Here is a 111546-nt window from a genome sequence, read left to right as displayed (position 1 = left end):
AGTGCAGGCGCTCAAGGTCCTTGCGCACCCCGGCGATGGACTGGTCGAAGGCCGCGCGTTCATCCGCGTCCAGTTCCAGCTCGATTACCCGTTCCATGCCGCCCTGGCCAAGGATGCAGGGCACGCCCATGGCCACATCGCGTTCCCCGTACTCACCCTCCAGCAGGGCCACGGTCGGCAGCACGCGCCGGCGATCCACGGCGATCGCCTCGACCATCTCGGCGATGGCCGCTGCGGGCGCGCCATAGGCGCTGGAGGTCTGTTTCAGGGCAAGGATCTCGGCACCCCCGTGGCGGGTACGCTCGACGATGTTGTCGAGCGTCGCCTGGTCCATGAAGTGGTGCAGCGGCACGCCGTTGACACTGGAATAGCGCAACAGCGGCACCATCGCATCGCCATGACCACCCAGGACCAGGGCCTGGATGTCGTGGGTGGACAGCCCCGTCTCCAGGGCGATGAAGGCCTCCATGCGCGAGGTATCCAGCACCCCGGCCTGCCCGAAGATCCGGTCGCGACTCCAGCCGGTCTTCTGCCAGGCGCGGTAGGTCAGCACGTCCACCGGGTTGGACACGACCAGGATGCGGCTCTGCGGCGCATGGACGAGGATGTCCTGCAGGATCTGGTCGAGGATCTCGACGTTCTTGTCCAGGACATCGGAGCGCGACATGCCCGGCTTGCGCGGCAGCCCGGCCGTGACGATCACCAGTTCCGCGCCAGCGATCACCGAGGGTTCGTGACTACCGACCAGGCGCGTATCGAAGCGCAGCAGGGGCGCGGTCTCCTGGATGTCCAGCGCCGCACCGGCCGCCGCACCCTCGCGCACGTCCAGCAACGCGATCTCGCGGGCGACATCGCGCCGAGCCAGGAACTGGGCGGTGGATTCGCCGACGCGTCCGGCTCCGATAATGGCGATTTTCTGCATGCTTCCCTCGTATGACGGAGGTGGAGTTTGGAGAAGCGCTGATCAATCAGCGTCTCCTTAGCGGCGGGCAACCCCGCTGTCGCGCGCGGCCTGTGCGACCGCCTGCGGCACAGTATCGATCAGGCGCGGATCGAACGGGGTCGGCAGAATGTAGTGTGGACCAAACTCGAGCGCCTCCAGGCCATAGGCGTCCAGCACGGCCTGCGGGATCGGCTCGCGAGCCAGTTCGGCCAGCGCATGCACGGCCGCGACCAGCATCTCGTCATTGATCCGGCGCGCGCGCACATCCAGCGCACCGCGGAAGATGAACGGGAAGCCCAGCACGTTGTTGACCTGGTTGGGGTAGTCCGAACGGCCTGTCGCCATGATCAGGTCGTCGCGCGTCTCGAGCGCCAGTTCCGGCCGGATCTCCGGATCCGGGTTGGACAGCGCGAAGATCACCGGCTTTGGTGCCATGGACTTCAGCATCTCGGGCGTCAGCAGATCGGGGCCCGACAGCCCGATGAAGACATCCGCCCCCTCGCAGGCGTCCTCCAGCGTGCGCGCCTCGGTATCGACCGCGAAGATCTGCTTGTACTCGTTCAGGTCGTTGCGCTGGCTGTGGATCACGCCCTTGCGGTCCACCATGAACAGGTTCTTCTTGCTCGCCCCCAGGCGCAGCAGCAGTTGCATGGAGGCGATGCCGGCCGCGCCGGCGCCAACGCAGACGATCTTCGCGTCACTGAGCTTCTTGCCCTGGATCTCCAGGGCATTGACCAGACCGGCCGCGGTGATGACCGCCGTGCCATGCTGGTCATCGTGGAAGACGGGGATATCCAGACGCTCGGACAGGCGGCGCTCGATCTCGAAGCAGTGCGGCGCGGCGATGTCCTCGAGGTTGATCCCGCCGAAGCCGCCGGCAATGCGGGCCACGGTGTTGATGAAGTCCTCCGGCTGCGGCGCATCCACCTCGATGTCGTAGACGTCGATGTTGGCGAAGGCCTTGAACAGGACGCCCTTGCCCTCCATCACCGGCTTGGCTGCCAGCGCACCGACATTGCCCAGTCCCAGCACGGCCGTGCCATCGGTGATCACCGCGACCAGGTTGCCCTTGCCGGTATAGCGGTAGGCCAGCTCCGGATCGGAGGCAATCGCGCGCACCGGCGCGGCCACGCCCGGCGAATACGCCAGGGAGAGATCATCCTGGGTCGCCGTGGGCTTGGTGATGTGGATGGCCAGTTTCCCGGCCGGCTGCTGTTCGTGGTAATCCAGCGCGCGCTGGGTGAAATCGTTGGACATGGCGTTGCGGGGCCTTTCAAGCAGTGGCTGTCAGAGTGCAGCGGGGTTCCGGGGGCGGTCCGGCCCCGCGACCGGTCAGTTGACCGGGTGGGTCGGCACCGAGGAGCGCCGGGCCTGTTCGTACAGCGGCCGGAACTCGTCGGCCATGCGGGTCAGGTCGCGCTGGCGCGACTCGGGCGCCGGGTGCGTGCTCAGGAACACCGGATGACTTCCGTTGGCCTGTTCCGCCATCTTGCGCCACAGGCTCGCGGCCGCATCCGGATCATAACCGGCCCGCGCGGCCAGTTCGATCCCAATGCGGTCGGCCTCCGCCTCCATCCGGCGGCTGTGCGGCAGCTGCACCGCGAGCGCGGCCCCCAGGGCGGCGCCGGTCAGTGCGACGGGCGAGCGGTCGCCGGTCATCGCATAGCCCGCTACCGCGAGATTGCTGGCCAGGGCCACCGACATCTTCTCGGCCGTGTGCGCGGACAGCGCATGGGCGATCTCGTGGCCGATGATCTGCGCCAGCTCGTCGTCGGTCAGTTCCAGTTGCTCGATGATGCCGGAGTAGATCGCCATCTTGCCACCGGCCATGGCGAAGGCGTTGACCGTGTCCGGTGCCTCGATCACGCGAATCTCCCAATCCCAGTCGGCGGTCTCGGGGCGATACTTGACCGCCTGTGCCACCACGCGCTCGGTAATCTGCTGTACGCGCGCGGTCATCTGGGGGTCGGCGTCCACCCGCCCCTCCTCGCGCGCCGGAGCGAGCATCTCCACATAGGCCGTGCGCGAGGCATCGATTGCCTGATTCTCGGAAACGAGCATCAGCTGCGAGCGCCCGGTGACCGGGTTGGTAGTACAGCCCGGCAGCGCAACGGCCAGGCCCGCGCCGATCAGCAGCGTCAGGGTCAGGGCCAGCGCCGCCCAGCGACGGGGAAACAGGCGGGACAGGGCGTTCATGGATCAAGCACCTCGAGATCAAAGGGGTGGCGGATACGCATCCGCCCTCGCTCCCTCCAAGGATACACCGCGCCGCGCGCAACAACGGTGTTACCCAGCAGTGAGCGCGGTTCCAGATCCTCGAAAAAATCGCGGTCATCCCCGGAGATCAGCAGGTCCAGCGGGCCGTCCAGTACGAGCACCCAGTGCGGGTCGCGCACCCGCACGTCGATTACCTCGCCCTGGACCCGCAGCCGCCCCTGCGAGCGCTCGCGCGGCGGCTCCAGCCAGCCGACCGGGAAGGCCTCGAGCCGCTCCAGCCAGAGCCCTCGTGACGCTTCCCGTGCCACGGTCTCGGCCCCGTAGTAACACTCATCCAGGGGCCCCGGTTCCGGGCCGGGGCGCGGCATCGCCAGGCCATCACCAATCAGACTGGCCGCCAGCAGCGGCCCATCGTCGATCCAGGCATGCATGCGCAGGCGGCCATAGGCGTCGCGGGCCGGACGTCCCGGCAACAGCACCAGGCGCTGATCGACGCCGCGCAGGCGTTCCTCCAGGGACTCGCGCAAGTCCAGCCCGAAGCCCACTGGCAGCAGCTGTGGCGCGACCGATGGAAGTGGGGCCGCCGGTGCCAGACCCAGCAGACGGATGTGCCGCCCGTCTTCCAGGTCCAGGGCATCCGGCGTCCAGACACGCTCGACCGTCACGCGCTGCAGATCACGCGGATCGTGGTCCTCCAGCGCGCACTGCGCCGCGGCCACCGGGGCGATCAGCCACGCCGACAGCGCGACCAAACCAACGAGGGCGCCCCACGGGACGCCCTCGTTGAGTGGCACGAGCATCCGCTGGACGCCCCGCCAGAAACCGCCTCGCGCCATCGGGCGCGAACGCACTTTAGAATGCGAAGCGGCGGTTGAACTTGTCGACCTGACCGGCGGTGTCAACGATCTTCTGCTTGCCGGTGTAGAACGGATGGCACTGCGAGCACACGTCCAAATGCATCTCGTCCTTCGAGAGAGTGGAGCGGGTCTCGAACTGCGCGCCGCAGCTGCAGATGACCTTGACGTTGTGGTAGTTCGGATGAATGTCGGCTTTCATGGTCGGCTCACGCGTGTTCTGGCGAAAAGTGCGATAGCATAGCCGCCTTTCCGGGGCTGTTGCAAGGTCCTTCGTGAAGGCCGGGAGGCGGGCCCTGTGTATGCAAGCCCCTGAAGATAGAGCCCCTTCGAGGCATTTGGGGCGGCCTGTGGATAACCTTGTGGACGAATTGTCCGCGACTGCCGCACCCGGGACCAAGTGGCGCAGCGCCACCCACCCCCGACCGACAACCCGGCCGCGCAACCCGTTAAATCAAAAGGACAATCCGGGAGAACACCGGCTGACGCACCAGGAACCGGGCGCGCCCGGAACAGCTCCCAGAAGGCGATAACTTACTGTGAATAAAAGCAACACCCCGTCTCTCGACAACGCGCAGCGCGTGGGCTTTGTCAGCCTCGGCTGCCCGAAGGCACTGGTCGACTCCGAACAGATCCTGACGCGCCTGCGTGCCGAAGGCTACGAGATCGCCGCGGACTACGACGGCGCGGACCTGGTGGTCGTCAATACCTGCGGCTTTATCGACGATGCGGTGGCCGAATCCCTGGACGCGATCGGCGAGGCCATGGATGCCAATGGCCGGGTGATCGTCACGGGCTGTCTGGGCAAGGATGCCGAGCGCATTCACGAGACCCACCCGGGCGTGCTCGCGGTCACCGGCCCGCATGCCTACGAGGAAGTGGTGGGCGTGGTGCACGAACACCTGCCGCCGCCGGCGACCCCGTTCGAGTCGCTGGTGCCGCCGCAAGGGATCCGCCTGACCCCGCGCCACTATGCCTACCTGAAGATCTCCGAGGGCTGCAACCACCGCTGCAGCTTCTGCATCATCCCCAGCCTGCGCGGCGACCTGGTCAGCCGCCCGATCGGCGAGGTGCTGGCCGAGGCGGAGCGCCTGGCCGCGGCCGGCGTGCGCGAGATCCTGGTGATCTCGCAGGACACCTCGGCCTATGGCGTGGACGTGAAGTACCGCACCGGCTTCCATGGCGGGCGCCCGATCCGTTCCGACATCGCCCACCTGGCCGAGGCACTGGGCCAGCTCGGCATCTGGGTGCGTCTGCACTATGTCTACCCCTACCCGCACGTGGATCGGCTGATCCCGCTGATGGGCTCGGGCGAGGACGGTGGGATCCTGCCGTATCTGGACATGCCGCTGCAGCACGGCCACCCCCGGGTACTCAAGGCGATGCGCCGCCCGGCCGCCGCCGAGCGCGTACTGGAACGCATCGCGAGCTGGCGCGAGCAGGTCCCCGACCTGACCCTGCGCTCGACCTTTATCGTGGGCTTTCCGGGCGAAACCGAGGCCGAGTTCGAGACCCTGCTGGAGTTCCTGCACGAGGCGCAGCTGGACCGCGTCGGGGCCTTTGCCTACTCGCCCGTGGAGGGCGCGGCAGCCAATGACCTGCCGGACCCGGTGCCGGAGGCCGTGCGCGAGGAGCGACTGGCGCGCTTCATGGACGTGCAGGCCCGGATCAGCGCCGAGCGGTTGCGCCGCCGGATCGGCAGCCAGCCGGTAGTGCTGGTCGACGAGGTGCACACGGACGGGACCGTGATTGCCCGCTCTGCCGCGGAGGCCCCGGAGATCGACGGCGTGATCCGCGTGGCCGGGGTCGACCCGGAATCGGTGGATGCCGGGGACTTCATCGAGGTCGCGATCACCAACACCGACGAGCACGACCTGATCGCCGAACTGCCAGACGACTGACCACAAGCCGACCGAACGGAAGCACTGATGAGCGACGCCCTGCTGGAAAGCCACATCCCCGATCTCGAACTGGTCCATCGCGGCAAGGTGCGCGACCTGTACGCGGTCGACGCCGACCACTTGCTGATGGTCACCACCGACCGCCTGTCGGCCTTTGACGTGATCCTGCCCACCCCGATCCCGGGCAAGGGGCGGATGCTGACCGCAATTACCGAGTTCTGGATGCACAAGGTCGAACGCGAGCTGGGCATCCCCAACCAGCTGACCGACATCGCGCTGGAACAGGTGGTCCCCGACCCGGCGATCCGGGCGCCACTGGAGGGCCGCAGTCTGGTGATTCGCCGGCTCGAGGCGCTGCCGGTGGAGGCCGTGGTGCGCGGCTACCTGATCGGGTCCGGCTGGAAAGACTACCAGGCCAGCGGCGCGGTCTGCGGCATCCCGCTGCCGGCCGGCCTGGAACTGGCCTCGAAGCTGCCGGAGGCCATCTTCACCCCCAGCACCAAGGCAGCGGTCGGTGATCACGACGCGAACATCGACTTCGCCACCGTAGTGGACACGATCGGCGAGGAACGGGCGCAACAGGTGCGCAAGGCCGCACTGGCAATCTACGCGATGGCGCGCGACTACGCGGCCGAGCGCGGGATCATCATCGCCGATACCAAATTCGAGTTCGGGGTGGACGCGAACGGGACCCTGCACCTGATCGACGAGGTCCTCACGCCGGACTCCTCGCGCTTCTGGCCGGCGGACCAGTATGCGCCAGGCCGGAGCCCCGAGTCCTTCGACAAACAGTACGTGCGCGACTATCTCGAGACCCTGGACTGGGACAAGACCGCTCCCGGACCCGAGCTGCCGCCCGAGGTCGCGGAGCAAACGGCTGCGCGCTACCGCGAGGCCCTGGAACGCCTGACCCGCGACGCATGATCGAAGTGCCGCCACAGGGCTTGTTCGTCACGGGCAGCGACACAGGCGTCGGCAAGACCTTCGTTGGCTGCGCCCTGCTGGCAGCGTGGCGCGCCGAGGGCCTGGCCCCGCAGCCACGCAAGCCGGTGGAATCTGGCTGCCCCGAGCGCGACGGCACGCTGTTCCCCGAGGATGGCGCTGCCCTGACCGCGGCGGCCGGCCTTCCCGCAACGGCCGTGGCGCAGGTGACGCCGTGGCGGTTTCCCGATGCGCTGGCACCCGATCAGGCCGCTGCGCGCCAGGGTGTGCAGCTGACGGTCGCGGAACTGGTTCAGGCCTGCGAGGTGCCGGGTGGTGGCCCCCGACTGGTGGAGGGTGCGGGCGGGTTCTATTCGCCGCTGTGCGGCGATGGCCTGAACGCCGACCTGGCGCAGACCCTGGGCCTCCCGGTCCTGCTGGTCGCCGAGGACCGGCTAGGGGTGTTGAACACCTGCCTGCTGACGCTGGAGGCCCTGGAACGTCGTGGCCTGCAACTGGCCGGGATCGTGCTCAACCGTCGCCACGCCGATACCGATCCCCTGCTGGACAATGCCGGGGCGCTGGCCCGGTACACGGCCGCACCCATCCTGTCGCTGCCGGAGGGGATAGCCCCGGAGGAGGCGACTCAGAAGCTCTCCACCTGGAAGTCGTCCTGGCGGATGCCGCCTTCGCCCGGGGTGACCTCGTCCAGGGTTTGATCCGGGCGCATGTCGCCGCTCCCGGTCGTCGGCTCGGCGGCCTCTTCGGGCTGGCGGAAGGAGGCCAGCAGGTCGCGCAGCTCGCGCGTCCCGGCGTGATCCACGCGTCGGCTCTCGATGATGTGCACCGGTCGCTGCGCCTCGCCGTAGTACGCCTCGTTGAAGTCGTCACGCACGGTCAGGCGCGAGCCGGACAGGCTCATCCCCAGATAGGCCCCACGCGAGCGGGAATAGGTCAGGAAGTCAGCCGTCGGGGTGGAGCCACGCCCGGCCCCGACCGGACCGGCGGCAACGGAGGCATCGGCGCCGAGACGGATCGCCGAACCGAACATCGAGTCCACCGCATCCTGGGTGCGCGCGACCATCACCACCTCGGCGGCATCACCCCCGAACTGCATACCAAAACTGATCGACCCGGCCGAATAGAAGGCAACCGGCGAGTAGTCGCCCTTGTCCTCGTCCCAGGCGAGGAACACACCCATGCCCCCGGAGCCCCCGATCAGGAACGCGCCGCGTCCAATACGCGGGAAGATGACGACACCTCGGGCGGTGCGCAGATCTTCCTGGAGGTGTTCGTATTCGGGGTGCGTGGCCATACGCTCCAGCGTGACCTTCGCCCGGTCGACAATGTCCTGCGGGTCAACCTCGCGGCTGAACGGGTTGGCGTGGGCAGTGGCGGACAGCGCAGCCACCACCAGCGCGGTCAGGCAAAGATGGATCAGTCGCTGCATTGGGTAAACGCTCCGGATTGCTCGGAATTGGCGACATGATCGCATAAAAAAAGGGGGCCGAAGCCCCCTTTTCCGTGCTGCGATCCGCAGATCAGTTAACCTTGGGATCCAGCTCGCCAGACAGGTAACGCTTGACCATGTCGTCCAGGGAGATCGGCTTGATCTTGGACGCCATGCCGGCGCAACCGAAGGCCTCGTAACGGGCCTGGCAGATGTCCTTCATGGCCGCGGTGGAGGCCTTCAGGAATTTGCGCGGGTCGAATTCCTTCGGGTTCTCGGCCAGGAACTTGCGCACCGCACCGGTGGAGGCCATGCGCAGGTCGGTGTCGATGTTGACCTTGCGCACGCCGTGCTTGATGCCTTCCTGGATCTCTTCAACCGGCACGCCATAGGTCTCGCCCATGTCGCCACCGTACTTGTTGATGATTTCCAGCCACTCCTGCGGAACGGAGGAGGAGCCGTGCATGACCAGATGGGTATCCGGGATGCGGTTGTGGATCTCCTTGATGCGCTGGATGGCCAGGATGTCACCGGTCGGCGGACGGGTAAACTTGTAGGCGCCGTGAGAGGTACCAATGGCGATCGCCAGGGCGTCGCACTTGGTGTTCTTCACGAAGTCGGCAGCCTCGTCCGGGTCGGTCAGCAGCTGGTCGTGGGACAGCTTGCCTTCGGCACCGGAGCCGTCTTCCTCGCCGGCCATGCCGGTTTCCAGGGAACCCAGGCAGCCCAGCTCGCCTTCCACGGACACACCACAGGCGTGGGCGATCTCGGAGACCTTGGCGGTCACGTCACGGTTGTAGTCGTAGCTGGCCGGGGTCTTCATGTCGGGCATCAAGGAGCCGTCCATCATCACCGAGCTGAAGCCGGACTGGATGGAGCGCAGGCAGACCGCCGGCTCGGAGCCGTGGTCCTGGTGCAGCACGACCGGGATGTCCGGATACTGCTCGATGGCGGCAATGATGTTGTGACGCAGGAAGGGCTCGCCGGCGTACTTGCGGGCACCGGCGGAGGCCTGAATGATCACCGGGGAGTCGACCGCGGCGGCCGCTTCCATGATCGAGTGGACCTGTTCCATGTTGTTGGCGTTGTACGCCGGCATGCCATAGCCGTGCTCGGCGGCATGGTCCAGCAGTTGACGAAGGGAGATCAGTGCCATGGGTTCCTCCTTAACGGGATCGGACTGACGTAGTAAAAACTCTTGGGTCTTCCAGGGGGCCGCGTCGGCTCACAACTCGTCGCCAACGCGCACGATCTTCATGGCATTGGTACCGCCATGTTCGCCCTGCAAATCACCCTTGGTAATGATAACCAGCCCGCCATCCTGCACGACGCCCTCGGCCCGGAGCAAGTTGACCGCCTCACGGTTCAGGCTCTCGTGGCTTTCGGGGATCGGCTCCAGGATCCGGGGGTATACCCCGCGATAGAGCGTCATACGGCGGCTGGTGGACTCGTGCTGGGTGAGCGCGTAGATCGGAATACCGGAGCTGATACGCGACATCCACAGGGCCGTGGAACCGGATTCGGTCAGTGCGGCAATGGCCGCCACGTCCAGGTGGTTCGCCGTGTACATCGTGGCCATCGCGATGGCCTCGTCGACGCGGCCAAAGGTCGAATCCATGCGGTGGTCCGACTGGCGCGCGGCGCGTTGGCGCTCGGCGGCCTCGCAGATCCGGTCCATGCTCTCGACCACGCGCGCCGGATAGCGCCCCGTCGCGGTCTCGCCGGAGAGCATCACGGCGTCCGTGCCGTCGAGCACCGCGTTGGCCACATCGAAGACCTCGGCACGCGTCGGGATCGGGTTCTGGATCATGGTCTCCATCATCTGAGTCGCCGTGATGACCAGACGATTGAGCGTACGCGCCCGCGAGATCAGGGTCTTCTGCACGCCGGGGAGCTCGGCGTCACCAATCTCCACGCCGAGGTCCCCGCGCGCGATCATGATCACCTCGGAGGCCGCGATGATCTCGTCGATCACCTCCAGGGCCTCGGAGCGCTCGATCTTCGCGCAGATCCCGGCCTCCCAGCCGGCGTCATTCAACAGGCTGCGCGCCAGGTGCAAGTCCTGCGCGGAACGCGGGAAGGAGACGGCCAGGTAGTCCACCTGAAGCTCGGCCGCCAGACGGATATCCTCGCGGTCCTTTTCGGTGATCGCGGGGGCGGACAAGCCACCGCCCTGGCGGTTGATGCCCTTGTTGTTGGACAACTCGCCCCCGACCACGACGGTCGTCTCGATGCGCGCCCCGTTGACGGCGGTCACCTTGAGCACGATACGCCCGTCATCCAGCAACAGGATGTCGTCGGGGCGCACGTCCTGCGGCAGTTCCTTGTAGGTCAGCCCGACCTGGGTCCCATCCCCGGCGTCGCGATCCAGGTCCCCGTCCAGCGCGAAGGACGCGCCTTCCTGGAGTTGGACCCGACCTTCGCGAAAGCGGTCGATGCGGATCTTGGGGCCCTGCAGATCGCCAAGGACGCCGACGCAGCGACCCGCGCGATCCGCCGCGGCGCGCAGGCGGGCGAGCCGGGTACGATGGTCATCCGGGTCGCCATGCGAGAAGTTCAATCGAACGACATCCACGCCGGCCAGGATGATGGCCTCCATGGCCTCGTCGGTATCCGTGGCCGGCCCGAGGGTGGCCACGATCTTGGTACGTCTCATCCGCGTCGTTCTCCGTCAGCGGAGAGCGCGCCGGGCATCAGCCGCGGGCGCGCTCTTCCAGGATGGCGACGGCCGGCAGGGTCTTGCCTTCGAGAAACTCGAGGAAGGCGCCACCACCGGTGGAGATGTAGCTGATGCGATCGGCCAGGTTGTACTTGTCGATCGCGGCCAGGGTGTCGCCCCCGCCGGCGATGGAGAACGCATTGCTCTCGGCGATGGCCTCGCCCAGGGCCTTGGTACCGGCGGCGAACTGGTCGAACTCGAACACGCCGACCGGGCCATTCCAGACGATGGTGCCAGCGTTGCGCAGGGCCTCGGCGTAGGTCGCCGCGGTATCGGGGCCGACGTCGAAGATCATGTCGTCATCGGCTACGGCATCGACAGACTTGGTCTCGGCCGGGGTGGACTCAGAGAATTCCTTGCCCACGGTCACGTCGGTCGGCACCGGGATCTCGCCGCCCTTGGCGCGAGCCGCCTCCATCAGGCGCTTGGACTCATCGACCAGATCGGCCTCGTACAACGACTTGCCGACACCGTGGCCCTGGGCCGCGATGAAGGTATTGGCGATGCCGCCACCGACGATCAGCTGATCCACCACGCTGGACAGCGATTCCAGCACGGTGAGCTTGGTCGAGACCTTGGAGCCGCCCACGATGGCCACCAGCGGGCGCTTCGGGGTCTCGAGGGCCTTGCCCAGGGCCTCGAGTTCCTTGGCCAGCAGCGGACCGGCGCAGGCCTGCGGGGCAAACTTCGCCACACCATGGGTCGAGGCCTGGGCGCGGTGAGCGGTACCAAAGGCATCCATCACGAACACGTCGCACAGGGCCGCGTACTTTTTGGCGAGCGCCTCGTCGTCTTTCTTCTCGCCCGCATTGAAGCGGACGTTTTCGAGCAGGATGACCTCACCCGGCTGGGCGTCCACACCGTCGAGGTAATCCCGCACCAAGCGCACTTCGCGGCCCAGCAGACCGGCCATGTGCTCGGCGACCGGGGCCAGGGAATCCTCCTCGGAGAACTCGCCCTCGGTCGGGCGGCCCAGGTGCGACATCAGCATCACCGCGGCGCCGGCGTCCAGCGCCTTCTGCACGGTCTCCAGGCTCGCACGGATACGCGCGTCGGAGGTGACCTTGCCGCCTTTCACCGGCACGTTCAGGTCCTGGCGCACCAGCACGCGGCGGCCATTCAGGTCGAGATCGGTCATCTTGATGACAGACATGGGAGTACCTCTCGGAAATACGTTGAACAGATAAAGGCTTCGGGCCAGCCCCGTTCGGGACTCGCCCCAGGCCTCTGGATCCCGGCCAACCCGGGACAAGGAAAACGGCCGGGCCCGCGAGGACCCGGCCGTCAGGCCTTACTTGGCGACGTGCTCCACCATGCGCAGCATGTTGCAGGTGTAGCCGTACTCGTTGTCGTACCAGGCGACGACCTTCACGAAGGTCGGGTCCAGCTGGATGCCGGCGCCGGCGTCAAACACGGACGGGGCGGTGTAGCCACGGAAGTCCGTGGAGACCACCAGCTCGTCGGTGTAACCCAGCACGCCCTTCAGCTCGCCCTCAGAGGCCTTCTTCATGGCCGCGCAGACGTCGTCGTACTTGGCGTCGCCGTTCAGTTCCACGGTCAGGTCGACTACGGAGACGTCGGAGGTCGGCACACGGAAGGCCATACCGGTCAGCTTGCCGTTCAGTTCCGGCAGCACCTTGCCCACGGCCTTGGCCGCACCGGTGGACGACGGGATGATGTTCTCCAGGATGCCGCGGCCGCCGCGCCAGTCCTTCATGGACGGGCCGTCAACGGTCTTCTGGGTCGCGGTGGCGGCGTGCACGGTGGTCATCAGGCCACGCTTGATGCCCCAGGTGTCATTCAGCACCTTGGCCACCGGAGCCAGGGCGTTGGTGGTGCAGGAGGCGGCGGAGACCATGTTCTGGCCCGCGTAGTCACCGTGGTTAACGCCATAGACGAACATCGGGGTGTCGTCCTTGGACGGCGCGGACATCACGACCTTCTTGGCGCCGGCGTCCAGGTGCTTCTGGGCGGTCTCGGCGGTCAGGAACAGGCCGGTGGACTCGATCACGATGTCGGCGTTGATGTCGCCCCACTTCAGCGCGGACGGGTCCTTCTCGGCGGTCAGGCGGATGCGGTTGCCGTTCACCACCAGGTGGTCGCCGTCGACGCTGATGTCGCCTTCGAAGCGGCCGTGCACGGAGTCGTAGCGCAGCATGTAGGCCAGGTACTCCGGATCCAGCAGGTCGTTGATACCGACCACCTGGAGGTTCGGGAAGTCCTTGGCGATGGCGCGGAAGGCCATGCGGCCGATACGACCGAAGCCGTTAATACCAACCTTGATCGACATAGGATGTCTCCTCTCTTTCTTGCTTATGCGAAATCGATGCGGACGTAAGCTTAGCCGTTCAGCACGTCACGGGCGATCTGGGCGACGTTCTCCGGCTTGAAGCCAAAGTAGTCGAACAGGGCGCCACCCGGGGCCGACTCGCCGAAGCGATCCATGCCGAACACGGCGCCGTCCAGTCCGGTGAACTTGTACCAGCCCGCGGTGGCGCCGGCCTCGACGGCCACGCGCTTGCGCACAGCGGCCGGCAGAACGGCCTCGCGGTAGGCGGGGTCCTGCTGCTCGAACAGTTCGACGCAGGGCATGGAGACGACGCGTGCCTTCTTGCCCTCGCCGGCGAGCTCCTCGGCCGCCTTCACTGCCAGCTCGACCTCGGAGCCGGTCGCGATGAAGATCAGGTCCGGGGTGCCGTCGCAGTCTTTCAGCACATAGCCGCCTCGGGCGATATTGGCGAGCTGCTCGCCATCACGCTCCATGTGCGGCAGGCCCTGACGCGACAGGATGAACGCGGACGGGCCATCGGTGCGTTCGATGCCGGCCTTCCAGGCGACGGCGGTCTCGACCGCGTCGCAGGGGCGCCAGACGTTCAGGTTGGGGATCAGGCGCAGGCTCGGGGTCTGCTCGATCGGCTGGTGGGTCGGGCCGTCTTCGCCCAGACCGATAGAGTCATGGGTCAGGACATACATCACGCGCTGCTTCATCAGCGCGGACATGCGGATACCGTTACGGGCATAGTCGGAGAAGATCAGGAAGGTACCGCCGTACGGGATAAAGCCGCCGTGCAGGGCGATGCCGTTCATGATCGTGGCCATGCCGAACTCGCGCACGCCGTAGTAGACGTAGTTGCCCGCGGCATCGTCCTTGCTGACGCCCTTGGAGCCGGAATACATGGTCAGGTTGGAGCCGGCCAGGTCGGCGGAGCCGCCCAGCAGCTCCGGGACGGCCGGGGCCATGCCGGCGATCGCGTTCTGCGAGGCCTTGCGCGAGGCGACCTTCTCGGCCTTCTCGACAGTTTCCTTGATGTAGGCGTTGGCCTTTTCGCTCCAGTCGGACGGCAGGTCACCGGCCATACGGCGTTCGAACTCGGCGGCCAGTTCCGGATGCGCCTGCTTGTACGCGGCAAAGCGCTCCTTCCACTCGGCCTCGGCCTTGGCACCCTTGTCCTTCGCGCTCCAGCCTTCGTAGATGTCGTTCGGGATCTCGAACGGGGCGTGGTTCCAGCCCAGTTCCTTGCGGGTCAGCGCGATTTCGTCGTCACCCAGGGCGGCGCCGTGGCACTCTTCCTTGCCGGACTTGTTCGGCGAACCAAAGCCGATCACGGTGCGGCAGCAGATCAGGCTCGGTTTGCCGGTTTCCTTGCGCGCCTCTTCGATCGCGGCCTTGACCGCATCGGCGTCGTGACCATCGACGCCACGCACGACGTGCCAGCCATAGGCCTCGAAGCGGCCCGGGGTGTCGTCGGTGAACCAGCCTTCCACTTCGCCGTCGATGGAGATGCCGTTGTCATCCCAGAAGGCGACCAGCTTGCCCAGGCCCAGGGTGCCAGCCAGCGCGCAGGTCTCGTGGGAGATCCCTTCCATCATGCAGCCGTCGCCGAGGAAGGCGTAGGTGTTGTGGTCGACGATGTCGTGCCCGGGCTGGTTGAAGTGCGCAGCCATCATCTTCTCGGCCAGCGCCATGCCCACCGCGTTGGAGATCCCCTGGCCCAGCGGACCGGTGGTGGTCTCCACACCCGCGGTGTAGCCGTACTCCGGGTGGCCCGGGGTCTTGGAGTGCAGCTGACGGAACTGCTTGAGCTCGTCCATCGGCAGGTCGTAGCCGGTCAGGTGCAGCAGCGAGTAGACCAGCATGGAGCCGTGGCCGTTGGACATCACGAAGCGGTCGCGGTCGGGCCAGTGCGGGTTGCCCGGGTTGTGCTGCATGTAGTCGTTCCACAGCACTTCGGCGATGTCCGCCATCCCCATCGGCGCGCCCGGGTGGCCGGAATTGGCCTTCTGGACGGCATCCATCGACAGGGCGCGAATGGCATTGGCAAGCTCTCTACGGGTCGGCATGCTGAACTCCTGCTCTTTCGAAATAGTGTTTGGGTTCGGCTGGCGGCGATCAGCGGCGCGGGGCACCAGCGGCGGCCAGACCCGGACAGGTCGACCGATCGAGGGCACACAGATCCTGCCGGCGCTCAAAGACACGGAATGGCCCGAGCAGCCCCAGCAAAGGCGATGCATTTTGGCCACTTTCCGCGATCGGGGCAAGTCGGCGCCAGGGCGCACCAGAACGCGGTCTCAACGGGATTCGTGCGGCCCGGGGCCCCACAAACACCGGGAGGGGGGCTTAGAAAATCTCGTCGAGTTGCGTTACAGTACTGGTCGTTTTGCGCAAAACTAAATCGAAACGACCCACAAAGGAACGCCTAATGTCCAACGATTACATCTTCACCTCGGAATCGGTTTCCGCGGGCCATCCCGACAAGATGGCCGACCTGGTCTCCGACACCATCGTCGACGCCATCATCGAACAGGATCCGCATGCGCGTATCGCCTGCGAGACCGCCACCAAGACCGGCATGGTCATGCTGCTGGGCGAGATCACCACCGGCGCGCAGATCGATTACGAACGCCTGGTGCGCGAGACCGTCTGCGAGATCGGCTACAACGATTCCGACGTCGGCTTCGACGGCAAGACCTGCGCCGTGCTGAACGTGCTGGGTGAACAGTCCCAGGACATCGCCATGGGCGTGGACCGCGACGTCTCCGACCGCGCCACCCAGGGTGCCGGTGACCAGGGCCTGATGTTCGGCTACGCCGCGCGCGAAACCGATACGCTGATGCCCGCCCCGATCTTCTACGCCCACAAGATGGTGCGTATCCAGTCCGAACTGATGAAGAGCGGCAAGCTGCCGTGGCTGCGCCCGGACGCCAAGTCCCAGGTCTCGCTGCGCTACGAAGACGGCAAGCCGGCCGGCCTGGACGCGGTGGTCCTGTCCACCCAGCACAGCCCGGACATCTCGCAGAAGGATCTGCAGGAAGCGATCTACGAAGAGATCTTCAAGAAGGTGCTGCCGAACGAATGGCTGAGCCAGGTCTCCGACGACAAGATCCACATCAACCCGACCGGCAAGTTCGAGATCGGGGGCCCGGTGGGTGACGCCGGTCTGACCGGCCGCAAGATCATTGTTGACACCTACGGCGGCATGGCCCGTCACGGTGGTGGCGCGTTCTCCGGCAAGGACCCGTCCAAGGTGGACCGTTCCGCTGCCTACGCCGGCCGCTACGTGGCCAAGAACATCGTCGCCGCCGGCCTGGCCGACAAGTGCGAGATCCAGGTCTCCTACGCCATCGGCGTGGCCGAGCCGACCTCGATCACCGTCGACACCTTCGGCACCGGCAAGGTCGACGATCGCAAGATCGAAGGCTTCGTGCGCGAAGTGTTTGATCTGCGCCCATGGGGCCTGATCCAGATGATGGATCTGCTGCGCCCGATCTACAAGGCGACCGCCGCCTATGGTCACTTCGGCCGCGAAGACGTCGACCTCCCCTGGGAGCGTACCGACAAGGCCGAGGAACTTAAGAAGATGGCGGGCCTCTAAAAGCACCCGACATTTTGTAAGCGAAATACCCATCCGGCTGAGGAGCGCTGCAGCGGTTTAACCGTCAGGCTCAGCCGGATGCCCCCCCTGAAACGTGAACACGGCGCTCATCCAGATAACCGGAGAAGTTGATCCATGAATGCTGTGATGAACGACAAGAAAACCACCGATTACGTCGTCAAGGACATCAACCTTGCCGAGTTCGGCCGCAAGGAAATTGCGATCGCCGAGACCGAAATGCCCGGTCTGATCCAGACCCGCGAAGAATTCGCGGCCTCCAAGCCGCTGAAGGGCGCCAAGATTGCAGGCTCCCTGCACATGACGATCCAGACCGCGGTTCTGATCCAGACCCTGGAAGCCCTGGGTGCGGACGTACGCTGGGCCTCCTGCAACATCTACTCCACCCAGGACCACGCCGCGGCCGCGATCGCCGACAACGGCACCCCGGTCTTCGCCGTGAAGGGCGAGACCCTGGAAGAGTACTGGGACTACTGCCACCGCATCTTCGAATTCGACGGCGGCGCCAACATGATCCTGGACGACGGCGGTGACGCCACGCTGCTCCTGCACATCGGCGCCAAGGCCGAGAAGGACCAGTCCGTCATCTCCAACCCGGAGAACGAAGAAGAAGTCGCCCTGTTTGCCTCGATCAAGGATCGCCTGGCCAAGCAGCCGACCTGGTACTCCGAGCAGCTCGCCAAGATCAAGGGCGTGACCGAAGAGACCACCACCGGTGTCCATCGCCTGTACCAGATGGCGAAGGACGGCGAGCTGGCCTTCCCTGCGATCAACGTCAACGACTCGGTCACCAAGTCCAAGTTCGACAACCTGTACGGCTGCCGCGAGTCCACCGTGGACTCCATCAAGCGCGCCACCGACGTGATGATCGCGGGCAAGATCGCCGTGGTCTGTGGCTACGGTGACGTCGGCAAGGGTGCGGCTCAGTCGCTGGCCGGCCTGGGTGCCACCGTGTGGGTCACCGAGATCGACCCGATCTGCGCCCTGCAGGCCGCCATGGAAGGTTTCCGCGTGGTCACGATGGAAGACGCGGCCGACAAGGCCGAGATCTTCGTTACCGCCACCGGTAACAAGGACGTGATCACCGAAGATCACATGACCCGCATGAAGAACCAGGCCATCGTCTGCAACATCGGCCACTTCGACTCCGAGATCGCCGTGGCCGCGATGCGCAAGTACGAGTGGGAGAACATCAAGCCGCAGGTTGACCACATCATCCTGCCGAACGGCAACCGGATCATCATGCTGGCCGAAGGCCGTCTGGTGAACCTGGGCTGCGGCACCGGTCATCCGAGCTTCGTGATGTCCAACTCCTTCACCAACCAGACCCTGGCCCAGATCGAGCTGTGGACGAAGGGTGACCAGTACGACAAGAACGTCTTCGTGCTGCCGAAGCACCTGGACGAGAAGGTCGCACAGCTGCACCTGTTCAAGCTGGGCGCCAACCTGACCCGTCTTACCGACGATCAGGCGGCGTACCTGGGTATGTCGGTGGATGGCCCGTTCAAGCCGGAACACTACCGCTACTGATCGGCCAGCCTCACATTTCAATTCGTTGCTAATGTGAACGCCGAGGCGGGCCGCATGTTCGTGCGGTCCGCCTTCTTTTTGTCTGGAGGACAAACATGTCTACCCAAAAACGCGTCTTCAGCGTTGAGTTTTTCCCGCCCAAGGACGAGGCCGGGGCCGAACGACTGGCCAAGGCCCGCAAGCGCCTGGGCGCACTGAATCCCGAGTTCTATTCCGTCACCTTCGGCGCCGGCGGCTCGACCCGCGACCGCACCCTGGAGACGGTCCGGGACATCATCGACAACGACGGCATCCCGGCCGCCCCTCACGTCTCCTGCATCTCCTCGACCAAGGGCGAGCTGCACGAGCTGCTGTCGACCTACCGCGACATCGGCGTTAACCGCATTGTCGCACTGCGCGGCGACCTGCCGTCCGGCACCAAGAACTCCGGCGGCGACTTCCGCTATGCCTCCGAGCTCGTCGAGTTCGTGCGCGCCGAGTTCGGCGACCAGTTCAAGATCGAGGTCGCGGCCTATCCGGAGTTCCATCCTCAGGCCCCGAACGCCGAGAAAGACCTGGAGAATTTCAAGACCAAGGTCGACGCCGGCGCGGACGCCGCGATCACCCAGTATTTCTACAACGTGGACGCCTACGAGGCCTTCATGGAACGGGTGGAGAAGATGGGCATCACCATCCCGATCATTGTCGGGATCATGCCGATCACCAACTACACCCAGATCGTGCGCTTCTCCGAGATGTGCGGCGCCGAGATCCCCCGTTACATCCGCAAGCGGATGGAGGCCTACGGTGACGACAAGGAGTCGATCCGCAAGTTTGGCATCGAGGTCGCCACGCGCCTGACCGACGACGTCCTCGAAAAGGGCGCCCCGGGGATCCACTTCTACTCCATGAACCAGGCCGGTCCGACCGAGACCATCTGGAAGAACCTGGACCTGGACAACCGTCGGTAACACCCGATGCGCTGCCCCCGGCTGCTGATCAACGACACGGATCTGGCCGCGGGGCAGTCTATTCCCGCGTCGCAGGACCGGCTGCACTACGCCACCAATGTCCTGCGTCTCAAGAACCATGCTGCCTGCCGGGTGTTCGACGGTCAGGGCAACGAATTCCACGCCCGTCTGGATATCACCGGACGGCGCACCGGCACCTTCCACCTGGGCGAGCGCGCCGCCGCCGCCACCACACCCGCACGCCCCATTGAGCTGCTCCAGGGCATTGCCCGGGGAGACCACATGGATCTGGCGGTCCAGAAGGCGGTGGAGCTGGGTGTCAGCATAATCCGGCCCGTGCTCTGCGAACGCAGCCGTTCGGCCGCAGCCCATCGGGGACTGGACAAGCGCCATGCCCACTGGGCCGGGATCATCCAGGCCGCCGCCGAACAATGCGGCCGTAACGAGCTACCGCTTCTGGCACCACCAGCCACACTGGACGACACGCTGGGCGCCAGCTCACCCGGCCTCGACCTGGTCGCGGACGAACAGGGCCCACCCCTGTCCGGGGCACTCGACGCGTTCGGGAAGGGGGGCACGTCCGGACGGGTACGGATACTGATCGGACCCGAGGGGGGGCTAACTGACGAGGAACGCCTCCAGACGCGCAAGGCGGGGTTTCAATCCGTCTCGATGGGCCCCCGCACCCTGCGCACGGAGACGGCCGCGATCAGCCTTTTGACCCTGGTGCAATGGAAGCTCGGGGATCTCGACGGTGGGGCGGCCCTCACCTGACGTTCGAGGCCGTCGGCCTATGCCGTTTCCGGCTGCGAGAGCTCGAGCAAGCGATCCTCGATCGCATCAAGTCGCAGCAGGTGACTGGTCACTCCCGACGCCTTTACCCGCCACGCCCACGGAGAGGCATCCGCCTCATCGACGGCATAGATGTTTTGCGGCGTGATGCGCACCGGATGTGGCGTGCCGCGCACCTCCAGCGCATAAAACGGCAGCCGCTCCGGCTGGGTAATGGCCTGCATGACCAGCAGACGGGTGAACCGACGCTGCGCATCCTCGGTTGGGTGTTCGGGATACAACAGTCGGTGAACATTGACCACGGGCACCTGGACGTCCTGCCAGATCAGCGTGGGCTCCAGCCAGGGGATGTCCGCGTGCTCGTGATCAGTCTGCACGGCACCTGCCCGGGTGGTGACCTCGAGAAAGGCACTACGCGGCAACAGGATGGACCCGGTGTCCAGCTGCACAATCACCGACTCGACCGACGGCGCGCGGGTCTCTTCACTCATGCGACGACCTCCTCAAGATGACGCCGGATTTCGTCCAGCAGGTCATTCTCCAGGTACGGCTTGCCCAGATAGCCATTGACGCCCAGCCGCGAGGCCCGCTCGCGATGCTTCGTGCCACTGCGCGATGTGATCATGATAATCGGCACCTGGCTCAGCTCCGGATGGTCGCGGACATGGGCGGCGAACTCGAAGCCGTCCATACGCGGCATCTCCACATCCAGCAGGATCAGCTGCGGTCGCCGCTCCTCCAGCATCGTCACGGCATCGAGACCGTCGCGGGCCGTGACCACATCGTACCCATGGCGGGCGAGCAGACGCGCGGTGACCTTGCGGATGGTGATCGAGTCATCCACGACCATGACGCGTGGGGCGCCGGCAATCTCCGCCGGCATACCCGTGTCGACGGTGCCCGCCGTAGCCGCCGCGAAACGCACCAGCATGCTCAAGTCGAGGATCAGCATGACCGAGCCATCGCCCTGCAGGGTGGCACCAGCGACCCCCGGGATGCGGCTCAGGACCGGGCCTACCGATTTCACGACCACTTCCTGGCTTCCCAGCAACCCGTCGATCCGCAGCGCCACGCGCTGATCGTCAGCGCGCACCAGCAACAGCGGGAACGCGTGGTCCGGCAGGTGGCTGGCGCTGGCCTGCGTCTCGATCCCCATCAGGTCACCCAGGGCCCGCACGGCATAGTCCTGACCCGCGTAAGGATAGCTCACATGCCCGTCGCCGCTGGCCACGACCTCGTCCGCATGCGCCCGCACGACGCCCTCCACGGACGCCATGGGCACGGCGAAGGTCTCCTCGCCCACCTGAACCAGCAATGCCTGCGAGATCGCCAGCGTAAACGGCAACCGCATGGTAAAGCGCGAGCCTCGTCCGGGCGTGGATTCGATCTCCAGCGTGCCGCCCAGCTGCTTGACGTCGCTGTTCACCACGTCCAGCCCCACCCCGCGACCGGCCACCTGCGACACCTCCGCGGCGGTGGAGAACCCGGACTGCAGGATCAATTGCAGGGCCTGGGCATCGGTAATCTCGGCATCGGAGGCCAGCAGCCCGCGCTCCACGGCTCGCGTGCGGATGGCATGGGCATCAATCCCGGCGCCATCGTCCGTCACTTGCAGGCGGATCTCGCTGCCTGACTGTTCGAGCGACACCCCGATCTGGCCCGTTTCCGACTTGCCGGCCGCGCGCCGCGCGTCGCTGTCCTCGATCCCGTGCGCAATCGCATTGCGCAGCAGGTGCTCAAGCGGGGCGACCAGCCGTTCCAGCAATGCGCGGTCGAGCTCGGCCCCCTGCCCGGAAAACTCCACACGGACCGACTTGCCCATGTCGTCGCCGGCCTGGCGTACCACGCGCCGCAGGCGCGGGGCCATACGTGCGAACCGCACCATGCGCTGGCGCATCAGCTGGTCCTGGAGATCGGTCCCCACGCGACGCTGCTGCAGCAGGATGCCGCCGGCATTCTGTAGCTCGTCACCCACGTCCTGCTTCAGGGCCTCAAGGTCACTGACACTCTCGGCCAGCGCACGCGAGAGCTGCTGGATCCCGGAATAGCGGTCCATCTCCAGCGGATCGAAATCCACCGCCTCGTCACCGCTCTCCTTCTCGACCCGGAACAGAATCTGCGCCTCGGTCTCGATCTCGAGCTTGCGCAGCTGCTCGCGCAAGCGAGCGATCGTCCGCTCCAGTTCATCGACCTGACCTTCGACGCGACCCACGGTTTGCTCGAAGCGACGATGAAAGGTCGCAAGCTCGCCGGCATGATTGACCAGCGCATCCAGCACCTCGGCATCCATGCGCACCTGGTCCTGGATACGGCGCGCCTCCATCGGCACGGGGTGCGCGACCGTCTCCGACTCGTCGTCGTCCGCCAGGAGGGCCGCGGGTTCGATCTCCTCGGCCTCACTGCGGGCGGCCGGCTGGCTCTCGAACTCTTCGCCGCCACCGGATGCCCACTCGCGCAACGCCGGCAGGGTCTCGCTGGCCTCTTCGTTCGTCTGCCAGCTACCGACCCCGCGCTCGACCAGGTGCTGGACATCGGTCAATGCGCGCTCGACCAGCCGGAAGAATCCTTCTCGGGGCTCCAGTCCGGTCTCGGTCTCCACGCCCAAGGCACTTTCCAGGGCATGGGCAATCGCCCCTACCACCTCGAAACCAGCCATCCGGGCACTGCCCTTCAGCGTATGCACCTCGCGCTGGAAGGCATTCTGATCCGGCCCCGGACGGCCGCCGGCCTCGCGCCACGATGCCAGGGCCGCGAACGCGGCCTCCAGGATATCGCGGGCCTCTTCGATGAATACCTCGGCGAACTCCGGATCGATCTCTTCCTCCGGCTCCACCTCCAGCCCGGCATCCGGCTCGCCCGCCAGCCCGGCGTCGTCGGGCTCGGCGCCCACCGCTTCGGCCTCCGCTGGCTCGGGCGTCAAAGGCGTCGCGGACTCGACATCCGGTTGCGGTGGCTCGAGCGCCGATCCGAGCCCATCCGACTGTGGCGGCTCGGAGACCTGCTCGGCGGCATCCTCGTCGGCAGCACGCAGCAACTGCTCGGCGGTCGCATGGTCGAGGAGCTCGTAGACCTCGGGCGACCACTCGGGTGGGGCCTCCGTCTTGACCGGGTCAGGGTGCTCGTCGGCCACTGCATCTGCCACGTAGCGCTCGAGTTCGGCGAGCAGAGTCTGAGCTCGCGCCGCCAGCGGCCACTCCATCTCGCGATGGATGCGCACGATGCGCTCGAACGGCCCGCAAACGGCGTAGATGCCGCGGATATCGGCCGTTCGGGCACTACCGTTCAGGGTGTGCAGTGCACGTTCGAGCTCGTGATTCGGCACCCTGTCGGGCCGGTTCCCGGACGCGTCGATCCATTCGCGAAGGGTAGCCAGATGGGTACAGGCCTCGGCCGAGAACACCTGCCAGAGTTGCGGGTCAGTACCTGCGTCCTCGGGCAACTCGAGCGTTTCGTCGTTCGTTTCCAGCGCGGGCTCCACGGGGACACCCGACTCGAGCTCGGCCTCGGGCCCGTCCAGCGACACCCCCAGCTCCTGTGAATCCAGGTCGAGCGGCTCCGCCGACTCCAGTTCTTCTTCCGGGGCCTCCAGAATGGGGGCCGCCGGCCATTCGGGCTCGGCCCCGCCTGCGGCAGGCTCGAGGGCATCCATACTGCGCGCGAGCTCGGCAAAATCGTCCTCGGCACCGGCCGGCACCTCGGCGGCTTCTTCCGCCGGCTCCATCTCGCCGGACAGCAGTGCCTGCAGACGCAAGGCGATATCCAGCACCGGGGTGTCCGGGCCGGCATCATCCCGGACTTCTGCTACCAGGCCCGGCAGGACTGCAATCGCATCCTCAAGTGCCTGGATGGTCGCGAAGTCCGCCTCTTGGCCGCCTTCCAGCAGGCGATTCAGGAATGACTCCACAACCCAGGCGAATTCGCCCAGACGCAAGGCCCCCGCCAGGCGGCCGGAACCCTTGAGCGTATGGAAGGAACGACGGATCACCGTCAGGGCATCCATGTCGGAGGGCGCGGCCTGCCAGCGCGGGAACTGCTCGCCGAGGCTTTCGATCTCCTCGTCGGCTTCCTCGAGGAAGATATCGAGAATCTCGGGATCGATATCCGGCCCCCGGACCTGCGAGGACAACACAGACTCGTCGTAATGCAGATGTTCTGCACTCGAGACTTGCACCGGGGCCGGATTGGTTTCGGATACTGTCTCCTGCTCCGGGATATTCTCCTTGGCCTCACCAAACACGGCCAGCGGCTCTTCCTGTCCCGCGACCTCTTCAACGTCGTCACCCGGCGAGGCCCCTTCCCCGCTCGCACCCACGGACACATCGGTCAGTGAAACGGGGCGTTCGGCCCCATCGCCACCGGAGATGGCACCCAGACGCTGCAGTGCGGCCACGCCCCGCTCGTGGACACTATCCAGTTCGCGCCAGGGCTGCCCGGAGGACTCCAGCGCCAGCTCGATCGAGCTCAACACCTCCGCCAGCGCCCCGACCTCGTCCTCGCCCAGGTCCTGTGCCGCCAGCCCGGCGTCAGCGCGGGCCTCCAGGTAGCGGATCAACGGCTGCAACAGGGCCTGCAGGGCCTCGAAACCACCGATCGACATCGCACCGTCGACCCGCTCCAGCGCACCGCGGGCCTCGCGCAACCCGTTATCCGCGCCTTCCCCGGAGAGGTACCCAAGCAAGGTATCGCGCACACGCCGCACGTCCACCAGGGCCTCCTGGTAGACCGCCGCGGCCAGATGGCGATCGAAGTCGGCACGCGGGCCGCTGGCCGCGCGCCGACGCAGGCCCGATTCGAGCAGCGACTCCAGCGCCAGGAGATGCTCGGCCAACTCCATGTCGACCTGTTCATCGGAGTGCCCGGCCCGCTCCGGCGTCAGGGTCTCTGTCAGGGCATCGGTGTGGCGCTGCCCCGCCTCCAGGCCGAGCAGGCTCAGGGTCGAGCCGATACGCTCGACCTGTTCGCTCAGACTGGCCAGCTCCTCGTGGCCGCGCTGTTCCGAGCGCATCAGCACATCCAGGCGCTCTCGCACCTCGGCCAGGTCATCTTCCAGGGCGGCGCGCAGATTCTGATAAACCGCCTGGCCGACCCCTCCGCCGTCGTCGCCTTGCAGCGCGTGCAGACCGAACACCTCGCGCACCGCGCGCGCCTGCTCGCCATCGGAGCTTGACCCCGCAATGTGGAACAGCAAGGTCTTGATCAGGTCATCCGGAATGGCGTGATCGGGCTCCGAGCCATCGTCGTGCGACTCGCAGTGCTCGCTGAGGATGCCAAGGTAGCGCCCGAGCTCGCGGTCCACGCGCCCGATCAGGCGGCGAATGTCGGTACCGGCCTCGAGGCCCTCGTCGGCGAGCGACTCCAGGATGCCACCGGTAATCCAGAACAGGCGCCGGAGATCCCCGGGCGGGACCATTTCCTCGATCTGCTGTGCAACGGGCTTCAGGCGGCGGGCCGCCGCGGTCACATCACCGCGGACCAGCTCGAGAAGCTCGCGCTGAAACCCCCGACGAGCCTCCTGCAGGCGCCGTGCGCGCTCCTGAGGCTGCGGCGCCTCGCCACCGGCCCCAACGCGACCGTCGTCCACCGCCTGCAGATCCGGCATCAGGGCCGCGACGTCCATCAGCAAGGTGGCGCCCCGCGCTGCCCGCAGCTCGTTGAGCAGCGGGACCAGGATCATCGGCGAAGGCAGTTCCGAGTCGCCCTCCTGCTCAAGGTAGTCGGGCAACTGCAGCGCGGCACGCAAGAGCGCCTCGGTTGCCTCCGGGCTGGGCGGCTCGGCTCCCTGCTGCAGATCCATCACCTGCAACATCTCGTCGCAGATCAGGACCACGCTCTCGACCTGCACCATGGTCAGGGTGCCGCGAATCTGCTCCAGTCCCGCGCGGGCCTCCTCCAGACACTCGCCACAGGCGGGGTCCTCAGCATAACGACGCAGGGCGTCCTGGAGCTCGACAAAGAGCTTGTCGAGTTCGTCGCGGACCCAATTCAGTGCGCTGGGTGCCATATCTGCGGCCCGGCGTCAGGCGCGCTGCTCGTTCGGGACGGTTTCCTCGGACGACGCATCGGGCTCGGCGGCAGCCTCGCCAGGCTCGGGTAGCGTCGGGTCGGGGAGCTTGAAGTCCGACACCGAGGACTGGAGCTGCGCGGACAGTTGCGCCAGGTCGCCGATGGCGGCCGCGGTGGACTGGGTGCCCTGGGTGGTCTCCGAGGTGATCTCGCGGATCTGGCCCATGATCGAGGTCACGTTGCGCGCCATCTCGGACTGCTGGCGCGCCGAGTTCGCGATACCGTCGATCAGGTCCGCCAGATCGGCAGAGACCTGCTCGATCTCGGCCAGCGCCTCGCCCGCTGCCTGGGCCATCTCGGCCCCGGACACCACGTTGGCGGTACTTTGTTCCATCGACGAGACCGCCTCGCTGGTATCCGCCTGGATCGCTTTGACCAGACCCTCGACCTGACGGGTCGCCCCGGAGGAGCGTTCCGCGAGGCGCTGGACCTCGTCCGCCACGACCGCGAACCCGCGACCCGCCTCGCCTGCGGCGGATGCCTGGATCGCCGCGTTCAACGCAAGCACGTTGGTCTGTTCAGCGATGTCATTGATCAGCCCGATGATGTCGCCGATCTCCTGCGAGGATTCGCCCAGGCGCTTGATCCGTTTCGCGGTCTCCTGGATCTGCTCGCGGATAGTGTCCATCCCCTCGATCGAGCGGCGCACCGTGGCCGCCCCCTTGGACGCGATTTCCACGGAGTTTCGTGCCACCTGGGCCGACTGCCCGGCATCCTGCGCGACTTTGTCGACCGAATGGCTCACCTCGTCGATCGCGTCGTTCGCCTGCTGGATCTCGCGGGCCTGTTCCTCGGACTTCTCGGCCAGCCCGAGCACCTGCGAGCGGGTAGCGGCCGAGGATTCGCTGATATCCGCCGCCACCGTGTTGATGGTCGCGACCAGCGTTCGCAGGTTCTCGATCGCGTAGTTCATCGAGTCCGCGATCGCGCCAGTGAAGTCCTCGGTCACGGTCGCGTTGACGGTGAGATCCCCGTCGGCGAGGTTCATCATCTCGTCGAGCAGGCGCAGGATCGCCTGCTGGTTACGTTCATTCTGCGCCTCGGTCTCGGCCAGTTCGCGCTTGGTGTCGCGATAGAGGAACAGGCCCATCGCGATCAGCAGCAACAGCGCCAGGCCACCCAGGGCGAAGCCGACCAGGGCGATCACACCCGCCTGTTCGGCCTCCCGGTTCAGGGCGACTTCCAGGCCACCGGTCACGTCCAGCATTGCCCCCGAGCGGGCCTCGACGGCCGAGGCCGCAGCGTTGATCTCGAAAATCTGCGACGAGGTATCCAGCACCCCTTCGACCGCCTCGCTGAAGGCGATGAACAGGGTCGCGATCTCCTGCAGAGTGCGTTGGGTCTCGGCATCGTTAACACGCTCGATGCCCAAGGGCTCGAAGCCCTCGATCAGGCCGTCGAGCACACGCCCGTACAGCGTGGCATCACGCTCGAAGCGCTCGATCGCGGTGGCCGCGGCCGCACCACCCTGCAACACCTGGTTGAGGTTGTTGGCGATACGCTGAATCAGCATCGTCTGGCGCGAGGCCACATAGATCTGCTCCGGCGATTCCCCAATCTGGACCATACGCCGCACGACGTCATCGGACAGGCGTGCCAACTCCGGCGAGAAGGCCTCCACCGCCTCGGAGAATTCCGTCACCTGCTCGATATCATCCGAGCCCACGATGACGGTGGTGACGTCGTCGCGATAAAGCGACCACTCGCGATTGACGGCCGCGAGCTCACTGGAGACCGCCTCCGGCAGCGGCAGCAGGCCGTCGCCACCATCGCGCAGGCGCTCGAGCTGGTCGTCGAAGCGATTACGCAACTCCGTGATATCGGTAATCGCCTGTTCGGAGCCCCCGGCCGCTTCCAGGGTACCCGTCGCCAATCGCTGCGAAAGCAGCTGCATCTCGCTGGCCAGGGCAACACGGTCGCGATACTGACTTTGCTCGAATTCGTGGTAGGTAAAGGCCACGCCCGTCGCGATCAGGGCCAGCACCAGCAGCCCCCCGAGGACGATATTGCGCAAGCGTCGACTCGATCCCATACGTCAAACCCCCTGTTGCAGCCCGTCGGCTCCGCTTATACAGCTGCCGCGGTCTGTTCGGTATTCGATGCCCCAGCCAGCTCCATGCCGGCAAAGCGATTGGTGTCATTCAAAAGCAGATCCAGATCCAGCACCGGGTGCAGTCGGTGCCCGAGATCGAATCCGCCGGTAATAAAGGGGCGCACGCCATCAGGCACCGACACCTCCAGTCGCCGTTGCGAAGGAATGCAGCGACGCATGCCCTCGACCTGGCTCACCAGCAACCCGGCCATCCCGTGCCCCTGAGGGGCCACCACCACACGCTGCCCGCTCGCGTCGTGCGGCAGCGGGGTGTCCAGCAGCAGCTTGCCCATATCGAAAACCGGCAGGACCAGCCCGCGCAGATTCCCCACACCCAGCACGGCCGGATCCGCCAGCGGCACGCGCGTCAGCGACAGCGGATCGGCCACCTCGGCGATCGAGTCCATGTCGACCAGAAAACGGAAATCGGCGACACGGAGCAACACCCCGCGCCAGCCCGTGCCGATATCCCGTCGCAGTTCACGGTTCACGCGACGCCCTTCGCGATCAAGACTCGCGAGCAGGGCGTAGGGCGTGGACCTCTCGACCTTCATGCGTTGAGGTACTTCCCGATGGTCTGCAGCAGCTCCTTCTCCGCCACCGGCTTGGTGATGTAGTCCCGGGCCCCCTGGCGCATGGCCCAGACCCGGTCCGTGGCCTGGTCCTTGGTGGACACCACGACCACGGGCACATGCGAGGTCTCGTCGGATTTCGACAAGTCGCGGGTGGCCTGGAAGCCATTGAGCCCCGGCATCACCACATCCATCAGCACCAGATCCGGGACCTGTGCTTTGGCCGCGGCCACGCCCTCCTCGCCGCTTTCAGCCGTGGTCACGGCATGGCCATGCTTTTCCAGCATGGTGCGCAGGACATGGATCTCGGTCGGGGAGTCATCAACGATCAGGATGCGGGCCATGGGTCGTTCCTTGTCGGCATCTTGTGGTGCGGCGGGTTTCAGCTTCCTGCCGGGCGAGTGTACTGGCGCATCGCACCCAGGAGGTCATCCCGGGTGAACGGCTTGGTCAGGTAATCCTCGGAGCCAACCACGCGGCCCTTGGCCTTGTCGAACACGCTGTCCTTGCTCGACAGCATGATGATCGGCGTAGCCCGGAACCGTTTGTTGTTCTTGATCAGGGCACAGGTCTGGTAGCCATCCAGACGCGGCATCATGACATCGATGAAAATGATATCCGGGTTGGAGTTGGCCACCTTGGACAGGGCCTCGAAGCCATCCACGGCCGTAATCACGTCCGCACCGTGCTTCTGCAGCAAGGATTCGGCGGTGCGCCGAATGGTCTTGCTGTCATCAATCACCATGACTTTCAGCCCCTGAAACTCGGCAGCCGATTCCGCTTCTGCCAGTGCGTTCGCCACCCTGCTCCCCCTGAAGGCTCTCTGCGCCCCCGAATCTATCGGAAGCTCGAGTCCGTGACAAACAGCACCCAATGATATTGCCTGCCCCCGCGAGCAGCGCAAGGAGTGCGAGCGAGCGCACACAGTTGCCCTGCCTCGACGGAGATCCATGAGGGCCGCGATGACATGGCATACTCGGGCCACACTTCGACACCGCGGAACCGCTCGTGGCGCATGACATCGCTGTCCTGATGGACCCAATCACCAGCATCAAGCCCTGGAAGGACACCACCTTCGCCATGCTGCTCGCCGCCCAGGCACGCGGGCACCGCCTGCACTACCTGGAACCCGGCGACCTGTGGATCGAAGAGGGGCGCGCGCAGGTCCGCAGCCGCCCGGTGGCAGTGCGCGACCACCGCGAGGACTACTACACCCTGGGGCCCGAGCAAGAAGGCGACGCCAGCCGCTTCGATCTCCTGCTGATGCGCAAGGACCCGCCGTTCGACCTCGAGTACATCTACGCCACCTACGCCCTGGACCTGGCCGAGCGGGACGGCGTGCGCGTGGTCAACCGACCCGGGGCCCTGCGCGACGTGAACGAGAAGGCCTTCGCCACGCATTTCGTCGACTGCGGGCCACCGACCCTGATCACCCGCGACCGCGCGCGCATCCGCGCCTTCCTCGAGCACCACGGCGACATCGTCGTCAAGCCGCTGGACGGCATGGGCGGGGCCTCGGTGTTCCGCATCCGCGAGGGCGACCCCAACCTCTCGGTCATCCTCGAGACCATGACCGAATTCGACCGGCGCACCATCGTCGCCCAGCGCTTCCTGCCGGAATACACCGCCGGCGACAAGCGCATCATCCTGATCGGGGGTGAACCCTACGATCATGCACTGGCACGGATCCCGGCCGAGGGCGAGACCCGGGCCAATCTGGCCGCCGGCGGGCGTGGCGAGGCCGTTCCCCTGACCGATCGCGACCGCTGGATCTGCGCGCAGATCGCCCCCGAGCTCAAGCGCCGAGGCCTGGACTTCGTCGGCATCGACGTGATCGGCGACTACCTGACCGAGATCAACGTCACCAGCCCCACCGGCGTGCGTGAGCTCGATGCCGCCCGCGGCGACGATCTCGCCGGCCAGTTCATCGACTACCTGACCCACCCCTGACCCCGCGAGGTGATGCCCATGCCGATCCCGTTTCCGCGCACCCGCCAGGCCTTCCTTGGACCGATCCTGCTCGCCGCGCTGGCGCTGGCCGGCTGCGACCGCGACACACCGGACACCGAGACCCTGAATTTCTTCGCCTTCGGCACGATCGTGGATGTCACGCTCTACCCCGCCGGGGCCTACGACCTCGAGGCGCTGGAATCCGAGTTGCAGGCCGAACTGGAGATCCTGCACACCTCCTGGCATGCCTGGGAGCCGGGATCGCTCGGACGTACCAATGAACTGCTGGCGCTTCGGGCCGAGTTCAGCGCCCCGCCCTCTGTCCTGCCACTGATCGAACGTGGCAAGGAAATGGAAGAGCTGAGCGACGGCCTGTTCAACCCGGCGCTGGGCAAGCTGATCGCCGCCTGGGGCTTTCATCAGGACGAGCCCGGGGGCCCGCCACCGGACGACGACACCCTGGAGGCGCTGCTAGAGGATCCGCCCAGCATGCGCGACGTCGAACGCAACGGGGTACGTCTGCGCGGCCAGCACGCGGACCTGCAACTGGACTTCGGGGGGCTCGCCAAGGGTCTCGCCGTCGAACGCATGCTCGACCTGTTGCAGGGCCAGGGCGTGGAGGCCGCGATCTTCAACGCCGGTGGCGATTTAATGACCCTCGGACGGCCTGCCGACCGACCCTGGCGCGTGGCGATCCGGCATCCCCAGGGTGGCATTCTCGGGAGCATCGAGCTTGATGCAGGCGAGGCGCTGTTCAGCTCCGGCGACTACGAGCGCGGCTACGAATGGGAAGGCGAACACATCCACCATGTGATCGACCCGCGCAGCGGGCGCCCCAGCGAAGGCATCCACGGCGCTACCGTGCTGCACAGCGACCCCGCCCTGGCCGACGCCGCCGCGACCACGCTGATGATTGCCGGCCCCGAGGAATGGCCGCGCTACGCCCGCAAGATGGGTATCGAGGCCGCCCTGGTGGTACTCGATGACCGCATCGAGGCGACCCCGGCGATGGCCGAACGCGTGCGCCTGGAAGAAGGCCAGCCCTCGCTCGAGGAGCGCCAACTGCCGTGACGTTTTCTGGCCTGCGCTGGGGTGACGGGGTGATCGCCACCCTGGCCAGTGGCGTTGTGGTCGCGGCCTTTGCCCTCGCCTACCTGCCGGATAGCGAGGCCTCCATGCTGGTCATCACCCAGACCGGCGAGCCGCCGCGGCAGGAACCCCTGGACCGCACCCGCGAGATCGAGATTCAGGGCCCAGCCGGCATCACCCGCGTGCAGATCGAGCCGGGCAGGGCCCGCTGCGCCGACTCCCCCGGTACACGCAATATCTGCGAGAACAGCGGCTGGCTGCAGCGACACGGCGAGATCGCGGTCAGCCTGCCCAACCGGCTGACCCTGCAGGTGCAGGGCCGCGGCCCCGGCTACGACAGCCTTCATTACTGAGCCCGGCGTGACCGCCTCCACCCCCGACACGCTGACCCAGCGCGACCGTGCGATCGCCGCGCTGGCCGCCATCGCTATTGGCGTCCAGATTCTGGAGGCGGCGATCCCGAGCCCGGTTCCGGGCATCAAGCCGGGGCTCGCGAACATCGTGACCCTGATCGCCCTGCTGACCCTCGGCTGGCGCGCGGCGGTGGCGGTGACCCTGATCCGGGTCGTTGGCGCCGCCCTGCTACTCGGCACGCTGATGAGCCCCACCTTCTGGCTGTCGCTGGCCGGGGCCCTGGCCGCCCTGGCCGCGCTCGGCCTGCTGCGCCCACTGGCACCTCGGCATATCGGCGCGCTGGGCCTCGCCATCGCCGCGGCGATGGCGCACATCACCGGCCAGTTCCTGCTGGCCTGGGGCGTGATCATCCCCCACCCGAACCTGCCACTGGTGCTACCCCCACTATTGCTGGCCGCTCTGATTACCGGCAGCGTGACCGGTATACTGGCAGCACACGTGCTCGCAGACCCCCGGATCCAGCGCCATGTCCGTCTCGCACGGCACCCTTGAACCCGAATCTCCGCAGCGTCGCGGCCAACTGGGCCCGATGCTGTTTCTGGCCGTGGTCGCGCATGCCCTGATCATCCTCGGCATCGGCTTCGCCGTGGACCCACTGGACACGCCTTCCCGCGAGCCCCTGGACGTGACCTGGGTGACCGACCCGGACGCGCAGGCGCCAGAGCCGGAAGAGGTCGAACGCATCGCCACCGAAGACCAGGCCGCCAGCGGCGAAGGCGAGGAAGTGCAGGAGGCGTTATCCCCGGAGGCCGAGACCGAGGGTGTCGGCGAACCGGAACCCGAGGGCGTCGAAGCCCCGCTGCCAGACCCGGGGCCACTGGTGATGGAGCCCGCCCAGCCAGAACCGGAGCCCGAACCCGAGGCCGTGGAGGCCGAGACGGACGAAGCGGAACCGACTGCCCCCGAGGTCGCCGAACCGGACCCGATCGAATCGCCCGAGGCGGAGGAACGCCCATCGGCCGCCGCGCTGATGAACCGGGGCCTGGACACCGCGCGCGCGGCCCCGGCCGAGGAGCGCCGCGAATTCTCCACCCGCGCCACCCGCACCCGCTACCTCGACAGCCTTGCTGCACGCAGCGCGCCGGAGGCCGCCTATCTGCAGTCCTGGATCAACAAGGTCGAGCGCGTCGGCAACCTGAACTACCCCGACGAGGCCCGCCGCCGGGGCCTGTCCGGCACGCTGGTACTGTCGGTCCGCCTGAACCCGGATGGCGAGCTGATGAACATCGAGATCGCCCGCAGCTCCGGCGAACCGGTGCTCGACCAGGCCGCGATGCGCATCGTGGAGCTGGCCGCGCCCTATGCCCCGTTTACCGAACAGATGCGCGAGGAATACGACGAACTCGTGATCACCCGGACCTGGGCCTTCCGCCGCGACCAGATGGAGCAGATTCGCTAGCAAGACACGAGGAACATCCGGGCTCGAGTTCCTTGCGGCATCACGGAGCAGCGTCGATACTGAACACATGACGCAAGCCCCTTCCAGCTCGAGCGCGGCCAGCCTGCGCGATCACTTCCTGATCGCGATGCCGAGCCTGAACGATGGCTACTTCAGCCATGCGGTCACCTATATCTGCGATCACGACGCCGAAGGGGCCCTGGGGCTGGTAATCAACCAGCCCACCGAGCTTTCGCTACGCGACCTGCTACAACACGTCGATCTCGAGCCTCGCGACGAGCTGCCGGAGATCCCGGTCTACCGGGGCGGCCCGGTCCAGCCCGAGCACGGCTTCGTGCTGCACACTGGAAAGCCCGAGTGGCGGGGCAGCCAGCCCATCACCGACTCCATCGTGCTGACCACCTCGCGCGACATCCTGGAGGCTATCAACGAGGGCCGCGGCCCGAGCCGCGTCCTCATTGCCCTGGGACACGCCGGCTGGGGACCGGGGCAGCTCGAGAGCGAACTGGCCGAAAACGCCTGGCTAACCACCCGCGCCGATGCCGACATCCTGTTCGACCACCCCAGCGCCGAGCGCTGGGCCGCGGCGGCCAAGCTGATCGGCATCGACGTCAACCTGATCAGTTCCGCGCCCGGCCACGCCTGAGGCGGGCCCGGCAACGTCATGGGGCTTCTGGCCTTCGACTACGGCCGCCGGCGGATCGGGATCGCGGTGGGCGAGGAACTGACCGGCGCCGCGCGCGGACTGCGCACGCTCAACACCGATTCACCGGAAGTCTGGTCCGTGATCGACACTCTGGTGAGCGAGTGGGCACCCGAGGGCTTTGTCGTCGGCTGGCCCACCCAGGCGGACGGGAAGCCCACGCCGCTGGCGAAACGCATCCGCGCGTTCGGGGCCGCCCTCGAAGCGCGCTACGGGCAACCGGTATACTGGTACGACGAGCATCTGACATCGCACCTGGCCCGCGAGCGCAGCGGGCGGGGACGCCACGACCCGGGGCTGGACGCCCACGCTGCCGCGGTCATCCTCGAAGGCTGGTTTCAGGAGAACGCATGAAGACGCCGGACGTCCCAACCCTGCTCGACAGCATGGCCGAGAAGGCACGCCAGTATCTGGACAAGCGCGGGATCGACAACCCGATGGTGGTCGGTATCCACTCCGGCGGTGTCTGGATCGCGGAGCACCTGCGCGAACGCCTCGGGGTGGAAAGGCCACTGGGCAAGCTGGATATCAGCTTCTACCGCGACGACTTCTCCCGCATCGGCATGCATCCGCAGGTCCGCCCGTCCGAGCTGCCGGAGGACCTGGACGGCGTGCATGTCCTGCTGGTGGATGACGTGCTCTACACCGGGCGCACGATCCGCGCCGCCCTGAACGAGCTGTTCGACTACGGGCGCCCCGCCTCGGTCACGCTCGCCGTGCTGGTCGAGCGCGACGGGCGCGAGCTGCCGATCGCCGCCGCGATCGTCGGGGAACACATGGAACTCGGCACCCGGGAGCAGATCAAGCTGCGCGGCCCCGAACCCCTGCGCCTGGAGCGCGTCACCCTGGAGACCGATGGGGACGCCGACGCATGAGCGATACCGTGGTTACCCCGGTCCTGGCCGGGGCTGCCCGCCTGCCGGAGCCGGGCCCGTTGCCCAATCGCCTGCAGCTGACCGATGACGGCCAGCTGCGCCACCTGCTGACCATCGAGGGCCTCAACCGCGATCTCCTGAACGAGATCCTGGATACCGCCGAGTCGTTCGCGAACATGAACGAGAAGGCGGTCAAAAAGGTCCCACTGCTGCGCGGCAAGACCATCGTCAATCTGTTCTTCGAGGCCAGCACCCGTACCCGCACCACCTTCGAACTGGCCGCCAAGCGCCTGTCCGCGGACGTGCTCAACATCAACATCAGCACCTCCTCGGCGGTCAAGGGCGAGAGCCTGCTGGATACTCTGCGCAACCTCGAGGCGATGAACGTGGACATGTTCGTGGTACGCCACGAAGAGAGCGGGACCGCGCATTTCATCGCCCGCCATGTCGCCCCCGGCATCAGCGTGCTCAATGCCGGCGACGGCCGCCACGCGCACCCCACCCAGGCCCTGCTGGACATGTTCACCATCCGCCGGCACAAGGGCGACTTCACCAAGCTGAAGGTCGCGATCGTCGGCGACATCCTGCACTCGCGCGTGGCGCGCTCGCAGATCCACGCGCTCAACATCCTGCAGACCGGCGAAGTGCGCGTGGTCGCGCCCTGTTCGCTGCTGCCGGCGGATGTCGACCAACTCGGCGTGCACGTCTACAACAACCTCGACGCGGGACTGAAGGACGTCGACGTGATCATCATGCTGCGCCTGCAGCGCGAGCGCATGGAGCACGCCCACCTGCCCTCCGAGCATGAGTACTACCAGTTGTTCGGACTGACCTCGCGCCGCCTGCAGCTGGCGCACCCCACCTGCCTGGTGATGCACCCGGGCCCGGCCAACCGCGGGGTGGAGATCGAGTCCGCGGTGGCGGACGGGCCGCACTCGGTGATCCTGCAGCAGGTGACCTACGGCATCTCGGTCCGCCAGGCCGTGATGTCCATGGTGATGGGGGCGCATCAGTCATGAGTGTGCTGATCGAGAACGTACGAATCATCGACCCGGCGGACGACTACGACGAGGTCGGGGCGCTCTGCGTGCAGGGCGCCGAGATCCTTGCGCGAGGCCAGATACCGGACGGCTTCGAGCCGCGCCGGCGCATTGATGGCAGCGGGCTGTGGCTGTTCCCCGGCCTGATCGACCTTTCCGCGCGCATGCGCGAGCCCGGCGAGGAGCACAAGGCCACCATCGCCAGCGAGACGCTGGCCGCCGCGCGCGGGGGCATCACCAGCGCCGTGATTCCCCCGGATACCGATCCGCCCATCGACTCCCCGGCCGAAATCGAGCTGATTGCGCGCCGCGCCCGGCAGGCCTGCGGCGTGCGGGTCTACACCCTGGGCGCCCTGACACAACGCCTGGAGGGGCAGCAGCTGGCCGAGATGGCGGCGCTGCAGCAGGCGGGGGCCCGCGGTGTGAGCAACGCCCACAAGCCGCTGGCCAGCCTGCTGGTGCTGCGCCGAGCCCTGGAATATGCGACCACCTTCGGCCTGACCATCGTGCTGCCCGCCCAGGACCTGTCGCTGACCGGCTCGGGCTGCATGCACGAAGGCGCGGTCTCCACGCGCCTGGGCCTGTCGGGCATCCCCGAGGCAGCCGAGACCGCCGCGCTGGGCGCCATCCTGGCCCTGGTCGAACAGACCGGGGCGCGCGTACACGTCGCAAGGCTGTCGACGCGCCGCGGGGCCGAGATGATCGCCAAGGCGCGCGCCGAAGGCCTGCCGATCACCGCCGACGTCGCCGCCCACCAGCTATTTCTGACCGAAGTCGACGTGGCCGAATACGACCCGAACGGCCATGTCATCCCGCCGCTGCGGGCCCAACGCGACCGTGACGGTCTGCGAGCAGCCGTCGCGCGCGGCGATATCAGCGCCATTTGCTCGGACCACCAGCCGCACGAGGCGGACGCCAAGCTCGGCCCGTTCGCCGGTACCGAGCCGGGCATCTCGGCCCTGGAGACTTTGCTGCCTCTGACCCTGCGCCTGGTCGAGGATGGCCTTCTCAGCCTGGGCGAAGCACTGGCGCGCGTGACGTCCGGGCCCGCGGAAATTCTTGGTTTCGAACAGGGCCGGCTGGGCGCCGGCGCGCGCGCCGATTTCGTTTTGTATGACCCCACCGCGCTTCAGGAGGTCCGACAGCAGGACTGGCTGAGCGCCGGGCGCAATTCGCCGTTTTTCGGCTGGACCTTCTCCGGCCAGGTTCGCGAGACCTGGGTAGCGGGCCGTCCGGCCTGGACCCAGCCCACTGAGGACAACGCATGACCCCCACCGGCGCCGAACGCCCCCACCGCGGCACGATCTTTCAGGAGACCGCTCGCATCCTCGATCACCAGGATGCCGGGGCCGGTCAGTGGATCCTGCGCGTCCAGGCACCGGAATGCGCGCAGCGCGCCGCGCCCGGGCAGTTCGCCCACATCCAGTGTTCGCCGAACCTGCCGATGCGGCGCCCCCTGTCGATCCAGCGGGTCGACCGCGAGGCCGGGTGGGTCGAGTTCCTCTACAAGGTCGTGGGCGACGGCACGCAGGCACTGTCGCAGCAGCCGGTGGGCGATTCCCTGAGCGTACTGGGGCCGATCGGGGTCCCGTTCCGGCTGAACCCGGATCGTCCGCTGCGGCTGCTGCTCGGGGGTGGCGTCGGGATCCCGCCGATGATCTTTCTGGCCGATCACCTGCGCCGACAGGGCGAGGCGGGCCAGACCCGCGCGATCCTCGGCTCCGAGGTGCCGTTCCCGTTTCGGGCCAAGCCCTCGGAAATCCTCTGGCCAGGGCTGCCGGACGGGGCGATCGCGACCCTGCCGCTGCTGGAGGACTGGGGCGTGGCCTGCCGCCTGACCTCGAAGGCAGGCATCCCCGGTGCCCATGACGGCTTCGTGACCGATCTCGCCCGCGCCTGGCTCAAGACGCTCTCGCCTGTGGAACGTGATCAGGTCGAGCTCTATGCCTGCGGCCCGCACCCGATGCTCGAGGCCTGCGCGGAACTGGCGGCGGAGTTCGGCCTGCCCTGTCAGGTCTCGCTGGAGGAATTCATGGCCTGTGCAGTGGGTGGCTGCGCGGGCTGCACGGTACCGGTGCGCACCCCCGACGGCGTGGCGATGAAGCGTGTCTGCGTGGATGGGCCGGTGTTTGCGGCCGCCGATGTGTTCCCGGAGCCTGCGCGGGCCTGAGGGACAGGACGCACGGAGGGGTTCTTGGTAAGCGCCGGACACTGGGGAGCGCCCCTCCGAGATCCACATTGAGGAGCCGAGGGTGATGCGGTTCGCTTCGCTCAGCGCATCCTACCGGTCGGGGAGTTGAAGGTCTTCCTCGGCCTCGTCGGCCGCGGAGACGCCGCCGCCGAAGTTGAGGCGCCATTCGAGGTCGGCACGCGAGTCTGCCTTGTTCAGGGCCTCGTCCAGCATCACTCGGCCACCCTTGAACAGCTTGACGATGGCCTGATCGAAGGTCTGCATGCCCACCGAGCTGCCCTTGGCCATAATCTCCTTGATCTCGCTGATCTTCTCGTCGCGGATCAGTTCGGAGATATACGGCGTGTTCACCATGATCTCCAGCGCAGCCACACGCTGTCCGTCCTTGGTCTGCAACAGGCGCTGGGCGATGATCGCGCGCAGGTTCAGCGACAGATCCGAGAGGATCTGCGAGCGATTGTCCTCGGGGAACAAGTTGATTACGCGATCCAGCGCCTGGGTGGCATTGGTCGCGTGCAGGGTCGTCAGTACCAGGTGGCCGGTATCGGCGTAGGTCAGGGCCGCACGCATGGTCTCGCGGGAACGCACCTCCCCGATCATGATCACGTCCGGGGCCTCGCGCATCCCCTCCTGCAGGGCGTGATCATAGCTCGGGGTGTCGATCCCGACCTCGCGCTGGCCGACGATCGAGCGCTTGTGCGTAAAGAGAAACTCGATCGGGTCCTCGACCGTAAGAATATGACCGCTGGAATGCGTATTACGGTGATCAATCATCGAGGCGAGCGTGGTGGACTTCCCGGTCCCGGTCGCGCCGACGATCAGCACCAGCCCGTCATGGTGCGAGACGAATTCCTCCAGCACCGGGGGCAGCCCAAGCTGCTCGATGGTCGGGATGGACATGCGGATGAAGCGAATGACCATCGCGACCTCGCCGCGCTGGCGATAGACATTCACGCGGAAGCGTCCCAGACCCTCGCGCGAGACGCCAAAGTTGACCGCGGTCTCGCGCTCGAAGATCTCGGCCTGATGCTCGTTCATCATCTCGCGCGCGATGGCCTCCGCCTGACCGGGTGCGAGTGCCTTGCGCGAGATCGGCTGCAGGACCCCGTCGACCTTGATGCTCGCGGGCGCGCCGGTCAGGAAGAACAGGTCCGAGGCGGCCTTCTGCGCCATCAGGCTCAGGTACGGTTCGATCTGCATCTGGCTCATCGCTGATCTCCCGAAGGGTGCGGACCGTTAGCGGACACTGTAGTCCTCGGGACGGTCGTCCACGGACAGGCCCTCGCCCGTGTCGGCCACTGCCGGTGCACCGTCATCCTGTGCACGCTGCGAGTCGAGCTTGATGCGCAGCCGCAGGTCATTCACCGAATCGGCGTTGCGCAGGGCCTCCTCGTAGCTGATCTTGCGGGTCTCGTAGAGGTCGAACAGGGCCTGGTCGAAGGTCTGCATGCCCTGCTCGCGGGAGCGCGACATCAGCTCCTTCATCTCGTGCACCGCACCCTTCAGCATCAGGTCGGCCATCAGCGGGGTGTTGATCAGGATCTCCACTGCCGGCACGCGGCCCTCGCCGTTCTCGTGCCGCACCAGGCGTTGCGAGATCACCGCTTTCAGGTTCAGCGACAGGTCCATAAGGAGCTGCTCGCGCCGATCCTCGGGGAAGAAGTTGATGATGCGGTCCAGCGCCTGGTTGGTGCTGTTGGCGTGCAGGGTGGACAGGCACAGGTGACCGGTCTCGGCAAAGGCGATCGCGTAGTCCATCGTCTCCCGATCCCGGATCTCGCCGATCAGGATCACGTCCGGCGCCTGACGCAGGGTGTTCTTCAGCGCGATCTCGTAACCCTCGGTGTCCACGCCCACCTCGCGCTGGGTGATGATGCTCTTTTCGTGTTCGTGGACGAACTCGATCGGGTCCTCGATGGTGACGATGTGATCGGGGGCATTGCGGTTGCGATGGCCGATCATCGCGGCGAGCGAGGTCGACTTGCCCGAGCCGGTCCCCCCGACGAAGATCACCAGCCCGCGGCGCTCCATGGTGATCTTCTCCAGCTGCGGCGGCATCTGGATGTCCTCGAACTTCGGGATCACCGAGTTGATCGTGCGCAGCACCATTCCGGGGCTGCCGCGCTGAGTAAACACGTTCACGCGAAAGCGCGACACGCCCTGCAGGCCGATCGCGAAATTGCACTCCTGATGGCGCTCGTACTCCGCGGACTGCTTGTCGTTCATCAGTGCGCGTACCAGCGCCTGGGTATGCGAAGGCGTGAGCTTCTGCTCGGTCATCGGCACCACGCGGCCGTCAATCTTGGCCGCTGGCGGCATGCCGACCGTGATGAACAGGTCCGAGCCACCCCGGTCCACCAGGGCGCGGAGCAGGTCGTGCATGTACTTGATCGCCTTGTCACGATCCATGGTGCTTCTCCCCTTGCCGAATCCCCCGGGCGGGGGCGCGGGCTCAGAACGAATCCGGGTTGGCGGCCTTGCGCTTGGCGTCCTCGCGGCTGATCACGCCCTGCGCCAGCATGTCTTTCAGGCACTGGTCCAGCGTCTGCATGCCGGTGCCGGCACTGGTCTGGATGGTCGAGTACATCTGCGCGATCTTGTTTTCGCGGATCAGGTTGCGGATGGCCGGCGTGCCCAGCATGATCTCGTGCGCGGCGATACGCCCGCCGCCGATCTTCTTCATCAGGGTCTGCGCGATAACCGCCCGCAGCGACTCGGACAACATCGCCCGCACCATGTCCTTCTCGGCCGCCGGAAACACATCGACGATACGGTCGATCGTCTTGGCCGCGGAACTGGTATGCAGGGTGCCGAAGACGAGGTGCCCCGTCTCCGCCGCGGTCAGCGCCAGGCGGATCGTCTCGAGATCGCGCAGCTCGCCGACCAGAATGGTGTCCGGATCCTCGCGCAGCGCGGAACGCAGCGCCTCGGAAAAGCCGTGGGTGTCGCGGTGTACCTCGCGCTGGTTGACCAGCGACTTCTTCGACTCGTGCACGAACTCGATCGGGTCTTCGATCGTCAGGATGTGGCCGTAGTCGTTCTCGTTGCGGTGGTTGACCATGCCCGCCAGCGTGGTCGACTTGCCCGAGCCGGTCGGGCCGGTGACCAGCACGATCCCGCGCGGATAGTTGGAGATATCCTCGAAGATGCGCGGTGCCGCCAGCTCTTCCAGCGTGAGCACCTTGGAGGGGATGGTACGGAAAACCGCCGCCGCGCCCCGGTCCTGATTGAACGCATTGACACGAAAACGCGCCAGCCCGGTGACCTCGAACGAGAAGTCCGTCTCCAGGAACTCCTCGTAGTCCTTGCGCTGGCGGTCGTTCATGATGTCGTAGATCAGGCCCTGGACCTCCTTGTGGTCCATGACCGGCACATTCACGCGGCGCATATCGCCGTCGATGCGCACCATCGGCGGCATGCCCGCCGAGATGTGCAGATCCGAGGCCCCGTTCTTGACCGCAAAGGCCAGCAGCTGCGTGATATCCATGCATCCCCCTGTACAACCGGAAACGAGCCGCCAGCCCCAGCGCCCCGCCCCGGGCGACGCCCTGCCGGGCCCCGCAGCGTGTGACGGACACCGCCCGCCTGGCGGCGGTGCCCTTACGTTTCACCGGACTATATCATAGGGCCATGAGCGCACCAGACCACGCATTCAGGGCCGTTCGCGAACGTATCGTTCACGCCTGCGAACAGGCCGGGCGCGACCCCGGCAGCGTGCACCTTCTGGCCGTATCCAAGACGCGTACGGCCGACGACATCCGCGCGTTGCATGCGCTCGGGCAGACGGCGTTCGGCGAGAACTACGTGCAGGAATTCATCGACAAGTTCGACGCCCTCGAGACCGGCCCGAAACCCCTGGGCCTCGAGTGGCACTATATCGGCGCACTGCAGAGCAACAAGACGCGCCCCGTGGCCGAACGCGCTCACTGGGTACACACCATCGACCGCGAGCGCATTGCCCGCCGCCTTTCGGAACAGCGCCCGGAACACCTGCCGCCCTTGCAGGTCTGCCTGCAGATCAATGTCTCGGGCGAGAGCCAGAAGGCAGGCGTCCCGCCGGAGGCTGCCGCCGCGCTGGCCGACACCGTCGCGAACCTGCCCGGGCTGACGTTACGGGGCCTGATGACCCTGCCGGCCGCCGAGAGCAATCGCGAGCGCCAGCGCCAGCCATTTGCCCGGCTGCGGCAGTTGAAGGACGAACTCAATGCGCGGGGACATGGCCTGGATACCCTGTCCATGGGCATGTCCGGCGATCTCGAGGCCGCGATCCTCGAGGGTGCCACTCTGGTCCGCATCGGGACCGCCCTGTTCGGGCCCCGCAACACACCCGCAAGAAACGATTAAAAACAGGAGTCCGCATGACGGAACACCGCTTCGAAGTCGGCTTTATCGGCGCCGGCAACATGGGCGAAGCCCTGTTGCAGGGCCTGATCCAGTCCGGCCATGACGCCGAGCGCATCGCGATCGCCGACAAGAGCGCCGAACGCGTGCGCGATCTCCAGGCCCGCTACCCCGGACTGCAGGCCGCAAGTGCCGAGGCGCTCGCCGAGGACAGCGCCGCGCTGGTGCTCGCGGTCAAGCCTCAAACCCTGCCGGACCTGGCCCCCACGCTGCGCGAGGGCGTCATCCGTGGGCAGCCCCTGGTGATCTCGGTGGCCGCCGGCATCACCACGGCCCAGCTGGCCCGCTGGCTGGGTGACGACACCCGCCTCGTCCGCGCCATGCCCAACACGCCAGCCTTGGTCGGCGCCGGCGTGACCGGCCTGTTCGCCGCCCCCACGGCCACCACCGAGGATCGCGACACCGCCACCCGCCTGCTGGAGTCGGTAGGGCGGGCGATCCCGGTGGCGGACGAGGAGCTGATGCACGCGGTCACGGCGACCTCGGGCAGCGGCCCGGCCTACGTCTTTCTGATGATCGAGGCGATGCAGGAGGCCGCGCAGTCGCTCGGGCTGCCGCCCGACACCGCGCTGGAGCTGACGCTCGGCACGCTAGCGGGTGCGACCCGACTGGCCGCCGAGAGCGACGAGCCGCCCGCCGAACTGCGCCACCGCGTGACGTCGCCGGGCGGCACCACCGAGCGGGCCTTGCAGGTGCTGGAGGATGGCGACCTGCGCGGACTCATGCGCCGCGCGATGGCGGCAGCGGCCGAGCGCTCGCGCGAACTCGGACAGTAGGGGCTTCGTCCGCCGCGTTTCGGGCTGGGCCTGGTTCGTCCTCTAGAGTTTACGGTGGCTTCGGCTAGCCGCCTGCCATGCGCTGTCTCGCCAGCGCGCCGCGAGGTACTTTCTTGCTTGCCCAAGAAAGTACCCAAAGAAGGGCACCCGGATTCCGCCCGGGGACCTTGCTCCAGGGCCCTCGGGCCGGCGGCGCTGAAACTCGCTACGCCTTCGGCTCCGCTCAGACAGTCAGCGCCCCCGTTTCTATTTTGAATCGTCCGTCCCGAGGACCCTTCCGCAAGGGGCTTCATACGGGGGGATAAGGTCAAGACAACGGCTGTCCTGATGTTTGTGCGAATGGCTGGAGGCTAGGTATTCGGACATCCTGGGCACGTGCGGCCTTCGGCCCTGGCGTGCCGCGCCCGCGAGCGGGCGCAAGACCCCCTCGTAGGATGCGGATGAGCGCAGCGAATCGCATCAGGGTTGCCCCGACGCCGGACCGGTGCGTTTCGCTGCGCTCAACCGCACCCTACAGCTCGGGGCTACCGCCTGTTTTGACCTTCCCTCCCGATATGAGCCCCTTGTGGAGGGCGTGACAGGCCGGACGATTCACAATAGACACGGGGCGCTGACTGTCTGAGCGAAGCCAAAGGCGCAGCGAGTTTCAGCGCCTCCGGCCTGGCGCGTCCGAAGCAAGGTCCCCGGGCGAATCCCGGGCGTGTTTCTTGGTTACTTCTTTGCATGAGCAAAGAAGTCCGTTTTTGATCAACAACTGGCGGGGTGCGCTGCCGAAACAGCGCATGGCAGGCAGCGGACCGAAAGCAAGTAAACACCAGATGCCGAACCCGGCCCAGCCTCAACGACGCTGAGGGCCAACCAGGGCACGCCAAGGCCCGCTAGCTGGTGGGCGGGAGAAGGCTACGCGTCGGGGAGGCCGAGGCGGCGCAGCCAGCGCGCCGGATCGCCGGCGCAGACCAGAAACTCGGGATTGAGCATGCTCTCCTTGGTGTTGTAGCGAAGCTCCTGCCCGTGGAGGTCCGTCACATGCCCCCCCGCGGCCCGCACGACCGCATGCGCCGCCGCGGTATCCCACTCGCTGGTCGGCCCCAGGCGCGGATAAATATCCGCGGCTCCCTCGGCCACCATGCAGAGCTTCATCGAGCTGCCCAGGCTCACCAACTCGTGCGTCCCAAGGCGTTCCAGAACCGCTTTGAGCCGCTCGGCCCCGTGCGAACGACTGCCCGCCACCAGCGGGTGCTCGGTATCAATACGGTCGCGTGCCACCTCGATGGCGCGCGGGGCCTCGGAACCATCGCGGCGGATGGCGCCGCCTCCAGCGTGGCCCGCATACAGACGCTGAAGCACCGGACTCCAGACCACGCCCATCAGCGGCTCGTGGTCATGGATCAGGGCAATGTTGACCGTGAATTCACCCGTACGCTTGACGAACTCGCGGGTCCCGTCCAGGGGATCGATCAGCCAGTAGGTCCGCCACTGCTTGCGGCGCTCGAATGGTACGTCCTGCCCCTCCTCGGAGAGGACGGGCCACTCCGGCGCGATCTCGCGCAACCCCTGTGCGATCACGCGATGCGCGGCCAGGTCGGCCTCGGTCAGTGGGGAGCGATCGTCCTTTTCGGTAACCGCGAAGCGGGTCTCGTAGACCTCGAGAATGGCATGGCCGGCATCCTCGGCCAGACCACCCACTTCCTGCATCAGGGCGGTCAGGGCCGCGTCCTTGGGCGGTTCGTTCATCGGGGCATCCTTTCTGATTCGAACGGTACGGAATGCGCGTACCTTGGCAGAACCCGGGTCAGGCGTCGAGAAAATCGCGCACCATATAAAGTGCCGCGATGGAACGGGCCTCGGTGCAATCCTCGCGGGTGACCAGTTCGCCCAGCCGGTCCAGCGACCAGGGTACGACCTCGATGGCCTCCGGCTCGTCACCCTCCTCGCGCTGGGGGTAGAGATCCTCCGCCACGATCAGATGGGTCTCGTGCGACATGTAGCCGGGCGCGACCGTCAGCGCGCCCAGGTGGGTCAGGCGGTGACCGCCATACCCGACCTCCTCCATGATCTCGCGGTTTGCCGCCACCAGGATGTCCTCGCGCGCCTCGATGCGGCCCTTGGGCAGGCCAAGCTCGTAGCGGTGGGTGCCGGCCGCGTATTCGCGGATCAGCAGCACGGTGCGATCCGGCTGCACCGGGGCGACGATGACTGCGCCGTTGCCCCGGCTGATCAGGCGCTCGTAACAGGTGCGCGCCCCATTGCTGAACTCGAGATCCAGCTCCTCGACCTCGAACAGCCGACTTCGGGCTACGGTCCGGCGGCCCTGGACATCCGGTTTGTCTCGACTCATAGACGTTTTATTCGGCGTTGCGCAGCCGTACCTGGGTTCTCAGTTCGCCCTCGAACAGGGTGTCGAGGATGATGCCATGGTCGGACTCGACGACGTCGAAGCCTTCCTGTGCCTCGGGGTGGGTCTCCTCCAGACGCAGGTCCAGATCCCCCCAGTTTACGGCCATGGTGACCCGCATGGGGAAGTAGCCATCCAGGAAACGCCGCACGAAGGGCCCGTTCTCCATCGTGTAGACGCCATCACCTTCGTGTTCGATCACACGCATGCGTGCGGTGACACAGACCTCGGAATCCTTGTGGACACCGCGCAGGTCGACCCGGTCGCCCCGTGCCTCGGCCAGGTCGATGTTGGTAGTGGATTCGACCTGAAGGTCCTCGATTCGCTCTTCGTTGTAGGCAATGACCATGCGCCGGATCGGCGCAATATCGCTGTGGCACTGGCGCAGATCCACCCAGCCGTCCTCCAGCGAAGACGGGCTCAGCGTGATCTGGTTCTGGTGGTGATGAGGGACCTGCTCCGGCTCCTCGGTCAGAAACTTGATCTCCGGGCTGGTGGTCTGGGTCTGGTCCGGCGATACAGTCTCGCCCCACAGGCTGTCGTCCTCGAGCGGGTCGTAATCGGGGTCGCTCGGGTCCATCGCCTGCGCGGAAAATGGCAGCAGCGCCAGGGAAACCAGCGCCAGAAAGAGCGGGCCAGGGGCCAGACGGGATTCAGGTACCATGGGAGCCATCGCAATCACCCTCTTTGAGGTTCCGTTCGCTGTGGACCCCAAAAACCCCGAAAAAAATCCGAATCCGCAGGAATCATCGGTGCATGTCGACTGGTCGAGCATCGACACCGTGCTGTTCGACATGGACGGTACACTGCTGGATCTGCACTTTGACAACCGCTTCTGGCGCGAGCTGATCCCCGCCGAGTACATCCGCTGCCAGCCGGACGACCCGGAATGCGCCCGCCGGCGCCTGGAAGACGAGATGCAACGCGTGCGCGGCAAGCTCGAATGGTACTGCGTGGATCACTGGACCCGGTTCACCGGTCTCGACGTGCTCGGGCTGAAGCGCGAACTGGCCCACCACGTCGCAATCAAGCCGCACGCCGAGGCCCTGCTGGGCGCCCTGCATCGCTCCGGCCGCCGACGCGTGCTGGTAACCAACGCCCATCCGAAGGTCTACAACTTCAAGCACCAGATCACGCGGATCGGGGATCACCTGGACACGATCGTCTCCGCCCACGACCTGGAGTGCGCCAAGGAAGACACCGACTTCTGGGAACGGCTGCAACGCATCACCCCCTACGATCCGGCACGTACGCTGCTGGTCGACGACAACCTGCTGGCCCTGGCCAGCGCAGCCCGGCAGGGCCTGACCGAGCTGCGCGGCATGCGCTACCCGGACGAGCGCGGGGAGCCGATGGACTCGCGGGAGTTTCTGCTGCTGGAATCGCTGGCCGACCTGCTGCCCGGACTTCCGGGCCGGGAACGGCCCGTTACTTGACCGGAGTCGGCAGGTTGCGGATCAGGTCCAGCCGGATCTGAACGTCACGCCCCTCGCACTCGCCGTCCAGCCAGTGATATCCGTCCGCCTCGCGGACCTCGCGCGGGGTCACCTTGCCCCACCAGGCCTGGCTGGAGTCGGGCTCGGCCCAGTTCAGCTGCAGGGTCTCACCTGTGAGAATGGCGATCTCCAGGCGTTCGATCACATGTTTGGGAAGGACGGATTCGGTCATCGGGGTGGTTCGCGGTAGTCGGTGGGATCCGGCACGCCCGCCGAGGCGAAAGCCGCGCGGCGCGCCTGGCACTGCGGGCAGCGCCCGCAGTGGAGCGATTGTGCCAGAAGGCAGCTCCAGGTGCGGGACCAGTCGATCCCCAGCGGATCGGTGGTGTAGATGATATCGGCCTTGGACTGCGCGATCAGCGGGGCCTCGATCGCCAGCCCCGGTACCAGCTCGTCCGCCAGCGCCGCGAGGCGCCCGATAAAGGACGGGCGCGAACCCGGGCCATGCCCTTGGTCCTCGCGATTGAGCGCCAGCAGGATACGCCCCGCCCCCTGGTGCTCGGCGAGATTGATCGCCAGCGCCAGCACCAGCAAGTTGCGCTGTGGCAACGGCACATGCGCGACCCACTCCGAACGTTTGGCAAACGCCTGGCGCAGCGCGCGCAGGTCCATCTCGACGGGGTCGACCCCATAGTCGGCGCCCAGGGCACGGATCGCAGCCCGCTCACGCTCGGCATTGCGCTGGCCATAGTCCACCCACAGGGCGCGCAGCGGGCGGCCCTGCGCATGCCGCTGCGCCAGCAGGGCACTGCTCTCGATACCCCCGGACAGCAGGAGCAGATCGGGGGGCGATTCACCCGTGTACTTGTCCGTGGCGTGCATTCGGGCACCATACGCAAAGCACACGCCCGCAGAAAGGAACCCTGATGATCGACGAGCTGCGCCGCCACTGGCAGCGCCTGATGCGCACGGATCTGAGCGATACCGAATCCGGCGACGACGAACACCGACTGCAGCGTGCGGCCGCCGCGCTGATCATGGAGGTCTGCCGCGCCGATTTCGAACTGCACGAGGCCGAACTCGACTCCGTGCGCGCCAGCCTGATCGAGTTGTTCGAACTGGATGCGGACACCGCCGACGGCCTGCTCGAAATCGCCCGGGAAAAGAGCGACGAACTCGTATCCGTCCACCCGTTGGTGCGCGAGGTCAACGCGGCCTTCGATGCCGACCAGAAGGCCGACATCATGCGCGCACTGTGGCGCGCCGCCTGGGCCAACCAGGACCTGCACAAGCGCCAGGAAGCCGTGATCCGGCACCTGGCCGATCTGTTGTATGTCCCGCACTCGACATTCATCCGCACCAAGCACGAGGTCCTGGGCGATGCCGCCGATCCGAACTGACAGGGAGTGGCGCTGATGGGCGACCCGGGCACGCTGCTTGCCGCCCTTGCAGTGGGCATCCTCGGGGGCGTTCACTGCCTCGGGATGTGCGGCGGCATCGTGGGCGCGATCTCGCTCGGACATGGCCGCCGGGGCCCGGGGTTCGACCTGCTCCTGGCCTACAACCTCGGACGCATGGGCAGCTATGTGATCGCCGGGGCCCTTGCGGGCTGGCTGGGCGCCACCCTGCTGGGCGGGCTGCCGGCCGGGCAGGTGATCCTGCAGGGGATTGCCGCGGTATTCCTGGTCCTGCTGGGGCTGTACATCGGCGGCTGGTGGCCGGTACTCGCGCGTCTGGAGCAGGCCGGTGGCGTGGTGTGGCGTCGTATCGAGCCTCTGGGTCGGCGGTTTCTGCCAGTGCGCAATGCCGGCCAGGCCCTGCTGGTGGGCGGGCTTTGGGGCTGGCTGCCCTGCGGGCTGGTCTACAGCGTGCTGGCCTGGTCGCTCAGCGCCGGCGGGGCCACCGAGGGCGCGCTGCTGATGGCGGCCTTTGCCCTGGGCACGCTGCCGAATCTGCTACTGATGGGGGTCTTCGCGGCGCGTATGGCTGCGTTTGTGCAACAACGCTGGGTTCGCGCCCTGGCGGGAGCCGCGATCCTGCTCTACGGCGGCTGGATGCTACTGCGGCTGACAATGTAACCCCCGCCTCCCGGCGGGGGTACCAATGGTTCAGTCAGCGAAGAACTCGCGGCTGAAGCTGATGGGCAGGGCCCGCTCGCTGCCTTCCGGCGTTACCTCGAGTGCGAACTCGAGGGTCTCGCCGCGGCGAACAGTCACCTCGGAAAGCTGATAGATGGCGTCGCCATCCTGGATCTCCCGAAAGCGCAGGTTGCGCATCTGATCGTTCATGTTGGTCGCGGTGCCGCTGAGATCCGCGGAGACGGCCTTGAGCCCATCGTCAGTCCGTTCCATCACGGTGACGTTGACCATTGCGCGGTTGGAACTGCGGCGCACGTCGTAGGCCTGGGCGACCTCGGGGGAGAGGAAGGTGGTGTTGATGACGTTGTAGTACACCACGTAGTTATCGAATTCCGCCTCGTTGGCGGACGCGATCGAGCTGCCGAGGACAACCGCCGCCAGGGCGACGATGAAGCCGGTGATGACCCGATGCACTCTTACCATGGCTGACTCCTCTGCCGTTGCGGGAATGCAGAGGCGGTGCCGCCGGCATGGCTGACACCATCCCCTGTCTTCGAGTCTAGCGCCTTTTCGCGCGGATGAAACCGCCAAAAAAGGAGGGTTTCGGGGCGCGGATGGTCTCGATCAAAAAGAGCGCACCAGAATCAGCAAGATGTACAGACCGACCAGTGCGACCATCGGCGAAAAATCGATCGCACCGGCCCGCGGCAGCGTCCGGCGCAGCGGACCGAGGATAGGCCGATTGACGTCGCCGACCAGGCGCAGGATGGGGTTGTGCCCCCCGCCACCGCCTCCGGCCTGGATCCAGCTCATCACGACCTCGACAATCAGGGCGATGATGAACACCCAGATCACGGTGGTCAGGACCTCGCGGATGGCAACGTAGAAGATCACGCCAAACCCTACGTCCGCGCCGAGGATCGCGGCGCGCAGCCAGAGTTCAACGCACTTCAGCACGATAATCAGCACGATCGCGGCCAGGTCGACCCGCCCGACCGAGGGGATCACCCGCCGCAGGATGCGCAGCGGCGGGTCGGTCAGCATGACGATCGTCTGCGAGATCGGGTTGTGGTACTCCGCCCGCACCAGCCCGAAGATCGTGCGCAGGATCAGCAGGATGATGTAGATCCCGAAGACGACGCTGATCAGGAAGATGGCAATCTCTTGTCCGGGTCCGGCGGCGTTCATGCGGGCTCCTTGCGGCAATTCAACGGAAAGTGCGCAGCATTGTCCGGCATGCCCGGCGGGATGCCAAGAAGACGCTGAACGGACCGAGGGCGCCCAGCCGCCTCAGGTCCGGTCCAGGGTGTCGCGCACCTGGGTCGCGATCTCCTCGATCGACAGCTCGGTGACATCCAGGTGGGGGATGGCCCAGGTCTCGAGGAACTCCTGGATCGCGGCACATTCCGCGCGGCACTGGGCAAGGCTTGCGTACTGACTGCCGGGGCGGCGGCCCTCGCGGATCTGTGACAGACGCTGGGGGGTGATGGTCAGCCCGACCATACGCCCGCCGAGACCGCGCAGGCTGCGCGGCATGTGCGGGGTATCATCCCGGCCCAGGTCTTCCGGCACCAGCGGGTAGTTGGCCGCGAACAGCCCGTAATTCATCGCCAGGTAGAGACTCGTGGGTGTCTTGCCCGAACGCGAGGCGCCCAGCAACACCACATCGGCGACGGAAAGATCCTGGGTGGCCAGACCGTCGTCGTGCGACAGCGTGTAGTTCAGGGCCTCGATGCGACGGTCGTAGCGCGTCACATCGCCCATGCCGTGGGCCCGCCCGGATACCGACTGGGCCGTGACCCCGAGCACCTCCTCCAGCCGCCCGACCTGCTCCCCGAATACGTCGATCACCGGGACGGGGCTGTGGCGCAGTTCCTGGCGCAGGTCGGCATTGGCCAGGGTGGCCACGACGAGCGCCGGCTGCGGCCCGGCCTCGATCCGAGCGAACACGCTGGACAGCCGACCCGGGGTCTGCACGAAAGGCAACCGATGCCAGGCCGGATCCAGGTCCGGGAACTGGGTGAACAGCGAACGCGCCAGCGTCTCCGCGGTAATCCCGGTCCCGTCAGACACCAGATACACCTGCGGGCACCGCGGATCGGCCATGTCCTATCCCCTTACCTTTGCCAGTTGCTCCCAGGTGGAGAGTAGTGCATCCGGGTTCAACGACAAGGAATCAATGCCCTCGTCCATCAGCCACGCGGCCATCTCGGGGTAGTCGGACGGGGCCTGCCCGCAGATCCCGACGTACTTGTCGGCATCCTTCGCGGCCCGGATCGCCATGGTCAGCAACGCCTTCACCGCATCGTCGCGCTCGTCGAAGGAATCCGCCACCAGGCCGGAGTCACGATCGACCCCGAGCGTGAGCTGGGTCAGGTCGTTGGAGCCGATCGAGAAGCCATCGAAGTGCTCCAGGAAGCGCGCCGCCAGCAGGGCGTTCGAGGGGATCTCGCACATCATCACGACCTTCAGGCCGTTCTCGCCGCGGCGCAGCCCCTCCTCGCCGAGTACGCGGATCACGTCCTCGGCCTCGGTCAGCGTGCGCACGAACGGGACCATGATCTGCACGTTCTCGAGCCCCATCTCCTCGCGCACACGACGCAGGGCCTCGCACTCCATCGCAAAGGCCGGGCGGAAGGTGTCGGAGCGATAGCGCGAGGCGCCGCGGAACCCGAGCATCGGGTTCTCCTCCTCCGGCTCGTAGCCCGAACCCCCGATCAAATGGGCATATTCGTTGGACTTGAAGTCCGACAGGCGCACGATCACCGGCTCCGGTGCGAAGGCCGCAGCCAGCGTGGCAATGCCCTCGGACAGCTTGCGCACGAAGTACTCGCGCGGGCCGTCGTCAAACCCGCGCAGGCGCTCGGCGATGCGCTCCTGCACATCGGCATCCAGCCGCCCCGGGTCCTCGGCATAGTCCAGCAGCGCCAGGGGATGCACGCCGATGGTGCCGTTGATGATGAACTCCAGCCGTGCGAGCCCGATCCCGGCATGCGGCAGCTGGGAGAAGGCGTAGGCACGCCCCGGGTTGGCCACGTTCAGCATCAGCTTGACGGGCAGCTCCGGCAGCTCGCCGACATCGGCCTTCTTGACCGAATAGTCGAGCCGCCCGGCGTAGACACGACCATCGTCACCCTCGGCACAGGAGACGGTGGCCTCCATGCCATCGGACAGGGCCTCGGTCGCATCGGCGCAGCCGACCACCGCCGGGATGCCCATCTCGCGGGCAATGATCGCCGCGTGGCAGGTGCGCCCGCCGCGATTGGTCACGATCGCGGCGGCGCGCTTCATCACCGGTTCCCAGTCCGGGTCGGTCATGTCCGCCACCAGGATGTCGCCCTCCTCCATGGTGTGCATGGAATCCGGGGAGTCCAGCACACGGACGACCCCGGCACCGACCTTCGAGCCGATCGCCCTGCCGGTGACCAGCGGCGTCTCGCTGTGCGGGGCCAGCTCGTAGCGCTCGCCCGCACCGAGCTCGACGCGGCTCTCCACCGTCTCCGGGCGCGCCTGCACGATAAACAGCTCGCCAGTCTCGCCGTCCTGGGCCCATTCGATATCCATGGGCCGGCCATAGTGCTGCTCGATCGCGACCGCAAAGCGACCCAGCTGCTCGGCATCGGCGTCGCTGAGGCAGAAGCGCTCGCGCAGGTCCCGCGGCGTGTCTTCGGTGCGCGTGCCACCCTCGTCCAGGACCATGCGGACAGCCTTGGTGCCTAGGGTGCGACCGATGATCGCGCGCTTGCCCGCCGCCAGTGCCGGCTTGTAGACCTGATACTCGTCCGGGTTCACCGCGCCCTGCACGACGGTCTCGCCAAGACCCCAGGCGCCAGTGATGAACACCGCGTCGCGAAACCCGCTCTCGGTGTCGAGGGTAAAGATCACCCCGCTCGCCCCGACATCGGAACGCACCATGCGCTGCACGCCGGCGCTGAGGGCCACCTCGTCGTGGGCAAAGTTGTTGTGCACCCGGTAGGCAATCGCGCGGTCGTTGTAGAGGCTGGCGAAGCACTCGCGCAAGCGTGCAAGCAGCGCATCGATACCGCGCACATTCAGAAACGTCTCCTGCTGTCCGGCAAACGAGGCCTCGGGGAGATCCTCGGCGGTGGCCGATGAGCGCACGGCGACGGGCACGTCATCGCCCAGTTTGCCGTAGTGCTCGCGCACCGCCTGTTCCAGTTCGTCCGGCAGTGGCGCCGCCTCGATCCAGCCGCGCACCTCGCGCCCCGCCTCGCGCAGGGCCTCGATGTCGTTGATGTCGAGATCGGCCAGGCGCGCCTTGATCCGGGCAGCGAGGTTCTCGTGCTCCAGATGCGCACGGAAGGCGTCGGCCGTGGTCGCGAACCCGCCGGGCACGCGCACACCCGCCCGCCCCAGCTCGCGCAGAAGCTCGCCCAGGGAGGCGTTCTTGCCGCCCACCCTGGCCACATCGTCCATATTCAGATCGTCGAGATCGACTACCCAGCGCATCGCGCCTCCCAAGAAGGTTTGTGAACTGTCTAACATGGGCCGTGACGCCTCTGGGATACACTAGGATCCATTTTGTCCCCCATACCCGAGGAGGCCCCGTGTCCATACGCCCAACCCTTCCGTCCAGCTTAACGAAAACCGCTTTCGGGGGAATGCTGCTGGGCCTGGCCCTTGCCCTGGCCCCAGTACACGCGAAGGAAGATCCGTCATCCCTGGCCATTCTGGGCACCGTCGAAGATGTCGAGATCGTGGGCGAGGGGATTGTGCTGGAGGCGCGCCTGGACACGGGGGCGACATCATCGTCCCTGAACGCACTCAACAAGGAAAAGTTCGAGCGCGACGGCGAGGACTGGATCCGCTTCGATGTCATCGACCCCGATGACGACGACGCCTATATCACCCTGGAACGCCCGGTCGAGCGCATCGTCCGTATCCGCCGTCACAGCGGCGAGAGCCAGGAGCGCCCGGTAATCGCGATGGAGTTCTGCATCGGCGACCAGCGCATCAAGGGCGACACGACCCTCATCGACCGCACTAACCTCACCTATCAGGCCCTCATTGGCCGCACGCACCTGGCCGGGCATATTCTGGTCGACTCCGGGGCCGAACATACCTACGCGCCCGACTGCGGAGACGACGATTCGTGAGACGTTTTCATCTCCCGATCCTAATCGTGCTGTTGAGCACGATCGGGCTCGGGATCTTTGCGTACAAGGTCATCGCCCTGGACATGCCCGTCATGCCCGGGGCATCGGCCGAGACCTGGCAGGTTGAAGCACGCGTTCGCTATCAGCCCACCGGGGGTGCGGCCAACGTGCAACTGCGCATCCCGGATCGCCTGCCCAATTTCGCCATCCTGGATGAAGGCTTCGTCTCGCGCGGCTATGGCCTGAATACGCTGCGCGGCCAGGACGACCGCATTGCCCAATGGACCACACGGCAGCCGCGCGGAGAACAGGTGCTGTACTACCGGGCGACCCTCTACCGCGACAGCGATGACCGCTCGGACGCTGACTACCCAGGCCCCGTCGGGGCCCCTGAATGGACCGAGCCCTACCGCTCCGCGGCGGATGCGCTGATCGAGGACGTCCGCAGCCGGTCTTCGGATATCCAGACCTTCGCCTCGGTGCTGGTCAATGACCTCGCACACGCCGCACCCGCATCGAATGCCGCGGTATTCGCCGATGACGGCGGCGACCGCGTACAACGCAGTCAGACGCTGATCGAACTCCTGGCTACGGCCCGGATCCCCGCGCGCATGGTCACCACGTTGCACCTGCGCGACGGGCGCCGCGACATACGGCCAGAAACCTGGATCGAGGTCCACAACACGCGGCGCTGGGTGCCCATTCACCCGCTGTCGGGCGAGATCGAATACCCGGACGATGTGGTCGTCTGGGCCCATGGGTCCGCGCCCCTGCTGGAGGTCTCCAACGGACGCGACGCCGAGGTCCGCTTTGCCGTCTCGCGGGGCGTACAGGACGCCCTGACCACCGCCCAGCGATTCGGCGAGACCGTCAACGCCCAGTTGATGGAGTTCTCCACCCTGAATCTCCCGCTGGGGACCCAGAACACCTACCGCGTGCTGCTCATGGTCCCCCTGGGGGCCATGATCATCGTGTTCCTGCGCAACGTGATCGGCGTCCAGACATTCGGCACGTTCATGCCGGTGCTGATCGCGCTGTCCTTTCGCGAGACGCAGCTGCTGGCCGGGATCATCCTGTTCACCCTGATCGTGTCGCTCGGGCTGGCCGTGCGCTTCTATCTCGAACACCTGCGATTACTGCTCGTGCCACGACTGGCGGCAGTGGTCAGCGTGGTCATCATGCTGATGCTCGGGATCAGCATCCTTTCGCACCAGCTGGGGTTCGAGCGGGCGCTCGCGCTGTCGCTGTTCCCGATGGTCATCCTGGCCATGACGATCGAGCGCATGTCCGTGGTCTGGGAAGAACACGGTCCATCGGACGCGATCACCCAGGGCATCGGCAGCCTGGCCGTGGCCGCCGCCGCCTATGGGCTGATGGCCAATCGCCACCTGGAACACCTGTTGTTCGTATTCCCCGAACTGCTGCTGGTACTGCTGGCGATGACCCTGCTGCTCGGGCGCTACACGGGCTATCGCCTGAGCGAGCTGTTCCGTTTCGGCCGCATGCAGGAGGCCATGCAGCCCTCCAGACGCTCGGAGGATCGCTAACATGGGCTGGCTGCCACGCTTCGTGCTCCCACGGACCCTGCGCGAGCAGGGCATTGTGGGGATGAACGCGCGCAACGCCCGCTTCATCGCCCAGTACAACCACCGACGGTTCTACCCGCGGGTGGACGACAAGCTGGAGACCAAGCGCCTCGCCCTGGATGCCGGCCTTTCGGTACCCGAACTCTACGGGGTCGTCCGTTCGCATCACGAGATTCGCAAACTCGAGCGTCTGTTGCGCGCCTATCCCGACGGCTTCGTGATCAAACCGGCGCATGGGGCTGCCGGCGACGGCATCCTGGTCATTACCGGCTGGCGCGGGGATCGGCTGCGGCGTGCCAGCGGCCGCACGATGGAGATGAGCGAGCTGCACGACCACTGCTCCAACATCCTCTCCGGGATGTACAGCCTGGGCGGACGTCCAGACGTCGCGATGGTCGAGCAGCGGGTCCGGTTCTCCTCGGCCTTCGACCAGATCACCTATCGTGGCGTGCCCGACATCCGGACCGTTGTCTACCGGGGGTACCCGGTCATGGCCATGATGCGCCTGCCCACCCAGGACTCCGACGGCAAGGCCAACCTGCACCAGGGTGCGGTCGGCACCGGGATCGACCTGGCCTCCGGCAGGACCATCGGCGGCGTGCAGCACAACCGGCCCATCTGGGAACACCCCGACACCGAACACTCGATTGTCGGGCTGGAAATCCCCGGCTGGGATGAACTGATGCAGCTGGCGTCAGGCTGTTACGAACTGAGCAAACTGGGCTATCTGGGCGTGGACGTCGTGATCGATCAGGACCGCGGCCCCCTGATTCTCGAACTCAATGCCCGCCCCGGGCTTGCGATCCAGATCGCCAATGGCGAGGGACTGGAGAGCCGGCTGCTCGCGGTGGACGCGCACCTGGTCGGGCGCGACGGCACCGAACCGCCCGAGCAGCGCGCGCGCTGGGCCGCCGGGGTCTTTGCGCGTCACGAAGCGACGCAAGCGGCGCCTGCGGATGCCGCCTCGGCCACCCCCGCGGCGCAAGACGCAGATTCAACAGAGATCGAGCGGCGCTAGCGAGGCAGGGGCCCTCGACCAACGCCGAGAGGCCCGAGCCACTTTCCGCTATCCTAGGCCCCATGACCTCGACAGCGCATTCCCACAGTCCGGCAGATATCGACCAGGCACTGGCGGACGCCGAGCGTGTCTGCACCCGACGCGGTGCGCGGCTGACCGAGCAGCGCCGCCGCATCCTCGAACAGATCCTGCGCACCGACGGCGTGATCAAGGCCTACGACCTGATCCATGCGCTGTCCTCGGATGACCACAGCATCAAGCCACCAACGGTCTACCGGACCCTGGCCTTCCTGCTGGAGCAGGGCCTGATCCACCGCATCGAGAGCCTGAACGGCTTCGTCGCCTGTTCTCACCCGGGTGAGCGCCATGAATCCGCGCTGATGATCTGTGACGGCTGCGGCCAGATCACCGAGTTCCATACCCCGGAGCCAGCCACCCAGGCACTCGAGGCCCAGGCCACCGCCCAGGGCTTTGCGATCGACTCGCGCATGGTCGAGCTGCACGGGCACTGCGCGGACTGCCGTAACGCCTGACTGCCGTGCCCGCCACCCTCCAGGCGTTTCCCCCGGTCCTGGACACCCGTACCCGTGCGGTGGTGCTGGGCAGCTTCCCCGGCGTGGCCTCCCTCCAGGCACAGGCGTACTACGCGAATCCGCGCAACCAGTTCTGGCCGATCATGGCCGCCATCCTCGGCGAGCCCTTCCCCGACCTTGAATACCCCGAGCGCATCCGGCGCCTGCTCACGCACCGCATCGGCCTCTGGGATGTCTACGGCACCTGTCGGCGCGAGGGCAGCCTGGACAGCGCCATCCGTGCCGCCGCACCCAATGACCTCACTCGGCTGACACGGGAAGCGCCGGGGCTGCGCCTTGTCCTGCACAACGGCGCGGAGAGCGCTCGCCGCCTGCACGAGACCCGGGCACTCGGCGTCGAGGCCCTGCGCCTGCCATCGACCAGTCCGGCCAACGCCCGCTGGAGCTTCGAGGCCAAGCTCGAGGCCTGGGCCGAAGCGCTGACAAGCGCCGGGATTCTCAGGCACCTGTAGTCCCTCCGGCCGCCGTCGGGGTTGCGCCCCAAAACGTTATCTTATAACGTGACATCGTCGTGTAACGATATAACAATTTATTCACGCTGAGGCCTTCGGCGTGTCTGTACATGTTTGGGAGTCCGTCATGCCGCACAACACACACCTGCTCCGTCCCGCCCTGGGCGGACTGACCGCCCTGGCACTCGCCGTGCCGACCGCCGCCACCGCCCAGCAGTGGGAGACGCGCGCGGGAGACCGCAACTGGGGGCTGGATATCTCATTGATCCTGGAAGGGGTCTACTACAACGAGATGTCCCGGGGTATCAGCGACCCGGCCGGCTTCGATGACGGCCATGACCATGGGCACGACCACGGCCACGGGCATGACCACGGGTTCGACGACGGCTTCAACCTCGGGCACAACGAACTGGTCTTCGAAGCCAACCTCGGCGACCTGTTCGATGGCGTGCTGATGATCGGTTTCGACGAGGACCATGTTGAAGTCGAAGAGGCCTACCTGACCACCCGCGCCCTGCCCGGTGGCTTCCAGGTCAAGGCAGGTAAATTCCTGTCGGACATCGGCTACATCAACAGCCGCCACGTCCATGACTGGGACTTCGTCGACCGCCCGCTGGTCAACGAATACCTGTTCGGCGATCACGGCCTGCAGGAAACCGGCGTCCAGGCCACCTGGCTCGCCCCGACCGAGACCTACACCCAGCTCGGCGTGGAACTGCTGCAAGGCGAAACCAGCGGTATCGCGAACTATGAAGGCAGCCAGTCGGCTCGGAATGGTCAGGAGCGCATCCTGAGTGATCGTTCCGGACCACGACTGATTACCGCGTTTGCCAAATTCGGCCCGGACCTGGGCCCCGACCATGCCGCCCAATTCGGTATCTCCGGCGGCTACGCGCGCAGCTTCCAGAAGACCGACGAGCACTCCACACGTTTCGAAGATTGGGATGGAAGCGCCTGGTTCGCCGGCCTAGACGCCGTCTATAAATACAGCTCGGGCCGCGCCTATGGCCACGGCGACTGGCGCCTGCAGGGAGAGTATTTTTACCGTGAGATTGATGTCGACCGGCGCGATGTGAATTTCGAAGCGGATGGCAACGGACCGGAAGGCTTCGTCCGCAACGAACAGTCTTTCAAAAACAAACAGGATGGCCTTTACGTCCAGGGCGTATACGGCTTCGCCCCGCGCTGGGAGGCCGGCCTGCGCGCCGAGGCCCTCGGCCTGACCAACGACGTCGGCCGCGGTGATGGCGAGTCGTTCGGCACCTCATACCGTCAGACCGCTCAGGTGACCTTCCGCCCCGTGGAGCCGGTATTCCTGCGCGCGCAGCTGTCGCAGAACGACTTCGTCGACGAGCACGGTGATCGCGACCGCGGGCTGGAATTCATGCTGCAACTGAACGTGGCGCTCGGCGCGCACGGCGCCCACCGCTTCTGATCAGTATCGCGTCGTCGTCCAGGGTCGGCAGGACCGTTGATGCCCTGTCGGCCCCATCCGTATCCCGAAATCACCAGGAGTCCCGCATGTCCTTTAGCAAGACTCGCACCCGTATCACCCGGACCCTCGCCGCCGTTGCCTCGGTGGCCGCACTCACCTTCATCCTGCTACCCGCGCAGGCGGCTGCCGGACTGAACATCGTGGCCACTACATCCAGCCTCGGTGCCCTGGCCCGCGAGATCGGGGGCGACGAGGCCGAGGTCCGCGTGCTCGCGCCGCCGGACCGCGACGCACATTACCTGGATGCCCGCCCCAGCTTCATGGCCGCCCTGCGCCGGGCCGACATGCTGCTGGAACTGGGTGCCGGTCTGGAAGAAGGCTGGCTGCCCGCCGCCCAGCGCGGCGCCAACAACCGCGCGATCAACTCGGGGCAGCCGGGCCACTTCCGCGCGGCCGACAAGGTCGAACTGCGCCGTTCCATCACCATGGACGGGCCGAACATGGGCCACGTGCACGAGGAGGGCAATCCGCATTTCAATGCCGACCCGTTGCGTATGGCCGAACTCGCCCTGGCACTGGGACAGCGCATGGGAGAACTGCGGCCGGATCACGCCGAGGCCTTCGTGCAGCGTGCAGAGGCAGCCGCCGAAAGCCTGCGCGAACACGCCGAGAAGCTGGCCGAGCGCGTGGAGCCTGACCAGCGCATCGTGGTCTACCACGAGGACCTCGACTATCTGGAAGAGTGGCTGCCAGTCGAGATCGTCGGCTATCTGGAACCGGCGCCGGGGATCCCGCCCACCGCGCGCCATCTGCGCAGCCTCGTGGACGATCTCGAAGGCACCGAGGGCACTGTCCTGTACGCCGAGTTCCAGCCGCCTCGCGGCGCGGAATTCCTGGAACGGAACCTGGGCTGGCCGACGCATGCCGTACCACTGGATCCGCCGGCGGACTCCGGCCTCGATGGCTACCTCGAACTGATGAGCACCTGGGCGCAGGCCCTGCCCCAGCGCTGAAGAAAGCAGAAGCCGCTGTCACGACGGACCCGGAAAGCCACTTTCCGGGTCCGTTATCATTGGCCACCGCCCCATTCTTACGAACCTGCATGCCACCCGAGCCTGTCCCGCCCATCCTGCACTCCCAGTCGGCCCTCCTCGGGTTCGACCGTCCGGTGATCGGGCCTTTGTCCCTGGAGATCCCGGCAGGTGCCCGCTGGGCCCTGACCGGACCCAATGGGGTGGGCAAATCGCTACTGCTGAAAGCCATTACCGGACAGGCCCGCGTTCACGGCGGGCGTTTTGAACTCGCCCCCCGTACGCGACCCAGCCTGTTGGCTCAGGACCACGCCCGCCCGCAGCCCTGGCCCCTGTCTGGAGACGACTGGCTTCGCGCGATGGGGGCCAGCGTGCCCGAACATGAAGGAGTTCGGGCCCTGCTGAATCGGCGGCTGGACCGCTTGAGCGGCGGTCAGTGGCAACTTCTGCGTCTGGCCGCCGTGCTGACCAGCCGAGGTGAAGACTCGTCGGCGCAGCGGTTGATCCTGCTGGATGAACCCGCCAACCATCTGGATGCCGAGGTCCGTGCCGACGCGGTGGAACTGATCAGGGCGGTCCCGGCCGAGACGAGCATGCTGATCACCAGCCACGACGATGAATTCCTGCAGGCGCTCGGCCTGGAGAACCATCCACTTGCGGATTACCTGGATGCCGGGTGACCTGCTGCTGACACCCTTCATTGCCGGCGTGCTCGTCACCATGGTGCTGGCGCTCGCCGGGGCCGGTCTGTTCCTGCGCGGATCGGTCTGGCAGGCGCTGGCCCTGGGGCAATGGGCAGCCGTGGGCGGGGTTCTCGCCTCGGTCCTGCACTGGCCGGTGCTACCCGTGGCGCTGCTGCTGGGTGGCGGGATCATGGTGCTGCTGCAGCGCAGCCGGGATCGGGAACGCCTGCCCCTGGCCGTTTTCCTCGCCGGCCTGGCGGCGGTCACGCTACTGGCCGCCAACTTTGCTCAGGCCAGCCTGGCGGCCGCTGCCTGGGCCGAAGGCCAGCTCTACTTTGCCGGCCCCAATGAGCTCTGGGCGGCGACCGGTCTGAGCCTGCTGACCCTCCTGATGGTCCCGGTGCTCCTCCGCGTATGGCTGCATGCGCAGATCGCACCGGATGTGTCGGCGGCAAGCAGGCCGGCTGTCTGGCAGCATCTCGGCGAAATCGTCTGGCTAGTCGCCGCTATCGTTCTGGGGAGCATGGTCCTGGGACTTCCGGCTGCCCTGGCCACCCTGCTACTGCCGGCCTGGGGTGCAGCCTGGCTCGCACGCAACCTCACCGGGCTGGTGCTCTGGACGCAGGGCATCGCCCTGTTCGGGTTCCTTGTCGCCTGGACCATCAGCCTGCCGCTGGATCAGCCCTTCGCACCGGTGCTGGTCCTGGTCAACGTCATGCTCGCGCTCGGCGCCCGCCTCGCCGCCATGCTGCGCTGACCCGACGCGTTCCACCCCACCGCAAGCAACGACTGACGCCATGACATCCAACACCGCCCACTCGTCATCCACCAGTGCGAATGGCACTTCGCCGATTTTCCAGGCCATCGAGAAGGCGCAGGGCGACCAGCCCTGGGGCAGCTTTCTTGATGCCGGGACGGGTCGCAAGTCCATCGAGTGGATCAGCCACTTGGACACCGAGCGCTGGACGGCGGTAACAGCCTCCCAGGAGATGGCGCGCACGACCCGCAAGGCGGCGGGCACGGCGCGGCGCCGGCAGGACCGCATCCTGGTCGGCAACTGGATGTCGGATCAGCTTCTGTTCGGTGAACGCTTTGACACGGTGCTGCTGGACTACTTTATCGGGGCCATCGAAGGTTTCGCGCCCTACTGGCAGGACCGCGCCCTGCACCGGTTGCGGCCGCACGTGGGCGACCGGCTGTATCTGGTGGGCGTCGAACCTTACGTGCTGGTGGAACCGAAAGATGAAGCCGGCGCGCTCGTGAGGGAGATCGGACGCCTGCGTGACGCCTGCCTGCTGATTGCGGGCAACCGGCCCTATCGCGAATACCCATCATCCTGGGTCATGCGCCAGCTTGGAATCGCGGGATTCCGGGTTCTGGATGTCCGCTATTTTCCCATCCACTATCGCGAACGGTTCATCAACGGCCAGCTCGACCTGTGCCTGCGGCAGCTGCCGCATTTCAGCGACGAGGGTCTGGCCAAGGCCATGCACCACCAGATCGAGGTCCTGCGTGAACGCGCCCTGCCTTTGGCCCGCAGCCAGGAGGGGCTGAAACACGGCGCAGACTACCTGATCGTGGCCGAACCGATGGCCGACCGGCATCGCGGCCTGCACGACCCGCTGCAGCCTCATCAGACCCTCCCGAACCCGGAGTAGCCTCAAGCCGATACCGGCTCACCAAACGGCACACAGCATTACTGACCGAGCATGTTGACACCAATACACAGTTGCGTCTGATTCTCATTTAGATGCGCAGCCCGGACAGCTGTGTGTCGCCAGGACGAAAGGCGGCTTTCTGCCTTTGGTCTCTCCAACCTCCGTAAGCGTTGCCGCCGGATATGCAATCCGGCGGCTTTTTTATGCATCGTCGTCACCGCCAGGCATGCCGGTCCGCAACGGGCCGACGGCTTCAGCGACGGTCGGTCACCCTTCGTTCAACACGGGCGACCGCGTCATGCGCATGCAGACTCTCGCGATGGCGAACGTGGATGCGATAGCCGCGGGCGGAGTACTCCGGGCGCAGGGTGCTGTCCAGGCGCCGTACGGCGTCTTCGCAGAACATCAGGTTACGGCCGTTGGCGAGCGCGAAGGCCTTCTCGTCGACACGCTTCACCGCCGTTTGCAGGGCTGTGCCCAGCGTCTGTTCCACACCATCGATCAGATCGGGCAGGGGCAGCGTCGATATCAGCGGATCCAGACCGACCGTAACGGTTGCCTCGCTGCGCTGGCTATGGGGCGTCGCGACAATCCCCTCGGCCCGGCCCAGCCATTCGCGCACGGTTGCCGCATCCACGGCCGAGCGTGTGAAGTCGCGGTCGAACTGCTCCTGGATCGCCTGCCGCGCCAGGGCGGCGGAGCAGGGACAGGTGGAGGAATAGCCCACCTGAACCTCCAGTTCCAGGGACACAGCCCCGGACTCGCTGCGTGCAGCGATCCGGAACGGGTAGCGCTTCCAGCCCGCGGCCGCACTGACCAGGGCCGGCCGTTCCAGCGGCAGCTCCCCGGCAAGACGGACCTCCGCCACGCTGGACAGGCCACCGTGCGAAGCCAGAAACGCCTCGAGCACATCACACAGCCGCGCAACGTCCAGCTCGCGGGACTCCAGCTGCCGCAGGGCCCTGTAGAGCCGTGACATATGGATACCGCGCGCGCCCGCGTCATCGAGGCTCACCCCCGCGCTGGCCCGGGCGACCACTGGCTGGCCGGTCAGATACAGCGGAAGGGTGATGTCTTCCATACCCACCCAGTCGAGTGCGGAGGCGTGCGTAGCAGCCGACGCGGCAATATCCGGTAGCGGATCGGTCGCGGAGGTTTCCGTATCCGGTGAGACCGGAGACACACAGGTAGAGGACATAAGACACCTTGTTGCAGGCGGGTCGACCCCATCACAGGACGGTGGCCGATCCGTGTTGTCGGGGCTCAATCGAAACGTTATGGTATAACATCCTTAGCGCAACCGACGGAACCCCATGACCCGCGACGAACTGCTGGCCATGCCTGCCGAGGCCTACATGAGCGAGGCCCAACTCGCGTACTTCCGCGAGCGCCTGCTCGAAATGCGCGACGAGATCCTGGCCGACATCGAGGGTGCCCGAGATGGACTGCTCGACAACGAGCGCACCCCGGACGAACTGGACCGCGCTGCAATGGAGGAGTCCCGGCTCCTCTCCATGCGTGTACAGGAACGCGAGGGACGCCTGCTGCGAAAGATCGACCAGGCCCTGGATCGTATTCAGACCGGCGAATACGGCTACTGCGAAGTGAGCGGTGAACCCATCGGCCTGCCACGCCTGCTGGCGCGTCCCACGGCGACCCTCTGCATCGAAGTCAAGGAACGCCAGGAAAAGACCGAGCACGTAATCGTTCGCTGAGGCCGCATCCCCATTCGACTCGGGCGCGCTCCAGCGGCCCGAGCATTTCCCCTGGAGGTAGCAATGAAACGTCTTCCCGTCACCGTCCTCTCCGGCTTTCTCGGCGCCGGCAAGACCACTCTGCTGAACAACATCCTGCACAACCAGTTGGGGCTGCGCGTCGCGGTCATCGTCAACGACATGAGCGAGATCAACATCGACAGCGCCCTGGTACGCGGCGGCCAGGATGCCGTCACGCGTACCGATGCCCGTATGGTCGAGATGACCAACGGCTGCATCTGCTGCACGCTGCGGGACGACCTGCTGGTGGAGGTACGCCGCCTCGCCGAATCCGGGCAGTACGACTACCTGGTCATCGAATCCACCGGCATTTCCGAGCCCATGCCCGTTGCCGCCACCTTCGCCTTCCGCGACGAGAACGGGCAGTCCCTGGATGATGTGGCCCGCCTCGACACCATGGTGACTGTCGTCGATGCCGGCGCCCTGCTGAAGGACTATGCCTCCACCGACTATCTCGGGGATCGTGGTGAATCACTGGGCGAGGAGGACGAGCGCACCGTCGTTGACCTCCTGGTGGATCAAATGGAGTTTGCGGATGTCATCGTCGTCAACAAGGTAGACCGCGCGACGCCCGATGAACTCGCGACCGTTCGCGGCGTGGTCCGCGGCCTGAACCGCGAAGCGCATGTGATCGAGGCCACCCATGGCAACGTTCCCCTCGAACTGCTTCTGGGCACCGGCCGCTTCGACTTCGACCGCGCATCGCAGGCCGCTGGCTGGGCGCAGGAGATGATGGGCGGACACACGCCGGAAACCGAGGAATACGGGATCTCGAGCATCGTGTATCGGGTGAATCGCCCGTTCCACCCGGCCCGCTTCTTTGACCTGCTGCACCAGGAGTGGCCCGGCGTGATCCGCAGCAAGGGCTGGTTCTGGCTGGCCTCGCGCCCGGACTGGGCCGGCACACTGTCGCAGGCCGGCGGCGCGTTGACGCATCACGCCGCCGGCTTCTGGTGGGCCGCCGTACCGCCGGAGAAACGTCCCACTAACGAGGACTGGTGGGACACGGCCATAGCGCCAGTATGGGACGAACGTTTCGGCGATCGCCGCCAGGAGATCGTACTGATCGGTATAAAAATGGACGCAGACGCCATGCGCCAGCGTCTCGATGCCTGCCTGCTCACCGACGACGAAATGGCGGCGGGCCCGCAGCAATGGCAGTACTTCGAAGACCCGTTTCCGGTCTGGCGCCTTTCGGACGAGCCCGAGGGATCGCCGGAAGAATCCCGGACCCGAGAGGTTTCATCCGCATGAGTCCGGAGAATCAACCCGCGAATCGCCCAGGGCCTTCCAGCCGTCACCGCTTCGTCGACCAGGCCCGGGAGCTCCTGGGCATCCACCGTGAAGAGGTCAATGCCCTGATCTGGAGGCGATCTCTGGGTCCAGCCCTGTCAACTCAGTCGGAAGCCCTGGCCAGTACCGAGCCGGGTATGCTGCTGGATACCCGCTGCCGTCCCGACCAGGTACGGCTCCGGCTCCTGGAAGCCACCGGACAGCCCCCATTCCAGGTCCATCTGCTGGGCCGGGACATTGAACATCTCGCCCATGCATTCGCCATCGTTGCGAGCGCGGTCAGCGTCAGGATTCAGCTCGAAGTCCTCGATCACCAGCCCTGCCCTTTGTTCCATGTGGACAACAATGTCCTTCGGATGTTGTGCACCTACGTCGGGCCCAGCACCGAGTACGCGGACGAGCGACACCTGAACCGCGAACGACTGCAACAGAACGACAACGAGGGCGTGCTAGGCGGGCGCTCTCCGTTAATCACCGAAGCTGGACAGGCCATCCTGATGAAGGGCAAACGCTACTCGTCGGAAAATGGGCGCGGTGCGGTGCATCGATCGCCCCCTATTCCCCCCGGCCAACGCCGCCTCGCGCTCCGTCTGGACTATCCATGACGATTGTCTCCGGTATCGCGCGGGGCCTGCCCCACTGAAACAACCTCCTGGGCGCGAGCGGCAGGAGCCGCAGCATCTCTCCCTTGGCAACCCGAGAGGCGGATGGGTCTGAATTTTTCACAGAAACCCGGAAAGCCACTTGACCCGTGCGCTGTCTTTCTTCAACCTTCAATTGCGAACGCTTCTCATTTACTTTAGGAGGTCTCGGATGTTCACACTGGATGCCTGGCTGGAACGCACCCACCCTTCGCTGCGGATCATCGACAGCGCCTCACGCCGCGTCATCGCCGAGTGGCAGGGAGAGGATCTGCACCACCTGTTCGAGTCCGGCACAGTCGCACCAGATGACTGCTGCGGGCCACGCTCCCGGGAGTCCGAACATGAAACGATTCGGGAGCTCATGCTGGAAGCATGCCTGGAAGGGCTGACCGTCTGTCGGCGCAATTCGCAACGCGAAGCTTCATCGACATCGCCGTGCCCCCTTGCACAATTAACGGCCTGCGAAGACACACATCGCTCCGAACGCCGTGCACGAAACCTCCAGGTCATCGGCTCGACCGGGAGCGCTCCGACCCACCATCAAGCCCACAGCATTGCGAAAAGACCGCATTTACGCTTAGCGTTCCGAACATGACCGTCTCCCTGCTGACCCGGTGAACCGCGCCGAACGCATCTTTCATCTGCACCGCCTGCTGCAGGCGCGGCGCCCGCCGTCACTGGCGGACCTGATGGAACGGCTCGAGGTCTCGCGCGCCACCATCAAGCGCGACCTCGAGTACATGCGCGACTTCATGCAGGCGCCGATTGAGTACGACCCGCAGGCCAACGGCTACCGATATGGGCAGGACGCCCCGGCCTTCGAACTGCCGGGGCTGTGGTTCAACGAATCCGAATTGCTGGCGCTTCTGACCATGGAGCAGCTGCTGGAAGACGTGCAGCCGGGTCTGCTGGCGCCCACGCTGGGCCCACTGAAGGGTCGCATCCGCGAGCTGCTCGCCAGCGGCGGACACCAGCCGGACGCCGTGCGTCGTCGCATCCGCATCCAGCCGCTGGCGCAGCGGGGCGGGCGAAGCGAGGGTTTTCAGGCCGTGGCCGCCGCCACGCTGGACGAACAGCCAATCGCAATCGAGTACCACGGTCGCGCCCGCGACACGGCGACCCGTCGCGTCGTGCACCCGCAACGCCTGCTCTACTACCGCGACAACTGGTATCTGATCGCCTGGTGCGAGCAGGCACAGGACCTGCGCACCTTTGCCCTGGAACGCATCCGTTCGTCAGCCCCGGCCGAGGGCACCTACCGCGATATTGACGAGTCCACGCTGGATGCCCACACCGGCGCGGCCTTCGGCATCTTCACCGGTCCCGCGCAGGAATGGGCGGTGCTGCGCTTCACCCCGGAACACGCGCGTTGGGTCGCGGACGAGACCTGGCACCCGGACCAGACCGGCCACTTCGAAGGCGAGCACTACCATCTGCGAGTCCCCTTCGGGGATCCCACCGAGCTGATCCAGGAGATCCTGCGCCACGGCGCCGGGGTCGAGGTCCTGGCCCCCGAAACCCTGCGCGCCCGCGTCGCCGCCACGCTGCACGAGGCCGCTGCGCAATACCCGGCTTCGTCCTGATGCTGCGCCGCTGGCTGGCCCACCGCAAATCCACCACCGCCTCCGGCCGACTGGAGGCGATCTGGATCGCCGACCAGGCCGGCGCACCCATGTGCGAGCGCGCCGCCGTGGATGTCACCGAAGCGGGCCTGACCGGAGATCGCTACGCCACCGGACATGGCCACTGGCACACGGTGGAAGCCTGCCCCGTCACCCTCATCTGCAGCGCCGAGATGGAGCGCGCCACGCGGCGGGCGCGCCGCCTGCGCCAGCCCGCAACCCCGGTGTCCGGCGACCACCGCCGCAACCTCGTGGTCAGCGGCCTCCGACGCAGCCCGCGCGCGGGGATCCTGCGCATCGGTGCCGTGCGTTTCGCCATCACCCGGCCGCGCCCGCCCTGCGGCTGGCTCAACCAGGTGGTCGGCTACAACCTCGCGGGGGCCCTGCGCCAGGACAGCGGTATCTGCCTGCGGCCCTTGGGGCCGGGCACCATTCGGCGTGGCGACACCGTGCACTGGGAGGCCGCCCAGGGGCATTCAAGAGGTGATTAACGGGGGTGGCTCATTCTGTGAGCCACCCCCAGTGCTACAACGGACCCCAAGATCCAGACCACAGGGAGTCCGAAATGCCAAACAAGACCCAGCAGGCCCGCCCGATCCCCACCCTGCGCGGCTACTACGCCAAGCGCGGGCGCTACAGCGCCACCGCCACCACCGAGGAACTGCTGCAGACCATCCCGCTGGCCGGCTTTCGCCACCACGATGCGCCGAAGCTGTGGAACGCCCTGAAGCGCGGCCAGGCCCTGACCCTGCGCCGGGAGCGGCTGAACCCCCACGACGACAAGGCCGTCGCCATCGACTGGGTCGACCATCAACTCGGCTACCTGCCACGGGACCGCAACGGCCTGGCCGCCGAGCTGCTGGACCGCGACGAGCCCCTGGTGGCCCGCATCCTGGAAAAGCGTGATCACGCCGACCGCCACAGCCGCCTGGAACTCGGCCTGTACCGCGCCCGCCCCCGGAGCGCCCCCGCGCACTAGAGGACGCTCCTGGCCAGGGTGGTGCTATCCCACCCAGATCGTCTTGGCGTTCTGGAACTCGCGGATGCCGAGTTCGGAGAGTTCGCGGCCGTAGCCCGAGTCCTTGACCCCACCGAAGGGCAGGCGCGGGTCGCTCTTGACGATGCCGTTGACGAAGGCGCAGCCGCATTCCAGGCGCCGGGCCAGGACCTCGCCACGTACCGGGTCGGCGGTCCAGACACTGCCGCCCAGACCGAAACGCGAACGATTGGCGAGCGTGATCGCGTGATCCGCGTTGCGTGCGCGGGTCACCGCGGCGACCGGGCCAAAGGTCTCCTCGTCGAAGGCGGGCATACCCGGTTCGACCGCGTCCAGCAGCGTGGGCGGGTAGAAGTAGCCCGCCCGCTCGAGCGGCTCGCCGCCGGTAACCAGCCGCGCGCCGGCGGCGACACTGCGCCGGACCTGGTCGTGCAGCTCGTCACGCAGGTCGTCGCGCGCCAGCGGCCCGATATTCGTGTCGTCGCTCATCGGGTCGCCGATTACCAGCGCCTCGATGGCCGTCCGAAATCGCTCCACAAAGGCGTCCGCGATCGATTCTTCAACGATGAATCGCTTGGCGGCGATGCAGGTCTCGCCGTTATTCTGGAAGCGCCCGCGCACCGCCTGTTCGACGGTATGGTCGAGGTCGGCGTCCGCCAGCACGATAAAGGCATCGGAGCCGCCCAGTTCCAGCACCGAGGTCTTGAGCGCCTTGCCCGCAGCCGCGCCCACCGCGCGCCCGGCCCTTTCCGATCCCGTCAGGCTCACGCCCTGCACGCGGGTATCGGCAATGATGCCCTCTACCGCGTCCGACCCGACCGGCAGGTTCTGGAACACGCCTTCGGGCAGACCGGCTTCAGTGAACACACGCTCCAGGTGCTCGGCGCAGCCTGGGACATTGGAGGCATGCTTGAGTAGCACGGTGTTGCCGGCAAGGGTCGCCGGGAGCGCCTGACGAAAGGCCTGCCAGTAGGGGAAGTTCCAGGGCATGACCAACAGGACGGTGCCCAGTGGCTGCCAGGCGATGAACGAGCGGCTCGCGTCCGAGGCGATCATCGTGTCCTGGAGAAAGTCCGGACCGCGATCGGCGTAGTACTCGCAGCCATTCGCACACTTGTCGACCTCGGCACGTGCCTCGACCAGGCGCTTGCCCATCTCCTGAGTGGCAGTGCGCGCCAGCGCCTCGCGCTGATCCCGCAGCACGGCAGCCAGATCGCGCAGGCACTGGGCCCGTACCGAAGCCGGATGCGCCGCCCAGTCCTGCTGGGCGCTGGCCGCCCGCGCCAGCGCGGCCTCCAGGGCCTCGGGACCCATCCGCGGGTACCGGGCCAGTGTTTCGCCAGTGGCGGGATTGATCGCGGTCAGGTCGGTCATGTCGAGGCCTCTGAAGTTTAAAGGGCGCTTGCGGAACCCGGTTTGAAGATTGACAGTCACCCGAGTATAAGACCAGCCCCACTGGCTTTCGGAAGGACCTTGGGACCATGTCGATTGATTCGATTCGCTCTGTCTGCCTCCTCGGCGGCACCGGCTTTGTCGGCCACCAGATCATCCGCCGCCTGATCGATCGCGGTATCCGCGTGCGCGTGCTGTCGCGGCGCCCGCACCGCCACCGTGACCTGCTGGTGAACCCCGAGGTCGATCTGGTCGAGGGCAGCGCCCACGACCCGGCCACGCTGGAGCGCGTCTTTGCGGGGCAGGACGCGGTGATCAACCTGGTCGGCATCCTGAACGAGCGCGGCCGCAACGGCTCGGGCTTTCGCGCCGCGCATGTGGAACTGACGCAGAAGGCCCTGGCGGCCGCCGAAAGCTGCGGAGTGCGCCGCTTCCTGCAGATGAGCGCGCTGAAGGCCGACATGGAGAACCCGCCCAGCCACTACCTGCGCACCAAGGGCGAGGCTGAACAGCTGGTATTCGCCTGCGATGCGTTCCCGGTCACGGTGTTTCGTCCGTCGGTGATCTTCGGGCGCGACGACTCCTTCCTGAACCGCTTCGCCACCCTGCTGAAGATCTCGCCGTTCATGCCGCTGGCAAGGGCGGACGCGGAGTTCGCGCCCGTCTACGTGGGCGATGTCGCCGAGCATTTCGTGGATGCCCTGGAGGATCCGGAGACCTTCGGCGAAGGCTTTGAGCTGTGCGGTCCGCAGACCTACAGCCTGGAAGAGCTGGTGCGCTATGTCGGCCGCCTGATCGGCCACCGCCGCCCGGTCATCGCGCTCCCCGACTGGGCCGGAAAGCTGCAGGCCAGCGTGTTCGAGTTCGTGCCCGGCAAGCCGCTGTCGCGCGACAACTTCGCCTCGCTGACCATCGACAGCGTCTGCGAAGGTGAGTCCCGTCTGCCCTGCCCGACGCGCCTCGAGGCGATCGCCCCGGAGTACCTCGGTGGCGGCATCGAGGCACGCAAGCAGGCCCTGCGCACCCATACCCGCGAGGTCGACCGCGGCTAGCGGCCGCGCGGGCGCCATGCAGACCTATCTCGTCGGGGGCGCGGTGCGCGACCGGCTGCTGGGGCGCCCGGTGCATGAACGCGACTACGTGGTGGTGGGCTCCACGCCCGAGGCCATGGAGGCTGCCGGCTTCCGCCCGGTGGGGCGGGATTTCCCGGTCTTTCTGCACCCCGAGACGCACGAGGAATATGCGCTGGCGCGCACCGAGCGCAAGACCGCGCGCGGCTACCACGGCTTCCAGTTCAATGCCTCGCCCGAGGTCACGCTGGAGGCCGACCTCGAACGGCGTGACCTGACCATCAACGCGATGGCGGAGGACGCCGACGGCCATCTGATCGACTGCTACAACGGCCAGGCCGACCTCGAGGCGCGCCTGCTGCGTCACGTCTCGCCCGCCTTCGCCGAGGACCCGGTGCGACTGCTGCGCGTGGCCCGCTTTGCCGCACAACTGGAGCCATGGGGCTTTCGGGTCGCCGATGACACGCGGGAGCTGATGCGCGAGCTGGTCACCTCCGGCGAGGTCGATGCGCTGGTACCGGAGCGCGTCTGGGCCGAGTGCGAAAAGGCCCTGAAGAGCCCGGCCCCGCGCCGCTTCATCGAGGTGCTGCGCGAGGCCGGGGCGCTGGCCCGCCTGTTCCCCGAGATCGAATGCCTGTTCGGCGTCCCGCAGCCGGCGCGCTACCACCCGGAGATCGATACCGGCGTGCATACCCTGATGGTGCTGGACCAGGCCACCCGCCTGTCCGAGTCCCCGGAGGTCCGCTTCGCTGCGCTGGTCCACGACCTCGGCAAGGGCAACACCGACCCCGAGATCCTGCCCAGCCACCACGGCCACGAGGAGCGCGGGGTCGTACTGATCCGCGCACTGGCCGAGCGCCTGCGCATCCCCAACCGCTACCGCGAACTGGCCGTGCGGGTCGCGCGCTATCACGGACTGGTGCACCGGGTCTTCGAGCTGCGCCCGAAGACGGTGATGAAACTCGTAGACGGGCTCGATGCCCTGCGCCGGCCGGACAACGTCGAGCCCTTCCTGCTCGCGGTGGAGGCAGATTTTCGCGGGCGCACCGGCTGGCAGGACAAGCCCTATCCCCAGGCCGATGCGGTGCGCCGCGCCGTGGCGGCCGCGCAGGGGGTCGACGTCCAGACCCTGATGGCCGAGGGGCACAAGGGCAAGGCCCTCGGCGAGGCCCTGGAGCGTGCGCGTATCCGGGCGATCGAGGATGCCCTCCACACCGCCCCGAACCCGTAGGAGGCCAGCCCTCTGGCCGATCGGCTGTCGGTCCGGGCCCATCGGCCAGAGGGCTGGCCTCCTACAGCAACTTGCCTGGACGAGCGTGCGAACGTACTCTTTCGCCGCTATTGACGTACTCGAGGACTCCGCGATGGATTTCGCCCTGGCCCGGATGAACATGGTTGAACAGCAGGTCCGTCCCTGGGACGTGCTGGACATGCGTGTACTGGACGTGATGGAAACGCTTCCACGCGAACGCTTCATGCCGGACGCCTACAAGGCCCTGGCGTACGCCGACTCCGAGATCCCGCTCGGCCATGGCGCGCACACCCTGCCACCGGTGGTGATCGGCCGCCTGCTGCAGGCCGCCGCCGCGCAGCCGACCGAGACGGTGCTGGAGATCGGTACCGGCTCCGGCTATGTCACCGCCTGCCTGGCACGCCTGGCCGCGCACGTCGACTCCATCGAGCGCATCGACGAACTGCGTCTGAATGCGCGCAATACGCTGGTCGACTTGGGGCTGGAGAACGCCAGCCTGCGCACCGCCACCGTGACCCCCGAGTGGGCTCCGCCGCGCGAGCGCTATGACGTGATCGTGCTGACCGGCGCGATGACCGAATACAACGACTTCCTCGAACGCTACCTGACCCTGGGTGGCCGGCTGTTCGTGATCACCGGTGACGGCCCGATCATGCAGGCCAACCTGATTACCCGCACCACCGAGGACAGCGTCCGCCACGACGTGCTGTTCGAGACGCGTGTGGAGCCGCTGGTCGGTTTCGAACCGAAACCCGCGTTCGAATTCTGACTTCCCACCCCCGGCCGTCCGCCCGCCGGGGTCTCCATCGCAGAAACACGGGTCCGCGTGCACATTGCCCGGTGTTTCCCTACGATGGAGCTTTCCCTGTCTATTCAGGAAGCCGCGCCCATGAACCGGTCCGTCAAACGTATTTTTTCCACGCTGGCGACTGCCGGCATCGCCCTGCTGGTGGCCAGTCCGGCCCCGGCCGCCAGCCTGCTTGAGGTCTACGAGCGCGCCGCGACGGAAGACGCCGAGCTGCGCGCGGCCAAGGCCGAGTACCGCAGCGTGCTCGAGAACCGCCCGATCGCGCGCTCCGCGTTCCTGCCGCAGATCACCGGTGACGCCGAGGCCGGCGCCTTCTACAACAACTATCGCAACCAGGACAGCTTCGACGGACGCCAGACCAGCTTTGGCGTATCGCTGATGCAGAGCCTCTACGACCGCCGCAATTTCATTGAACTGACCCAGGCCGATCTCGAGATTGCGCGCGCGGAGGCCGAACTGGACGCCGCCCGCCAGGACCTGATCCTGCGGGTATCCGAGGCCTACTTCGATGTACTGGTTGCACAAGAGACACTGGCCTTTCGCGAGGCGGAGCTCGAGGCCATCGGCCGCCAGCTGGAACAGACCGAGCGCCGCTTCGAGGTGGGCCTGATCGCCAGCACCGACGTGAAAGAGGCCCAGGCCCAGCGCGACATCGCCGAGGCCGAACGCATCGCCGCGGAGAACCAGCTGGACGTGGCGCGCGAACAACTCGCGGTAATCACCAATACGTACTGGGACGAACTCGACGTGCTGCGCGAGGATGCCGAACTGACCCCGCCAGAACCGGCCGATGCCCAGGCATGGGTCGATATCGCGCTGGAAAATAACCTGGAGCTGGCTGCCCAGCGTCTGACCACCGAGACCGCCCGCGAGCAGATCCAGCGTCAGCGCGCCGAGGGCCAGCCAAGGCTGAACCTGAACGCCTCGGTCAGCGAAAACCGTTTCCACGGTATCGATGACGGCGGCGCTGGCGCGCAGGGCGTGGGGCCCCTGTTCAACGAAGGCACCGAGGCCCAGGTGGGCGTGCGCCTGGAGGTGCCGTTCTATACCGGCGGGCGCGTGAGCGCGCTGACCCGCCAGGCCCGCGAGGACTTCCAGGCCGCACAGGAAGGCCAGTCGCTCGTTGAACGCCGCACCACCCAGGACACGCGCAATGCCTATCTGTCGGTGATCGCGAACAGCTCGCGCGTGCGCGCCCTGGAGCAGGCACTGATCTCCACCCAGGCCGCCTTCGAGTCGGCCGAAGCCGGGTTCGAGGTCGGCACGCGTACCCAGGTCGACGTGCTGCTGGCCCTGCGCGAGGTGTTCCGCGCCGAGCGTGACTACGCCGAGGCCCGCTACGGCTTCCTGACCGACTCGTTGCGCCTGCAGCGCGCCGCCGGCCGCCTGAGCGTCGCGGACCTGGAGTCGATCAACCAGCTGCTGGAGCGATGACCGTCGATCCACGCGCCCGCTGCGACCGTGCCCGTTCCCGCCTGGTCCTGATTGACCTGCAGGAGCGGCTGCTGGCCGCAATGCCGGACAGCGAACGCGATGCGGTGGAACGCCACACCGCACGGCTCGTCGAGGCCGCGCGCAAGCTGGACATCCCGATCGAGGTCTCGCGCCAGTATCCGAAGGGGCTGGGCGAGGTGACCGCGAGCCTGCAGCAGGCACTGGACGGACATGGCACGCTGACCGACAAGACGGCCTTCTCCTGCTGCGCGGAAGACGACCTCCACGCGCGCCTGACCGGCGGCGACCAGATCATCCTGACCGGCGCCGAGACACATATCTGCGTCACACAGACGGCCCTGGAACTGCTGGACGCAGGTGTTACCGTGTTCGTGGTCGAGGATGCGGTCTGCTCGCGCGACGCCACGCGCAAGCGCAACGGACTGGAGCGACTGCGCGCGGCGGGCGCGATCATCACGAACCACGAATCGGTACTGTTCGAGTGGCTGCGCGACGCGGCCGACCCGCAGTTCCGCGAGCTCAGTCAACTGATCCGCTAACGATAGACGGGGAGAAACGCAGGGATGCGCATGCTAGGAAACATTCTGCTGGGCGCGTGGCTGATCCTGTTCGGCCTGCGCGGCCTGCTGGGGCTGCAGTTTCAGTACGACCACTATGTGATCAGCGGTCTGGCCGTGATCGCGGGTATCCTGTTCATCCTGCGACGTTAAACGAAACCCGGACATGCGCCTTTCGCCCGAAGAATACCGCCAACTGGACCATCGCCGGATCACCCTGCTGGGGATGTCCGGTGTCGGCAAGACGCGCCTGTCCAACATGCTCCGACGCGAGGAGTGGTTCCACTACTCGGGTGACTACCGCATCGGCACGCGCTACCTGAGCGAACCGATCCTGGACAACATCAAGGCCCAGGCGATGGCCGTGCCGTTTCTGCGCGACCTGCTGCGCTCGGACTCGATCCAGATCATCAACAACATCACGGTGGACAACCTGCACCCGGTCGCGAGCTTCCTCGGCAAGCTCGGCAACCCGGAACAGGGCGGCCTGCCGCTGACCGAGTTCAAGCGCCGCCAGAACCTGCACCACGAGTCCGAGGTGCAGGCGATGCTCGACGTGCCGGACTTCATCCACAAGTCGCAGACGCTGTTCGGCTATCCGCATTTCGTCAACGACGCCGGCGGCTCGGTCTGCGAACTGGACAGCCCCGGCGTCCTGGAGACCCTCGCCGAGCACACGCTGATCCTCTACATCAAGGCGACTGACGAAGACGAGCGCCAGCTGATCGAGCGCGCGGAACGCGACCCGAAGCCGCTGTACTACCGCGAGGCCTTCCTCGACCAGCAGCTTGCCGAGTACATGCGCGACGAGGGGCTGGACTATGTCGCCCAGATCGACCCGGACGCCTTTGTGCGCTGGGTGTTCTCGCGCCTGTTCCGCGCGCGCCTGCCACGCTACGAGGCAATCGCGGAGGCACACGGCTACACCATCAGCACCACCGAGCTCGCGCAGGTCCGCAACGCCGCGGACTTCGACGACCTGGTGTGCATGGCCCTGGAGCGGGAGGCGCGACTGTAATGCCTCTCGTTGCCCACTCCGACCTGCCCACCTTCGCCCGCCTGAAGAGCGAAGGCGAGACCGTACTGCCCAGCGACTTCGCCCAGCAGCAGGAGATCCGCGCGCTGCATATCGGGCTGCTCAACATGATGCCGGACGCCGCCCTGGCGGCCACCGAGCGCCAGTTCTTCCGCCTGATTGGCGAGAGCAACCAGATCGCGCAGTTCTACATCCATCCCTTTACCCTGCCGCAACTCAAGCGCGGGCCGAAGGGGCGCGATCACATCAAGCACTACTACGAGGACTTCGAGGATCTGAAGAAGGATGGCCTCGACGCGCTGATCATCACCGGGGCCAACGTGACCCAGCCCGATCTGGCGCTGGAGCCGTTCTGGGAGCCCCTGGCGGAGGTCGTCGACTGGGCCTGGGACAACGTGACCTCCACGCTGTGCTCCTGCCTTGCCACCCACGCCGTACTGCAGGCCCGCTACGGCGAGCATCGCGTGCACATGGGCGAGAAGCTGTGGGGCGTGTTCCCGCATCGCGTGGTGGACCGCGGCCACCCGCTGGTCACCGGCGTGAACACGCGTTTCGACGTGCCACACTCGCGCTACAACGACGTCTCGCGCGAGCAGTTCGAGCGCCACGGCCTGCGTGTACTGGTGGAGAGCGAGCAGTCCGGCATCCATCTGGGTGCATCACCGGATGGTTTCCGCATGGTCTTCTTCCAGGGGCATCCGGAGTACGACTCGATCAGCCTGCTCAAGGAGTACAAGCGCGAGGTCGTGCGCTACATCCAGGGCGAGCGCGAGAGCTATCCGCCCCTGCCGGAGAACTACCTGCTGCCGCAGGCGGCGGCGATCCTCGACGAGCACCGCGAGCATGTGCAGGTCGCGGTCGAGCACTGCACCGAGATCCCGGCACTGCCGGAGGCACTGCTGCTCGACCGCCTGGACAACACCTGGCACGACACCGCACTGGCGGTGATGAACAACTGGCTGGGCAACGTCTACCAGCTGACGAACCTCGACCGGCGCAAGCCGTTTCGCGACAGCGTCGACCCGAACGACCCGCTCGCCGGGCGGCGCTAATCCGGCTCTGCCCCTCATGGCGAGGAGGTGACGAGGCAGCCTCCTTACGATGGCAGGGCCGCGGGGCCGGTTGTTTCGAGAATCGATGGATTCGTCGCTTCGCTCCTCGCAATGACAGCGCGGGGGGATCTCCTCGTAACTAGGGATACCGATGGCCGAGACTGATTCGGAAAAGCTGCCGCGTCCGATCCTGCACCTGTACGAGGCCATCGCCGGGGAAGAGGACGCGCGCGTCTGCAAGGACATCCCGGAGGATGCCTGCCGCGCGCAGCCGGTCAATTTCTTCGTCCACCTGGTCTCCAACACGCTGAGCAAGATTGGCGACGAGCTGGCCTCGGCGCGGCTGGTGCTGGCCTGGCTGCTGGGGGCACTAGGCGCCCCGGCCGCGTTTGCCGGCTTCCTCGTCCCGATCCGCGAATCGGGGTCGCTGCTCCCGCAGCTGTTCGTCGCCGCCTCCATTCGCCGCCGCGCCATCCGCAAGGGGTTCTGGATCCTGGGCTCGGTCCTCTCCGGGCTGGCGGTCGCCGGGATGGCGACCGTCGCCCTGACCCTGGAGGGCGCGGCGGCGGGCTGGGCGATCCTCGGGCTGCTGACCGTGTTCGCGCTGGCGCGCGGGATCAATTCGGTGGCCTCGAAGGACGTGCTCGGCAAGACGATTGCCAAGCAGCGCCGCGGCACCGTGATGGGCTATGCCGCCTCGCTGGCCGGCTTCTTCACGCTGGGGCTGGGGGTCTATCTGACCCTGGCGAACCTCGAGGATGCCGGTATTGGCATATTCGTCGCCCTGTTGGCCGCCTCCGCCGGCGCCTGGTGGGTGGCGGCCGCGACCTTTACGCGCCTGCACGAGGCCCCGGGCTCCACCGAGGGCGGCGGCAACGCGATCACCCAGGCGTTGTCCTCGGTACGCCTGCTGTGGACCGACCGCGCGTTCGGGCACTTCGTGTTCACCCGCGCGCTGCTGATGAGCACGGCCCTGGCGCTGCCGTTCTATGTGCTGCTGGCCGAAGATGCGACCTCGGGGGATCTGGGCACGCTTGGGCTGCTGATCCTGGCCAGCGGGCTGGCCTCGGCGGTCAGCGCCCCGGTCTGGGGACGCCTGTCCGATCGTTCCTCCCGCTGGGTACTGATTCTCTCGGGCCTGCTGGCCGCAGGGCTCGGCATCCTGGTCGCCCTGGGTGTCTGGTTCGCGCCGGTGGATACCGACTCGGCGCTGGTGCCGGGCGGGGTCGTCTACGCGCTGCTGTTCTTCCTGCTGGGGGTCAGCCATGCCGGCGTGCGGCTGGGGCGCAAGACCTATCTGGTGGACATGGCCACCGAGAAGACCCGCGCCGCGTTCACCGCCGTCAGCAATACCGTGATCGGCGCGCTGCTGCTCGTGGGCGGGCTGTTCGGGCTGCTGGCCCAGCTCGCGGGCACCGAGGTCGCGATTTTCGTGCTCGCCCTGATGAGCCTGGCCGGCGCGGTCAGCGCCTGGTGGATGGGCGAGGCCTGAGGCCCGTCAGGCCTCGGCGTCGGTGCGCCTGTAGAGGAGATCGGCCACCGCGTGGCCGCGCCGCTCGCCGCGCCGCTCGAACTTGGTCACCGGGCGTTCCGGCGGCCGCCCCGGGGCCGGCACCGGGCCATCCGGCTCGAACCACGGCGCGCATTCTTCCAGTACCGCCATCATGTGCTCGGCGTATTCGGCCCAGTCGGTCGCCAGGTGCAGCCGCCCGCCCGGGCGCATACGCGAGGCCAGCAGGCGCACGAACGGTGGCTGGATCAGGCGGCGCTTGTGGTGGCGCTTCTTGTGCCAGGGATCGGGGAAATACACCTGAACCCCGTCCAGGGCCGCCGGCGCGATGTAGTGCTCCAGCAGTTCCACGGCGTCGTGGTCGGAGACGCGCACGTTGGTCAGACCGCGCTGCTCCACCTCGCGCAGCAGGTGACCCACGCCCGGGCGATGGACCTCGGTGCCGATGTAATCGCGCCCCGGGTTCTGCGCCGCCTGCTCGGCCAGGCTCTCGCCGTCGCCAAAGCCGATCTCCAGCGTGACCGGCGCCTCGCGGCCGAAGACGGCCGCCAGGTCGAGCGGTGCCGCGGGCTCCGGCAGCGCGAGCCCGAAGCGCGGCAACAGCTCGTCCAGCGCACGCTGCTGGCCCGGCGTCAGCCGCCCCTCGCGGCGCACGAAACTGCGGATACGCCGGTAAAAGGGCTTGTCCTCGGAGGCAGAATCAGCAGACTCACTCATGCTCAGCTGAAGAACAGGCCGGTCTGCGGCGAGGAGGCCGAGGCGTAGCGGCGCGGCGCCATGCGCCCGGCACGGTAGGCCTGACGCCCGGCGATGATCGCGTGACGCATGGCCGAGGCCATCATCACCGGGTCCTCGGCAGCCGCGATGGCGGTATTCATCAGCACCCCGTCGCAGCCCAGCTCCATCGCGATTGCGGCATCCGAGGCCGTGCCGACGCCGGCATCGACCAGCACCGGAACGTTGGCGTTTTCGACGATCTCGCGGATGTTGTAGCGGTTCTGGATACCCAGCCCGGAGCCGATCGGGGCGGCCAGCGGCATGATCGCCAGACAGCCGATCTCTTCCAGGCGCTTCGCCAGCAGCGGATCGTCGGTGGTGTAGACCATCACGTCGAAGCCCTCGGCGACCAGGGTCTCGGCGGCCTTCACGGTCTCGAAGACATCCGGGTACAAGGTCTTCTCGTCGCCCAGGACCTCCAGCTTCACCAGGTTGTGCCCGTCCAGCAGCTCGCGCGCCAGGCGGCAGGTACGGATCGCGTCATCGGCGGTAAAGCAGCCGGCCGTGTTCGGCAGCAGCGTGTAGCGCTCCGGCGAGATCACGTCCAGCAGGTTGGGCTCGTCCGGGTTCTGGCCGATGTTGGTGCGGCGGATCGCGACCGTGACGATCTCCGCCCCGCTGGCCTCAATGGCATCACGGGTCTGATCGAGATCGCGGTACTTGCCTGTGCCCACCAGCAGACGGGAGGTGAACTCGCGTGAACCCACGCGGAAGAGGTCGTCGGCAGACGCGGCGGCCGATTCGGTCATGGTGATTCCTTCGTTGAAAGTAGTTACGGACGGCGACTCGGACTCAACCGCCCCCAATCGCCTGCACGATCTCCACGCGATCGCCGGGATGCAACGGGTGCGCGGCGTGCTCGCTGCGCGGTACCAGCTCCTCGTTGACCTCCACTGCCAGGCGGCGACCGCCCAGGCCACGCGCCTCGATCAGCGCAGCCAGGGTGGCCTCGCCATCTTCGGGGAGTTCGAAGGGTTCGCCGTTCAGCTGAATCTGCATAGTTCTTCGACTGGTCAATTTGCCGTTGAGCCGGAGGCCAACAAGACCTACAATCGCCGACTCAAGCGGGTGTAGTTCAATGGTAGAACGGGAGCTTCCCAAGCTCTTAATGTGGGTTCGATTCCCATCACCCGCTCCATTCTATCAGAGGCTTGCGCCTCCGGACCCCCATCGGACTGACGTGATCTGGACGCGATCCAGCAGCTGTTATATTGTCCGGAATATGTCTGCTACATCTGACAATCCGAATCTGCTGGACGTCGACGACGCCCGCGCGTTGCTGCGCGAACACACGATCTCTCCGACGGAGCAGCGCGTGGAGATCGCACGCGTAATGTTCGCGCGTCATCAGCACCTGAGCGCCGAACAAATCCTCGGCCGCCTGATGCAGCATTCGTCGCGCGTCTCCAAGGCCACGGTCTACAACACGCTCAAGCTGTTCGCAGAGAAGGGCCTGGTGCGCGAGGTCGTGATCGACCCGACCAAGCTTTTCTACGACTCCAACCTGAATCCGCACCACCACCTGTTCCACACCGACACCGGCGAGCTGGAAGACGTCGATCCCGCACGGGTCGATATCTCGCACCTGCCCCCGCTGCCGGAAGGCAAAGAGCTGCTGGGTGTGGACGTGATTATTCGGGTCAGCGAGCGCACGGCCTGATCCGGAACCCGCGCCGCCGGTCGCGCGGGATTGTTGTCGAGCCCCACCCCCGCTATTATGGCGCGCTTCGCCGACGTAGCTCAGTTGGTAGAGCAATCGATTCGTAATCGATAGGTCGCAGGTTCGACTCCTGCCGTCGGCACCATTTCCCCTCCCTGTTCCCTCTTGCGCCTGTTCGCAGAACGGCTCAGGAGCCTTTTGGCTTGCCGCCCCCGCTGCGATGGCGGTGCCCGCCGCCGCCCGACGGTTTACCCGATCCGCGCACACCGCCACGTCCACCGCCGCCGCGCCGGTCGTCGCGCGGCTTGCGCGGGCGCGGCTTGGGGCGCACCGGGTCGCTGAACAGGGCTGCGGGGTCCACGGTCTCCGTGGGGATCCGTTCGCCGAGATAGGACTCGATGTCCGGCAGGTAGAACGCCGAGTCCTCGCAGCCGAAGCTGATGGCGTCGCCCTCGGCCCCGGCGCGCGCCGTGCGCCCGATGCGGTGCACGTAGTCCTCGCCCGACTGCGGCAGATCGAAGTTGAACACGTGGGTCACGGCCGGGATGTGCAGTCCGCGCGCCGCGACATCGGTCGCCACCAGAAAGGTGTACTCGCCTGCGGTGAAGCGCTCCAGCAGGCTCGAGCGCTTGTTCTGCGGCACATCACCCGAGAGCAGCGCGGCCTTCTGCCCGTTCACGTTCAGCCAGTCGCAGACCTTCTCGGCCCCGTGCTTGGTGTTCACGAACACGATGGCCCGCTCCGGCTTGAGATCGCGCGCCAGCCCCAGCAGCAGCGGGATTTTTTCTTCGTTCGCCGGGTAGTAGATCACCTGGCGCACGCGATCCGCGGTCAGGGTCTCGGCCTCGACCTGGACCTTTTCCGGGTTGCTCATGTGCTCGTAGGCCAGCTCCATCACACGCAGCGACAGCGTGGCCGAGAACAGCATGGACAGCCGCTCGCTGGCCGGCGCGCAGCGACGCATCAGGAAACGCACGTCCTTGATGAAACCGAGATCGAACATGCGATCGGCCTCGTCCAGCACCACCACCTCGGTGTGCCCGAGCCCGAACACCTTCTGCTTGAAGTAGTCGATGATCCGGCCCGGCGTACCAATCAGGATGTCGGCCCCGGCCTCCAGCTGCTCGCGCTGGCTGTCGTAACCGGTACCACCATAGGCCAGCGCCAGCTTGAGCCCGGTTTCGCGCCCCAGCATCTCGGCATCCTTGTGGATCTGGATGGCGAGTTCACGCGTCGGGGCGACGATCAGGGCGCGCACATCGGTCGCCCGGCGATCGGGCGCGGGCGCCTGGCGCAGCAGACGGTTGAAGGTGGCGATCAGAAAGGCCGCGGTCTTGCCCGTACCGGTCTGCGCCTGCCCGGCGACATCCCGCCCGGCCAGCGCAATGGGCAGGGTCAGCGCCTGGATCGGCGTGCAGGTCTCGAAACCGGTGGCGCGGATGCCCGCCTGTACGGCCTCGGGCAGATCGAGCTGGTCGAAGCGGGGCGTTTCCTGCGCGGGATCGGTCATGTGAATCCTCTATTACTTGAACTGTCTGGCGATCATCGTCGATAGTAAGAGCCGTGCAGCCGGCGTTGCGGGCTGTTCCCCCAACCCAAGTGATGAGGGCTCGGAGTGAGCGACAAAATTGTGTACACGTCAGACGCCGGTTTCGACGAAGACGTCCTGAAGGCGGATCAGCCAGTCCTGGTGGACTACTGGGCCGAGTGGTGCGGGCCCTGCAAGATGATCGCCCCCATTCTGGATGAAATCGCCGAAGAATACGCCGGCAAGGTCAAAGTCGCCAAGCTGAACATCGACGAGAACCCGTCCACGCCGCCGAAGTACGGCATTCGCGGGATCCCGACGCTGATGCTGTTCAAGAATGGCGATGTCGAAGCCACCAAGGTCGGCGCATTGTCCAAGTCGCAGCTGACCGCTTTCCTGGACCAGCACCTCTGATCCGGCATACCCCGGGGTCGCATGCGGCCCCGGGGTTGCAGTACCAAAAAAACGACGCCACCAGGCCTTGCCCCAAGCGGGCGCGTCGCTTACCATCGGTTCAGTTCAGGCGGTCGCCAGACCGCAACCTGCCCCCGATACTCAATCCAAGGCAAGCCGAGCGGCCATCCCCGGTCGCCGATCATCCACGTTGAACACAGCACCCCACGAATGAACCTGACCGAACTGAAGCGGATGTCCGCTGCCGATCTCGTCGCCTTTGCAGAAGAAAAAGGCATCGACAACATGTCCCGCGCCCGCAAGCAGGAGATCATCTTTGCCCTGCTGAAGGCCCATGCCAAAAGCGGTGAAGCCATCTACGGTGACGGAGTCCTGGAGATCCTCTCCGACGGCTTCGGATTCCTGCGCAGCGCCGACAGCTCCTATCAGGCCGGGCCGGACGACGTGTACGTCTCCCCCAGCCAGATTCGACGCTTCGGGCTGCGTACCGGCGACACCATCGCCGGCAAGATCCGCCCGCCCAAGGACAACGAGCGCTACTTCGCGCTGCTGAAGGTCTCGGAGATCAACTTCGAACCACCGGAGAATGCCCGGCACAAGGTGCTGTTCGAGAACCTCACGCCGCTGCACCCCTCCAAGCGCATGCGCATGGAGCGCGGCAACGGCTCCACCGAGGACATCACCGCCCGCGTCATCGACATCGTGGCGCCGTTCGGCAAGGGCCAGCGTGGCCTGATCGTCTCCCCGCCCAAGGCGGGCAAGACGCTGATGCTGCAGAACATCGCCCAGAGCATCGCGACCAACTACCCCGAGTGCTACCTGATCGTGCTGCTGATCGACGAGCGCCCGGAGGAAGTCACCGAGATGGACCGCATGGTCCAGGGCGAAGTGGTCTCGTCGACCTTCGACGAACCGGCCCAGCGCCATGTGCAGGTCGCCGAGATGGTGATCGAGAAGGCCAAGCGCCTGGTCGAGCACAAGCGCGACGTGGTGATCCTGCTGGACTCCATTACCCGCCTGGCGCGCGCCTACAACACCGTCGCCCCCAGCTCCGGCAAGGTGCTGACCGGTGGCGTGGACGCCAACGCCCTGCACCGTCCGAAGCGCTTCTTCGGTGCCGCGCGCAATGTGGAGGAAGGCGGCAGCCTGACCATCCTCGCCACCGCGCTGGTCGAGACCGGCTCGAAGATGGACGAGGTGATCTACGAGGAGTTCAAGGGCACCGGCAACATGGAAGTGCACCTGGAGCGCCGCATCGCCGAGAAGCGCATCTACCCGGCGATCAACGTGAACCGCTCCGGCACCCGCCGCGAAGAACTGCTGACCGCGCCGGACGAGCTGCAAAAGCTCTGGATCCTGCGCAAGTTCCTGCACGGGATGGACGACATCGAGGCGATGGAATTCCTGCTCGGTCGCATGCAGTCCTCGAAGACCAACTCCGAGTTCTTCGACCAGATGAAGCGCAGCTGACGCGAAGCGGGCCCCGCGCCCGCCTCCCGTCATCGCGAGCGCCAGCGCAGCGATCTCCAGGGGCGGGCCAGGCGCTCGCCGTGCAAGGACGGCGTATCAGCCGGGCACCGGCTCGAAGCTGACCAGGCGGTCCAGCCGCCACCACTGCCGCCGACCCTCGGCGTCACGCAGGATCAGATACTCGGCCCCGCGCCGCGTGCGCAGATCCAGCGGCCGCACCACCGCAATCCGATCCATTTCGCCCCGGCGCCAGTGGGTGCGCAGGTGTTGCCCGCGCAGGATCGCCAGTTCCAGTTCGGAGTAGCGCTCGCAGGCAATCGGCGTGTACGGCGGGGTCACACTCATCCCCCCTCCCGAATGGCCTCCACCTGCGGGATCTCGGCGTCCGGGGACTCGACGCGCCGAAACACGATGGGGGCGCAGCACACGGCGCAGTCCTCGATCCATTCCTGGTCCGCACTGACCATGTCCACCGTCGTCTCGCCCGGTTCGCCACACCAGGGGCAGGTAAAGCCGACAAACTCCACCGGTCGCATCACCGCACCTCCTCCGGGCCCGCTATGACCCGGGCCCCGGCTGTCACACCCGCCATGTCTTCCGGCAAAAACCGCTCCAGAATGTCATTGAGAAAGGCCAGGCCACGTTCGGTCGGCTGCAGGCGCTGCGGATCGGACACCAGCAGACCCTCTGCCCGTAGCGTGCCCAGCGCCGGTTCCAGCGTAGTCAGGTCCAGGCCGCAGCGCTCCTCGAAGCAATGCGCGGGCACTCCCTCCACCAGACGCAACGCGTTGAGCATGAACTCGAACGGCAGCTCGGCCTCGGGGACCGCCTGGTCGCGGTGCTGCTCGGGCGTCTCCAGGTAGGCCGCGGGCTGGCGCGGCTTGGTCCGCCGCAACACCCGCCCCTGGGACGGCAGTGTCAACTTGCCATGGGCCCCGGCCCCGATGCCGAGGTAGTCGCCGAACGTCCAGTAGTTGCGGTTGTGCCGGCATTCCCGCCCCCTCGTGGCGTACGCGGAAACCTCGTATCGAGTATAGCCAGCCGCAGCCAGCACACATTGTCCTTGTGTGAACAATTCCTCGATCGTGGAATCCGGTGGCAATACCGGGGGCCGGGCTGCGAAATAGGTGTTGGGCTCCAGGGTCAGCTGATACCAGGAGATGTGCTCGGGTCCCTGATCGACCGCGGCCTGGAGGTCCGACAGCCCAGCCTCGACAGACTGCTGCGGCAGGCCGAACATCAGATCCAGGTTGATGTTGTCGAACCCGGCGCCGCGGGCATACTCGACCGCGGCATGGGCCTCGGCCCCGCCGTGGATGCGCCCCAGTCGCTCGAGCATGGCGTCGTCGAAGCTCTGGATACCCAGCGACAGCCGGTTGACCCCGGCCTCGCGGTAGCCATGGAAGTACGCGCGATCCGCAGTGCCCGGGTTGGCCTCCAGCGTGATCTCGGCATCCGGGCGCAGGGGCAGCCGCGCACGCAGACCGGAGAGCAGGTCCGCCAGCGCCTCGGGCGGGAACAGGCTGGGTGTGCCGCCGCCGATGAACACGCTGTCCACGCGCCGCCCCCAGACATCCGGCAGCTGCGACTCGAGGTCGCGCATCAGCGCCTCGACATACGCGTCGAACGGGGCCTCGCCCCGCGGCTCGTGGGAGTTGAAATCGCAATACGGGCACTTGCGCACGCACCAGGGCAGGTGCACGTACAACGCCAGCGGGGTCGGGAATACGCTCATCCCGCGAGCATAGGCGCCGGCTCAGTGATCGGCACGTTCCCGCAGTTGTGCCACCAGTTTGGCCAGGGCCTGGCCGCGATGGCTCAGGCGATTTTTCGTCTCCGGGGGCAGTTCGGCCGAGGTGCAGCCCTCCTCGGGCACAAAGAACAGCGGGTCGTAGCCGAAGCCGTTGGCACCGCTGGGCTGCTCGACGATGCGGCCCGGCCAGACCCCTTCGGCGATCAGCGGCGAAGGGTCCTCGGCATGTTCCAGAAACACGACGACTGCGCGAAACCGCGCGGCTCGCTGGGCCTCGGGGACGCCCGCCAGCGCCTCCAGCAGCTTGGCGTTGTTCGCGGCATCGTCCGCCTCCGGCCCCGCATAACGCGCGGAGTAGATGCCCGGCTGGCCGCGCAGGGCGTCGACCTCCAGGCCCGAGTCATCGGCGATCGCGGGCAGGCCGGTATGCTGCGCGGCGTTGCGTGCCTTGAGGATCGCGTTCTCGACAAAGGTCAGCCCGGTCTCGTCGGCCTCGGGCACCGCGTGCTCCGACTGCGGCTCGATCGCCAGCCCCAGCGGCTCCAGCAGGGCCCGGATCTCGCGCAGCTTGCCGGGGTTGCCGGTGGCGAGGACGACGCGACGGGATGGGTCCATGGCTCAGCCCCAGGGAGACACTGACTGATGGACACGTTCGCGCTCGAGTCGATTTTGCGTGCTGACAAGGCGTGGTGAGCGACGTGTAGCCGAGCTACATAAGCGAGCCGCAACGCAGTCAGCGAGCAAAATCGGCCGAGCCCCGTCCGTCAAGAATTTGTGGGGTTGGCACCCCATGTTCCCCGATCCTGCGTTGCGCCGCTTGCCGGTAGCACCACTACCGACTGCACGCCGCGCCTGGTCTCGGGAAACATGGGGCGCCAACGCGAACGTGTCCATCAATCAGTGTCTCCCTTGGCCAGCGCCGCCCGCTGGGCCTCGACGATCTGCTGGATGCCCTTCTCGCCCAGATCCAGCATCTGGTTCAGCTCGTCGCGGCGGAAGGCATGGCCCTCGGCCGTCCCCTGGATCTCGATCACGCCGCCGGCCTCGTTCATCACCAGGTTCAGGTCGGTCTCGGCCTGGGAGTCCTCGTCGTAATCCAGGTCGAGCACCGGCGCACCGTTGAAGATGCCCACCGAGATCGCCGCCAGGTGCCCGTGCAGCGGGTCCTTGCGGATCATGCCCTGCTCGCGCGCCTTGCGGATCGCGTCGCGCAGGGCGACATAGGCACCGCTGATCGAGGCGGTACGGGTCCCGCCGTCAGCCTGGATGACATCGCAGTCGACGATGATCTGGCGCTCGCCCAGGGCCTCCAGGTCAACCACGGCGCGCAGGGAGCGGCCGATCAGACGCTGGATCTCCATGGTGCGTCCGCCCAGCTTGCCGCGCGCGGCCTCGCGCGCCATGCGGTCGTGCGTCGAGCGTGGCAGCATGCTGTACTCCGCCGTCACCCAGCCGCGACCCTTGTTCTTCAGCCACGGCGGCACGCGCGACTCGATGGTCGCGTTGCACAGCACCCGGGTGTCGCCGAACTCCACCAGCACGGAACCCTCCGCGTGCCGGGTGAAATGGCGGGTAAAACGCACCGGGCGCATCTCGTCGGCTTGTCGGCCACTGGGTCGCATGCTTGATCCTTGCTAGATTGGAGTGGCGCGCAGTATACGGGAGACGGGAGAGGCTCTCACATGAGCGCGCCCGCGGCGGATCTGGGGCAAAGGCGGCCGAAGACGCCAGCAAATCACACGCGCACCGGGCTGTTACCACGCGCAGGGCTATCAACAGGGGACCTTATGATCGCGAGCATGACCGGCTTCGCCCGGCAGCCGATGACGCTGGACCAGGGCGTTTACGACTGGGAACTGAAGAGCGTCAACCATCGCTATCTCGAGTTGCGCATCCACCTGCCGGAGGCCCTCCGCGCGCTGGAGCCCGAGGTGCGCAATCGCCTCAAGAAACGGCTGAGTCGGGGCAAGGTCGATGTGGTGCTGCGCGATCGCGGCCAGTCGGGCGGCTCGCCCACCGCATTCGACGTGGACCGCGTGCAGTCGCTGATCGAGGCGACCGAATCCGTCGCCGACATGATGAAACACGATGCCAGCGTGTCGCCGCTGGATATCCTCGCCTGGCCCGGGGTGCTGGAGGGGGCGAAAATCGACGCCGACCGCCTTGCGGCCCCCGTTCTTGCCGAGCTCGACGCCGCGATCGACGCCCTGGTGGCAATGCGCGAGGCCGAGGGCCAGGAACTGGTCAACGGCCTGCGCGATCGCCTGGAGGCCCTGGCCGAGCATGTCATGTTCATCCGCGAGCGGCGCGAGCCGATGCTGGTCGAACAGCGCGAACGCACCCTGAGCCGCATCAACGAGCTGGACCTGAGCCTGGACCCGAAGCGGCTGGAGCAGGAGGTGGCGCTGCTGGCACAACGCCTGGATATCGCCGAGGAGCTGGATCGCATCGACGGCCACGTGAAGGCGGTGCGCGAGATCCTGGACAAGGACGGCCCCAGCGGGCGGCGCCTGGATTTCCTGATGCAGGAGTTCAACCGCGAGACGAACACCCTCGCCTCCAAGTCGCATGACCTGGAGATCACCCGCGCGACCGTCGAGATGAAGGTCCTGATCGAGCAGATGCGCGAGCAGGTACAGAACCTCGAATAATCGGTGCTTCCTTAATGCATCGCTACCGCGTGCACCTGTCCATCTCGCGCCACGAGATGGAGGACTACTACACCGGGCGCGCGGCGGTCGTCTACGCCGAGTCGGAAGGCGGCATCAGCGTGCAGTTTCCCGCCCGGCTGCTGCGTCAGCACCTCGACCAGCGCGGCGTCTATGGCGTGTTCGAGTTGGCCACCGACGACCAGCATCGCCTGCTGGATTTCCGCCGCCTCACACGGCCCTGACAGCGCGCCGCAGCCCCCTTTCCCACCCCTTGAAATTTACCCGGCGGCCCCTATCTCCATGGGTGAGTCAGAGTTGACACCCGGAAGAGGAGGGTAAAGCCATGACAATGATGCGTTACGAACCGTGGAGCCTGCTGGGTCAGCTGTCGCGCGAACTCGGCCGCATGCCGGATATGCCCGGCACGGACGACTCCGCCGCGACGTCCGACTGGGCGCCTGCCGTGGATATCCGCGAAGAGACCGATGCCTACGTGCTGCACGCCGACATCCCCGGCGTCGACCCGAAGGACATCGAACTCCACATGGAGAACGGCGTGCTGACCCTGCGCGGCGAGCGCAAGCACGAAAGCGAAGAGGAAAAGAACGGCTACAAGCGGATCGAGCGGGTGCGCGGCACCTTCTTCCGCCGCTTCTCGCTGCCGGACACCGCGGATGCCGAAAACATCTCCGCGCGCTCCGAAAACGGGGTGCTGGAGGTTCGCATTCCGAAACAGGCACGCGTACAGCCACGCCGGATCGAGATCACGGGCTGATCCGGCACCAACCCTGCCGGCAGCCGTCACGGCTGCCGGAATTCGGGCGCTGCCGGCGCAAGCGGGCGGCGCCTCGTTTTTTGATGGCGGCAACAGGATCATCGCCACCCGTTTCATGAAGCCGATGCACGGGTGACAGCCGAATCCCGGCTATCATGGGAAAGATCGGATACGGGCCGACAACCACCAAGGGATCCGGGTGTCCCCCGGGGATCGGACAGAGGCAACTCTGGGAGTGCAATGGAATACAAGGACTACTACAAGATCCTCGGCGTCAGCCGCGACGCCAGCCAGGACGCCATCAAGAAGGCGTACCGCAAGCTGGCGCGCAAGTATCACCCGGACGTCAGCAAGGACCCGGATGCCGAGACCCGAATCAAGGAGGTCAACGAGGCCTACGAGGCCCTCGGCGACCCGGAAAAGCGCAAGGCCTACGACCAGCTCGGATCCAACTGGCGCCAGGGGCAGGACTTTCGTCCGCCGCCTGGATGGGACGGCTGGGCCCAGCACCGTGGCGCGGGCGCCGGAGGCGGAGCCGATTTCGGCGGCTTTTCCGACTTCTTCGAGTCCATCTTCGGCGGCGCCGGGATGGGTGGCGCGGGCCGTCGCCGCGGTGCGGGCGGCTTCAACATGCGTGGTGCCGACCGCGAGGGTAAGGTCGAGATCACGCTCGATCAGGCCCTTAAGGGCACGGAGATCTCCGTCAACGATGCCGACGGGCGCGTGCAGCGCGTGCGTATCCCGGCCGGGGCCAAGGACGGCTCGCGCCTGCGCGTGCGCGGCCAGGGCGACCCGGGCGTGGGCACCGGCGGCTCTGGCGATCTGCTGCTCGAGATTCGCATCAAGCCCGACAGCCGCTACCGCGTCGAGGGCCGCAACCTCTCCCGCGACATCCCGATCACCCCCTGGGAGGCCGCACTGGGCGCCACCATCGAGGTCCCCACACCGCACGGCTGGGTCAACCTGAAGATCCCGGCGGGTTCGCAGTCCGGCAAGCAGATGCGTCTGAAGGGCAAGGGCCTGCCGGGCAAACCGCCCGGCGACCTGTACCTGAAGCTGATGATCCAGGCCCCGCCCGAGGACGAGGCCGGCGACTGGTACCGCAAGATGGCGGAACAGTCCTCGTTTGCCCCGCGCGCAGGGCTGACACCGTAGTTCACGGACACGTAGTGCACGGACACAAGGAGCGCGCATGCGTCGGCTGGTCTCTTTCCTGATTCTGCTGTCGACCCTCGCCTGGGCCGGCCCGGCCCTGGCACAACTCCCCGCCGAGGTCGACGGCCAGCCCCTGCCCTCTCTGGCCCCGATGCTGGAACGCACCATCCCCGGGGTCGTCAATATCGCCACCCGCGCCCGCGTGGTGGAATCCGTCAATCCGCTGTTCGACGACCCGTTCTTCCGCCGTTTCTTCGACCTGCCCGAGCGCCAGCGCGAACGCGAGCGTCAGGGGCTCGGCTCGGGCGTGATCGTGGATGCGGCCGAAGGCACCATCCTGACCAACAGCCATGTGATCGCGCGCGCGGACGAGATCCTGGTGACCCTGTACGACGGGCGCCAGTACGAGGCGGAGGTGGTTGGTACCGACCCGGCAACCGACGTCGCCGTGATCCGCATCGACGCGGAAAACCTGCGCGCGATCCCACTGGCGGATTCCGATGCCCTGCGCGTCGGCGACTTTGTCGTCGCGATCGGCAACCCGTTCGGCCTCGGCCAGACGGTGACCAGCGGCATCGTCTCCGCGCTGGGGCGCAGCGGACTCGGCGGCTCCGGGTTCGAGGACTTCATCCAGACCGATGCCTCCATCAACCCGGGCAACTCGGGCGGCGCGCTGGTGAACCTGCGCGGGGAACTGGTCGGCATCAACACCGCCATCCTGGCGCGCGGCGGCGGCAACATCGGCATCGGGTTCGCGATCCCGACCAACATGGCGCGCCAGATCCAGGATCTGCTGGTCGCCGAGGGCCGCGTCGAGCGCGGCGCACTGGGCGTCGGCATCCAGGACCTGACGCCGGCGCTGGCGCAGGCCTTCGATCTCGACGTTACCCAGGGCGCGGTCATTACCGACGTACAACCGGACTCCGCCGCGAGCCGTGCCGGGATCGAGGCCGGCGACGTGGTGCTGACCATCGACGGAAAAGCCGTGCGCAATGCCGCGGACCTGCGCAACCGCCTGGGTCTGCTGCGGGTGGGGAGCGAGGTGGAGATGCTGGTCCTGCGCGACGGGCGCGAGCGCACCCTGACCACGCGCCTGGAACGCCCCGAGATCCGCCAGGCCGAGGGCGCTGCGATCCATCCACGGCTGGAGGGCGTGCGCCTGGCGGAACACACACCGCCCGGTGCCAGTCGCAGCCGTGTCGTCATCATCGACGTGGAGGCGGGCACCCCGGGCGCCCGAGCGGGGATTCGCCCCGGCGACGTGCTGCTGGCGGTCAACCGCCAGCGCGTCGAGCACCTGTCCGATCTGCCGCGCCAGCTATCGCCGCACCAGGCACTGGAGCTGCAGCTTCGCCGCGGCAATCAGACGCTCTATCTGACGTTGCGCTAAAGCGCAGCTTTGGCAGGGGCTTCGCCTGCAGGCAGGCTCCCACAGAGCTTCGTCCACCTCGCCGCCGCCCCCAATGTCGTCATCCCGGAAAGCGCGCAGCGGTTATCCGGGGTCTCGGGGCCTGATGTCAGCCTTGTGCAGGAGATCGCGGCTCTCCGCTTCGCTGCGGCCGGGATGACCGGGCCTGGCAGACTGCACCTCGAGCCGGGAAGGATCAGAAGCCGGGGGTGTTTTTCTCGACCCAGCGGTCGCTGCCGTCGGCGAGGCGTTCGCGCTTCCAGAACGGGGCCTCGTGCTTGAGGCGTTCCAGGATGTCGGAGCAGGCATCGCGCGCGGCGATCCGGTGCGCGGACCAGGTGGCCACCAGCACCAGGGCATCGCCCGGCCGCACGTCCCCTACACGATGCGCGACCAGACAGCCCAGCAGCGGCCAGCGCGACTCGGCCTCGGCGACGATGCGCTCCAGTTCGCGCTCGGTCATGCCGGGATAATGCTCCAGGAACAGCCCGGTCACAGTGTCGTCTTCGTTGAAGTCGCGCATGCGCCCGACAAACACGCTGGCCGCCCCGCGCGCCTCGGCCGGGATATCCCGCTCTGCACGGGCCACCAGCGCCCAGGGGTCGAAGTCTTCACTGTAGAGCTCGACGGCCACCTCAGCCCCCGGTCACCGGCGGGAAATAGGCGACCTCGTCACCATCGCGCACAACCGTATCCAGTGCAGCCTGTTCCTGGTTGACCGCCACCATCAGGCGTTCCGGCGGGGCATCGCCATGCAGATGCCGCCAGAGATCCCCCACCGAGATCGATTCGGTGGGCAGCTCGGCCTGCTCGTCGGCGCGCCCCATTTCCTCGCGCAGGCGTGCAAAGTAGTGAACAGTTACGGTCATGCGGGCCCCTGTCATCACGGGTTCAAGTCAAGCATTATAGCGACGATGAACGATTTCACTCACTTCGATGCCGAAGGCCATGCGCACATGGTCGATGTCGGCGACAAGTCGATCACCCACCGGGTGGCGATTGCCGAAGGCCGCATCCACATGCAGCCGGAGACCCTGCAGCGTATCCGCGAAGGCCGCCATGCCAAGGGGGACGTTCTGGGGATCGCTCGTGTCGCGGGTATCATGGGAGCCAAGCGTACCGGTGACCTGATCCCGCTGTGCCACCCAATCGGTCTGACGCGGGTGGCCCTGGAACTGGATATCGAGAGTACCGCCGTCCGTGTGCAGGCGACCTGCGAGGTCCACGCCAGGACGGGCGTGGAGATGGAGGCCCTGACTGCGGTCTCCACCGCGCTGCTGACGGTGTATGACATGTGCAAGGCCGTGGACCGCGGCATGGTGATCGATGGCGTGCGCCTGCTGGAGAAGCGTGGCGGCCGCAGCGGCACCTGGCGTGCGGACACGACGCAAGGAGAACCCCGATGAAATGGATCAAGCGCCTGCTGGCCCTGATCGCGATCCTGTTGCTTTTGGCCGTGATTGTCGCCGTTTACCTGGTCGCGACCTTCGACGCCAACGACTACAAGGAGCGCATCGAGGCCGAAGTCCGCGATGCCACCGGTCGCGAACTGACCCTGGAAGGCCCGATCGGCCTGACCTTCTTCCCCAACCTCGGCCTGCGCCTGGAAGAGGTTCGCTTCGGCAATGCCGAGGGCTTTGGCGACGACCCGTTCGCCGAGCTGGATGTCGTCGATGTCTCCGTGGCGGTGATGCCGCTGCTTCGGCGCGAGCTGGACGTGCGGCACATCGAGGGGGATGGCGTGCGCCTGAACCTGGCGCGCGACGAAGACGGGCGCACCAACTGGGACGACCTGACCGAACGTGCCGAGGATGCCCGCGACGAGGCCGTCACCGGCGACAACGGCGAGGAACGCACCGCCACCGAATCGCGTCTGGCCATGGAGCGCATCGGCATCGCCGGTGTAACCCTGACCAACACCCGGGTGCACTGGGACGACCGCATGACCGGACTGCAGGCCACGCTGGATCCCTTCCGCCTCGAGGTCGGTCGCTTCCGCCCCGGGGTGGAAACACCACTGGAGATGGAGGCCGTGGTCAACGCCGAGGGCGGTGACCTGGACGAGCCGGTCGAATTCGCGATGAACCTGGAGGGCCTGATGAATCTGGACCTCTTGAGCAATCGCTATTCCATCCGCCGCCTGAACGCGAACTTTGGCGTAGAAGGCGCCGGACTGCCGCGCCCGATCGGCGTCTCGCTGGAAACCGACGTCGCGCTGGAAATCGCTGACGAGACCAAGATGCGCTTTGAGCGCGTAACCGTTGGCGTGGGTGATGTGCGCCTGACGGGCTTCACCGAGCTGACCGGGCTGGGCGCCGGCGAAGAGCTGGCCGTGCGCAGCGAACTGCGCAGCAACACCTTCTCGGTCCCGGACCTGATGGAAGATATCGGTCTCGGACCGCCCAAAACCAATGACCCGGACGCCCTCAAGCGTGTAGCGCTGGACCTCTCGGCCCGCGGCAGCCTGACGTCACTGGAGCTGAGCCCGTTCCTGGTGACCATCGACGATACACGGCTGACCGGCAACGCCCGGTGGGACACCAGTGGCGAGCGTCCGCTGTTCGACTTCGACCTGAGCGGCAACGAGCTGAACCTCGATCGCTACCTGCCACCCGAAGTGGAACAGGCCCGCACCGAGGGCGGCCCCTCGAATGGCGAACGCGACGACGATGACGACATCGCCATCGAGCTTCCGGTGGAGCTGCTGCGCGGGATCGACGTACGCGGCGAGATGGCGCTGGAGCGCCTGGACGCTCTGGGTATGGTGATGCGCAACATCCAGCTGGAGATCCGCGCCAACGAAGGCGACTGGCGCATCGACCCGCTGGAAGCGCAGGCCTACGAAGGCCAGCTGACCAGCCGCGTGCGCGTCGACGTACGCGAAGACACCCCGCGCTACGAACTCGCGGCCGACCTGGCCGACCTGGACATCGGCGCCCTGCTGGAAGACATGCAGGGCGATGACGCGCGGCTCATGGGCATCGGCGATCTGGAACTCGATATCGCCACTCGCGGAAACACCGTCAACGCGCTGCGCAGCGCACTGAACGGCTCCGGCTCCATGCAGTTCTCCGACGGTGCCGTTCGTGGCATCAACGTCGCCCAGGTGATCCGCCGAGCGGAGGCGCGCCTGCGCGGTGAACGGCTGGAAGAAGACGAACCCAACCAGACCGACTTCAGCGACCTGACCGGCACCTTCGACATTCGCGATGGCGTCGTGCACAACGACGACCTGGTGGCCAACTCCCCGCTCCTGCGCGTGCGTGGCGAGGGCAGCGCCGATCTCACCGACGACACCCTCGACTACCTCGTGAACACCACCATCGTGGGCACTCTCGAGGGCCAGGGCGGACGCTCCCTGGAAGACCTGAGCGGCATCCGCCTGCCGATCCGTGTCTCGGGTACCTTTGGCGACCCCAGCTTTCGGCTCGATCTGGAAGACATCCTGCGCGAGCGCTTCGAGGACGATGTCCGCGACCGCCTGGGCGAAGAAGAAGAGCGCCTGCGTGATCGCCTGATGCAGCGCCTCGACGGCGATCGCAGTGACGACGCCGAAGGCGAGACGGAAGAGTCCGGCGAACGCGATCTTCGACGCGAGCTGGAACGCGGCCTGCGCGAGCGCCTGCGGTAATCGTGCCGGCGAACTCGGCATTCAAGCGGCCGGCCTTCGAGGCCGGCCGCTTCATTTCGACACCCCCGCAATGACACCCTTTGCCGAACGGCTGCTTGCCTGGTTCGCCCGGCACGGCCGCAGCGACCTCCCCTGGCAGCACCCTCGCACGCCCTATCGCGTCTGGGTCTCCGAGATCATGCTGCAGCAAACACGCGTGGAAACGGTGACCCCGTACTTCCTGCGCTTCATGGAGCACTTCCCCGACGTCGAATCCCTCGCGGCCGCCGACCAGGACACGGTCCTGCATCTGTGGTCCGGCCTCGGCTACTACGCCCGCGCCCGCAACCTGCATCGCGCCGCACAGCACATCGTGAGCGAGCATGGCGGAGACTTTCCGGATACGCGCGAGGCCCTGGAACAGCTCCCCGGCATCGGCCGCTCCACGGCGGCCGCGATCATCGCCCAGGCCCACGACCGGCCGGAGCCCATCCTGGACGGTAACGCCAAGCGCGTCCTCGCCCGCCACGCGGCCATCGAAGGCTGGCCCGGCAGCCCGAGCGTCCAGCGCGAACTGTGGGCCGAGGCGGAGGCACGCACCCCGACCACCCGCTGCGCCGACTACACCCAGGCCATCATGGACCTGGGCGCCCTCCTGTGTACGCGCACGCGCCCGGACTGCCCGCAGTGCCCCGTAGCCGGCGACTGCCAGGCCCTGGCGCAAGACCGGACCGGAGAGCTGCCCGCGCCGCGCCCACGCAAGGACCTGCCCACGCGCATCCGCCACGCCGCCCACCTGCAAACCGTCCAGGGCAGCCTGCTGGTACAACGCGCGGCACAGGGCATCTGGGGCGGGCTGTACAGCCTCCCCGAGGCCGCCGCGGCGCCCGAACTCGACGAGTGGGTGCGCAGCCAGTGGCCGCAGGCCGAGGCACAAGACACCAACGGGTTGCGCCACACCTTCAGTCACTACCACCTCGATCTGCGCATCCACTGCTACCGGCTCCCGCCGAACGCGTGTGGGATCATGGAAGGCGACAGGGCGATTTGGTATAAACCCGGCACATCACGGGCGGTCGGCATCCCGGCTCCCATCCAGCGTTATCTGCACGAACACAAGGATTCCGGCAATGGCACGAACCGTTAACTGCGTGAAACTCGGTAAAGAGGCCGACGGGCTCGATTTTCCGCCCTACCCCGGCGAGATGGGCAAGAAGATCTACCTGAACGTGTCCAAGGAGGCCTGGCAGGCCTGGCTCGGCCACCAGACCATGCTGATCAACGAATACCGCCTGACCCCGGTCGATCCCAAGGCGCGCAAGTTCCTGGAAGAGGAAATGGAAAAGTTCCTGTTCGGCGATGGTTCGGAAAAGCCGGAAGGCTTCGTCGACCCGAACCAGTCCTGATTCCCGGCGGTTCGGCGGCGATTGCTTGACGTAGCCGCCACGGACCGCTTTAATACCGCCCTTCGCCCGAAGGGCGAATCCCTCCGAGAAATGGCCGGGTAGCTCAGTCGGTAGAGCAGGGGATTGAAAATCCCCGTGTCGGCGGTTCGATTCCGTCCCCGGCCACCATTATCTCTCCTGTGGCACCATCCTTCCCATGAGCGTTCGCCGTATCCTGCGCATGGGGCACCCCGACCTGCGTCGCGTCTGCGACCCGGTACCCGAATCCGATTTTGACAGCCCCGGGCTGCACGCCCTGGTGGACGACCTCGTCGATACTATGCACGCCAGCGAAGGCCTCGGCCTGGCTGCTGCCCAGATCGGCGTTCCGCAACGCGTGGCTGTGATCGAGATCCAGCCGGGCAATACCCGCTACCCCGGCGCCGTACCGACCGGCCGCCTGGTGCTCGTTAATCCCGTCGTCACCGTGCTGGACCCAACCCCGCAACGCTACTGGGAAGGCTGCCTGTCCGTACCCGGGCTGCGCGGTGAGGTCACCCGGCCGCGCCACATCGCCGTGGATTACCGCGAGCCCGACGGCACGCCCCGCCACCTGGAACCCGAAGGCTTCCTCGCCACCGTGTTCCAGCACGAGATCGACCACCTCGACGGCACCCTGTTCATCGACCGCGTCACCGACACCACTCGCCTCGCCTTCCTCGACGAATACCGCGAGTTCCACGCGGAGCCGTAGTCATCACGCCCCGTGGAGGCGCGGCCATGCGTTGCGCACCACCTCCGCCCCCAGCGCATCCAGCAGCGGGTGGGCCGCCAGGCCGAGCAGGCCATCGGTCAGGGGATTCTCGTCGCCGCAGCGCACGGCCAGATCCAGATGCGTGCCGCGCGCGCTCGGCGTCAGCCGGTAGCAGCCCTCGCAGGATAACCCGGCCAGCGCGCGCCAGCCGAGCAGGCGCGGCGGGACCGCGACCAGCACCTCCACATCGAACGTCAGCGGCACCCCGGCCACCCGCACACGCCAGCGGTAGCGCTCGGGTCCGACGCGGGTAATGGACTCGATGGCCTCGCTGTAGGCGGCGAACGCCTCCACCCGGGCCATCAGCTCGAACACCGCCTCCGGAGCAGCGTCGATCTCCATCTCGTGGTGGATCACCGACATCGCCCACCGCTCCAGGTGGCAGGGTCGCCGCCGGTCGGGCCGGCGGCCCAGGCCCGATCAGTCGTGCACGATGATGCGGGAGCCCGAGGCGTCGATATCCACGCGCGAGCTGGAGTAGGCACAGGCCTTCGCGATATCTTCCAGCGCCGGCATGTCATTGAGCTCCGCCAGATGATGCAGCAGGCTGCTGCCTTCGCAGTCACGCGGCATGCCGTTCTCGTCCAGCGTGCAGCCGAACTCGCCCTCGTTCACCGACCAGTCCATGTCCGCCGGCATCTTCAGCACCACCGGCTCCTCGTGCATCACCTGAAACTTTGCCCGCATGGCGCTCTTGCCGTCCTGCCAGTCGAGCACCGGCATGTTGTCTACGCTGCGCATGGTGTGCCTACAGGCAAGATCCGACGCCAAAACTCATCCGGCGTCTCGTCTACCTTTCAGCCATCACTCCAGAAGAGTGGGCACCATCCACGTGGGACGCTCCGGATGATGCAGGGGCGGCGAAGGCGGCATTTCAGAACCGAGCACCTCCAAGCGGAGTGCGGACCCCACAAGCCGCACCTCCGCCGCCGTCTCGAGTCTAGAACACCTCAACGCCCTTCGCCGGCCTGCGAAATCCAAAGGTAGACCCCCCGCGGTCCCTTCAACTGCCCTTCCAGGCCCAACGCCTACAGCAGAGGCAAACATGGAGCGCCAGCGTAATGTTTGTCCTGCTGGCTGTGCTTGTTAGGGGCTGTTTGATATTTATGCTAATTAGCTAGTGTACTAATACCTGTATAGCTGCACTGATTCTGGGTGCTTATCATGTAATTCAAGCAACAGATTACCAATATATGACTCTTCGTCACTTACATGCAAAACCAAGGTGTCTATTGCGCGTGTCAATGGAATCATTATCCATTTTTTTGCATATTCCATCGCTGATTCTTCATCATCAAAGAACATGTCACTTTTTTCTCCTTCCGAAATTTCTGCATTAGAACGCTTATAGTCAAAAAATTCATCTAGCCCGAAATTAACAACGACCCACCCCTCTAGCCCCCTGCAAGACTCATACTGAACAATACGATATTGCTCCAAACTTGTCGGATACGCACCACGTAATTCTGGATTAACTGCATCCCAAGTCCTTAAGCCCCACTTTTGATACTGCTCTGCCACGATTGATGATTTATCCCCACTCATACTGGTTTTTACCCAAGTTGGCGGAACGCAAAAAAGCATATCAATCGGGTGATTTCCGTCATCTTTAGCTGTTGCGGAGAGCCTTCTGTGGAACTGCTCCGACAGAGCATCACCTATGACGATAATAACTCTGCCACCATGAGCCTCAGGTAAGGGTTGCAGATTCCATTCGGCATATTCGATTTGTTCAGCAAAATAGCCAACAGCTTGGCAAAGGCTGGACTTTAACCTTAGGCTTTTCCGTAGCGGAACAATCTGGGACTTTGATCGATCGATTCCCTCTCTCCAATCGATTCTTTCTACACCACGAACAAATTGGTCTACTCCATCAGCGATAACAACTTTTTCAAATCCATATAACTGATAAATTAAATCCCTTTCACTGGCAGGCCAGTCTTGTGATTCATCTATCAAAACCAAATCCCACGCAAGGTTTTTGCTGGCCGTTGCCCTTGCTTGCGATATATCATCATCAGAAAGAGCGCCATCACGAATATATGTGAGCGCCATATCCATGTACTTCTCATACTCTGCCAAGAAATTAGGTTGTTGTTTAGCTATAACGCCTAGCTGCAATAGCCACTCATGAGTAAAACTTTGAATGGTCTTTATTGATATACTGCCTCTACCAACAGCATCTTTTGCACCTAACAATGCTAGCAACCTACGTAGATCGGCAACTAAAGCACGGTTATATGTTAAAAGGACAACGCGAAATCCCATCTCGTCATACGCTTGGTACGCCGTTCTTATTAGCCGAACTGTTTTACCTGTCCCGCCACGACCACGGTATATGAGTAATTGCTTGCCGAGCTTTTCTGCATATTGCTGTTGAGTTCGATCCAGAATAGATTTGGTAATGGCCTCTAATCGTTTCCGATCGATTTTTGATGGTTTTAATCTGCGTGAAAATATTTCACAAATACTATGGAGATAACTCCTTGAACTAAAAGAAGCTAAATCTTTATTGTTATTTAACGAGGACAATGTGGAGCAAAAGCCCTCCCAGTCCGAGTCCATGCCAAGAATATTATTTAATGATTTCGGTAACTGTGTTTTAGAAACTGACGTAAGCCATATTAAATTATTTATATATGGAGAGCTTTTATTTCGATTGTTCTTCTTTATGTAGTCTCGTACAGAATATTTTTGACCTTCACTCTGATTGGTTACGTCGTGATCTTGTCCATTGTATTTAACAATACACTTCGCACCTTCAAACCTAACAGCCTCACCGGAATGTGATTTTACTTCAATGCATGCACAAAATGAGTGGATTCCATAAGGTTTTTCACCTTCCCTATAATCAGCAAAGATTACAAGCAAGTCTATATCTTGAAATCGCTGCCCAAAGCATTGGATTGACGGAAATATATGGAGCACTAGGTCGCGTTCTTGTTCAATCTCCGGCATTGCTGTAGACGCAGCTAGCGCGAGCATTTCTGCCGCTCTGTACTCAGACGAGCTATCTTTCGTTCCGTGTATTTGCAGCATATTTGGATCTGGCACCAAACAGTAGATTAGACGGAATCTGTCATATTGGTTAAATACAGATTCTGCATATCATCCCGACGTTCTCCTCTCGGTGGCACACGGCCACGAGGAAACCATACCCTTATCATGGTCGTGGTCGTCGCGTCGAGTGGCAGGGCGCCCCACGCGCTGGGCCGAACGATTTTCGTCTCTTGGTCAAAGTCTTACACCGGCCCACCGGGCCAACATAGGGGAGGCGGAGGGGCTGACCTTAAAGGCTTGCGGGTGCGCTGAGCCGGGTCGATGCGAGGAGATCGGCGGCACGAGCGTGAGAAAGCACGGTGCTATACAGAATCTGTATATCACCGTTATCGCAGTGTGGCGTGACGACCGGAGACACCACGCGTGGCCCGAGAAACGAGCTTCCGGCGGGAGCTGTGGCGGCGTTCCCTGGTACGATCCGGCCAGGGGGAACCGGGAGCCGGTGTTGGAAACGCTCAAGGAAGCGAATCAGGTGGTGGTCTGCGGCATTGTGGAGGATGCACAGGGGCGGATCTTTCTGGCGCGTCGCGGGGCCAATCAACCGTTGGCGGGGTATTGGGAATTTCCCGGTGGGAAGGCGGAACCGGGGGAAGGCCTGGAGGCTGCGTTGTGCCGCGAATTTCGGGAAGAGCTGTCGATGGGGCTCCGGGTAGGGGAAGAGATTGGGCGTACGCCGATTCCGGGTAATGGGGGCCTTGAGTTGGTGGCGCTGCGCGCGTGGACGGATGACGAAAGCCCGGTGCTGACCGTGCACGATCGGTGGTGCTGGGTCTCGCCGCCGGAGGCGCGCGGGCTCGAGCTCGCGCCTGCGGACATCCCATTGCTCGAAGCCTTCATTGCCGCACGTTCCGAATGAGCCGAGATAGCGCCGCCAAGTCCCTGTCCAGTGGCCAATGGGTCGGCCTGCATGAACGGTTGGATACGCCGCGGGTACGACAGGCGCTCGAGGCCCTGGGGTTGGAGGACCACGCCCGCTGGAGCCAGAGCCTAGAGGGCGACGATCTGGGGATGAGCCTCGTCGCCGAGCTGTCTCAGCGGCTCGCGGAGCGCGCGGGTGAGCTGCGGGAAAAGGGACACGACGATTGGACGCGGGCCGTGCAGGGGCTGGCGGATGCGCTGGCGGCGGCGGGGCATCCGCTATGCGGGATCGAGGAGGACCTTCCGGAGCCGCCGTTTCGGCAGTTGCTGGAGGTGCGTTCCCCGGCGGCCGACCGGGTGGGGCAGCAGGAGACACCGCGGCCGGATGTTCCGCTGGCTCTGTCCAGCCTGCTGACTGGATCCGATCGCACACCGAGTCTGGTCACGCAGATCGATAAAGAGCTGGCCAGTGCGGAGCGGGCTGATTGGTTGGTGTCGTTCATCAAATGGAGTGGCATTCGCGCCCTGCGCGAGACGCTGAAGCGCTTTACCGAGACCCCGACGGCCGATGGATCTCCCAGGCTGCGGATTGCGACGACCTCATACCTCGGAGCCACGGATCTCAAGGCGATCGAGTTTCTGCTGAGCCTGCCGAACACCGAGATCCGGGTCTCCTACGACACCCACCGCACGCGCCTGCATGCGAAGGCTTACCTGTTCCATCGCAACACAGGCTTCGGTAGCGCCTACATCGGCTCGGCGAATGTCTCGCGGGTGGCGATGGATGAGGGCCTGGAGTGGACGGCCAAGGTCAGCGAATACGAGCTGCCGCACATGTGGCGCCAGATCCAGACGTCGTTCGAGGCGCATTGGGCAGACCCGGCGGAGTTTGAACCGCTCACCACAGACGACCTCCCCCGCCTGCAACAGGCGCTGGAGTCGGAATCCAGCTCGGGGCCCGGGGCGCACAAAGACGCCACCGCGTTCTTCGACCTGCGGCCGTATGCCTTTCAGCAGGAGATCCTGGAGGACATCCAGCGCGAGCGCCGTTCGGGCATCGACCGTCATCTGGTGATCGCGGCCACCGGGACCGGCAAGACGATGATCGCCGCGTTCGACTATCGGCGCTTTGCGCGTGAGCAGGCGGACAAGGGGCGCCCGTCGCTGCTGTTCATCGCCCACCGCGAGGAGATCCTGCGCCAGGCGATGATGACCTTCCGTCAGGTCCTGCACGACCGAGAGTTTGGCGACGTGCTGGTGGGCGGGGCGCGTCCGAGCCAGGACCGCCATCTGTTCTGCACGGTGCAGAGCTGGAATGCACGGGACCTCGATCACCTAGACCCGGCGCATTTCGATTACGTGGTGCTGGATGAGGCGCACCACAGTACTGCCGGCAGCTACCAGCGCATCCTCGAGCATGTGCGGCCTAAGTGCCTGCTGGGCCTGACGGCGACGCCGGAGCGCACGGATGCCGACGATATCCGCAAGCACTTCGGGCAGCGCTATACCCATGAGATCCGCCTGCCGGATGCGATCGAGCGTCGGTTGCTGGTGCCGTTCCATTACTTTGGCGTGGCCGACCATGAGTCCGTGGATCTGAGCCGGGTGAGCTGGCGGCGCGGGGGCTATGACGCCGAAGAACTGGAAGGGGTGTTCACCGGCAATCGGGCGCGCGCCGATTGGGTGCTGCGGCAGGCGCAAGAACACGCGACGGATCTCGGCTCGGTTAGGGGCTTGGGTTTCTGCATCAGCTGCGACCATGCCCGATTCATGGCCGAGCATTTCTCGGCCAAGCAGGTGCCCAGCGCGGTGCTGACTGGCGAAAGCCCGGATCACGAGCGGCTTTCGGTACAGCGCGATCTGCGCGCGGGGCGCATCCGCTTCATCTTTACGGTGGACCTCTACAACGAAGGCGTAGACCTGCCGGAGGTGGATACCGTTTTGCTGCTGCGCCCGACCGAGAGCCTGACGGTCTACCTACAGCAGATGGGCCGCGGCCTGCGCTTGCACGAGGGCAAGCCGCACCTGACCGTGCTGGATTTCGTCGCACCGCAGAATCGGCGTTTTCGTTATGCCGCTCGGTTCCGGGCCCTGAGCGCGCGGCCGGAGAAGCGGGTGGATCACCAGATTCAGGAAGGCTTCCCTTGGTTGCCCAGCGGCTGCCTGATCCACCTCGACCGCCTGGCCACCCAGCACGTGCTCGACAACATCCGTGCGCAGATCAACCGCCAGCGACCGCAGCTCGTCCGCGAGCTGAAGGACTGTTTCCGGGAGGACATCGACTCCGCCAGCCTGCCCAAGATGCTGGACTGCCTGCATATGGATAAAGCGGAAGACCTGCTGCGCAAGGACCTGCCCTCCCGGCTGCGCGCGGACTGCGGAGGCGAGTCGACCGAAGCGCTGGGACCCTATGCCAGCGGCCTCAAACGCGGGCTGCAGCGCTTGGCGCGGTGTGACGATCACCAGTTGCTGGAAACCCTGCAGACCCATCTGGCGCAGCCGGCCGCGAACGTGGAGCAGCTTGCCGAAGAAGATCGGCTCCGGCTGGCCCTCGTCCACAGCACGCTATGGGGCAAGACGCGGCCGGGGGACGGGGGCCTATCCGCCGTGGACGCCTTCGTCCGCGAACAGCGCCCCCTGTACCGGGATCTCCAGGAAGTCGCCGCCTGGCGACACGAGCGACTCGTCCCCGCCAGCGGCATCACCTTCCCGGAGCAGACGGGGCCACTGGAACTGCACGCGTCCTACACCCGCGAGCAGATCCTGCTGGCGCTGGGACTTGGTAGCCTGGAGAAGCCCATCACCCAGCAGGAGGGTGTGCGGCACGTACCGGAGCGGCGGGTGGATGCGTTGTTTGTGACCCTGGAGAAATCCGAGCAGGAGTTCTCACCCACCACCATGTACGAGGACTACGCCCTCAACGAGCGGCGGTTCCACTGGCAGTCGCAGTCCGGCACCTCCCCCACCTCGGAGACCGGGCAGCGTTACATCCACCACGAGGCGCGTGGCTACACCCCCATGCTCTTCATTCGGCGGGCCAAGCGCGATGCGACGGGCCTCAGCGAGCCATTCACCTTCTGCGGCCCGGTGCGCTACCAGCACCACGAAGGCAGCAAGCCGATGAGCATCATCTGGGAGCTGGAGTACGAGCTGCCCGCGCGGCTCCTGCACCTCGCCCGCCGCACGGTCCTGTAACGGGAGAGACTGCCCGCTTGCGGACGGCCGCCTCAACGGAGGATCAGGGGGCGCCGTAGGCGTGGGCGGTGGTTTCCGGCATGGGCAGGGGGCGGAGGCGGACGGCCAGTGGGGGTGCGGCTGCGGTGGTCATGCGGCGTTCCCAGGTGAGGGCGTGGCGGACGATGAGGTCCAGGTCGTCGTACTCGGGTGACCAGGCCAGCAGGTCGCGGATGCGGGACGCGTCTGCGGTCAGGGCTGGCGGATCGCCGGCACGGCGGGGACCATGGATCACGGGGAATCGGTAACCGCTGATGCGCTGCACGGACTCGAGGACCTGCAGCACGCTGTAGCCGTGGCCATAGCCGCAGTTGAGGGCCTGCGAGGAGCCGCCCGCGACCAGGTAGTCCATCGCGCGCAGGTGGGCGGCGGCCAGATCCTCGACGTGGATGTAGTCCCTTACGCAGGTGCCATCGGCGGTTGGGTAATCGGTCCCGAAGACGGTGATGTTCTCGCGCTCGCCCAGGGCGGCCTGGCAGGCGACCTTGATCAGGTGGGTCGCGTTGGGAGTGGCCTGGCCCAGCGTCCCGTCAGGGGCCGCGCCGGCCACGTTGAAATAGCGCAGGCAGACGTAGCGCAGATCACTCGCCTGGCCGAAGTCGGCGATCATCCGCTCGGACATGACCTTGGATGCGCCATAGGGGTTGATGGGCAGCAGCGGGCTGGTTTCGTCGACGGGGTTTTGTGCCGGGATACCGTATACCGCGGCGGTCGACGAAAAGACCAGGAAACGCACGCCTGTCGCCTGACACCCCTCCAGGAGGTTCAGGGTGTTACGGGTGTTGCTGCCGTAGTATCCGAGTGGATCGGCCAGCGACTCCGGGACGACGATCCTGGCGGCGAAGTGCAGGACGCCGTCGAACGCATATTCCCCGAGGACACTGTGCAGGTGCTGGCGATCGGCCATGTCGCCAACGATCAGCGCGGCATGCCCAATGGCCCAGCGGTGCCCCGTGCTGAGATTGTCGTAGACGACGACATCGTGACCATCGGCCAGCAACTGGCGCACGACATGTGAACCAATATAGCCCGCTCCACCGGTTACCAGGATTTTCATCGCCAAACCTTCGCCTCGTCGTTGATCGAACGGCTGTACATAAATGAGTGGCGTGCCGGGCTATTCGGGCCCGTACTGCCAGCGATACCAGGCCATGCCCCAGTACTCGTGCAGCGCGAGCCAGCTGGCCCAGAGCGCACTGGCCTGTGGGCGGAAGGCCTCCAGGGACCAGCCGCTATCACGCGGCACAAAGGCACCGGTCGGGGCCGGGATAATCTCCAGGCCCGCGCGCTCGAATGACCAAGTGGCGCGCGGCATGTGATGGGCATGGCTCACGAGTGCCACGCGCTCGATCCCCTCTGCATGCAGCTGCTCGGCGGAGTGCCGGGCATTGCCCCAGGTGTCGCGCGCATTGGGTTCCCGCAGGATCGGGTGGACGCCATATTCCTTCAGTACCTCTGCCATGTAGTCGGCTTCTGGAACTCGCTCCTCGGGGCCCCCGCCCGAAACCATCACGGGCAGCCCGGTGCGGTGGTGCAGGTACGCCGCGTAACGCAGGCGCACCAGTGCCAGGTCGTGGACGGTCTCGCCCGAGAACTCCTCGGCTCCACTGCGATACCCGGCCCCCAGCACCACAATCGCTTGTGCGTCCGCCAGCTGGTTGTCGTCCGGCGGCGCAAAACCCTCCTGTAAGGGCTTCATGAGTGCGTAACTAAATACAGGAGTAGACAAGGAATAGCTCAATAGAAGGCCGATTACCAACAGCACTTTTCCAACATTTGTTCGGTAAATAATCCACCCGACAATGGCAAGTATGAGAGGACCGGAAGGAGGCAGAAGAAGCCAATTGGCTAGCAGACGCAGAGGGATGGGGTCCAACGTTTTTCCCCGGTAGTAGACGCAAAATCAAGGACCCTATTTTGGGCCCACCAACGGGATTTGAAAGGACCAAATAAACCGAACGGAAAACACCCCATCGTCAGTCTAAAGACTGATGGTCTGGGCCGGGTGCCACGTCTAACATCGATTATCCAGGGGAATAGCCAATACTAACTAAGTGCTTGCTATTGCCCGCACCGTTTCGAGGCTAAACGGAGACGGGTCCGGGCACGATCAGGGCCGGGTCCGGGTTTCGCCGGACAATGAAGTCGGCGGTGTCAAATTGGACTGACTCAAGGAAGCGGAAGCGTTTCCTTACACGCCCAAAGGGGAGACAAGCGATGACCGTCAAGACCAGCCCACAAAGTGCTTTTATTGTTCTCATTTTGTCCCTGGCATTCGTCCTGGTGACGACCAGCGCCTGCACCACCACGCCCTATCCGGATGCCCCCTCGACCGTGGAAAAAACGGTGGTGGACCAGTACATCATCGGTCCCGGAGACACGCTGAATATCGCGGTTCGCAACAACCCGGATCTGTCCACCGCAGTGGCGGTGCGGCCGGATGGCCAGATCACCACGCCGCTGGTGGAAGACGTGCAGGCCAGCGGCAGAACCCCCAGTGAGCTGGCGCGGGACATGGAAGACAAGCTCTCCGACTTCCTCCGCGACCCGATCGTGACGGTGATGGTGACCAGTTTTGCTGGCCCCTATGCCCGCCAGGTGCGCGTGATCGGCCAGGCGGCCGAGCCTCAGGCGCTGCAGTACCGCGAAGAGATGACCGTGATGGATGTGATGATCGCGGTCGGCGGGATTACCGATTTCGCGGCCGGCAACCGCGCCGTGCTGGTGCGCAACGAAAACGGCGAACGCCAGCAGTACCGCGTCCGCCTGAACGACCTGATCTACGGGGGCGACATCTCGGCCAACGTGGACATGTTGCCGGGCGACATCCTGATCATCCCGGAACGCCGCTTCTGACCGGTGCGGGCACGGCAAGGCCTCTTGCCGTGCCCGCAGGTTACAAGCCGAGCGGACAACCCGGTTTCGGGAAAGAAACAGGCATCGATCGCCTCCCCGGCTCTGGGGGAGGTGACCGGGGGGCATCTTGAGCATGCGCATACTTGGACATTACGTATCGCGACGGATCCTGGCGCTGGTGGGGCTGGAGCTGGTTGCGATCTACATCGCGCTCTACCTGACGCTCGCCCTGTTCGCCCTGTCGCTGGGCCCGGTCGACCCCTGGATGCCGGAACTCCTGATCGCCGTGGCGGTGGTGCTGTTCGCGGTGATGCTGGTGGGGCTTTACGAGCAGGAGTGCCTGGCAAGGTTCAGCCTGCGATCCGCTGTGGTGCGCCTGGGCGGGGCTCTGGTCCTGGCGGGTGGCGCGCTGGCGATCTACGGGTTGCTCACGGCCAGCAGCGTACTGACACCGACGATCGTGGGCAGTGGCGCGGTGATCCTGCTGGCAAGCCTGACGGCCGAGCGCAGCCTCTTTCGCGGGCTGTCGGAGACCGATGCCTTCAAGCGGCGCATCCTGGTCCTGGGCACGGGCAGCCGTGCGCGCTCACTGGAGGTACGCCATGCCGGACCCGACGGGGGCGATGCCACCTATCAGGTCGTCGGCTATGTGGCGACCGAGCGCGAGACCGATCGGCTGGTGGACCAGCAGCGACTCCGGGTGCTGGACGACAAGACCAGCCTGCTGGATGTGGCGCGCTCGCTGCGGGTGGAGGAGATCGTGGTGGGCATGCGCGAGCGCCGCGAGAACCTGCCGATCAACCAGCTGCTGGAATGCAAGCTCAACGGCATCCGCATCACGGACCTGTCGACTTTCTTCGAGCGCGAGGACCGCCAGCTACAGCTGGACGGGATCAACACCAGCTGGCTGGTGTTTGGCGGGGGCTTCCGCCAGCACCGCGCACGCGCCCTGGTCAAGCGCAGCTTCGATCTGCTGGCGAGCACGGCCCTGCTGGTGGCGACCCTGCCGGTAATGCTGCTGACCGCGATCGCCATCAAGCTCGACAGCCCGGGGCCGGTGCTCTACTGGCAGACCCGGGTCGGCCAGGGCAACACGCCGTTCGAGATCTGCAAGTTCCGCAGCATGCGCATGGATGCCGAAGGGGACGGCGTGGCCCGCTGGGCCAGCGGTGACGACGACCGCATCACGCGCGTGGGCCGGGTAATCCGCAAGCTGCGCATCGACGAGCTGCCGCAGATCATCAACGTGTTTCAGGGGCGCATGTCGTTCGTGGGGCCGCGCCCGGAGCGCCCGGTGTTCGTGGAGCAGCTCAGCGAGCAGATCCCGTATTTCCTCGCGCGCCACAGCATCCGCCCCGGTATCACCGGGTGGGCGCAGGTGCGCTACGCCTACGGCGCATCGGTCGAGGATGCCCGGCAGAAGCTCCAGTACGACCTGTACTACGTCAAGAACCACAGCCTGTTCATGGATCTGATGATCCTGTTCGAGACGGTCCGCGTCGTCCTGTTTGGCCGCGGGGCCCGCTGAGCCATGAATCTCGCCGCGCCCAGCTATCTCCTGGCCGCCCTCGCCTTTCTCGTCCTGGTGGTGCTGGCCCTGTGGACCTGGCGGCAGCGCCCGGGGAGCCTGTGGGTCGCGGGCGCGGCGCTGCTGTCGGTGATCTGGGCGCTGCACATGGCGCTCGTGGCGCACGAGATCGGCGAGGCACCGGTCTCCGGCGGGGCCTTCGAGGTGCTGCGCAACGCCGGGTGGTTCGCGGTCCTGTTCGCCCTGCTCGCCCGTCGCGGCGAGCCGAGCACGCGCCCACCCGCACCCTTGCGCACGGCGATGATCGTCACCGCCGCGCTGATGTTCGGCGTGTTCGCTGCCCTGGCACTGCCGCTCCCGATAACCTATGGCGCCTGGGTGGGCACTGCGATGCTGGGCATGGCGGTGCTGGGCCTGGTGCTGGTCGAGCAGGTCTTTCGCAATACGCCCCTGCAGCGGCGCTGGGAGATCAAGTTCTTGAGCCTGGGCCTCGGGGCGATGTTCGCCTTCGACCTCTTCCTGTTTGCCGATCTCGTACTGTTCGGGGCGATCAACAGCCCGGCCTGGCAGGCCCGCGGCCTGGTCAATGCGCTCATCGTGCCATTGCTCGCGATCTCGCTGGCCCGCCGGCCGCTGCAGGCCCGCGAGGCCCCGGTGGTCTCGCGCCACCTGCTGTTTCACACCGCGGCGCTGATCGGCGCCGGGCTTTATCTGTTCGCCATCGGGGCCGCCGGGTACTACCTGCGGCATGTCGGGGGCGATCTGGGTGCCTTCCTGCAGGTAGTGTTTCTGTTCGGCGCGGCGTTGCTACTGGCCGTCATCGTCGCCTCGGGCAGTCTGCGGTCGCGTCTGCGCGTCTTCCTGGCCAAGCACTTCTTTCGCTACTCGTTCGATTACCGCCAGGAGTGGCTGCGGTTTACCGGAACGCTCTC

General features: G+C 66.1%; 115 protein-coding genes, 3 tRNA genes and 1 riboswitch (3 of these 119 only partly in view). Of the genes, 70 read left to right on the top strand and 48 right to left on the bottom strand.

The features are described from left to right. Positions 1 to 15 carry the beginning of a 5'-3' exonuclease H3TH domain-containing protein gene (locus F791_RS0106815; protein WP_018138113.1) on the bottom strand. 933 nt of this gene lie to the left of the window's left edge, so 15 of the gene's 948 nt are visible here — the first part of the coding sequence; the start codon lies at positions 13 to 15; its stop codon lies off the left edge, out of view. Further along, positions 1 to 922, bottom strand: the 5' portion of a protein-coding gene (gene mdh / locus F791_RS0106810; protein ID WP_018138114.1) for a malate dehydrogenase. The gene continues 2 nt to the left of window position 1, outside the view; 922 of the gene's 924 nt are visible here — the first part of the coding sequence; it begins with the start codon at positions 920 to 922; its stop codon straddles the left edge of the window (only 1 of its three bases is visible, at position 1). Before mdh ends, F791_RS0106815 begins: the two co-directional genes overlap by 17 nt. A gap of 57 nt (positions 923 to 979) precedes the next feature. Beyond that, positions 980 to 2200 carry a malic enzyme-like NAD(P)-binding protein gene (locus F791_RS0106805; RefSeq protein ID WP_018138115.1) on the bottom strand — a complete coding sequence of 407 codons (1221 nt, stop codon included), beginning with the start codon at positions 2198 to 2200 and terminating at the stop codon, positions 980 to 982. Between the two features lie 75 nt (positions 2201 to 2275). Then, on the bottom strand, positions 2276 to 3139 hold the full coding sequence (locus tag F791_RS0106800; RefSeq protein ID WP_019592387.1) for a M48 family metallopeptidase: 864 nt from the start codon (positions 3137 to 3139) through the stop codon (positions 2276 to 2278). Next, a complete protein-coding gene (locus F791_RS0106795) occupies positions 3136 to 3912 on the bottom strand; it encodes a thermonuclease family protein (RefSeq protein WP_019592386.1) in 777 nt (258 codons plus the stop codon). Before F791_RS0106795 ends, F791_RS0106800 begins: the two co-directional genes overlap by 4 nt. 100 nt (positions 3913 to 4012) lie before the next feature. Next, positions 4013 to 4216 (bottom strand): 50S ribosomal protein L31, encoded by a 204-nt coding sequence (gene rpmE, locus F791_RS0106790; RefSeq protein ID WP_018138118.1) that lies wholly within the window; start codon positions 4214 to 4216, stop codon positions 4013 to 4015. A 337-nt stretch (positions 4217 to 4553) separates the two neighbouring features. On the opposite strand from rpmE, the gene rimO reads away from it, so the two are divergent. Genes rimO through bioD form a run of 3 tightly spaced genes read left to right on the top strand, consistent with a single transcriptional unit; the run spans position 4554 to position 7555 of the window. After that, positions 4554 to 5915 carry a 30S ribosomal protein S12 methylthiotransferase RimO gene (gene rimO, locus F791_RS0106785; protein WP_019592385.1) on the top strand — a complete coding sequence of 454 codons (1362 nt, stop codon included), beginning with the start codon at positions 4554 to 4556 and terminating at the stop codon, positions 5913 to 5915. Between the two features lie 27 nt (positions 5916 to 5942). After that, complete coding sequence (locus F791_RS0106780) at positions 5943 to 6839, top strand: phosphoribosylaminoimidazolesuccinocarboxamide synthase (RefSeq protein ID WP_019592384.1); 897 nt, start codon at positions 5943 to 5945, stop codon at positions 6837 to 6839. Further along, positions 6836 to 7555 carry a dethiobiotin synthase gene (gene bioD / locus F791_RS0106775; protein WP_019592383.1) on the top strand — a complete coding sequence of 240 codons (720 nt, stop codon included), beginning with the start codon at positions 6836 to 6838 and terminating at the stop codon, positions 7553 to 7555. Before F791_RS0106780 ends, bioD begins: the two co-directional genes overlap by 4 nt. On the opposite strand, the gene F791_RS0106770 is transcribed toward bioD, so the two are convergent. From F791_RS0106770 to tkt, 6 genes are all read right to left on the bottom strand, one after another. Continuing rightward, on the bottom strand, positions 7483 to 8286 hold the full coding sequence (locus F791_RS0106770) for a lipid-binding SYLF domain-containing protein (RefSeq protein WP_018138122.1): 804 nt from the start codon (positions 8284 to 8286) through the stop codon (positions 7483 to 7485). The genes bioD and F791_RS0106770 overlap by 73 nt on opposite strands. A 91-nt stretch (positions 8287 to 8377) precedes the next feature. Further along, a complete protein-coding gene (fba, locus tag F791_RS0106765) occupies positions 8378 to 9442 on the bottom strand; it encodes a class II fructose-bisphosphate aldolase (protein WP_018138123.1) in 1065 nt (354 codons plus the stop codon). A 69-nt stretch (positions 9443 to 9511) separates the two neighbouring features. Continuing rightward, positions 9512 to 10942: a pyruvate kinase gene (pyk, locus tag F791_RS0106760; protein ID WP_018138124.1), complete on the bottom strand. Its 1431-nt coding sequence runs from the start codon at positions 10940 to 10942 to the stop codon at positions 9512 to 9514. Positions 10943 to 10979: 37 nt separating this feature from the next. After that, positions 10980 to 12158 carry a phosphoglycerate kinase gene (locus tag F791_RS0106755; protein ID WP_018174936.1) on the bottom strand — a complete coding sequence of 393 codons (1179 nt, stop codon included), beginning with the start codon at positions 12156 to 12158 and terminating at the stop codon, positions 10980 to 10982. A 138-nt stretch (positions 12159 to 12296) separates the two neighbouring features. Beyond that, positions 12297 to 13295, bottom strand: a complete 999-nt coding sequence (gene gap, locus F791_RS0106750) for a type I glyceraldehyde-3-phosphate dehydrogenase (RefSeq protein ID WP_018138126.1) — start codon at positions 13293 to 13295, stop codon at positions 12297 to 12299. Between the two features lie 50 nt (positions 13296 to 13345). Next, entirely contained in the window at positions 13346 to 15346 is a 2001-nt protein-coding gene (gene tkt / locus F791_RS0106745; protein WP_019592382.1) for a transketolase, read from the bottom strand. Between the two features lie 359 nt (positions 15347 to 15705). Here tkt and metK point away from each other — a divergent pair, with 359 nt between their 5' ends. From metK to F791_RS0106725, 4 genes are all read left to right on the top strand, one after another. Then, a complete protein-coding gene (gene metK, locus F791_RS0106740; protein ID WP_018138128.1) occupies positions 15706 to 16878 on the top strand; it encodes a methionine adenosyltransferase in 1173 nt (390 codons plus the stop codon). A 33-nt stretch (positions 16879 to 16911) separates the two neighbouring features. Then, a riboswitch (S-adenosyl-L-homocysteine riboswitch) is annotated at positions 16912 to 16994 on the top strand. Between the two features lie 19 nt (positions 16995 to 17013). Continuing rightward, positions 17014 to 18426, top strand: coding sequence for an adenosylhomocysteinase (gene ahcY / locus F791_RS0106735; protein WP_018138129.1), 1413 nt, complete (start codon positions 17014 to 17016; stop codon positions 18424 to 18426). Between the two features lie 95 nt (positions 18427 to 18521). Further along, entirely contained in the window at positions 18522 to 19376 is an 855-nt protein-coding gene (metF, locus tag F791_RS0106730; RefSeq protein WP_018174938.1) for a methylenetetrahydrofolate reductase [NAD(P)H], read from the top strand. A 6-nt stretch (positions 19377 to 19382) separates the two neighbouring features. Further along, positions 19383 to 20150: a 16S rRNA (uracil(1498)-N(3))-methyltransferase gene (locus F791_RS0106725; RefSeq protein ID WP_019592381.1), complete on the top strand. Its 768-nt coding sequence runs from the start codon at positions 19383 to 19385 to the stop codon at positions 20148 to 20150. 17 nt (positions 20151 to 20167) lie between these two features. On the opposite strand, the gene F791_RS0106720 is transcribed toward F791_RS0106725, so the two are convergent. The 6 genes from F791_RS0106720 to F791_RS0106695 are packed head-to-tail and all read right to left on the bottom strand — an operon-like array spanning position 20168 to position 29697. After that, complete coding sequence (locus F791_RS0106720) at positions 20168 to 20659, bottom strand: hypothetical protein (protein WP_018138132.1); 492 nt, start codon at positions 20657 to 20659, stop codon at positions 20168 to 20170. Continuing rightward, complete coding sequence (locus tag F791_RS0106715; RefSeq protein WP_019592380.1) at positions 20656 to 26169, bottom strand: Hpt domain-containing protein; 5514 nt, start codon at positions 26167 to 26169, stop codon at positions 20656 to 20658. The genes F791_RS0106720 and F791_RS0106715 overlap by 4 nt, the downstream gene beginning before the upstream one ends. A gap of 15 nt (positions 26170 to 26184) precedes the next feature. Further along, positions 26185 to 28263: a methyl-accepting chemotaxis protein gene (locus F791_RS0106710; protein ID WP_038049531.1), complete on the bottom strand. Its 2079-nt coding sequence runs from the start codon at positions 28261 to 28263 to the stop codon at positions 26185 to 26187. A gap of 35 nt (positions 28264 to 28298) precedes the next feature. After that, positions 28299 to 28877 (bottom strand): chemotaxis protein CheW, encoded by a 579-nt coding sequence (locus F791_RS0106705; protein ID WP_018138135.1) that lies wholly within the window; start codon positions 28875 to 28877, stop codon positions 28299 to 28301. Beyond that, positions 28874 to 29239 carry a PleD family two-component system response regulator gene (locus tag F791_RS0106700; RefSeq protein WP_018138136.1) on the bottom strand — a complete coding sequence of 122 codons (366 nt, stop codon included), beginning with the start codon at positions 29237 to 29239 and terminating at the stop codon, positions 28874 to 28876. The genes F791_RS0106705 and F791_RS0106700 overlap by 4 nt, the downstream gene beginning before the upstream one ends. A 38-nt stretch (positions 29240 to 29277) precedes the next feature. Continuing rightward, positions 29278 to 29697, bottom strand: coding sequence for a PleD family two-component system response regulator (locus tag F791_RS0106695; protein WP_018138137.1), 420 nt, complete (start codon positions 29695 to 29697; stop codon positions 29278 to 29280). A gap of 206 nt (positions 29698 to 29903) precedes the next feature. Here F791_RS0106695 and gshB point away from each other — a divergent pair, with 206 nt between their 5' ends. The 11 genes from gshB (at position 29904) to F791_RS0106640 (ending at position 38535) form a co-directional block, all read left to right on the top strand. After that, positions 29904 to 30845, top strand: a complete 942-nt coding sequence (gshB, locus tag F791_RS0106690; RefSeq protein ID WP_019592379.1) for a glutathione synthase — start codon at positions 29904 to 29906, stop codon at positions 30843 to 30845. An 18-nt stretch (positions 30846 to 30863) separates the two neighbouring features. Beyond that, entirely contained in the window at positions 30864 to 31916 is a 1053-nt protein-coding gene (locus F791_RS0106685) for an FAD:protein FMN transferase (protein WP_019592378.1), read from the top strand. Further along, a complete protein-coding gene (locus F791_RS0106680) occupies positions 31913 to 32287 on the top strand; it encodes a NusG domain II-containing protein (RefSeq protein ID WP_018138140.1) in 375 nt (124 codons plus the stop codon). Before F791_RS0106685 ends, F791_RS0106680 begins: the two co-directional genes overlap by 4 nt. 7 nt (positions 32288 to 32294) lie before the next feature. After that, positions 32295 to 32840: a Gx transporter family protein gene (locus F791_RS0106675; RefSeq protein WP_018138141.1), complete on the top strand. Its 546-nt coding sequence runs from the start codon at positions 32295 to 32297 to the stop codon at positions 32838 to 32840. Further along, positions 32815 to 33747 (top strand): energy transducer TonB, encoded by a 933-nt coding sequence (locus tag F791_RS0106670; protein WP_018993248.1) that lies wholly within the window; start codon positions 32815 to 32817, stop codon positions 33745 to 33747. The genes F791_RS0106675 and F791_RS0106670 overlap by 26 nt, the downstream gene beginning before the upstream one ends. A 67-nt stretch (positions 33748 to 33814) precedes the next feature. After that, the gene (locus F791_RS0106665) at positions 33815 to 34393 is read left to right on the top strand and encodes a YqgE/AlgH family protein (RefSeq protein WP_018138143.1); all 579 of its coding nucleotides are present in this window, start codon (positions 33815 to 33817) and stop codon (positions 34391 to 34393) included. 18 nt (positions 34394 to 34411) lie between these two features. Then, a complete protein-coding gene (gene ruvX, locus F791_RS0106660; RefSeq protein ID WP_018138144.1) occupies positions 34412 to 34804 on the top strand; it encodes a Holliday junction resolvase RuvX in 393 nt (130 codons plus the stop codon). Continuing rightward, on the top strand, positions 34801 to 35325 hold the full coding sequence (gene pyrR / locus F791_RS0106655; RefSeq protein ID WP_018138145.1) for a bifunctional pyr operon transcriptional regulator/uracil phosphoribosyltransferase PyrR: 525 nt from the start codon (positions 34801 to 34803) through the stop codon (positions 35323 to 35325). The genes ruvX and pyrR overlap by 4 nt, the downstream gene beginning before the upstream one ends. Continuing rightward, positions 35322 to 36344, top strand: coding sequence for an aspartate carbamoyltransferase catalytic subunit (locus F791_RS0106650; RefSeq protein ID WP_018138146.1), 1023 nt, complete (start codon positions 35322 to 35324; stop codon positions 36342 to 36344). The genes pyrR and F791_RS0106650 overlap by 4 nt, the downstream gene beginning before the upstream one ends. Beyond that, entirely contained in the window at positions 36341 to 37633 is a 1293-nt protein-coding gene (locus F791_RS0106645; RefSeq protein ID WP_018993250.1) for a dihydroorotase, read from the top strand. The genes F791_RS0106650 and F791_RS0106645 overlap by 4 nt, the downstream gene beginning before the upstream one ends. Then, the gene (locus F791_RS0106640; RefSeq protein WP_018993251.1) at positions 37630 to 38535 is read left to right on the top strand and encodes a dihydroorotate dehydrogenase electron transfer subunit; all 906 of its coding nucleotides are present in this window, start codon (positions 37630 to 37632) and stop codon (positions 38533 to 38535) included. The genes F791_RS0106645 and F791_RS0106640 overlap by 4 nt, the downstream gene beginning before the upstream one ends. A 111-nt stretch (positions 38536 to 38646) precedes the next feature. Here F791_RS0106640 and F791_RS0106635 read toward each other — a convergent pair whose 3' ends face one another. The 3 genes from F791_RS0106635 to F791_RS0106625 are packed head-to-tail and all read right to left on the bottom strand — an operon-like array spanning position 38647 to position 42043. Next, positions 38647 to 39765: a PilT/PilU family type 4a pilus ATPase gene (locus F791_RS0106635; protein ID WP_012983774.1), complete on the bottom strand. Its 1119-nt coding sequence runs from the start codon at positions 39763 to 39765 to the stop codon at positions 38647 to 38649. A gap of 27 nt (positions 39766 to 39792) precedes the next feature. Beyond that, positions 39793 to 40965: a PilT/PilU family type 4a pilus ATPase gene (locus F791_RS0106630; protein ID WP_019592377.1), complete on the bottom strand. Its 1173-nt coding sequence runs from the start codon at positions 40963 to 40965 to the stop codon at positions 39793 to 39795. A gap of 43 nt (positions 40966 to 41008) precedes the next feature. Further along, positions 41009 to 42043: a type IV pilus twitching motility protein PilT gene (locus tag F791_RS0106625; protein WP_012983776.1), complete on the bottom strand. Its 1035-nt coding sequence runs from the start codon at positions 42041 to 42043 to the stop codon at positions 41009 to 41011. A gap of 143 nt (positions 42044 to 42186) precedes the next feature. Here F791_RS0106625 and F791_RS0106620 point away from each other — a divergent pair, with 143 nt between their 5' ends. Both F791_RS0106620 and proC read left to right on the top strand, forming a co-directional pair. Then, positions 42187 to 42900 carry a YggS family pyridoxal phosphate-dependent enzyme gene (locus F791_RS0106620; protein ID WP_019592376.1) on the top strand — a complete coding sequence of 238 codons (714 nt, stop codon included), beginning with the start codon at positions 42187 to 42189 and terminating at the stop codon, positions 42898 to 42900. Between the two features lie 14 nt (positions 42901 to 42914). Then, positions 42915 to 43733 (top strand): pyrroline-5-carboxylate reductase, encoded by an 819-nt coding sequence (gene proC, locus F791_RS0106615; protein WP_019592375.1) that lies wholly within the window; start codon positions 42915 to 42917, stop codon positions 43731 to 43733. A 900-nt stretch (positions 43734 to 44633) separates the two neighbouring features. Here the strand turns inward: proC and cysQ are convergent. The 3 genes from cysQ to F791_RS0106600 are packed head-to-tail and all read right to left on the bottom strand — an operon-like array spanning position 44634 to position 46792. Continuing rightward, positions 44634 to 45467, bottom strand: coding sequence for a 3'(2'),5'-bisphosphate nucleotidase CysQ (gene cysQ / locus F791_RS0106610; RefSeq protein ID WP_018139432.1), 834 nt, complete (start codon positions 45465 to 45467; stop codon positions 44634 to 44636). A 58-nt stretch (positions 45468 to 45525) separates the two neighbouring features. Then, a complete protein-coding gene (gene nudE / locus F791_RS0106605; RefSeq protein ID WP_012983780.1) occupies positions 45526 to 46071 on the bottom strand; it encodes an ADP compounds hydrolase NudE in 546 nt (181 codons plus the stop codon). A 7-nt stretch (positions 46072 to 46078) separates the two neighbouring features. Continuing rightward, on the bottom strand, positions 46079 to 46792 hold the full coding sequence (locus tag F791_RS0106600) for a hypothetical protein (RefSeq protein WP_019592374.1): 714 nt from the start codon (positions 46790 to 46792) through the stop codon (positions 46079 to 46081). Here F791_RS0106600 and F791_RS0106595 point away from each other — a divergent pair. Continuing rightward, the gene (locus tag F791_RS0106595; RefSeq protein WP_018139434.1) at positions 46791 to 47564 is read left to right on the top strand and encodes an HAD family hydrolase; all 774 of its coding nucleotides are present in this window, start codon (positions 46791 to 46793) and stop codon (positions 47562 to 47564) included. The two genes, F791_RS0106600 and F791_RS0106595, sit on opposite strands and share 2 nt — an antisense overlap. On the opposite strand, the gene F791_RS0106590 is transcribed toward F791_RS0106595, so the two are convergent. Then, complete coding sequence (locus tag F791_RS0106590) at positions 47557 to 47796, bottom strand: hypothetical protein (RefSeq protein ID WP_012983783.1); 240 nt, start codon at positions 47794 to 47796, stop codon at positions 47557 to 47559. The genes F791_RS0106595 and F791_RS0106590 overlap by 8 nt on opposite strands. Further along, the gene (locus F791_RS0106585; RefSeq protein ID WP_012983784.1) at positions 47793 to 48446 is read right to left on the bottom strand and encodes a 7-cyano-7-deazaguanine synthase; all 654 of its coding nucleotides are present in this window, start codon (positions 48444 to 48446) and stop codon (positions 47793 to 47795) included. Before F791_RS0106585 ends, F791_RS0106590 begins: the two co-directional genes overlap by 4 nt. A gap of 44 nt (positions 48447 to 48490) precedes the next feature. On the opposite strand from F791_RS0106585, the gene F791_RS0106580 reads away from it, so the two are divergent. Together F791_RS0106580 and F791_RS0106575 are read left to right on the top strand one after the other, a co-directional pair. Beyond that, entirely contained in the window at positions 48491 to 48964 is a 474-nt protein-coding gene (locus F791_RS0106580) for a TerB family tellurite resistance protein (protein WP_018993257.1), read from the top strand. 15 nt (positions 48965 to 48979) lie between these two features. Beyond that, a complete protein-coding gene (locus F791_RS0106575) occupies positions 48980 to 49642 on the top strand; it encodes a sulfite exporter TauE/SafE family protein (RefSeq protein WP_012983786.1) in 663 nt (220 codons plus the stop codon). A 30-nt stretch (positions 49643 to 49672) separates the two neighbouring features. Here the strand turns inward: F791_RS0106575 and F791_RS0106570 are convergent, their stop codons facing one another. From F791_RS0106570 to ppsA, 4 genes are all read right to left on the bottom strand, one after another. Next, positions 49673 to 50125, bottom strand: a complete 453-nt coding sequence (locus F791_RS0106570) for a DUF4426 domain-containing protein (protein ID WP_018139438.1) — start codon at positions 50123 to 50125, stop codon at positions 49673 to 49675. A gap of 141 nt (positions 50126 to 50266) precedes the next feature. Next, a complete protein-coding gene (locus F791_RS0106565) occupies positions 50267 to 50830 on the bottom strand; it encodes a YggT family protein (RefSeq protein ID WP_018139439.1) in 564 nt (187 codons plus the stop codon). A gap of 102 nt (positions 50831 to 50932) precedes the next feature. Then, positions 50933 to 51748, bottom strand: coding sequence for a pyruvate, water dikinase regulatory protein (locus tag F791_RS0106560; RefSeq protein WP_018139440.1), 816 nt, complete (start codon positions 51746 to 51748; stop codon positions 50933 to 50935). Between the two features lie 3 nt (positions 51749 to 51751). Then, entirely contained in the window at positions 51752 to 54112 is a 2361-nt protein-coding gene (gene ppsA / locus F791_RS0106555) for a phosphoenolpyruvate synthase (protein WP_019592373.1), read from the bottom strand. 152 nt (positions 54113 to 54264) lie between these two features. Between ppsA and F791_RS0106550 the strand changes: the two genes are divergently transcribed. The 10 genes from F791_RS0106550 to F791_RS0106505 all read left to right on the top strand — a co-directional run bounded on the left by F791_RS0106550 (position 54265) and on the right by F791_RS0106505 (position 63215). Further along, positions 54265 to 54759 carry an ATP-dependent zinc protease gene (locus F791_RS0106550; RefSeq protein ID WP_018139442.1) on the top strand — a complete coding sequence of 165 codons (495 nt, stop codon included), beginning with the start codon at positions 54265 to 54267 and terminating at the stop codon, positions 54757 to 54759. Further along, positions 54756 to 56306: an inactive transglutaminase family protein gene (locus F791_RS0106545; RefSeq protein ID WP_018995030.1), complete on the top strand. Its 1551-nt coding sequence runs from the start codon at positions 54756 to 54758 to the stop codon at positions 56304 to 56306. The genes F791_RS0106550 and F791_RS0106545 overlap by 4 nt, the downstream gene beginning before the upstream one ends. A 1-nt stretch (position 56307) precedes the next feature. After that, positions 56308 to 57363 (top strand): alpha-L-glutamate ligase-like protein, encoded by a 1056-nt coding sequence (locus F791_RS0106540; protein ID WP_019592371.1) that lies wholly within the window; start codon positions 56308 to 56310, stop codon positions 57361 to 57363. 62 nt (positions 57364 to 57425) lie between these two features. Next, positions 57426 to 57896 carry a transcriptional repressor gene (locus F791_RS0106535; RefSeq protein ID WP_012983794.1) on the top strand — a complete coding sequence of 157 codons (471 nt, stop codon included), beginning with the start codon at positions 57426 to 57428 and terminating at the stop codon, positions 57894 to 57896. Between the two features lie 5 nt (positions 57897 to 57901). Next, on the top strand, positions 57902 to 58408 hold the full coding sequence (locus F791_RS0106530; protein WP_019592370.1) for a DNA-deoxyinosine glycosylase: 507 nt from the start codon (positions 57902 to 57904) through the stop codon (positions 58406 to 58408). 127 nt (positions 58409 to 58535) lie between these two features. After that, complete coding sequence (locus tag F791_RS0106525) at positions 58536 to 59843, top strand: hypothetical protein (protein ID WP_018993263.1); 1308 nt, start codon at positions 58536 to 58538, stop codon at positions 59841 to 59843. Between the two features lie 86 nt (positions 59844 to 59929). Next, complete coding sequence (locus F791_RS0106520; RefSeq protein WP_018174956.1) at positions 59930 to 60856, top strand: metal ABC transporter substrate-binding protein; 927 nt, start codon at positions 59930 to 59932, stop codon at positions 60854 to 60856. Between the two features lie 89 nt (positions 60857 to 60945). Then, a complete protein-coding gene (locus F791_RS0106515) occupies positions 60946 to 61554 on the top strand; it encodes an ATP-binding cassette domain-containing protein (RefSeq protein ID WP_018993264.1) in 609 nt (202 codons plus the stop codon). Further along, positions 61544 to 62314, top strand: coding sequence for a metal ABC transporter permease (locus F791_RS0106510; RefSeq protein WP_012983799.1), 771 nt, complete (start codon positions 61544 to 61546; stop codon positions 62312 to 62314). Before F791_RS0106515 ends, F791_RS0106510 begins: the two co-directional genes overlap by 11 nt. Before the next feature lie 40 nt (positions 62315 to 62354). Continuing rightward, on the top strand, positions 62355 to 63215 hold the full coding sequence (locus F791_RS0106505) for a class I SAM-dependent methyltransferase (RefSeq protein ID WP_019592369.1): 861 nt from the start codon (positions 62355 to 62357) through the stop codon (positions 63213 to 63215). Between the two features lie 253 nt (positions 63216 to 63468). Here the strand turns inward: F791_RS0106505 and folE2 are convergent, their stop codons facing one another. Further along, a complete protein-coding gene (gene folE2, locus F791_RS0106500; protein ID WP_081622285.1) occupies positions 63469 to 64413 on the bottom strand; it encodes a GTP cyclohydrolase FolE2 in 945 nt (314 codons plus the stop codon). 115 nt (positions 64414 to 64528) lie between these two features. On the opposite strand from folE2, the gene dksA reads away from it, so the two are divergent. The 7 genes from dksA (at position 64529) to F791_RS0106470 (ending at position 69528) form a co-directional block, all read left to right on the top strand. Further along, positions 64529 to 64930, top strand: a complete 402-nt coding sequence (gene dksA / locus F791_RS0106495) for an RNA polymerase-binding protein DksA (RefSeq protein ID WP_018993267.1) — start codon at positions 64529 to 64531, stop codon at positions 64928 to 64930. Between the two features lie 63 nt (positions 64931 to 64993). Further along, complete coding sequence (gene zigA / locus F791_RS0106490) at positions 64994 to 66244, top strand: zinc metallochaperone GTPase ZigA (protein WP_019592368.1); 1251 nt, start codon at positions 64994 to 64996, stop codon at positions 66242 to 66244. Continuing rightward, complete coding sequence (locus F791_RS13475) at positions 66241 to 66888, top strand: DUF1826 domain-containing protein (protein ID WP_081622282.1); 648 nt, start codon at positions 66241 to 66243, stop codon at positions 66886 to 66888. Before zigA ends, F791_RS13475 begins: the two co-directional genes overlap by 4 nt. A 208-nt stretch (positions 66889 to 67096) precedes the next feature. Further along, complete coding sequence (locus F791_RS13690) at positions 67097 to 67522, top strand: hypothetical protein (protein ID WP_155987372.1); 426 nt, start codon at positions 67097 to 67099, stop codon at positions 67520 to 67522. Between the two features lie 19 nt (positions 67523 to 67541). Beyond that, positions 67542 to 68510, top strand: coding sequence for a YafY family protein (locus F791_RS0106480; protein ID WP_018993270.1), 969 nt, complete (start codon positions 67542 to 67544; stop codon positions 68508 to 68510). Next, positions 68510 to 69040: an MOSC domain-containing protein gene (locus F791_RS0106475; RefSeq protein ID WP_019592367.1), complete on the top strand. Its 531-nt coding sequence runs from the start codon at positions 68510 to 68512 to the stop codon at positions 69038 to 69040. The genes F791_RS0106480 and F791_RS0106475 overlap by 1 nt, the downstream gene beginning before the upstream one ends. A 74-nt stretch (positions 69041 to 69114) precedes the next feature. Then, positions 69115 to 69528 carry an HIRAN domain-containing protein gene (locus tag F791_RS0106470; protein ID WP_018139456.1) on the top strand — a complete coding sequence of 138 codons (414 nt, stop codon included), beginning with the start codon at positions 69115 to 69117 and terminating at the stop codon, positions 69526 to 69528. Positions 69529 to 69552: 24 nt separating this feature from the next. On the opposite strand, the gene F791_RS0106465 is transcribed toward F791_RS0106470, so the two are convergent. Further along, positions 69553 to 70920: an NAD-dependent succinate-semialdehyde dehydrogenase gene (locus F791_RS0106465; protein ID WP_018995025.1), complete on the bottom strand. Its 1368-nt coding sequence runs from the start codon at positions 70918 to 70920 to the stop codon at positions 69553 to 69555. Between the two features lie 107 nt (positions 70921 to 71027). On the opposite strand from F791_RS0106465, the gene F791_RS0106460 reads away from it, so the two are divergent. The 9 genes from F791_RS0106460 (at position 71028) to F791_RS0106420 (ending at position 79660) form a co-directional block, all read left to right on the top strand. Continuing rightward, a complete protein-coding gene (locus F791_RS0106460) occupies positions 71028 to 71990 on the top strand; it encodes a complex I NDUFA9 subunit family protein (protein WP_018139458.1) in 963 nt (320 codons plus the stop codon). Positions 71991 to 72006: 16 nt separating this feature from the next. Next, a complete protein-coding gene (locus F791_RS0106455; protein ID WP_018139459.1) occupies positions 72007 to 73239 on the top strand; it encodes a multifunctional CCA addition/repair protein in 1233 nt (410 codons plus the stop codon). A 133-nt stretch (positions 73240 to 73372) separates the two neighbouring features. Continuing rightward, positions 73373 to 74029 (top strand): protein-L-isoaspartate O-methyltransferase, encoded by a 657-nt coding sequence (locus F791_RS0106450; RefSeq protein WP_018139460.1) that lies wholly within the window; start codon positions 73373 to 73375, stop codon positions 74027 to 74029. A gap of 120 nt (positions 74030 to 74149) precedes the next feature. Then, a complete protein-coding gene (locus F791_RS0106445; protein WP_018995022.1) occupies positions 74150 to 75502 on the top strand; it encodes a TolC family outer membrane protein in 1353 nt (450 codons plus the stop codon). After that, entirely contained in the window at positions 75499 to 76062 is a 564-nt protein-coding gene (locus F791_RS0106440; RefSeq protein WP_018993274.1) for an isochorismatase family protein, read from the top strand. The genes F791_RS0106445 and F791_RS0106440 overlap by 4 nt, the downstream gene beginning before the upstream one ends. Positions 76063 to 76092: 30 nt before the next feature. Continuing rightward, positions 76093 to 76233, top strand: coding sequence for a hypothetical protein (locus F791_RS13770; protein ID WP_196799362.1), 141 nt, complete (start codon positions 76093 to 76095; stop codon positions 76231 to 76233). Positions 76234 to 76246: 13 nt separating this feature from the next. After that, positions 76247 to 77098 carry a hypothetical protein gene (locus F791_RS0106430; protein ID WP_018139464.1) on the top strand — a complete coding sequence of 284 codons (852 nt, stop codon included), beginning with the start codon at positions 76247 to 76249 and terminating at the stop codon, positions 77096 to 77098. After that, positions 77098 to 78168 carry a homoserine O-succinyltransferase gene (locus F791_RS0106425; RefSeq protein ID WP_018174970.1) on the top strand — a complete coding sequence of 357 codons (1071 nt, stop codon included), beginning with the start codon at positions 77098 to 77100 and terminating at the stop codon, positions 78166 to 78168. Before F791_RS0106430 ends, F791_RS0106425 begins: the two co-directional genes overlap by 1 nt. A gap of 151 nt (positions 78169 to 78319) precedes the next feature. Then, on the top strand, positions 78320 to 79660 hold the full coding sequence (locus F791_RS0106420; protein ID WP_019592366.1) for an MFS transporter: 1341 nt from the start codon (positions 78320 to 78322) through the stop codon (positions 79658 to 79660). A gap of 6 nt (positions 79661 to 79666) precedes the next feature. Here the strand turns inward: F791_RS0106420 and trmB are convergent, their stop codons facing one another. Genes trmB through thiS form a run of 3 tightly spaced genes read right to left on the bottom strand, consistent with a single transcriptional unit; the run spans position 79667 to position 81454 of the window. Then, the gene (gene trmB, locus F791_RS0106415) at positions 79667 to 80395 is read right to left on the bottom strand and encodes a tRNA (guanosine(46)-N7)-methyltransferase TrmB (RefSeq protein WP_012983825.1); all 729 of its coding nucleotides are present in this window, start codon (positions 80393 to 80395) and stop codon (positions 79667 to 79669) included. Positions 80396 to 80397: 2 nt separating this feature from the next. Beyond that, positions 80398 to 81204 (bottom strand): thiazole synthase, encoded by an 807-nt coding sequence (locus F791_RS0106410; RefSeq protein WP_012983826.1) that lies wholly within the window; start codon positions 81202 to 81204, stop codon positions 80398 to 80400. A 43-nt stretch (positions 81205 to 81247) separates the two neighbouring features. Further along, positions 81248 to 81454, bottom strand: a complete 207-nt coding sequence (gene thiS, locus F791_RS0106405) for a sulfur carrier protein ThiS (RefSeq protein ID WP_012983827.1) — start codon at positions 81452 to 81454, stop codon at positions 81248 to 81250. Between the two features lie 65 nt (positions 81455 to 81519). Between thiS and F791_RS0106400 the strand changes: the two genes are divergently transcribed. The 3 genes from F791_RS0106400 to F791_RS0106390 all read left to right on the top strand — a co-directional run bounded on the left by F791_RS0106400 (position 81520) and on the right by F791_RS0106390 (position 82260). Continuing rightward, positions 81520 to 81593, top strand: a tRNA-Gly gene (locus tag F791_RS0106400). An 84-nt stretch (positions 81594 to 81677) separates the two neighbouring features. Further along, complete coding sequence (locus F791_RS0106395) at positions 81678 to 82115, top strand: Fur family transcriptional regulator (RefSeq protein WP_019592365.1); 438 nt, start codon at positions 81678 to 81680, stop codon at positions 82113 to 82115. A 69-nt stretch (positions 82116 to 82184) separates the two neighbouring features. Next, positions 82185 to 82260: transfer RNA gene (locus F791_RS0106390), tRNA-Thr, on the top strand. 42 nt (positions 82261 to 82302) lie between these two features. Here the strand turns inward: F791_RS0106390 and F791_RS0106385 are convergent. Further along, positions 82303 to 83625 carry a DEAD/DEAH box helicase gene (locus F791_RS0106385; RefSeq protein ID WP_019592364.1) on the bottom strand — a complete coding sequence of 441 codons (1323 nt, stop codon included), beginning with the start codon at positions 83623 to 83625 and terminating at the stop codon, positions 82303 to 82305. A gap of 105 nt (positions 83626 to 83730) precedes the next feature. On the opposite strand from F791_RS0106385, the gene trxA reads away from it, so the two are divergent. Continuing rightward, on the top strand, positions 83731 to 84057 hold the full coding sequence (trxA, locus tag F791_RS0106380; protein WP_012983830.1) for a thioredoxin TrxA: 327 nt from the start codon (positions 83731 to 83733) through the stop codon (positions 84055 to 84057). Between the two features lie 210 nt (positions 84058 to 84267). Continuing rightward, positions 84268 to 85527 (top strand): transcription termination factor Rho, encoded by a 1260-nt coding sequence (rho, locus tag F791_RS0106375; protein WP_012983831.1) that lies wholly within the window; start codon positions 84268 to 84270, stop codon positions 85525 to 85527. A 96-nt stretch (positions 85528 to 85623) separates the two neighbouring features. Here the strand turns inward: rho and F791_RS0106370 are convergent, their stop codons facing one another. From F791_RS0106370 to rph, 5 genes are all read right to left on the bottom strand, one after another. Then, positions 85624 to 85872, bottom strand: coding sequence for a transcriptional antiterminator, Rof (locus tag F791_RS0106370; protein ID WP_018174972.1), 249 nt, complete (start codon positions 85870 to 85872; stop codon positions 85624 to 85626). After that, positions 85869 to 86063, bottom strand: coding sequence for a CPXCG motif-containing cysteine-rich protein (locus tag F791_RS0106365; RefSeq protein WP_018174973.1), 195 nt, complete (start codon positions 86061 to 86063; stop codon positions 85869 to 85871). Before F791_RS0106365 ends, F791_RS0106370 begins: the two co-directional genes overlap by 4 nt. Next, positions 86063 to 87262: a radical SAM family heme chaperone HemW gene (gene hemW / locus F791_RS0106360; RefSeq protein WP_019592363.1), complete on the bottom strand. Its 1200-nt coding sequence runs from the start codon at positions 87260 to 87262 to the stop codon at positions 86063 to 86065. The genes F791_RS0106365 and hemW overlap by 1 nt, the downstream gene beginning before the upstream one ends. 21 nt (positions 87263 to 87283) lie before the next feature. After that, the gene (gene rdgB / locus F791_RS0106355; protein ID WP_019592362.1) at positions 87284 to 87895 is read right to left on the bottom strand and encodes an RdgB/HAM1 family non-canonical purine NTP pyrophosphatase; all 612 of its coding nucleotides are present in this window, start codon (positions 87893 to 87895) and stop codon (positions 87284 to 87286) included. A gap of 278 nt (positions 87896 to 88173) precedes the next feature. Beyond that, the gene (gene rph / locus F791_RS0106350; RefSeq protein ID WP_012983836.1) at positions 88174 to 88902 is read right to left on the bottom strand and encodes a ribonuclease PH; all 729 of its coding nucleotides are present in this window, start codon (positions 88900 to 88902) and stop codon (positions 88174 to 88176) included. A gap of 165 nt (positions 88903 to 89067) precedes the next feature. Here rph and F791_RS0106345 point away from each other — a divergent pair, with 165 nt between their 5' ends. The 5 genes from F791_RS0106345 to F791_RS0106325 all read left to right on the top strand — a co-directional run bounded on the left by F791_RS0106345 (position 89068) and on the right by F791_RS0106325 (position 93251). Next, positions 89068 to 89931, top strand: a complete 864-nt coding sequence (locus tag F791_RS0106345) for a YicC/YloC family endoribonuclease (RefSeq protein WP_018174976.1) — start codon at positions 89068 to 89070, stop codon at positions 89929 to 89931. Positions 89932 to 89945: 14 nt separating this feature from the next. Beyond that, positions 89946 to 90173 carry a DUF2835 family protein gene (locus F791_RS0106340; protein ID WP_019592361.1) on the top strand — a complete coding sequence of 76 codons (228 nt, stop codon included), beginning with the start codon at positions 89946 to 89948 and terminating at the stop codon, positions 90171 to 90173. A gap of 101 nt (positions 90174 to 90274) precedes the next feature. Beyond that, complete coding sequence (locus F791_RS0106335; protein ID WP_012983839.1) at positions 90275 to 90706, top strand: Hsp20/alpha crystallin family protein; 432 nt, start codon at positions 90275 to 90277, stop codon at positions 90704 to 90706. Between the two features lie 240 nt (positions 90707 to 90946). After that, the gene (locus F791_RS0106330) at positions 90947 to 91861 is read left to right on the top strand and encodes a DnaJ C-terminal domain-containing protein (protein WP_019592360.1); all 915 of its coding nucleotides are present in this window, start codon (positions 90947 to 90949) and stop codon (positions 91859 to 91861) included. Positions 91862 to 91898: 37 nt separating this feature from the next. Next, complete coding sequence (locus F791_RS0106325; RefSeq protein WP_018139469.1) at positions 91899 to 93251, top strand: Do family serine endopeptidase; 1353 nt, start codon at positions 91899 to 91901, stop codon at positions 93249 to 93251. A 214-nt stretch (positions 93252 to 93465) separates the two neighbouring features. Here the strand turns inward: F791_RS0106325 and F791_RS0106320 are convergent, their stop codons facing one another. Beyond that, complete coding sequence (locus F791_RS0106320; RefSeq protein ID WP_012983842.1) at positions 93466 to 93903, bottom strand: molybdenum cofactor biosynthesis protein MoaE; 438 nt, start codon at positions 93901 to 93903, stop codon at positions 93466 to 93468. A 1-nt stretch (position 93904) separates the two neighbouring features. Continuing rightward, the gene (gene moaD, locus F791_RS0106315) at positions 93905 to 94138 is read right to left on the bottom strand and encodes a molybdopterin converting factor subunit 1 (protein WP_018139470.1); all 234 of its coding nucleotides are present in this window, start codon (positions 94136 to 94138) and stop codon (positions 93905 to 93907) included. Positions 94139 to 94183: 45 nt separating this feature from the next. Between moaD and moaC the strand changes: the two genes are divergently transcribed. The 6 genes from moaC (at position 94184) to def (ending at position 99018) form a co-directional block, all read left to right on the top strand. Beyond that, a complete protein-coding gene (moaC, locus tag F791_RS0106310; RefSeq protein WP_018139471.1) occupies positions 94184 to 94675 on the top strand; it encodes a cyclic pyranopterin monophosphate synthase MoaC in 492 nt (163 codons plus the stop codon). After that, positions 94672 to 96900, top strand: a complete 2229-nt coding sequence (locus tag F791_RS0106305) for an AsmA family protein (protein ID WP_019592359.1) — start codon at positions 94672 to 94674, stop codon at positions 96898 to 96900. Before moaC ends, F791_RS0106305 begins: the two co-directional genes overlap by 4 nt. A 70-nt stretch (positions 96901 to 96970) precedes the next feature. Beyond that, positions 96971 to 98026: an A/G-specific adenine glycosylase gene (gene mutY / locus F791_RS0106300; protein WP_019592358.1), complete on the top strand. Its 1056-nt coding sequence runs from the start codon at positions 96971 to 96973 to the stop codon at positions 98024 to 98026. Beyond that, positions 98010 to 98285: an oxidative damage protection protein gene (locus F791_RS0106295; RefSeq protein ID WP_012983847.1), complete on the top strand. Its 276-nt coding sequence runs from the start codon at positions 98010 to 98012 to the stop codon at positions 98283 to 98285. Before mutY ends, F791_RS0106295 begins: the two co-directional genes overlap by 17 nt. Positions 98286 to 98377: 92 nt before the next feature. Further along, positions 98378 to 98453 (top strand) — tRNA-Phe (locus tag F791_RS0106290). A gap of 28 nt (positions 98454 to 98481) precedes the next feature. Beyond that, positions 98482 to 99018 (top strand): peptide deformylase, encoded by a 537-nt coding sequence (gene def, locus F791_RS0106285; RefSeq protein ID WP_019592357.1) that lies wholly within the window; start codon positions 98482 to 98484, stop codon positions 99016 to 99018. A 3-nt stretch (positions 99019 to 99021) separates the two neighbouring features. Here the strand turns inward: def and F791_RS0106280 are convergent, their stop codons facing one another. The 3 genes from F791_RS0106280 to F791_RS13685 all read right to left on the bottom strand — a co-directional run bounded on the left by F791_RS0106280 (position 99022) and on the right by F791_RS13685 (position 102117). Then, positions 99022 to 99441, bottom strand: a complete 420-nt coding sequence (locus F791_RS0106280; protein WP_019592356.1) for an SRPBCC family protein — start codon at positions 99439 to 99441, stop codon at positions 99022 to 99024. Positions 99442 to 99498: 57 nt separating this feature from the next. Continuing rightward, on the bottom strand, positions 99499 to 99819 hold the full coding sequence (locus tag F791_RS0106275; RefSeq protein WP_019592355.1) for a hypothetical protein: 321 nt from the start codon (positions 99817 to 99819) through the stop codon (positions 99499 to 99501). Positions 99820 to 100203: 384 nt separating this feature from the next. After that, complete coding sequence (locus tag F791_RS13685; protein ID WP_156000512.1) at positions 100204 to 102117, bottom strand: AAA family ATPase; 1914 nt, start codon at positions 102115 to 102117, stop codon at positions 100204 to 100206. A 463-nt stretch (positions 102118 to 102580) separates the two neighbouring features. Here F791_RS13685 and F791_RS0106270 point away from each other — a divergent pair, with 463 nt between their 5' ends. Together F791_RS0106270 and F791_RS0106265 are read left to right on the top strand one after the other, a co-directional pair. Continuing rightward, positions 102581 to 102994, top strand: coding sequence for a (deoxy)nucleoside triphosphate pyrophosphohydrolase (locus F791_RS0106270; RefSeq protein ID WP_081622277.1), 414 nt, complete (start codon positions 102581 to 102583; stop codon positions 102992 to 102994). Beyond that, complete coding sequence (locus F791_RS0106265; protein ID WP_019592353.1) at positions 102991 to 106191, top strand: DEAD/DEAH box helicase; 3201 nt, start codon at positions 102991 to 102993, stop codon at positions 106189 to 106191. Before F791_RS0106270 ends, F791_RS0106265 begins: the two co-directional genes overlap by 4 nt. Positions 106192 to 106234: 43 nt before the next feature. Here F791_RS0106265 and galE read toward each other — a convergent pair whose 3' ends face one another. Continuing rightward, entirely contained in the window at positions 106235 to 107287 is a 1053-nt protein-coding gene (gene galE, locus F791_RS0106260) for a UDP-glucose 4-epimerase GalE (RefSeq protein ID WP_019592352.1), read from the bottom strand. 60 nt (positions 107288 to 107347) lie between these two features. Further along, positions 107348 to 107929, bottom strand: a complete 582-nt coding sequence (locus F791_RS0106255) for an ElyC/SanA/YdcF family protein (RefSeq protein ID WP_018993292.1) — start codon at positions 107927 to 107929, stop codon at positions 107348 to 107350. A gap of 518 nt (positions 107930 to 108447) precedes the next feature. Here F791_RS0106255 and F791_RS0106250 point away from each other — a divergent pair. The 3 genes from F791_RS0106250 to prsK all read left to right on the top strand — a co-directional run. Beyond that, on the top strand, positions 108448 to 109086 hold the full coding sequence (locus tag F791_RS0106250) for an XrtA/PEP-CTERM system exopolysaccharide export protein (RefSeq protein ID WP_012983857.1): 639 nt from the start codon (positions 108448 to 108450) through the stop codon (positions 109084 to 109086). 133 nt (positions 109087 to 109219) lie between these two features. Continuing rightward, on the top strand, positions 109220 to 110614 hold the full coding sequence (locus F791_RS0106245) for a TIGR03013 family XrtA/PEP-CTERM system glycosyltransferase (RefSeq protein WP_026333008.1): 1395 nt from the start codon (positions 109220 to 109222) through the stop codon (positions 110612 to 110614). 3 nt (positions 110615 to 110617) lie between these two features. Next, on the top strand, positions 110618 to 111546 hold the 5' end (the start) of the coding sequence (prsK, locus tag F791_RS0106240; protein ID WP_018174993.1) for an XrtA/PEP-CTERM system histidine kinase PrsK. Its footprint extends 1138 nt past the window's final position; only the first 929 of its 2067 coding nucleotides appear in the window; its start codon is at positions 110618 to 110620; its stop codon lies off the right edge, out of view.

It is taken from the genome of Thioalkalivibrio sp. ALRh (assembly GCF_000381425.1).
Classification (GTDB): domain Bacteria; phylum Pseudomonadota; class Gammaproteobacteria; order Ectothiorhodospirales; family Ectothiorhodospiraceae; genus Thioalkalivibrio.
This window is presented reverse-complemented; position numbering and strand designations above follow the sequence as displayed.

Bases quoted from the DNA above. Each gene is read 5' to 3' on its own strand.
- F791_RS0106600 (WP_019592374.1), bottom strand. From the start codon at position 46,792: ATGGTACCTGAATCCCGTCTGGCCCCTGGCCCGCTCTTTCTGGCGCTG.
- F791_RS13685 (WP_156000512.1), bottom strand. From the start codon at position 102,117: ATGCTGCAAATACACGGAACGAAAGATAGCTCGTCTGAGTACAGAGCG.
- F791_RS0106565 (WP_018139439.1), bottom strand. From the start codon at position 50,830: ATGAACGCCGCCGGACCCGGACAAGAGATTGCCATCTTCCTGATCAGC.
- nudE (WP_012983780.1), bottom strand. From the start codon at position 46,071: ATGAGTCGAGACAAACCGGATGTCCAGGGCCGCCGGACCGTAGCCCGA.
- F791_RS0106665 (WP_018138143.1), top strand. From the start codon at position 33,815: ATGACGCAAGCCCCTTCCAGCTCGAGCGCGGCCAGCCTGCGCGATCAC.
- moaC (WP_018139471.1), top strand. From the start codon at position 94,184: ATGAACGATTTCACTCACTTCGATGCCGAAGGCCATGCGCACATGGTC.
- F791_RS0106630 (WP_019592377.1), bottom strand. From the start codon at position 40,965: ATGGATCGTGACAAGGCGATCAAGTACATGCACGACCTGCTCCGCGCC.
- F791_RS0106450 (WP_018139460.1), top strand. From the start codon at position 73,373: ATGGATTTCGCCCTGGCCCGGATGAACATGGTTGAACAGCAGGTCCGT.
- ppsA (WP_019592373.1), bottom strand. From the start codon at position 54,112: ATGCGCTGGGTAGTCGATCTCGACGATCTGAATATGGACGATGTGGCC.
- bioD (WP_019592383.1), top strand. From the start codon at position 6,836: ATGATCGAAGTGCCGCCACAGGGCTTGTTCGTCACGGGCAGCGACACA.
- F791_RS0106575 (WP_012983786.1), top strand. From the start codon at position 48,980: ATGGGCGACCCGGGCACGCTGCTTGCCGCCCTTGCAGTGGGCATCCTC.
- F791_RS0106805 (WP_018138115.1), bottom strand. From the start codon at position 2,200: ATGTCCAACGATTTCACCCAGCGCGCGCTGGATTACCACGAACAGCAG.
- F791_RS0106475 (WP_019592367.1), top strand. From the start codon at position 68,510: ATGCTGCGCCGCTGGCTGGCCCACCGCAAATCCACCACCGCCTCCGGC.
- proC (WP_019592375.1), top strand. From the start codon at position 42,915: ATGACGGAACACCGCTTCGAAGTCGGCTTTATCGGCGCCGGCAACATG.
- F791_RS0106265 (WP_019592353.1), top strand. From the start codon at position 102,991: ATGAGCCGAGATAGCGCCGCCAAGTCCCTGTCCAGTGGCCAATGGGTC.
- F791_RS0106340 (WP_019592361.1), top strand. From the start codon at position 89,946: ATGCATCGCTACCGCGTGCACCTGTCCATCTCGCGCCACGAGATGGAG.
- F791_RS0106430 (WP_018139464.1), top strand. From the start codon at position 76,247: ATGCGCCTTTCGCCCGAAGAATACCGCCAACTGGACCATCGCCGGATC.
- galE (WP_019592352.1), bottom strand. From the start codon at position 107,287: ATGAAAATCCTGGTAACCGGTGGAGCGGGCTATATTGGTTCACATGTC.
- F791_RS0106385 (WP_019592364.1), bottom strand. From the start codon at position 83,625: ATGACCGATCCCGCGCAGGAAACGCCCCGCTTCGACCAGCTCGATCTG.
- folE2 (WP_081622285.1), bottom strand. From the start codon at position 64,413: ATGTCCTCTACCTGTGTGTCTCCGGTCTCACCGGATACGGAAACCTCC.
- F791_RS0106640 (WP_018993251.1), top strand. From the start codon at position 37,630: ATGACCCCCACCGGCGCCGAACGCCCCCACCGCGGCACGATCTTTCAG.
- metF (WP_018174938.1), top strand. From the start codon at position 18,522: ATGTCTACCCAAAAACGCGTCTTCAGCGTTGAGTTTTTCCCGCCCAAG.
- F791_RS13475 (WP_081622282.1), top strand. From the start codon at position 66,241: ATGAGTCCGGAGAATCAACCCGCGAATCGCCCAGGGCCTTCCAGCCGT.
- F791_RS0106395 (WP_019592365.1), top strand. From the start codon at position 81,678: ATGTCTGCTACATCTGACAATCCGAATCTGCTGGACGTCGACGACGCC.
- F791_RS0106590 (WP_012983783.1), bottom strand. From the start codon at position 47,796: ATGACCGAATCCGTCCTTCCCAAACATGTGATCGAACGCCTGGAGATC.
- F791_RS0106720 (WP_018138132.1), bottom strand. From the start codon at position 20,659: ATGAGTGAAGAGACCCGCGCGCCGTCGGTCGAGTCGGTGATTGTGCAG.
- F791_RS0106250 (WP_012983857.1), top strand. From the start codon at position 108,448: ATGACCGTCAAGACCAGCCCACAAAGTGCTTTTATTGTTCTCATTTTG.
- F791_RS0106460 (WP_018139458.1), top strand. From the start codon at position 71,028: ATGTCGATTGATTCGATTCGCTCTGTCTGCCTCCTCGGCGGCACCGGC.
- F791_RS0106715 (WP_019592380.1), bottom strand. From the start codon at position 26,169: ATGGCACCCAGCGCACTGAATTGGGTCCGCGACGAACTCGACAAGCTC.
- pyrR (WP_018138145.1), top strand. From the start codon at position 34,801: ATGAAGACGCCGGACGTCCCAACCCTGCTCGACAGCATGGCCGAGAAG.
- F791_RS0106535 (WP_012983794.1), top strand. From the start codon at position 57,426: ATGACCTCGACAGCGCATTCCCACAGTCCGGCAGATATCGACCAGGCA.
- mutY (WP_019592358.1), top strand. From the start codon at position 96,971: ATGACACCCTTTGCCGAACGGCTGCTTGCCTGGTTCGCCCGGCACGGC.
- rdgB (WP_019592362.1), bottom strand. From the start codon at position 87,895: ATGGACCCATCCCGTCGCGTCGTCCTCGCCACCGGCAACCCCGGCAAG.
- ruvX (WP_018138144.1), top strand. From the start codon at position 34,412: ATGGGGCTTCTGGCCTTCGACTACGGCCGCCGGCGGATCGGGATCGCG.
- F791_RS0106275 (WP_019592355.1), bottom strand. From the start codon at position 99,819: ATGCGCAGCGTAGACAACATGCCGGTGCTCGACTGGCAGGACGGCAAG.
- F791_RS0106345 (WP_018174976.1), top strand. From the start codon at position 89,068: ATGATCGCGAGCATGACCGGCTTCGCCCGGCAGCCGATGACGCTGGAC.
- F791_RS0106445 (WP_018995022.1), top strand. From the start codon at position 74,150: ATGAACCGGTCCGTCAAACGTATTTTTTCCACGCTGGCGACTGCCGGC.
- F791_RS0106710 (WP_038049531.1), bottom strand. From the start codon at position 28,263: ATGGGATCGAGTCGACGCTTGCGCAATATCGTCCTCGGGGGGCTGCTG.
- F791_RS0106510 (WP_012983799.1), top strand. From the start codon at position 61,544: ATGCCGGGTGACCTGCTGCTGACACCCTTCATTGCCGGCGTGCTCGTC.
- F791_RS0106595 (WP_018139434.1), top strand. From the start codon at position 46,791: ATGGGAGCCATCGCAATCACCCTCTTTGAGGTTCCGTTCGCTGTGGAC.
- dksA (WP_018993267.1), top strand. From the start codon at position 64,529: ATGACCCGCGACGAACTGCTGGCCATGCCTGCCGAGGCCTACATGAGC.
- F791_RS0106685 (WP_019592378.1), top strand. From the start codon at position 30,864: ATGCCGATCCCGTTTCCGCGCACCCGCCAGGCCTTCCTTGGACCGATC.
- F791_RS0106700 (WP_018138136.1), bottom strand. From the start codon at position 29,239: ATGGCCCGCATCCTGATCGTTGATGACTCCCCGACCGAGATCCATGTC.
- F791_RS0106800 (WP_019592387.1), bottom strand. From the start codon at position 3,139: ATGAACGCCCTGTCCCGCCTGTTTCCCCGTCGCTGGGCGGCGCTGGCC.
- F791_RS0106465 (WP_018995025.1), bottom strand. From the start codon at position 70,920: ATGACCGACCTGACCGCGATCAATCCCGCCACTGGCGAAACACTGGCC.
- F791_RS13770 (WP_196799362.1), top strand. From the start codon at position 76,093: ATGCTAGGAAACATTCTGCTGGGCGCGTGGCTGATCCTGTTCGGCCTG.
- F791_RS0106570 (WP_018139438.1), bottom strand. From the start codon at position 50,125: ATGGTAAGAGTGCATCGGGTCATCACCGGCTTCATCGTCGCCCTGGCG.
- F791_RS0106645 (WP_018993250.1), top strand. From the start codon at position 36,341: ATGAGTGTGCTGATCGAGAACGTACGAATCATCGACCCGGCGGACGAC.
- F791_RS0106580 (WP_018993257.1), top strand. From the start codon at position 48,491: ATGATCGACGAGCTGCGCCGCCACTGGCAGCGCCTGATGCGCACGGAT.
- trmB (WP_012983825.1), bottom strand. From the start codon at position 80,395: ATGAGTGAGTCTGCTGATTCTGCCTCCGAGGACAAGCCCTTTTACCGG.
- F791_RS0106440 (WP_018993274.1), top strand. From the start codon at position 75,499: ATGACCGTCGATCCACGCGCCCGCTGCGACCGTGCCCGTTCCCGCCTG.
- F791_RS0106540 (WP_019592371.1), top strand. From the start codon at position 56,308: ATGGGCTGGCTGCCACGCTTCGTGCTCCCACGGACCCTGCGCGAGCAG.
- F791_RS0106365 (WP_018174973.1), bottom strand. From the start codon at position 86,063: ATGCGACCGGTGGAGTTTGTCGGCTTTACCTGCCCCTGGTGTGGCGAA.
- F791_RS0106515 (WP_018993264.1), top strand. From the start codon at position 60,946: ATGCCACCCGAGCCTGTCCCGCCCATCCTGCACTCCCAGTCGGCCCTC.
- cysQ (WP_018139432.1), bottom strand. From the start codon at position 45,467: ATGAACGAACCGCCCAAGGACGCGGCCCTGACCGCCCTGATGCAGGAA.
- F791_RS0106650 (WP_018138146.1), top strand. From the start codon at position 35,322: ATGAGCGATACCGTGGTTACCCCGGTCCTGGCCGGGGCTGCCCGCCTG.
- F791_RS0106245 (WP_026333008.1), top strand. From the start codon at position 109,220: ATGCGCATACTTGGACATTACGTATCGCGACGGATCCTGGCGCTGGTG.
- thiS (WP_012983827.1), bottom strand. From the start codon at position 81,454: ATGCAGATTCAGCTGAACGGCGAACCCTTCGAACTCCCCGAAGATGGC.
- F791_RS0106455 (WP_018139459.1), top strand. From the start codon at position 72,007: ATGCAGACCTATCTCGTCGGGGGCGCGGTGCGCGACCGGCTGCTGGGG.
- F791_RS0106295 (WP_012983847.1), top strand. From the start codon at position 98,010: ATGGCACGAACCGTTAACTGCGTGAAACTCGGTAAAGAGGCCGACGGG.
- rpmE (WP_018138118.1), bottom strand. From the start codon at position 4,216: ATGAAAGCCGACATTCATCCGAACTACCACAACGTCAAGGTCATCTGC.
- zigA (WP_019592368.1), top strand. From the start codon at position 64,994: ATGAAACGTCTTCCCGTCACCGTCCTCTCCGGCTTTCTCGGCGCCGGC.
- F791_RS0106330 (WP_019592360.1), top strand. From the start codon at position 90,947: ATGGAATACAAGGACTACTACAAGATCCTCGGCGTCAGCCGCGACGCC.
- F791_RS0106670 (WP_018993248.1), top strand. From the start codon at position 32,815: ATGTCCGTCTCGCACGGCACCCTTGAACCCGAATCTCCGCAGCGTCGC.
- pyk (WP_018138124.1), bottom strand. From the start codon at position 10,942: ATGAGACGTACCAAGATCGTGGCCACCCTCGGGCCGGCCACGGATACC.
- F791_RS0106335 (WP_012983839.1), top strand. From the start codon at position 90,275: ATGACAATGATGCGTTACGAACCGTGGAGCCTGCTGGGTCAGCTGTCG.
- gap (WP_018138126.1), bottom strand. From the start codon at position 13,295: ATGTCGATCAAGGTTGGTATTAACGGCTTCGGTCGTATCGGCCGCATG.
- F791_RS0106305 (WP_019592359.1), top strand. From the start codon at position 94,672: ATGAAATGGATCAAGCGCCTGCTGGCCCTGATCGCGATCCTGTTGCTT.
- rph (WP_012983836.1), bottom strand. From the start codon at position 88,902: ATGCGACCCAGTGGCCGACAAGCCGACGAGATGCGCCCGGTGCGTTTT.
- F791_RS0106425 (WP_018174970.1), top strand. From the start codon at position 77,098: ATGCCTCTCGTTGCCCACTCCGACCTGCCCACCTTCGCCCGCCTGAAG.
- F791_RS0106625 (WP_012983776.1), bottom strand. From the start codon at position 42,043: ATGGATATCACGCAGCTGCTGGCCTTTGCGGTCAAGAACGGGGCCTCG.
- hemW (WP_019592363.1), bottom strand. From the start codon at position 87,262: ATGAGCGTATTCCCGACCCCGCTGGCGTTGTACGTGCACCTGCCCTGG.
- F791_RS0106255 (WP_018993292.1), bottom strand. From the start codon at position 107,929: ATGAAGCCCTTACAGGAGGGTTTTGCGCCGCCGGACGACAACCAGCTG.
- F791_RS0106725 (WP_019592381.1), top strand. From the start codon at position 19,383: ATGCGCTGCCCCCGGCTGCTGATCAACGACACGGATCTGGCCGCGGGG.
- metK (WP_018138128.1), top strand. From the start codon at position 15,706: ATGTCCAACGATTACATCTTCACCTCGGAATCGGTTTCCGCGGGCCAT.
- rho (WP_012983831.1), top strand. From the start codon at position 84,268: ATGAACCTGACCGAACTGAAGCGGATGTCCGCTGCCGATCTCGTCGCC.
- F791_RS0106325 (WP_018139469.1), top strand. From the start codon at position 91,899: ATGCGTCGGCTGGTCTCTTTCCTGATTCTGCTGTCGACCCTCGCCTGG.
- F791_RS0106550 (WP_018139442.1), top strand. From the start codon at position 54,265: ATGCTGCTGGGCCTGGCCCTTGCCCTGGCCCCAGTACACGCGAAGGAA.
- F791_RS0106525 (WP_018993263.1), top strand. From the start codon at position 58,536: ATGCCGCACAACACACACCTGCTCCGTCCCGCCCTGGGCGGACTGACC.
- F791_RS0106280 (WP_019592356.1), bottom strand. From the start codon at position 99,441: ATGTCGGTGATCCACCACGAGATGGAGATCGACGCTGCTCCGGAGGCG.
- ahcY (WP_018138129.1), top strand. From the start codon at position 17,014: ATGAATGCTGTGATGAACGACAAGAAAACCACCGATTACGTCGTCAAG.
- F791_RS0106370 (WP_018174972.1), bottom strand. From the start codon at position 85,872: ATGAGTGTGACCCCGCCGTACACGCCGATTGCCTGCGAGCGCTACTCC.
- F791_RS0106505 (WP_019592369.1), top strand. From the start codon at position 62,355: ATGACATCCAACACCGCCCACTCGTCATCCACCAGTGCGAATGGCACT.
- F791_RS0106770 (WP_018138122.1), bottom strand. From the start codon at position 8,286: ATGCAGCGACTGATCCATCTTTGCCTGACCGCGCTGGTGGTGGCTGCG.
- F791_RS0106780 (WP_019592384.1), top strand. From the start codon at position 5,943: ATGAGCGACGCCCTGCTGGAAAGCCACATCCCCGATCTCGAACTGGTC.
- F791_RS0106410 (WP_012983826.1), bottom strand. From the start codon at position 81,204: ATGACCGAATCGGCCGCCGCGTCTGCCGACGACCTCTTCCGCGTGGGT.
- F791_RS0106620 (WP_019592376.1), top strand. From the start codon at position 42,187: ATGAGCGCACCAGACCACGCATTCAGGGCCGTTCGCGAACGTATCGTT.
- moaD (WP_018139470.1), bottom strand. From the start codon at position 94,138: ATGACCGTAACTGTTCACTACTTTGCACGCCTGCGCGAGGAAATGGGG.
- F791_RS0106520 (WP_018174956.1), top strand. From the start codon at position 59,930: ATGTCCTTTAGCAAGACTCGCACCCGTATCACCCGGACCCTCGCCGCC.
- F791_RS0106420 (WP_019592366.1), top strand. From the start codon at position 78,320: ATGGCCGAGACTGATTCGGAAAAGCTGCCGCGTCCGATCCTGCACCTG.
- F791_RS0106755 (WP_018174936.1), bottom strand. From the start codon at position 12,158: ATGTCTGTCATCAAGATGACCGATCTCGACCTGAATGGCCGCCGCGTG.
- def (WP_019592357.1), top strand. From the start codon at position 98,482: ATGAGCGTTCGCCGTATCCTGCGCATGGGGCACCCCGACCTGCGTCGC.
- F791_RS13690 (WP_155987372.1), top strand. From the start codon at position 67,097: ATGTTCACACTGGATGCCTGGCTGGAACGCACCCACCCTTCGCTGCGG.
- F791_RS0106585 (WP_012983784.1), bottom strand. From the start codon at position 48,446: ATGCACGCCACGGACAAGTACACGGGTGAATCGCCCCCCGATCTGCTC.
- F791_RS0106705 (WP_018138135.1), bottom strand. From the start codon at position 28,877: ATGAAGGTCGAGAGGTCCACGCCCTACGCCCTGCTCGCGAGTCTTGAT.
- F791_RS0106635 (WP_012983774.1), bottom strand. From the start codon at position 39,765: ATGAGCCAGATGCAGATCGAACCGTACCTGAGCCTGATGGCGCAGAAG.
- F791_RS0106560 (WP_018139440.1), bottom strand. From the start codon at position 51,748: ATGGCCGATCCGCGGTGCCCGCAGGTGTATCTGGTGTCTGACGGGACC.
- fba (WP_018138123.1), bottom strand. From the start codon at position 9,442: ATGGCACTGATCTCCCTTCGTCAACTGCTGGACCATGCCGCCGAGCAC.
- tkt (WP_019592382.1), bottom strand. From the start codon at position 15,346: ATGCCGACCCGTAGAGAGCTTGCCAATGCCATTCGCGCCCTGTCGATG.
- F791_RS0106470 (WP_018139456.1), top strand. From the start codon at position 69,115: ATGCCAAACAAGACCCAGCAGGCCCGCCCGATCCCCACCCTGCGCGGC.